This is a genomic window from Micromonospora sp. NPDC047644, from assembly GCF_040704315.1.
In the GTDB taxonomy this organism is placed as follows: Bacteria; Actinomycetota; Actinomycetes; order Mycobacteriales; family Micromonosporaceae; genus Micromonospora.
This window is the reverse complement of the sequence record NZ_JBEYSY010000008.1, coordinates 57356-172698: the sequence shown is the minus strand read 5'-3', so window position 1 is coordinate 172698 and position 115343 is coordinate 57356. Positions and strand designations below refer to the sequence as shown.

General features: G+C 70.5%; 100 protein-coding genes and 1 riboswitch (2 of these 101 running past the window's edge). Of the genes, 41 read left to right on the top strand and 59 right to left on the bottom strand.

What is annotated here, in order from left to right:
* From AB0877_RS15330 to AB0877_RS15315, 4 genes are all read right to left on the bottom strand, one after another.
* Positions 1–302: the 5' portion of a PadR family transcriptional regulator gene (locus AB0877_RS15330; RefSeq protein ID WP_366609212.1), read on the bottom strand. 283 nt of this gene lie to the left of the window's left edge; the window shows 302 of its 585 coding nt (coding positions 1–302); its start codon is at positions 300–302; its stop codon lies beyond the left edge, outside the window.
* A gap of 461 nt (positions 303–763) precedes the next feature.
* Positions 764–1264: a carboxymuconolactone decarboxylase family protein gene (locus AB0877_RS15325; protein WP_366609211.1), complete on the bottom strand. Its 501-nt coding sequence runs from the start codon at positions 1262–1264 to the stop codon at positions 764–766.
* An 88-nt stretch (positions 1265–1352) separates the two neighbouring features.
* Positions 1353–1637 carry an alcohol dehydrogenase catalytic domain-containing protein gene (locus tag AB0877_RS15320; protein ID WP_366609415.1) on the bottom strand — a complete coding sequence of 95 codons (285 nt, stop codon included), beginning with the start codon at positions 1635–1637 and terminating at the stop codon, positions 1353–1355.
* A gap of 86 nt (positions 1638–1723) precedes the next feature.
* Positions 1724–2236 carry an acyl-CoA thioesterase gene (locus AB0877_RS15315; RefSeq protein ID WP_366609210.1) on the bottom strand — a complete coding sequence of 171 codons (513 nt, stop codon included), beginning with the start codon at positions 2234–2236 and terminating at the stop codon, positions 1724–1726.
* A gap of 128 nt (positions 2237–2364) precedes the next feature.
* A riboswitch (cobalamin riboswitch) is annotated at positions 2365–2582 on the bottom strand.
* 121 nt (positions 2583–2703) lie between these two features.
* On the opposite strand from AB0877_RS15315, the gene AB0877_RS15310 reads away from it, so the two are divergent.
* The 5 genes from AB0877_RS15310 (at position 2704) to AB0877_RS15290 (ending at position 8948) form a co-directional block, all read left to right on the top strand.
* Positions 2704–4827 (top strand): copper resistance protein CopC, encoded by a 2124-nt coding sequence (locus AB0877_RS15310; RefSeq protein WP_366609208.1) that lies wholly within the window; start codon positions 2704–2706, stop codon positions 4825–4827.
* 65 nt (positions 4828–4892) lie between these two features.
* Entirely contained in the window at positions 4893–5495 is a 603-nt protein-coding gene (locus AB0877_RS15305) for a copper chaperone PCu(A)C (protein WP_366609206.1), read from the top strand.
* Positions 5496–5518: 23 nt separating this feature from the next.
* Positions 5519–6727 carry a Dyp-type peroxidase gene (locus tag AB0877_RS15300; protein ID WP_366609204.1) on the top strand — a complete coding sequence of 403 codons (1209 nt, stop codon included), beginning with the start codon at positions 5519–5521 and terminating at the stop codon, positions 6725–6727.
* Complete coding sequence (locus AB0877_RS15295; RefSeq protein ID WP_366609202.1) at positions 6724–7287, top strand: copper resistance CopC family protein; 564 nt, start codon at positions 6724–6726, stop codon at positions 7285–7287. Before AB0877_RS15300 ends, AB0877_RS15295 begins: the two co-directional genes overlap by 4 nt.
* 185 nt (positions 7288–7472) lie before the next feature.
* A complete protein-coding gene (locus AB0877_RS15290) occupies positions 7473–8948 on the top strand; it encodes a PepSY domain-containing protein (protein WP_366609201.1) in 1476 nt (491 codons plus the stop codon).
* Positions 8949–8996: 48 nt separating this feature from the next.
* On the opposite strand, the gene AB0877_RS15285 is transcribed toward AB0877_RS15290, so the two are convergent.
* Complete coding sequence (locus AB0877_RS15285; protein WP_366609200.1) at positions 8997–10130, bottom strand: oxalate decarboxylase family bicupin; 1134 nt, start codon at positions 10128–10130, stop codon at positions 8997–8999.
* A 13-nt stretch (positions 10131–10143) separates the two neighbouring features.
* The gene (locus AB0877_RS15280) at positions 10144–10404 is read right to left on the bottom strand and encodes a hypothetical protein (protein ID WP_366609198.1); all 261 of its coding nucleotides are present in this window, start codon (positions 10402–10404) and stop codon (positions 10144–10146) included.
* Between the two features lie 198 nt (positions 10405–10602).
* Here AB0877_RS15280 and AB0877_RS15275 point away from each other — a divergent pair, with 198 nt between their 5' ends.
* Together AB0877_RS15275 and AB0877_RS15270 are read left to right on the top strand one after the other, a co-directional pair.
* Positions 10603–12183: a helix-turn-helix transcriptional regulator gene (locus AB0877_RS15275; RefSeq protein ID WP_366609196.1), complete on the top strand. Its 1581-nt coding sequence runs from the start codon at positions 10603–10605 to the stop codon at positions 12181–12183.
* Between the two features lie 7 nt (positions 12184–12190).
* The gene (locus AB0877_RS15270) at positions 12191–13018 is read left to right on the top strand and encodes a GNAT family N-acetyltransferase (protein ID WP_366609194.1); all 828 of its coding nucleotides are present in this window, start codon (positions 12191–12193) and stop codon (positions 13016–13018) included.
* A gap of 16 nt (positions 13019–13034) precedes the next feature.
* Here AB0877_RS15270 and AB0877_RS15265 read toward each other — a convergent pair whose 3' ends face one another.
* Positions 13035–14045 (bottom strand): aldo/keto reductase, encoded by a 1011-nt coding sequence (locus AB0877_RS15265; RefSeq protein ID WP_366609193.1) that lies wholly within the window; start codon positions 14043–14045, stop codon positions 13035–13037.
* Between the two features lie 113 nt (positions 14046–14158).
* Here AB0877_RS15265 and AB0877_RS15260 point away from each other — a divergent pair, with 113 nt between their 5' ends.
* Together AB0877_RS15260 and AB0877_RS15255 are read left to right on the top strand one after the other, a co-directional pair.
* Positions 14159–14767 (top strand): TetR/AcrR family transcriptional regulator, encoded by a 609-nt coding sequence (locus tag AB0877_RS15260; protein WP_366609192.1) that lies wholly within the window; start codon positions 14159–14161, stop codon positions 14765–14767.
* Between the two features lie 183 nt (positions 14768–14950).
* A complete protein-coding gene (locus AB0877_RS15255) occupies positions 14951–17788 on the top strand; it encodes a BTAD domain-containing putative transcriptional regulator (RefSeq protein ID WP_366609413.1) in 2838 nt (945 codons plus the stop codon).
* A gap of 57 nt (positions 17789–17845) precedes the next feature.
* Here AB0877_RS15255 and AB0877_RS15250 read toward each other — a convergent pair whose 3' ends face one another.
* From AB0877_RS15250 to AB0877_RS15230, 5 genes are all read right to left on the bottom strand, one after another.
* The gene (locus AB0877_RS15250; RefSeq protein ID WP_366609191.1) at positions 17846–18688 is read right to left on the bottom strand and encodes a BTAD domain-containing putative transcriptional regulator; all 843 of its coding nucleotides are present in this window, start codon (positions 18686–18688) and stop codon (positions 17846–17848) included.
* 310 nt (positions 18689–18998) lie between these two features.
* Positions 18999–19628, bottom strand: a complete 630-nt coding sequence (locus tag AB0877_RS15245; RefSeq protein ID WP_366609190.1) for a VOC family protein — start codon at positions 19626–19628, stop codon at positions 18999–19001.
* 63 nt (positions 19629–19691) lie between these two features.
* Positions 19692–20882 (bottom strand): MFS transporter, encoded by a 1191-nt coding sequence (locus tag AB0877_RS15240; protein ID WP_366609189.1) that lies wholly within the window; start codon positions 20880–20882, stop codon positions 19692–19694.
* A 239-nt stretch (positions 20883–21121) separates the two neighbouring features.
* Complete coding sequence (locus tag AB0877_RS15235; RefSeq protein ID WP_366609188.1) at positions 21122–22006, bottom strand: pyridoxal-phosphate dependent enzyme; 885 nt, start codon at positions 22004–22006, stop codon at positions 21122–21124.
* An 8-nt stretch (positions 22007–22014) separates the two neighbouring features.
* Positions 22015–22551, bottom strand: a complete 537-nt coding sequence (locus AB0877_RS15230) for a hypothetical protein (RefSeq protein ID WP_366609186.1) — start codon at positions 22549–22551, stop codon at positions 22015–22017.
* Positions 22552–22823: 272 nt separating this feature from the next.
* Between AB0877_RS15230 and AB0877_RS15225 the strand changes: the two genes are divergently transcribed.
* Genes AB0877_RS15225 through AB0877_RS15215 form a run of 3 tightly spaced genes read left to right on the top strand, consistent with a single transcriptional unit; the run spans position 22824 to position 25048 of the window.
* Complete coding sequence (locus tag AB0877_RS15225; protein WP_366609184.1) at positions 22824–23234, top strand: STAS domain-containing protein; 411 nt, start codon at positions 22824–22826, stop codon at positions 23232–23234.
* 34 nt (positions 23235–23268) lie between these two features.
* Positions 23269–24483, top strand: coding sequence for a hypothetical protein (locus AB0877_RS15220; protein ID WP_366609183.1), 1215 nt, complete (start codon positions 23269–23271; stop codon positions 24481–24483).
* Complete coding sequence (locus tag AB0877_RS15215) at positions 24476–25048, top strand: hemerythrin domain-containing protein (RefSeq protein ID WP_366609181.1); 573 nt, start codon at positions 24476–24478, stop codon at positions 25046–25048. The genes AB0877_RS15220 and AB0877_RS15215 overlap by 8 nt, the downstream gene beginning before the upstream one ends.
* A gap of 89 nt (positions 25049–25137) precedes the next feature.
* Here the strand turns inward: AB0877_RS15215 and AB0877_RS15210 are convergent, their stop codons facing one another.
* Entirely contained in the window at positions 25138–25851 is a 714-nt protein-coding gene (locus AB0877_RS15210) for a GAF and ANTAR domain-containing protein (protein WP_366609180.1), read from the bottom strand.
* Between the two features lie 229 nt (positions 25852–26080).
* Between AB0877_RS15210 and AB0877_RS15205 the strand changes: the two genes are divergently transcribed.
* On the top strand, positions 26081–26791 hold the full coding sequence (locus tag AB0877_RS15205) for a DNA alkylation repair protein (RefSeq protein ID WP_366609178.1): 711 nt from the start codon (positions 26081–26083) through the stop codon (positions 26789–26791).
* Here the strand turns inward: AB0877_RS15205 and AB0877_RS15200 are convergent.
* Positions 26788–29067 carry an LLM class flavin-dependent oxidoreductase gene (locus AB0877_RS15200; RefSeq protein ID WP_366609177.1) on the bottom strand — a complete coding sequence of 760 codons (2280 nt, stop codon included), beginning with the start codon at positions 29065–29067 and terminating at the stop codon, positions 26788–26790. The genes AB0877_RS15205 and AB0877_RS15200 overlap by 4 nt on opposite strands.
* A 321-nt stretch (positions 29068–29388) precedes the next feature.
* Between AB0877_RS15200 and AB0877_RS15195 the strand changes: the two genes are divergently transcribed.
* Positions 29389–30324 carry a hypothetical protein gene (locus AB0877_RS15195; RefSeq protein WP_366609176.1) on the top strand — a complete coding sequence of 312 codons (936 nt, stop codon included), beginning with the start codon at positions 29389–29391 and terminating at the stop codon, positions 30322–30324.
* A gap of 174 nt (positions 30325–30498) precedes the next feature.
* The gene (locus AB0877_RS15190; protein WP_366609175.1) at positions 30499–32220 is read left to right on the top strand and encodes a cellulose binding domain-containing protein; all 1722 of its coding nucleotides are present in this window, start codon (positions 30499–30501) and stop codon (positions 32218–32220) included.
* 94 nt (positions 32221–32314) lie between these two features.
* Here AB0877_RS15190 and AB0877_RS15185 read toward each other — a convergent pair whose 3' ends face one another.
* The 8 genes from AB0877_RS15185 to AB0877_RS15150 all read right to left on the bottom strand — a co-directional run bounded on the left by AB0877_RS15185 (position 32315) and on the right by AB0877_RS15150 (position 42540).
* Complete coding sequence (locus AB0877_RS15185) at positions 32315–33301, bottom strand: LacI family DNA-binding transcriptional regulator (protein WP_366609174.1); 987 nt, start codon at positions 33299–33301, stop codon at positions 32315–32317.
* A 112-nt stretch (positions 33302–33413) separates the two neighbouring features.
* Complete coding sequence (locus AB0877_RS15180) at positions 33414–35141, bottom strand: IlvD/Edd family dehydratase (RefSeq protein ID WP_366609173.1); 1728 nt, start codon at positions 35139–35141, stop codon at positions 33414–33416.
* Positions 35142–35228: 87 nt separating this feature from the next.
* Complete coding sequence (locus tag AB0877_RS15175; RefSeq protein ID WP_366609172.1) at positions 35229–36113, bottom strand: carbohydrate ABC transporter permease; 885 nt, start codon at positions 36111–36113, stop codon at positions 35229–35231.
* On the bottom strand, positions 36114–37055 hold the full coding sequence (locus tag AB0877_RS15170) for a sugar ABC transporter permease (protein ID WP_366609170.1): 942 nt from the start codon (positions 37053–37055) through the stop codon (positions 36114–36116).
* 70 nt (positions 37056–37125) lie between these two features.
* Positions 37126–38466: an extracellular solute-binding protein gene (locus AB0877_RS15165; RefSeq protein ID WP_366609169.1), complete on the bottom strand. Its 1341-nt coding sequence runs from the start codon at positions 38464–38466 to the stop codon at positions 37126–37128.
* A gap of 104 nt (positions 38467–38570) precedes the next feature.
* The gene (locus AB0877_RS15160; RefSeq protein ID WP_366609168.1) at positions 38571–40754 is read right to left on the bottom strand and encodes an alpha/beta hydrolase-fold protein; all 2184 of its coding nucleotides are present in this window, start codon (positions 40752–40754) and stop codon (positions 38571–38573) included.
* Positions 40755–40925: 171 nt separating this feature from the next.
* Positions 40926–41948, bottom strand: a complete 1023-nt coding sequence (locus AB0877_RS15155) for a LacI family DNA-binding transcriptional regulator (protein ID WP_366609167.1) — start codon at positions 41946–41948, stop codon at positions 40926–40928.
* A 289-nt stretch (positions 41949–42237) separates the two neighbouring features.
* Entirely contained in the window at positions 42238–42540 is a 303-nt protein-coding gene (locus AB0877_RS15150; RefSeq protein WP_366609165.1) for a fibronectin type III-like domain-contianing protein, read from the bottom strand.
* A 383-nt stretch (positions 42541–42923) separates the two neighbouring features.
* On the opposite strand from AB0877_RS15150, the gene AB0877_RS15145 reads away from it, so the two are divergent.
* Entirely contained in the window at positions 42924–44447 is a 1524-nt protein-coding gene (locus AB0877_RS15145; protein WP_366609164.1) for an alpha-N-arabinofuranosidase, read from the top strand.
* Between the two features lie 109 nt (positions 44448–44556).
* On the opposite strand, the gene AB0877_RS15140 is transcribed toward AB0877_RS15145, so the two are convergent.
* From AB0877_RS15140 to AB0877_RS15110, 7 genes are all read right to left on the bottom strand, one after another.
* Entirely contained in the window at positions 44557–46131 is a 1575-nt protein-coding gene (locus AB0877_RS15140) for an alpha/beta hydrolase-fold protein (protein WP_366609162.1), read from the bottom strand.
* A 321-nt stretch (positions 46132–46452) separates the two neighbouring features.
* Entirely contained in the window at positions 46453–47970 is a 1518-nt protein-coding gene (locus tag AB0877_RS15135; RefSeq protein WP_366609160.1) for an aldehyde dehydrogenase family protein, read from the bottom strand.
* Positions 47967–49169 (bottom strand): fumarylacetoacetate hydrolase family protein, encoded by a 1203-nt coding sequence (locus AB0877_RS15130; RefSeq protein ID WP_366609159.1) that lies wholly within the window; start codon positions 49167–49169, stop codon positions 47967–47969. The genes AB0877_RS15135 and AB0877_RS15130 overlap by 4 nt, the downstream gene beginning before the upstream one ends.
* Positions 49166–50347, bottom strand: a complete 1182-nt coding sequence (locus AB0877_RS15125) for a mandelate racemase/muconate lactonizing enzyme family protein (protein ID WP_366609157.1) — start codon at positions 50345–50347, stop codon at positions 49166–49168. The genes AB0877_RS15130 and AB0877_RS15125 overlap by 4 nt, the downstream gene beginning before the upstream one ends.
* A gap of 8 nt (positions 50348–50355) precedes the next feature.
* The gene (locus AB0877_RS15120) at positions 50356–51186 is read right to left on the bottom strand and encodes a carbohydrate ABC transporter permease (protein WP_366609156.1); all 831 of its coding nucleotides are present in this window, start codon (positions 51184–51186) and stop codon (positions 50356–50358) included.
* Positions 51183–52136: a sugar ABC transporter permease gene (locus AB0877_RS15115; RefSeq protein WP_357227439.1), complete on the bottom strand. Its 954-nt coding sequence runs from the start codon at positions 52134–52136 to the stop codon at positions 51183–51185. Before AB0877_RS15115 ends, AB0877_RS15120 begins: the two co-directional genes overlap by 4 nt.
* A gap of 75 nt (positions 52137–52211) precedes the next feature.
* A complete protein-coding gene (locus tag AB0877_RS15110) occupies positions 52212–53459 on the bottom strand; it encodes a sugar ABC transporter substrate-binding protein (RefSeq protein WP_366609154.1) in 1248 nt (415 codons plus the stop codon).
* Between the two features lie 161 nt (positions 53460–53620).
* Between AB0877_RS15110 and AB0877_RS15105 the strand changes: the two genes are divergently transcribed.
* Positions 53621–54415 (top strand): IclR family transcriptional regulator, encoded by a 795-nt coding sequence (locus tag AB0877_RS15105; protein ID WP_366609153.1) that lies wholly within the window; start codon positions 53621–53623, stop codon positions 54413–54415.
* Between the two features lie 19 nt (positions 54416–54434).
* On the opposite strand, the gene AB0877_RS15100 is transcribed toward AB0877_RS15105, so the two are convergent.
* The gene (locus AB0877_RS15100) at positions 54435–54749 is read right to left on the bottom strand and encodes a chorismate mutase (RefSeq protein ID WP_366609152.1); all 315 of its coding nucleotides are present in this window, start codon (positions 54747–54749) and stop codon (positions 54435–54437) included.
* A gap of 139 nt (positions 54750–54888) precedes the next feature.
* Between AB0877_RS15100 and AB0877_RS15095 the strand changes: the two genes are divergently transcribed.
* The gene (locus AB0877_RS15095) at positions 54889–55773 is read left to right on the top strand and encodes a CDP-diacylglycerol diphosphatase (protein WP_366609151.1); all 885 of its coding nucleotides are present in this window, start codon (positions 54889–54891) and stop codon (positions 55771–55773) included.
* A gap of 9 nt (positions 55774–55782) precedes the next feature.
* Here the strand turns inward: AB0877_RS15095 and AB0877_RS15090 are convergent, their stop codons facing one another.
* The 3 genes from AB0877_RS15090 to AB0877_RS15080 are packed head-to-tail and all read right to left on the bottom strand — an operon-like array spanning position 55783 to position 57596.
* Positions 55783–56151 carry a WHG domain-containing protein gene (locus AB0877_RS15090; protein WP_366609150.1) on the bottom strand — a complete coding sequence of 123 codons (369 nt, stop codon included), beginning with the start codon at positions 56149–56151 and terminating at the stop codon, positions 55783–55785.
* Between the two features lie 25 nt (positions 56152–56176).
* A complete protein-coding gene (locus AB0877_RS15085; protein WP_366609148.1) occupies positions 56177–56767 on the bottom strand; it encodes a TetR/AcrR family transcriptional regulator in 591 nt (196 codons plus the stop codon).
* Positions 56760–57596: an alpha/beta hydrolase gene (locus AB0877_RS15080; protein ID WP_366609146.1), complete on the bottom strand. Its 837-nt coding sequence runs from the start codon at positions 57594–57596 to the stop codon at positions 56760–56762. The genes AB0877_RS15085 and AB0877_RS15080 overlap by 8 nt, the downstream gene beginning before the upstream one ends.
* A 216-nt stretch (positions 57597–57812) precedes the next feature.
* Here AB0877_RS15080 and AB0877_RS15075 point away from each other — a divergent pair, with 216 nt between their 5' ends.
* Positions 57813–58415 (top strand): class I SAM-dependent methyltransferase, encoded by a 603-nt coding sequence (locus AB0877_RS15075; protein ID WP_366609145.1) that lies wholly within the window; start codon positions 57813–57815, stop codon positions 58413–58415.
* Between the two features lie 80 nt (positions 58416–58495).
* Here AB0877_RS15075 and wrbA read toward each other — a convergent pair whose 3' ends face one another.
* On the bottom strand, positions 58496–59095 hold the full coding sequence (wrbA, locus tag AB0877_RS15070) for an NAD(P)H:quinone oxidoreductase (RefSeq protein WP_366609143.1): 600 nt from the start codon (positions 59093–59095) through the stop codon (positions 58496–58498).
* Between the two features lie 195 nt (positions 59096–59290).
* Between wrbA and AB0877_RS15065 the strand changes: the two genes are divergently transcribed.
* The gene (locus tag AB0877_RS15065) at positions 59291–62119 is read left to right on the top strand and encodes a BTAD domain-containing putative transcriptional regulator (protein WP_366609142.1); all 2829 of its coding nucleotides are present in this window, start codon (positions 59291–59293) and stop codon (positions 62117–62119) included.
* A 69-nt stretch (positions 62120–62188) separates the two neighbouring features.
* Positions 62189–63754 carry an alpha/beta fold hydrolase gene (locus AB0877_RS15060; protein ID WP_366609140.1) on the top strand — a complete coding sequence of 522 codons (1566 nt, stop codon included), beginning with the start codon at positions 62189–62191 and terminating at the stop codon, positions 63752–63754.
* 118 nt (positions 63755–63872) lie between these two features.
* Here AB0877_RS15060 and AB0877_RS15055 read toward each other — a convergent pair whose 3' ends face one another.
* Entirely contained in the window at positions 63873–64256 is a 384-nt protein-coding gene (locus AB0877_RS15055; RefSeq protein WP_366609139.1) for a nuclear transport factor 2 family protein, read from the bottom strand.
* Positions 64257–64482: 226 nt separating this feature from the next.
* Between AB0877_RS15055 and AB0877_RS15050 the strand changes: the two genes are divergently transcribed.
* The gene (locus AB0877_RS15050; RefSeq protein ID WP_366609138.1) at positions 64483–66366 is read left to right on the top strand and encodes an alpha/beta hydrolase-fold protein; all 1884 of its coding nucleotides are present in this window, start codon (positions 64483–64485) and stop codon (positions 66364–66366) included.
* Positions 66367–66433: 67 nt separating this feature from the next.
* Here the strand turns inward: AB0877_RS15050 and AB0877_RS15045 are convergent, their stop codons facing one another.
* Positions 66434–67147, bottom strand: a complete 714-nt coding sequence (locus tag AB0877_RS15045; RefSeq protein WP_366609137.1) for an alpha/beta hydrolase — start codon at positions 67145–67147, stop codon at positions 66434–66436.
* Positions 67148–67332: 185 nt separating this feature from the next.
* Between AB0877_RS15045 and AB0877_RS15040 the strand changes: the two genes are divergently transcribed.
* The 3 genes from AB0877_RS15040 (at position 67333) to AB0877_RS15030 (ending at position 69840) form a co-directional block, all read left to right on the top strand.
* Positions 67333–68571 carry an MFS transporter gene (locus AB0877_RS15040; RefSeq protein WP_366609136.1) on the top strand — a complete coding sequence of 413 codons (1239 nt, stop codon included), beginning with the start codon at positions 67333–67335 and terminating at the stop codon, positions 68569–68571.
* Between the two features lie 224 nt (positions 68572–68795).
* Complete coding sequence (locus tag AB0877_RS15035) at positions 68796–69548, top strand: hypothetical protein (RefSeq protein WP_366609135.1); 753 nt, start codon at positions 68796–68798, stop codon at positions 69546–69548.
* A 154-nt stretch (positions 69549–69702) separates the two neighbouring features.
* Positions 69703–69840 carry a hypothetical protein gene (locus tag AB0877_RS15030; protein WP_366609134.1) on the top strand — a complete coding sequence of 46 codons (138 nt, stop codon included), beginning with the start codon at positions 69703–69705 and terminating at the stop codon, positions 69838–69840.
* Between the two features lie 146 nt (positions 69841–69986).
* Here AB0877_RS15030 and murQ read toward each other — a convergent pair whose 3' ends face one another.
* Positions 69987–70880: an N-acetylmuramic acid 6-phosphate etherase gene (gene murQ, locus AB0877_RS15025; protein ID WP_366609133.1), complete on the bottom strand. Its 894-nt coding sequence runs from the start codon at positions 70878–70880 to the stop codon at positions 69987–69989.
* Between the two features lie 251 nt (positions 70881–71131).
* Between murQ and AB0877_RS15020 the strand changes: the two genes are divergently transcribed.
* Genes AB0877_RS15020 through AB0877_RS15010 form a run of 3 tightly spaced genes read left to right on the top strand, consistent with a single transcriptional unit; the run spans position 71132 to position 76792 of the window.
* Positions 71132–72697: a sodium:solute symporter gene (locus tag AB0877_RS15020; protein WP_366609132.1), complete on the top strand. Its 1566-nt coding sequence runs from the start codon at positions 71132–71134 to the stop codon at positions 72695–72697.
* An 11-nt stretch (positions 72698–72708) separates the two neighbouring features.
* Positions 72709–73893: an anhydro-N-acetylmuramic acid kinase gene (locus tag AB0877_RS15015; RefSeq protein ID WP_366609131.1), complete on the top strand. Its 1185-nt coding sequence runs from the start codon at positions 72709–72711 to the stop codon at positions 73891–73893.
* A 25-nt stretch (positions 73894–73918) separates the two neighbouring features.
* A complete protein-coding gene (locus AB0877_RS15010) occupies positions 73919–76792 on the top strand; it encodes an FAD-binding and (Fe-S)-binding domain-containing protein (RefSeq protein ID WP_366609130.1) in 2874 nt (957 codons plus the stop codon).
* 64 nt (positions 76793–76856) lie between these two features.
* Here the strand turns inward: AB0877_RS15010 and AB0877_RS15005 are convergent, their stop codons facing one another.
* From AB0877_RS15005 to AB0877_RS14985, 5 genes are all read right to left on the bottom strand, one after another.
* On the bottom strand, positions 76857–77780 hold the full coding sequence (locus AB0877_RS15005) for a SpoIID/LytB domain-containing protein (protein WP_366609129.1): 924 nt from the start codon (positions 77778–77780) through the stop codon (positions 76857–76859).
* 6 nt (positions 77781–77786) lie between these two features.
* The gene (locus AB0877_RS15000) at positions 77787–78671 is read right to left on the bottom strand and encodes a peptidase inhibitor family I36 protein (RefSeq protein ID WP_366609128.1); all 885 of its coding nucleotides are present in this window, start codon (positions 78669–78671) and stop codon (positions 77787–77789) included.
* Positions 78672–78704: 33 nt separating this feature from the next.
* Positions 78705–79568: a peptidoglycan-binding domain-containing protein gene (locus AB0877_RS14995; RefSeq protein ID WP_366609127.1), complete on the bottom strand. Its 864-nt coding sequence runs from the start codon at positions 79566–79568 to the stop codon at positions 78705–78707.
* A 205-nt stretch (positions 79569–79773) separates the two neighbouring features.
* Entirely contained in the window at positions 79774–80709 is a 936-nt protein-coding gene (locus tag AB0877_RS14990; RefSeq protein ID WP_366609126.1) for an NBR1-Ig-like domain-containing protein, read from the bottom strand.
* A 145-nt stretch (positions 80710–80854) separates the two neighbouring features.
* Positions 80855–82303: a serine hydrolase domain-containing protein gene (locus AB0877_RS14985; RefSeq protein WP_366609125.1), complete on the bottom strand. Its 1449-nt coding sequence runs from the start codon at positions 82301–82303 to the stop codon at positions 80855–80857.
* A gap of 122 nt (positions 82304–82425) precedes the next feature.
* Between AB0877_RS14985 and AB0877_RS14980 the strand changes: the two genes are divergently transcribed.
* The gene (locus tag AB0877_RS14980; protein WP_366609124.1) at positions 82426–83007 is read left to right on the top strand and encodes a TetR/AcrR family transcriptional regulator; all 582 of its coding nucleotides are present in this window, start codon (positions 82426–82428) and stop codon (positions 83005–83007) included.
* A gap of 45 nt (positions 83008–83052) precedes the next feature.
* On the opposite strand, the gene AB0877_RS14975 is transcribed toward AB0877_RS14980, so the two are convergent.
* Positions 83053–85092 (bottom strand): hypothetical protein, encoded by a 2040-nt coding sequence (locus AB0877_RS14975; protein WP_366609123.1) that lies wholly within the window; start codon positions 85090–85092, stop codon positions 83053–83055.
* Between the two features lie 61 nt (positions 85093–85153).
* Positions 85154–86395, bottom strand: a complete 1242-nt coding sequence (locus AB0877_RS14970; RefSeq protein ID WP_366609122.1) for an MFS transporter — start codon at positions 86393–86395, stop codon at positions 85154–85156.
* Positions 86396–86443: 48 nt separating this feature from the next.
* Between AB0877_RS14970 and AB0877_RS14965 the strand changes: the two genes are divergently transcribed.
* On the top strand, positions 86444–86986 hold the full coding sequence (locus AB0877_RS14965; protein WP_366609121.1) for an ABATE domain-containing protein: 543 nt from the start codon (positions 86444–86446) through the stop codon (positions 86984–86986).
* A gap of 80 nt (positions 86987–87066) precedes the next feature.
* On the opposite strand, the gene AB0877_RS14960 is transcribed toward AB0877_RS14965, so the two are convergent.
* The 8 genes from AB0877_RS14960 to AB0877_RS14925 all read right to left on the bottom strand — a co-directional run bounded on the left by AB0877_RS14960 (position 87067) and on the right by AB0877_RS14925 (position 94370).
* Positions 87067–87213, bottom strand: a complete 147-nt coding sequence (locus AB0877_RS14960; RefSeq protein ID WP_366609120.1) for a hypothetical protein — start codon at positions 87211–87213, stop codon at positions 87067–87069.
* A 124-nt stretch (positions 87214–87337) separates the two neighbouring features.
* Positions 87338–87979: a GNAT family N-acetyltransferase gene (locus tag AB0877_RS14955; RefSeq protein ID WP_366609119.1), complete on the bottom strand. Its 642-nt coding sequence runs from the start codon at positions 87977–87979 to the stop codon at positions 87338–87340.
* Positions 87980–88100: 121 nt separating this feature from the next.
* Positions 88101–89030, bottom strand: coding sequence for an ABC transporter ATP-binding protein (locus tag AB0877_RS14950; protein ID WP_366609118.1), 930 nt, complete (start codon positions 89028–89030; stop codon positions 88101–88103).
* Positions 89027–90016 (bottom strand): iron chelate uptake ABC transporter family permease subunit, encoded by a 990-nt coding sequence (locus AB0877_RS14945; protein WP_366609117.1) that lies wholly within the window; start codon positions 90014–90016, stop codon positions 89027–89029. The genes AB0877_RS14950 and AB0877_RS14945 overlap by 4 nt, the downstream gene beginning before the upstream one ends.
* A 110-nt stretch (positions 90017–90126) precedes the next feature.
* Positions 90127–90915 carry a class I SAM-dependent methyltransferase gene (locus AB0877_RS14940; protein WP_366609116.1) on the bottom strand — a complete coding sequence of 263 codons (789 nt, stop codon included), beginning with the start codon at positions 90913–90915 and terminating at the stop codon, positions 90127–90129.
* On the bottom strand, positions 90912–91916 hold the full coding sequence (locus tag AB0877_RS14935; RefSeq protein ID WP_366609115.1) for an ABC transporter substrate-binding protein: 1005 nt from the start codon (positions 91914–91916) through the stop codon (positions 90912–90914). Before AB0877_RS14935 ends, AB0877_RS14940 begins: the two co-directional genes overlap by 4 nt.
* Positions 91917–92117: 201 nt before the next feature.
* On the bottom strand, positions 92118–93323 hold the full coding sequence (locus AB0877_RS14930; protein WP_366609114.1) for a cellulose-binding domain-containing protein: 1206 nt from the start codon (positions 93321–93323) through the stop codon (positions 92118–92120).
* A gap of 390 nt (positions 93324–93713) precedes the next feature.
* Positions 93714–94370, bottom strand: coding sequence for a hypothetical protein (locus AB0877_RS14925; RefSeq protein WP_366609113.1), 657 nt, complete (start codon positions 94368–94370; stop codon positions 93714–93716).
* Positions 94371–94578: 208 nt separating this feature from the next.
* On the opposite strand from AB0877_RS14925, the gene AB0877_RS14920 reads away from it, so the two are divergent.
* The 3 genes from AB0877_RS14920 (at position 94579) to AB0877_RS14910 (ending at position 98515) form a co-directional block, all read left to right on the top strand.
* Entirely contained in the window at positions 94579–96699 is a 2121-nt protein-coding gene (locus tag AB0877_RS14920) for a ThuA domain-containing protein (RefSeq protein ID WP_366609112.1), read from the top strand.
* A 224-nt stretch (positions 96700–96923) separates the two neighbouring features.
* On the top strand, positions 96924–97943 hold the full coding sequence (locus AB0877_RS14915; RefSeq protein WP_366609111.1) for a hypothetical protein: 1020 nt from the start codon (positions 96924–96926) through the stop codon (positions 97941–97943).
* Positions 97940–98515 (top strand): hypothetical protein, encoded by a 576-nt coding sequence (locus AB0877_RS14910; RefSeq protein ID WP_366609110.1) that lies wholly within the window; start codon positions 97940–97942, stop codon positions 98513–98515. The genes AB0877_RS14915 and AB0877_RS14910 overlap by 4 nt, the downstream gene beginning before the upstream one ends.
* Here AB0877_RS14910 and AB0877_RS14905 read toward each other — a convergent pair.
* Positions 98453–99808, bottom strand: coding sequence for a glycoside hydrolase family 6 protein (locus AB0877_RS14905; RefSeq protein WP_366609109.1), 1356 nt, complete (start codon positions 99806–99808; stop codon positions 98453–98455). The two genes, AB0877_RS14910 and AB0877_RS14905, sit on opposite strands and share 63 nt — an antisense overlap.
* 208 nt (positions 99809–100016) lie before the next feature.
* Entirely contained in the window at positions 100017–100970 is a 954-nt protein-coding gene (locus tag AB0877_RS14900; RefSeq protein ID WP_366609108.1) for a cyclase family protein, read from the bottom strand.
* A 425-nt stretch (positions 100971–101395) separates the two neighbouring features.
* Between AB0877_RS14900 and AB0877_RS14895 the strand changes: the two genes are divergently transcribed.
* From AB0877_RS14895 to AB0877_RS14880, 4 genes are all read left to right on the top strand, one after another.
* Positions 101396–102583: an amidohydrolase family protein gene (locus AB0877_RS14895; RefSeq protein WP_366609107.1), complete on the top strand. Its 1188-nt coding sequence runs from the start codon at positions 101396–101398 to the stop codon at positions 102581–102583.
* A gap of 134 nt (positions 102584–102717) precedes the next feature.
* On the top strand, positions 102718–104232 hold the full coding sequence (locus AB0877_RS14890) for a family 43 glycosylhydrolase (protein WP_366609106.1): 1515 nt from the start codon (positions 102718–102720) through the stop codon (positions 104230–104232).
* 78 nt (positions 104233–104310) lie between these two features.
* Entirely contained in the window at positions 104311–105969 is a 1659-nt protein-coding gene (locus AB0877_RS14885) for an RICIN domain-containing protein (protein WP_366609105.1), read from the top strand.
* Positions 105970–106088: 119 nt separating this feature from the next.
* A complete protein-coding gene (locus AB0877_RS14880) occupies positions 106089–106613 on the top strand; it encodes a hypothetical protein (RefSeq protein WP_366609104.1) in 525 nt (174 codons plus the stop codon).
* Positions 106614–106665: 52 nt separating this feature from the next.
* On the opposite strand, the gene AB0877_RS14875 is transcribed toward AB0877_RS14880, so the two are convergent.
* Positions 106666–107931 carry a PHB depolymerase family esterase gene (locus tag AB0877_RS14875; protein WP_366609103.1) on the bottom strand — a complete coding sequence of 422 codons (1266 nt, stop codon included), beginning with the start codon at positions 107929–107931 and terminating at the stop codon, positions 106666–106668.
* 165 nt (positions 107932–108096) lie between these two features.
* Positions 108097–108696, bottom strand: coding sequence for a hypothetical protein (locus AB0877_RS14870; RefSeq protein WP_366609102.1), 600 nt, complete (start codon positions 108694–108696; stop codon positions 108097–108099).
* A gap of 116 nt (positions 108697–108812) precedes the next feature.
* On the opposite strand from AB0877_RS14870, the gene AB0877_RS14865 reads away from it, so the two are divergent.
* The 4 genes from AB0877_RS14865 to AB0877_RS14850 all read left to right on the top strand — a co-directional run bounded on the left by AB0877_RS14865 (position 108813) and on the right by AB0877_RS14850 (position 113780).
* Positions 108813–111128, top strand: a complete 2316-nt coding sequence (locus tag AB0877_RS14865; protein ID WP_366609101.1) for a tetratricopeptide repeat protein — start codon at positions 108813–108815, stop codon at positions 111126–111128.
* Between the two features lie 62 nt (positions 111129–111190).
* Positions 111191–112330, top strand: a complete 1140-nt coding sequence (locus AB0877_RS14860) for a sensor histidine kinase (RefSeq protein ID WP_366609100.1) — start codon at positions 111191–111193, stop codon at positions 112328–112330.
* Positions 112327–112989 carry a response regulator transcription factor gene (locus AB0877_RS14855; protein ID WP_366609099.1) on the top strand — a complete coding sequence of 221 codons (663 nt, stop codon included), beginning with the start codon at positions 112327–112329 and terminating at the stop codon, positions 112987–112989. The genes AB0877_RS14860 and AB0877_RS14855 overlap by 4 nt, the downstream gene beginning before the upstream one ends.
* Before the next feature lie 98 nt (positions 112990–113087).
* Entirely contained in the window at positions 113088–113780 is a 693-nt protein-coding gene (locus AB0877_RS14850) for a DUF2306 domain-containing protein (RefSeq protein ID WP_366609098.1), read from the top strand.
* A 67-nt stretch (positions 113781–113847) separates the two neighbouring features.
* On the opposite strand, the gene AB0877_RS14845 is transcribed toward AB0877_RS14850, so the two are convergent.
* From AB0877_RS14845 to AB0877_RS14835, 3 genes are all read right to left on the bottom strand, one after another.
* Positions 113848–114180, bottom strand: coding sequence for a TraR/DksA C4-type zinc finger protein (locus tag AB0877_RS14845; RefSeq protein ID WP_366609097.1), 333 nt, complete (start codon positions 114178–114180; stop codon positions 113848–113850).
* A 337-nt stretch (positions 114181–114517) separates the two neighbouring features.
* On the bottom strand, positions 114518–115252 hold the full coding sequence (locus tag AB0877_RS14840) for a VOC family protein (protein WP_366609096.1): 735 nt from the start codon (positions 115250–115252) through the stop codon (positions 114518–114520).
* 87 nt (positions 115253–115339) lie between these two features.
* Positions 115340–115343: the 3' portion of a DNA polymerase ligase N-terminal domain-containing protein gene (locus tag AB0877_RS14835; RefSeq protein WP_366609095.1), read on the bottom strand. The gene runs 353 nt beyond the window's last position; the window shows 4 of its 357 coding nt (coding positions 354–357); its start codon lies off the right edge, out of view; it ends in the stop codon at positions 115340–115342.

Genomic DNA, 115343 nt, shown 5'->3' with positions numbered 1-115343 from the left:
GACGCGGCCGGGGTGTCGCGTACGCCAGCCTCGACCTTGTGGCGGAAGTCGGCGAGACCTACGGCAGTCAACTCGTAGGCCGTACGTGGCGGCCGATTCCCCACTCGCTCGGGCCGCCCGGAGGAGACCAAGCCTGCCTTCTCGAGCGCCTTCAACAGGGACGTAACCGTGCTGCGGGTGACCGATAGGTGTCCGTATCGCTCGCGTAGGCGTGTCGTGATGTCGTAGCCATGCGCTGACTGCTCGACGAGGAGTCCGAGGATCGGCAACACCAGGCTGTTCCGTGACGCGTCCAAAGGCACCCAGGCAACCTATAGGCGTATACGTCTAATCACAAGACCGAGCCGGACGCCCGAGACGACGACCAGGTTGCAGGTCAAAGGCGACGCCCTCGCCCACCGACCTAACGTGCAGCCGGTGGCGCGGGTCTGGTCTGGCGATGGAGCTGCGGACATAACGCACGAGAGGAGCGGGCCGTGCTGCGTGAGTCCGGCAGCCTTGCGTAGGTTCGCGAGGCGACGGCCAAGCGCCTGGCGCGCGGCACTGATCCCATCGCTGTCGCCCATCGGCCGCCCTCGGTCGTGGAGACGGGGTGTCTGCGGCGCTGGTGTCGATGAACGCGGTGTGGGAGGTGCCGGCCGTGGATGCGATCGAGTGCCGTTCGTCGTCGGTGAGCGTGGCATCGTCGATCACGACCGTGGTGGGGCTGCCACCTTGCCCATCGCGGGTGCAGGCGTCCACCGCTGTCCCTGGAGGCGGTCCATCAGGGCGTGACGTCGGCGAAGCGGGGCGCGCCCGGCTCGAGTTCGACGCGGGCGGCCCGGGCGGCGAAGCTGATCGCGTGGTACCACCCACAGAGCAGGAACAGGTCCAGCAACTGCGACTCGTCCAGAACCTCGTGGGCGAATCGCCAAACTTCATCATCGATGTCCGCTGCGCCGTGCAGGGCGTCCGCCACCTGAATCAGCGCTTGTTCCCGGCCGGTGGCCCAGCACGGATCGTCCGGCATTCCGTGGGTGAGCGAGGCGATCTCGGCCCGGGTGAGTCCGGCGCGGTCGGCGAAAACCATCAGGTGGACGCCCCACTCGTACTCGCAGCGGCAGCGTGCGCAGGTGCGGAGGATGACGATTTCGCGCTCACGGAGTGTGAGGGATAGTTGCCGGCCGAGTTCGTATCGGCCCCAGTGGCTCATCGCGATGGTCATCGGCAAGTTCTTGGCGAACGTTCGGAACAGGCCGATCGGCGGCATGCTGGTCGGCATCATCGCGGCGAGTTGGGCCTCGACGTCCGCGGTGAAGGGTGGTTCGAGCGCGGGTATGCGAGCCATAGCCACCTCCGAGGGCGATTCTGATTCAGAAGCACCATAGCGATTTGTTTTCCGAAGCGCCAGCGTGGTCGCGCCTCGGAACGACAGCGGGGCGAGCGAATGCGATCCCCAGCCCAGCGCGCTGACGACATGCCCGTGGTAGGTGCGTACCGCTGCGAACGACGCGTCGAGCGTCGCGCAGCCCGTACACCTCGTCCCCCGGCTCGAAGTCGGTCACCTCCGCGCCGACCGCCGCCACGACGCCGGCAAGGTCCAGGCCGAGCGCCGCAGGCAGCTCGACACGCGCGTGCGCGGCCTTTCCAGCCTGGATCTTCGTGTCGAGAGGGTTGACCAGATCGACGGCGGGGCGGGTTCCTCGGACCGCGCCGGCGCCGCGACGGGCGCACCGCGCACGGGTCAGTCGTCTTCGGCACCGTCGAGCAGCGCGCGCCGCAGCGCCAGCCGGTGCTCCCGGCGGATCTCCGCCTCCCGGTAGCGCCGCCGGTCACCGTCGGTCTCCGGTAGCAGCGGCGGCACCGTACGAGGTTGGCCGTCGTCGTCGATGGCGACCATGACCAGGTGGGCGGTGGCCACGTCGGTGGGCGGCACCGCCCGGTCCCACCGGTCGGCGGTCACCTTGACCGCCACCTCCATCGAGCTGCGCCCGGCCCAGGTGATCCGGGCGTCGACGTGCACGACGTCGCCGACCCGCACCGCGCGCAGGAACGCGGTTTCGTCGATCGCGGCGGTGACCGCAGGCCCGTCGGAATGGCGGGCGGCGACCACACCGGCGACGGAGTCGATGAGGTTGAGGATCCGGCCGCCGTGGACCGTACCCATCAGGTTGGTGTGGTGCTGGTCCATGATCTGCGACAGGGTCAGGTGCGACGCCGACGGTGCTCGGCCGGCGATGGTGGTGGTGTCGTGCACAGCGGTAGTCCGTCCCTCGGGAAACCACACCGCCGGATCACGGGCACACGCTGACGAGGACGCGCCCACGCAGAGAGCGCGGCACGTCACCCGCTCAGCCCACCCGCGAGGCCGACGGCAGCGCACACGGTTGTGTACGCGGCACTGGCAGGTCTTCGGACTCGCGGGCCCGACCGGCTGCACGCCGATCCCCTACTGGCCGTCGCTTCCCAGGCCACTGGCCCAGTGCTGATGACGGCGGTCGTTCCCACTCACCGCTGCGGGGCAGCCCCGGATTCCCACCGGGTTCCCTCTTACGACGCCCGGCCAGCTCACGACCGGGCGAACCAGCGCCACCGGGAGCATAGCTGGCCAGGGGCGACGGCCCCTCCGCCCGGCCGACCACCCGGGAGGTGTTCGGCTTTAGCCATGTGAGGAAAAAGTTCGTCACCTCTTGTAAAAAGTCTCAGCCCAGTGAGGATATTCAGATGCGTCGTCACCCTCAGATTCCTGGGCGGATGGTCTCGGGCCTCCTCGCGCTCCTCCTCGCCTCGGCTGTCGCTCTCCTCGCGTCCGCTCAGCCCGCCGCAGCTCACGGGACCCTCGCGATGTCCACGCCGGCGGGTGGCGCGACCGTGCGCGAGCCGTTGACCTCGGTGCAGCTGTTCTTCACCGAGAAGGCCGCTGCCAACGCGTTCTTCACGATCACCGCGCCGGGTGGCATCCGGGTCGACAATGGCTGGTCGTACGGGGAGCCGAAGCCGCTGGACAAGCCGGTGCGCGAGTACTTCCTGGTCAACGGTCAGTTCGAGCCACGCGAGTACACGACCGGGTTCCCCGCGACGGTGGCGGTCGCGCACCTGCCGGCCAAGGGCCAGTACTCGGTGAGCTACCTGTCGGTCGCCTCGGACGGCGACCCCGTACGCGGCACCTTGACCTTCCGCTACGACGGGCCGGCGACGGCGGCACCGAAGGGGTGGAGCCCGCCGTCGACCCAGCCGGATCCGGCGCTGTTGGCCACCGCCGAGCAACACGGGTCATCCGGGCAGGCGTCGGCGGTGCCGACGGTCGCGGTCGAGACCGCCGTTCCGCCGTCCGCGGCAGCGGCCGCGCCGACCGGGTCGACGGACGAGAGCGGTCCGGGAGCAGTCGTCTGGGCCAGCCTGGCAGCGGTGGCCACGGCAGCGGTGGCCGGACTCGTCGTCTGGCGTCGGCGGACGACCCCCGCCGGCCGACCCGCCGGCCGCGGCCGTACCTCGCCGACGACATCCGGTCGACGCGGCGCCGGCACCCGTCCCGGCACCAGGACCACCGGCGGCAAGGGCACCGGCGCCAGGGCCGCTGGCAGCAAGACCGCCGGTAGCAAAACCGCCGTCACCAAGACCGCCGTCACCAAGACCAGCGGCGGAGCCGTCGCTGGCAGAACCGACGCGGGCAGGACCGTCGCGACGACCGGCAGTGCTACGCAGACCTCGGAGGGTAAGCGGCGGCCCGGTGCCATGCCGGCCGCGCGCAAGGAGACCGCGGTCGTCGTGGCTCGGACCGGCGTCGCGGTGGATCCAACTCCGACCGATGAGGACGCGAAAGCCCCCGCCACGACGGACAGTCGACCGCCCGTCGACTCCGGGGCGTCGGCTGAGCCGGATCTCGCCACGGCGACGCCCGGATCCCGGCTGAGCAACACCAGCCTGGCACTGTTCGTCGGTACCCTGGTGCTGGCGCTGCTCGGCGGGTTCGGATTGGCGCGCATCAGCGGCAACGAGGGCCCGGCCGCCAACACCGCCCGGCAGCCGGCCGGCGGTCCGCCCGCCTCCGGCCCGGCAGGGTCCGCGAACGACGGACACCAACACCCGGCGGGCACCGGACCGCACACGCACCGGGGTGACGGCGCGACCGGCGAGACGCTCGCCACCGGGACGACCGTCAGCGCCGGCGGCTACACGCTGCAACCGCTGGAACGAACCCAACCCGCCGGGGTACGCGCCGACTACCGCTTCCGCATCGTCGGCACCGACCGGCAGCCGGCGACCCGCTTCGCGGTCGTCCACGACAAGCCGCTGCACATGATCGTCGTGGGCCGTGACCTGACCGGCTATCAGCACCTGCACCCGACGATGGCACCCGACGGCACCTGGAGCGTCCCCATGACGCTGGCCCGGCCCGGTGGCTACCGCGTCTACGCCGACTTCTCCGTCACCGCCGCCAACGGCACGCCGCTGCCGCTCGTGCTGGGCGTCGACCACACGGTGCCCGGCGCGCACACCCCGACCGCGCTGCCGCCGGCGCAGGCGAAGGCGACGGCTGGTCCGTACACGGTGTCGATGACCGGCACCCCGACGGTGGGGGTGACGGCGCCGATCCACTTCCAGGTCGCCAGCGCCGACAGCGCAGCGCCCGCGCAGCTGGAGCGATACCTTGCCGCGTACGGGCACCTGGTGGTGGTTCGTGAGGGCGACCTCGGCTACGTGCACGTGCACCCCGAGCCGGAGCTGATCGACGGGACGGTCAAGTTCTGGCTGACCGCGCCGAGTTCAGGCCGGTACCGGGCCTTCTTCGACTTCCAGGTCGCCGGCAAGGTGCACACCGGGGAGTTCACGATCAACGTTCCCTGACTCCGGAACTTTCTCCGTGCTGCGGCCGACCAACCTCCCAGCAGCAATCATCGGAGGAAGAACACATGCGCGCCACCAGCCCGAACGTTTCACGCCGCCGCTCGGCCGCGATCGTCGCCGCCGCGATTCTGACGGTGGGCGCCGCCGGCTGCGGGTCGTCCGACTCTCCGTCGACCGCGCAGGCGGGCCCGTCCGCGTCGACCTCAGCCAACCCGGACGCGGGCGTGCTCGGCATTCGTGACCCGTGGGTGAAGGCCGCCGACAAGGGCATGACGGCGGCCTTCGGGACCCTGGTCAACGACGGCGACAGCGATGTCACGGTGACGGGTGCCACGAACCCCCTGTCACCGATGGAACTGCACGAGATGACCATGAAAGACGGCAAGATGGTCATGCAGGCCAAGCAGGGTGGCATCGTGATCAAGGCCAAGAGCACGCATGCGCTGGAGCCCGGCGGCGACCACCTCATGCTGATGAACCTCACCAAGCCCGTCCAGGCCGGCGACGAGTTGGCCTTCACGCTGACCTTCGCCGACGGCCGGTCCCAGCAGTTCAGGGCCGTGGCCAAACCGTTCACCGGCGCGCAGGAGAGCTACGCCCCCGGGCACGGCCAGCCGATGCCCGGCATGAGCGCCACGCCGGGAACGAGCATGAGCCCGGCATCGTGACGCGAACGCCACCCGTCCGGCCGGTGAGCAGGCGCGGCCTGCTCACCGGAGGTGCGCTCGCTGCCGGAGGAGCCCTGGCCGGCGGTGCCGCCATCGCCACGACCCGTACCGGCGGCGGGCAACCGCCGGCCGTCGCCGATGCCACGTCGGTGGCGAGCGTCGGCGGCCTGGTCGAGCCGTTCCATGGTGCCCGGCAGGCGGGGGTGTCCACCGAACCGCAGGCGCACGCGTCGTTCGTGGCGCTCACCCTGCGGGCCGGCACCGACCGGGCCGCGCTGGGCCGGATGTTGCGGCTGCTCACCGACGACGCCGCCCGGCTCACCCAGGGCCGACCCGCGTTGGCCGACACCGAGGCCGAACTCGGGCTGCTGCCGGCACGGTTGACAGTGACCTTCGGCTTCGGGCCGGGCCTCTACCGGGCGGCCGGCGTCGACGACCGCCGGCCGGCGTCGGTCACCGAACTGCCGCCGTTGCGCATCGACCGACTCCAGCCGGCCTGGTCCGGCGGTGACCTGCTGCTGCAGATCTGCGCGGACGATGCGATCTCCGTCGCCCACGCCCAGCGGGTCCTGATCAAGGACAGCCGACCGTTCGCGACGGTGCGGTGGGTCCAGCAGGGCTTCCGGCGCAGCCCCGGTGTCGAGCCGGGCGGCCACACCCAACGCAACCTGTTCGGTCAGCTCGACGGCACCGCCAACCCCAAACCCGGCGCGCCCATGGACACCGCGCTCTGGGTCCCGGAGGGCCCGGCGTGGCTGCGCGACAGCACCACAGTGGTGCTCCGGCGGATCAGCATGAACATGGAGACCTGGGACCTGCTCGGCCGGACCGACCGCGAACTCGCCGTCGGGCGACGGCTCGACACCGGCGCCCCGCTCACCGGGACCGCCGAACACGACGAACCCGACTTCGCCGCCACCGACGCCGACGGCCTCACCGTCATCCCCGACTTCTCGCACCTGACCCGCGCCCACGTGACCGACGACCGGTTGAAGATTCTGCGCCGGCCCTACAACTACGACGGCGCGCCGACGGCGGAGGGCCACGCGGACAGCGGCCTGATCTTCGCCTCGTACCAGGCCGACATCGCACGACAGTTCCTGCCCATCCAGCGCCGGCTGGCCGACCGGGACCTGCTCAACGAGTGGACCACGCCGATCGGCTCCGCCGTCTTCGCCATCCCGCCCGGATGTCAGCCGGGCGGGTGGATCGGCGAGCAGGTGCTCGGATGAGCGTGCCACCAACCCGTCTCGCAGCCGTCCGACTCGGCGCGGCGGTGCTCGCCGTCCTCGTGGCGGTGCTCATCCCAGCCAGCCCGGCCTGGGCGCACAACTCGCTCAAGACGGCCACGCCCGCTCGGGACGCGACGCTGCCGAGCGCACCGACCGAGGTCACGCTCGAATTCATGCAGCGACTCGACCCCGCGTTCACCACCATCGTGCTCACCGACGCCGCCAAGCAGAAGCTTCCCACCGGCGAACCGGTGGTCACCGGAGCGAAGAGCACGGTCCAGCTGACCGACACCCTGCCGAACGGGACGTACACGGTCGCCTACCGGGTCGTCTCCGTCGACGGGCACCCGGTTCAGGGGTCGTACCCGTTCACGGTGGCCGATCCCTCGTCCAGCGCCGCGCCGATTGTGGCCGTCAGCGCGTCAGCGGCCACCCCGCCCGCCGCCACGGCAGCGTCCGGCGGCGGTCCAAGCGCCGGTGTCCTCGTCGCGGCTGCCGCCTTGTCCCTCCTCGTCCTGGTGACGGCTGGGCTGCTGTGGCGACGGGGCGCCCGGCGCTGATCCGACCCGCCGCAGACCGGGCCGACGCCACCGGCGCGGAGGACGACCTCGCCTAGAACCGTTCTTCGGGAACCGCCGGCGTCTTCTCCCCGACTACCAGTCAGGGCCGATGCGACACCTCACCGGGCGACCAGACCAGTACGGGAAGCACCTTCGTGCTTCCCGACTCTTCCGATCGGATCACCATGTCTCTGACTGAACTGTCCGGCACCCCGCAGCCGGAGCCCGCCACCACCGCCGAGAAACCGGCCCGAGCCGCCCGTCGCACGTCGCCGTTCGGCGCGCTGCTGCTACGGCTGCATTTCTACGCCGGCGTCCTCGTCGCCCCGTTCCTGGTGGTCGCCGCACTGACCGGCCTGGCCTACACCGTCACCCCGCAACTCGACACGGTCCTCTACGGCGACCAGCTGACGGTCGCCCAGGTGGGTGACCGGCAACTGCCGCTGGCCGAGCAGATCGGCGCCGCGCGCAACGCGCACCCGGACGGCAGCATCACCACAGTGCAACCCGGCGCCGGCGACCAGACCACCAAGGTGGTGTTCTCCCTGCCCGAGCTGGGCGAGAACCAACACACCGTCTACATCAACCCGTACACCGGCGAGTCCCAGGGGCAGCTCACCACCTGGTTCGGGTCCACACCGGTCACCACCTGGCTGGACGACCTGCACCGCCACCTGCACCTGGGAACGGTGGGCGAGCACTACTCCGAGCTGGCCGCGAGTTGGCTGTGGGTGATGGCGCTCGGTGGGGTCGTCCTCTGGTGGCGGCGACGTGGGGCCGCACGAGCCGCCGCCCGGCACCTGTTCGTGCCGGATCTGTCCACGGGTAAGGGCGTCCGCCGCACCCGAGGGTGGCATGCCACCACCGGCATCTGGCTCACCGTCGGACTCCTCTTCCTCTCGGTCACCGGCCTGACCTGGTCCCGCTACGCCGGCGCGAACTTCGCCGCCGGCCTCGACGCGCTGAGCGCCCGTACGCCCGAGATCTCCACCAGCCTCACCGTCGGCTCCACCGCCCCGGCCGAGACCGGCGGTGGCCACGAACACGGTCCCGCCGACGCGGGTGGGGTCGTCCCGTCGGCGACCTTCGACCGGGTCCTGGCTGTCGCTCGCGGCGCGGGCCTCTCCGGTCCGGTTGAGATCAGTCCCGCGCCGGAGCCGGGCTCCGCCTGGACCGTCACGCAGGTCGACAACACCTGGCCGGTCAAGAAGGACCGGATCGCCGTCGACCCGGCCTCCGACACGGTCACCGCCCGAAGCGACTTCGCCGACTGGCCCCTGCTGGCGAAACTGAGCGGCCTCGGCATCCAGGCCCACATGGGGATCCTCTTCGGTCTGGTCAACCAGATCCTGCTGGCCGCGCTCGCCCTCGGTCTGCTCTGCGTCATCTTCTGGGGCTACCGCATGTGGTGGCAACGCCGGCCCACCCGCGCCGACCGCCGTGCGATCGCCGGCACCCCGCCGGCCCGCGGAGGCGTACGCGGCCTGCCGCTCTGGGCGCTGCTGATCGGCGTACCGGTGACGGCGGCGATCGGCTGGACGCTGCCCCTGTTCGGGCTCACCCTGCTCGCCTTCCTCCTCATCGACGTGGTGGTGGGTGCGGTGTCCCGACGCCGACGACCCGCCGCGGCTCCCACCTCCCCGGCACCCGTGGGGAGCTGACCCACCGGTCCGGCCGTCCGTCCTCGGACGGACGGCCGGACGGTTCGCTCAGATCACGACCTGTTTGGTGGTCGGCAGGCTGTCGACCATCGACTTCGACACGTTGATCGTGTCGGCGATGATCTCGTGGGGCGTGTTCGCCATCCACTGCATCACCGAGATGTCCTCGAACCGGGGATGGCGGAACATCTCCAGGAACACCAGTGGCTCGTCGCCGGTGTTCTCGATGTAGTGGCCGTACGCGAAGGGGACGTAACCCACGTCGCCGGCCTGGAAGTCGAACGTGCGGGCGGCGGCCTGCGAGGCGAAGACGCCCATCCGCCCGGTGCCGGAGATGTAGTACTGCCACTCGTCGGTGGTGGGATGCCAGTGCAACTCGCGCATCCCTCCCGGTTCGACCTCCACCAGGGCCGCGGCGGTGGTCACCGAGGCGGCGAAGTTCGTCGAGTCGGTGACCCGGACCGTACCGCCAGGGAACCGTTGCGGGGTCTGCGCGAGCATCCGGTGCTTGAAGCTGCGGGGAATGTCACCGGTCGGGCTGACCACCCGGTCCTGTTGCAGGGGCGGTGGGACGTCACCCTGGAAGATGTACTTCTCCCGCTCGGGCAGGTTCTCCATCTGTTCCAGAGTCCAGCCGAAGTTCTTGGCCAGCACGTGCCGGGGGGTGTGTGCGAAGAAGTCGCTGAGCAGGAACGTGTTGTTCTCCGAGAACGCCCCGTCGTTGAAGACCAGCAGGAACTGTGCGCCGTCCTCCAGCGCCTGGATGTTGTGCGGCACGCCCTGCGGAAAGAACCACAGATCGCCGGCCTTCACGTCCTCGATGAAGTTGCGTCCCTCGTGGTCGACGGCGCTGATGCGGCAACTGCCGCTGAGCATGTACGCCCACTCCGACTGCTGGTGCCAGTGGATCTCCCGGTATCCGCCCGGCTCCAACCCGAACTGGACACCAGCCAACTGCGTGGCGATCGGAAGGTCCCGGCTGGTGACCTCCCGGGTCCAGCCGCCCTTCTCCACCCGGGTGTGCGCCTGTGAGAAGGAGAACTTGAGGTTGGGCACCAGCCGGCTGTCGGTCGTCGGCGGCACCACCAGATCGGGATTCTGCCGCTCGAGCTCGACGTTGCGGCCCGCGAGCGGCGCGGCACCCTGATCGCCGCGCCGCGGCTGGGGATCGCTGTTCGCCATGATCGCTGTCTCCTCAGTCGGGTTGGATCGGATTGGGCGCGGGAACGGATCCGCCCCGCAGCCGTAGCCGGGACGAGGCACCCAGCAGGGCACGCAGTCCGGGCCAGCCGTACTGGACCGTGATCGCGACCGGAATCGCCGCGGCGGTCGCCATCAGCACCAGACGGGTCCACGCCGGAGCGTGACCGCCCGCCCCGGTGCCGGCGTAGAGGACGAACATCAGCAGGACGACCCGGAGCCGATGCAGACCGGGGAGTTCGGTGAGCTGGGCCATGACTCGATGATTGGCGCCGATCACCGCCCGACACATCACGTGATCGCGCCATTGCCGCCGGTCAGACCCCGGACGGCGCGGGCCATTCCGCCCAGTCGAGCCGGTTCGTCGTTCTGGTCGCCCCTGCCGTACGACGTGGATAGGCTCGGTCGCAGGACGGCCTTTCGACGCGCCTGGTAACAACCGGGGAGAACGCCATTGTCCGAATCACCCTTCAACGCCGGGACGCTTCCGGCCGACGACATCGCCACCGACGCCGACGAACGACGGCACCGGCTCTTGGGCACGGCGGACCAGCTCCGGTTGGCCGGGCGCGGGATGGAGGCGCTGCACGTCCTGGCGGCGGAGATCGCCACGAGTCGCGGCGGCGAGCGCTACCGCACCCTGCTGCTCGGACGCCTGGCGCAGATCGTGGCACTGGAACAGCCGACCACCGCCCTCGTCGGTCTGCGGGAGGCGTTGCACCTCCGCCTGGACGACCGCAGCCGCAGCGCGGTGCTCGCCCTGGTCGCCACGATCGCGGCCCGCACGGGACATCCGGACACCGATGCCCTGCTGCGCGACGCGGGTACCGCACACGCCACCTCGGGTGATCAGGCGTCCGCTCGCCATCTGGCCCTTGGCCGGGCCGCCCGCTCACTCGCGCACGGCGATCTGCCGGGCGCCCACGCCGTGCTGGCGGCCCTCGACCCGGACTCCTGGGCGGCACGCGCCGACGCCCCGTCCATCTGGGCGGAACGCATCCTCGTGCAGCTCGGTCTGGGCCGGCACCAGGACGCGCGGGCCGCTACCCGCCAGCCGCCCGAGGCGACCGACGGCTCACTCACCGGGCTGACCGCGCTGGACTGCCTGCGCATGGTGGCGGTGGGAGAGCTACCCGAGGCGGCCGCGCTGGCCGTCACGACGCTCAGCTCCGGTCCGGCGAACCTCAGCAGGGAGGTGCGTGCCCTGTTGGTCGCGGTGATCGGCGAGGTCCGCTACCGCCGCGGCGAACACGACGACGCCCGCGCCATCCTCCGCACCTGCCTGGATGAGGACCGATGGCCCGACCGTACGATGTGGACGATCGCGTTCTGTGTGGCGGTGCGCGATGCCTCCCTCAGCACTCCGGCGGGCCTGCTCACCAGGGTCGTCACCGACCTGCACCGGTCGGTCCGGCCGCTCCTGCCCGTGCCGCACTTCGGCCCCCGACTGGTACGCGCGGCGACGGCCGCCGGCGACACCCAGGCCGCCGGTCGGGTCACCGAGCTGGTGGAGCTGGTGTCCGTCCGGACGCCGGTGCCGCTGTGGCGAGCGCTGGCCGACCAGAGCCGAGGGTTGCGCGACGGTGACCCTGGCGCGCTCCGGTCGGCGGTCGACCACCTGCGCACCACCGCCGCCCGGCCGGCCCTGGCCGACGCGCTGCTGGACCTCGCCAACTGCCCTCGGGCGCGGTCCGGAGAAGCGCGCGACGCCGCTCACGAGGCGGCTGCCCTGTACGCCCGGATCGGCGCCCCTGGCGACCAGGCGATCGCGGACCAGCGTTACGCCGACCTCGCCGCCACCCCGCGCCGCCGACCCTCGTCGGACGAGCTGCCGAGCCGGGGCATCGACACGCTCACCCCCGCCGAGGAACGGGTGGCCGAGATGCTGGCCGCCGGTGCCACGAAGAAGGAGGCGGCCAGGAGTCTCTTCGTCTCCTTCCACACCGTCGACACCCAACTCCGCTCCATATACCACAAGCTGGGCATTCACAGTCGGATGCAGTTGGCGCGGGCCTGGGAACGCGCCGGACGATAATCAGCCGATGACCGCGCCAGCCGACCTGACCCCGCTCGCCGAAGCCGTGGAGTGCGAATTCATGCACTCCTACGAGTCGCAGGCGCCCGGGCCCGCGTACACCGATCTCGGGATCGCGACCACCCGCATCGGCGGCGGTGTCGTTCTCGCCATGCGCAACGATCCCTCCGGCGGGTACTGGAACAAGGCCCTCGGCTTCGGCACCGCCGAGCCGTTCACGGCGCAGACCCTGGATCGTGTCCTCGACTTCTACCGGGAGCAGGGCGTCGACCAGGCAGTCCTTCAGCTCGTTCCGTCGGTGCTGCCGGCGGGCTTCGACGAGGTCGCCGCGGCGCGCGGGCTCGAGCCGGGGAGCACCTGGGTGAAGCTCGCCGCCCGACCCGGCGACGTCGCCGCGGCGCAGACCCGTCTGCGCGTTGCCCCGGTGCCGGCCGCCGAGGCGCGGCCCTGGGCCGACGTGCTCCTCACCGGGTTCGGCATGCCGACCGGTGGGCTCACCGACATGCTGGCCGCGACGGTCGGCCAGCCGGCGTGGCGACCCTATGCGGCCTGGTACGACGGCGAGCTGGTCGCGGGCGGCAACCTGTTCCTGCACGGCGAGGCCGCGTCGCTCAACGCCGCCGCGACCGCCTCCGGTCACCGCGGCCTCGGAGCGCAGTCGGCGCTGATCGCCGCCCGTGCCCGAGCCGCAGCCGAGGCGGGATGCCGGTGGCTGTTCGCCGAGACCGGCAAGCCCGCGCCCGGTCAGCAGAACCCGTCGCTGAACAACATGCGCCGGGCCGGGCTGGTGCCGCTCTACGAACGCCGCAACTGGGTCTGGCGAGCAGCTTCCTGAGCCCGCTCCCCCGCCGTCACTTCTCGCTGTCGAGCAGGCCCATCATGGCGGTCGCGTACCGCTGGCCGGATGCTGCGCCGGCCGGTACAGCCCGCTCGATCTCGTCCACCGCGTCCTGGTCGAGCACCACGTCGACGGCGGCCAGCGACTCGGTCAGCCGGTCCCGCCGCCGCGCCCCGACCAACGGGACGATGTCTTCGCCCTGCGCCGCGACCCAGGCGATCGCCACCTGACCGGTGCTCACCCCGAGCCGCTGTGCGACCCGGCCGAGCGCGTCCACCAGGCGGAGGTTGGCGGCCAGGTTCTCGCCCTGGAAGCGCGGGCTGTTCGCCCGGAAGTCGGTTCCGGTCAGCTCACGCTCCGCCGACCAGTGGCCGCTGAGCAGACCTCGGGACAGTACCCCGTAGGCGGTCAACCCGATGCCCAGCTCGCGCAGCGCCGGCAGGATGGCGGCCTCCGGGCCTCGGGAGAGCAGCGAGTACTCGATCTGGACGTCGCTGATCGGTGCCACTGCCGCGGCCCGGCGGATGCTGTCGGCGCCCACCTCGGAGAGCCCGATGTGCCGGATGTAGCCGGCCTGCTGCATCTCCAGCAGCGCACCGACGGTCTCCTCGACCGGGACCTGCGGGTTCAGTCGCGACGGCCGGTAGATGTCGATGTGGTCGGTGCCCAGCCGTCGCAGCGAGTACGCCAACCGGTCCTTCACCGCCGCCGCCGACACGTCGTACGGCGCCGCCTGGAAGCCGCCGTCGGGTGTCCGACGTGCGCCGAACTTCACGCTGAGCACCACCTCGTCCCGGCGACGCTCGCGCAGCACCCGGCCGATCAGCATCTCGTTGTGACCCGAGCCGTAGAAGTCGGCGGTGTCGACCAGGTTCACTCCGGCGTCGAGCGCGGCATGCAGCGTCGCGACGCTCTCCGCCTCGTCGGCCGGCCCGTACAGGTCGGACATGCCCATCGCGCCGAGCCCGATGATCGACACCTCCGGTCCGGAGGCACCCAACCGTCGCCGTCGTAGACCCGTCATGTCCCTCGTCTCCTTCGGTCGTCGTCGGTGCTGGTGGCGTCCAGGCACCGCTGTGTACGCTGTGTCCATATAATCAGCAAGTAGACAGTGTGTCCATATAACCGGGAGGACCAGTGGCCGAGCTCACGCCGGAGGCCCAGCCGCCAGCACGCCGTGGTCGGGGCCGCCGGCCCACCGATCAGGTACGAGCGGAGATCCTGACGGCCGCCGGTGAGCTCCTGCTGGCCGAGAGCATGGCCGGGTTCACCATCGAGAAGGTCGCCGCTCTCGCCGGGGCCAGCCGGATGACGATCTACAAGTGGTGGCCCTCCAAGGGCGCGCTCGCCCTGGACGGCTACTTCACTGTCGTCGCGCCCACGCTGGCGTTCCCCGACACCGGCGACATCGTGGCCGACCTGACCGACCAACTGGTCGCCTTCGTCCATCTGGTGCGCGACACCACCGCCGGACGGGTCATCAGCCAACTCATCGGGCAGGCGCAGACCGACCCGGAACTGGCCGCCGCCTACCGCGAGCGCTACTCCGCCCCCCGCCGGGCCCTCGCCGTCGAGACCCTCACCCGGGCCATGACCCGGAGGCAGCTACGCGCCGACATCGACCCCGAATCCGTCGTCGACCAACTCTGGGGCGCGTGCTACCACCGGCTCCTCATCGGCGACCTGCCGCTCACCGAGGACTTCGCCCGCACCCTGGTCGACAACCTCATCCGCGGACTGCGCTGACCGGCAACCGGCCAGCGCACATCGGCCACGGACCGACCAGGCCGCGCCGGCGACGGACCGACCGGGCCGCACCGGCGACCACCCGACCAAACATGAAGATCATGTTCAATCGGTGCTAACGTCATCGATCGATGCTCAAGCGATCGTCAGTCTCGCCCGGCCGGCACCCAACCTGAGGTGAGGATGCCCCTCCGCTTCGACCTGCTCGGGCCGCTGACAGTGTCACGGGACGGCCGGCCGGTCCCCCTCGGATCGACGAAACAGCAGCTGGTGCTGGCCGCTCTGCTGCTACGCCCGGGTGAGGCGATCTCCGCCAACGAGCTGATGACGATGGTGTGGGGCGACCAGCCCCCCGCCTCGGCCGCCGCGAACCTGCGCACCTACCTGCGAGGGCTGCGCCAGGCACTCGACTGCGCCGCGGACGAGCGCCGCCGGATCCTCACCACACCCGGCGGCTACCTGCTTCGCGTCGAGCCGGACGAGCGGGACGTGGACCGGTTCGACGCGGCGGCGGCGCGCGGACGGGCCGCGTTGACCGCCGGCGACCCGGCGGCGGCACAGCCGGAGCTGGCCCGCGCGCTCGGCATCTGGCGGGGGTCGGCCTTCGCCGGGCTGCCACTGCCCCGGCTCCTCACCGGCCGGGTCGCGCGGATCACCGAGCGGCGGCTGCTGACCGAGGAGGACCACGCCGCAGCACGGCTCGCGCTCGGCGAGGCCGCCCAGGTGATCCCCCGGCTGCGGGCACTACTCGACCGTCACCCACTGCGGCAACGGGCCTGGTCCCAACTCATGACCGGCCTCTACCAGATCGGCGACATCTCCGGCGCGCTGGCCGCCTTCCAGCAGGCCAGACGCGCGCTGGCCGAGGAGACCGGGATGGACCCCGGCCCCGAGCTGACCCGGTTGCACGACGACATCCTGCACCACCGCCTCAGCCAGCAGACCGTGACGGCCGGGCCGGTGGACGACGCGTCGGCCGGAGCGGCACCGGGCCGCCCTCAGCAACTGCCACTGGCCCTGCCCGGCTTTGTCGGGCGCAGCGCCGAACTCGACCTCCTCGACGCGACCCTCGGCGGCCGAGCCGTACGGCAAGCCACTGTGGACATCGTCACCATCAGCGGTATGGCCGGCGTGGGCAAGACGACGCTCGCGCTGCACTGGGCCCACCGGGCCGCCGACCGCTTTCCCGACGGCCAGTTGTACGTCAACCTCCGAGGCTACGACGACGGGGACGCGGTGTCCCCCGCCGACGCCCTGGTCGACTTCCTCGAGGCGCTCGGCGTACCTGTCGGCCGGATCCCCAGCAGCGTCGACGCTCGGGCCGGGCTGTACCGCAGCCTGCTCGCCTCGCGTCGGATGCTCGTCGTCCTCGACAACTCGCGCGACGCCGACCAGGTGCGCCCGCTGCTGCCCGGAGTGGGCCGGTGCGCGGTCCTGGTGACCAGCCGCGACCAGCTCAGCAGCCTCGCCGTGGCCGAGGGCGCCCGACCGTTGACGCTGGAGGTGCTGACCGCCGCCGAGTCGACGCGGCTGCTCCGCAGCCGACTCGGTGACGCCCGGGTGGCGGCGGAATTGGCGGCGACCAGCGAGGTGATCGAGTCGACCGGGCGGCTCCCGCTCGCGCTGTCCATCGTGGCGGCCCGGCTGACCGCCCGGTCCACCTTCCCGATCGACGCCGTCGCGGCGCAACTCCGCCAGTCCGAGTCCCGCCTTGAGCAACTGGCCGACGGGGACGTCCGCCGGATCTTCTCCTGGTCGTACCGGGCGCTGAGCGTCGAGGCGGCCCGCCTGCTGCGCCTGCTGGGCCTGCACCCGGGCCCCGACCTGACCGGAGACGCCGCCGCCGCGCTGCTCGGCCGCGCCCGGGCGGCGGTCACCCCGCTGCTGAAGGAGCTGACCCGGCTGCACCTGCTGACCGAGCACCTACCCGAGCGGTACGCCCTGCACGACCTGCTCCGGTCGTACGCCGCCGAACTGGCCCAGGCATCCGACCTGGCCGATGAGCGCCAGGTCGCCGCGCGCCGGATGTACGACCACTACCTGCACAGCGCGCACCCCGGCGCGGTGCTGCTCCAGCCGACCTGGACACCCATCGAGGTGGAACCACCGATGCCGGCGAACGTGCACGTGCCGATGCCCGATCGGGTCGTCGCGGCGGCCTGGTTCCACGCCGAGCACCCCGTCCTGCTGCGGGTGCTGCGTCAGGCCGCGGAGACCGGCTTCGAGCGGTACGCCTGCCAGCTCGCCTGGGCCCTGGCCGCGTACCTCGCGCCCAGAGGCATGTTCCAGGAGCAGCTCGCGGCCCAGCAGGCGGCGCTCGCGGCGGCGCAGCGGATCGGCGACGTCCGGGCGCAGGCGCAGGCCAGCCGGATGCTGGCCCGCGCGCTCATGCGGCTCGGCGACCAGCACGCGGCCGAGCACCACGTACAGCGGGCACTGGAACTGTACGAACAGCTTGAGGACCTGGACAGCCTGGCGCTGATCCTGCGCCAGTACACCGAGCACTGCACCCAGTACGGCCGGCTGGACGAGGCGCTCAAGCACAGCGCCGAGGCGCTGCGCGTCTCGCAGCTCATCGGCAACCGGTACGCCGAGGCGCGCGCGCTGAACGTCAAGGGTTACCTGCACGCGCTGACCGGTGACTACCAGCAGGCCGTCGTCGACTGCGCCGAGGCGCTGTCCCAACAGGAGGCGATCGACGATCGCGTCGGGCAGGCCGCGACGCTGGACAGTCTGGGCTTCGCGTACCACCGGCTCGGTGACCCGGCCAGAGCCGCGCTCTGCTACGAGCAGTCCGTCCAACGCTTCCAGGAGTCGGCCAACCGGTATCACGAGGGGCTGACCCTCGTCCGGCTCGGCGAGGCGCGCGAGGCGATGGCGGACCCGCCGGCCGCCGCCGAGGCATGGCAACGGGCCATCCGGATCTACGACGACCTGGGCCACCCCGCCGCGGACGTGGTGCGGCAACTGCTGGTACGCGTCGCGCCCGGCCACTGCGCCCCGGTGACCCCGCCCGAGTGAGACGCCCGGCTACAGCGGCCGGAGACGGTGTCGACCGGCCCCCGCCCCTGCGCGTGGTCAGCGCCTCGGCCGACAGGTGCGGGTGGCCGTGGACGGCCCCGGGCGGGTCCTCCGGAAAAACGGCCCGGCACCGACGGCCGGGCCGAGGTCGCCCCGCAACATCGAGGTGTACGCGGCGAACAACGCCGAGGTCGGCTCGACGCCCAACTCGGTCGCCAGGCGGGTACGGAAGGCCCCGAACACGTCCATCGCCTCGCCCTGCCTGCCGGTCTGGTACAGGGCGGTCATCAGCATGATCGCCAGCCGTTCCCGCAGCGGATACTCCGTCTGCAACGCGGTGAGCGCGGGGATCGCCCGGCGGCAGTCGCCCAGCCGCAGGCGCAGTTCCAGCCGGTGTTCCAGGCAGACGATGCGGCGCTCGAGCAGGTGCTGTCGACGGCTCTCGGCGTACGGGCCGGTCAGGCCCGCCAATGGTTCGCCCGCCCAACTCTGCTCGGCCTTCGCCAGGAGCGCCGCGGCACCGGTGAGGTCACCGGCCGCCTCGGCCACGGCGGCCCGTTCCATCGCCTCGTCGAAGTCCGCGACGTCGGTGCGGGCCGATCCGAGACGCAGCCGGTAGCCGATCCGGGAACTGTCGATCGCGGGGTCGTCGGGGCCTCCGCACGCCGCCTGAAGCGTGCGTCGCAGGCGATAGATGTACGGCGGGATCAGCTTGACGCCGGTCGCCGGGATCTGGCCGCCCCAGACGCCCTGCAGGATCGACGCCGGTGTGACCACACGGTCCGCGTTGAACAGCAGGATCGCGAAGACCGCCTGTTGCCGGACGGGCCCGAGGTCCAGCCACTCTCTGCCGACCTCGGCGTGCAGCGGGCCGAGGGCGAGAAACCGTACCCGCGTCACGGCATCGCACCGCCCGCACCAGGACTCGTCATCGAGGTCTCCTCCCTACCGGCGGCCGGGGAACCGCGCACAGGCGACGAGGCACGGCATGCCCGGGTCAGCTCTGAATCCGGCGGTGCCGCTTGAATCGAAGATCATCGCGTCCGGGGGAATGGTACGGCGCTCGGCGTACAACTCGCGTACATCGCCTGTACGAACAGCGCGCACGGGTGGCGTCGCGCGCTCAGTAAGCGGAGACGGTGCTGCCGGCGAGGCATCAGGTGACTCACCGGCAGCACGTCGATCAGCAGGTCCCACGCGTGGGCGTAGCTCACTCGGGCGGCTTCGCCCCCGACTGCTCGCTGACCATGTACGCCGCGTACCAGTCGGGCCAGTTGTCGTCATGCTCGCCCGTACGTTTCTCGTGTTCGCCGTGCGCGGCGGCCGCGCGCCGCAGCGCGCTCGCCAGGTCGCTCGTGGAGCCGAACGACGTCAGGCCGCCCTCGATGCGCCCGGGAAGCCTGGTGGTGATCTCCTGCATGAGCCAGGTGTTCCCGTCCGGGTCACGCAGCGTGGCACGCGAGAAGTAGCTGCGCCGCTGCGGATCCGGCCCGTCGACCGGTCCGTCCGGGCTGACGTGGAAGACGTCACCGACCTCGACACCGGCGGCGACGAGGGTGTCGTGGGCCGCCTCGATGTCGGACACGATCAGGTACGCCATGGCCGAGCCGGGTGCCGCCGGCGTGAGCCCGGGGCCGAACTGCACGGAACACGCGGAGCCGTGCGGAGTCAGTTGGACGATGCCGGGCGGCGTCTGGTCGAGCCGCCATCCGAGCCGCTCGTAGAACGCCTTCGCCCGGTCGACATCCGACACCGGAATGACGATCACCTCGAGCTTGACGTCGAGGCCCTCGATGCGCGACGTCGCACCCGCGTCCGCCTGGTCAACCTTCGGGCTCATCCCCCGCTCCCTTCCTGATCATCACGCTACTGGTCTCGTTACTGCTCGACCCGCTCTCCGGCATCACCCCGGTGCCGTCCGGGTGGCCCTGCGCACCCCCAACAGGGCGACCACGGCGAGGAGGACGACGGCGACCGAATACTCGTCGGCGGTCCTCGGCAGGCCGCCGGCGTAGACCACGAGGAAGCCGGCGATCACCGTGGGGAGACCGAAGCCGACGTAGCAGACGACGTAGAGCACCGACAGCACGCTGGCACGTTGGTGAGCCTCGACCAGCGGCATGACCGTCTTGAGGCTGCCCTGGAAGCCGCTGCCGAAGCCGATGCCCCCGAGCGCGAGGCCGACGAAGAAACCCGGGACGGACTTCGCCATGACCGACACCAACGTGACGACCATGCCCAGGATGAGCGCGGTGATCCCGGTCAGGATCACGGTCCGCGCGGCGGTGTTGCGCTGGATCAGCACGGCTGCCGACCCGAAGACGGCGAAGACGAAGAGGACGAGACCGCCGATCACGATGGACGTGCTCATGAGACTGCGGACGAGCGCTGGGCCGAGCGCGCCGAAGAACCCGGCCAGTGCCCAGATCGCGAAGAGCACCGGCACCACGACCAGGACCGGCTTGCGCACCGGACGGGGCAGAGCGATGTCCGGCCGGAGGCTGCGGCGGGCCCCGCCCATCGGGCTCACCGTCTCCGGCATCAGCGCGACTCCGACGGCCTGGATCAGCAGGATGACGAGCAGCACGACGTACACCAGTCGCGTCGGCGCGGGCAGGAACTGGATGAGCAACGCCGAGAGCAGGGCGCCGCTTCCGGTTCCGATACCGGGGGCGAGAGAGTTCGCCAGCGTGCCCCGGGCCCGGTCGATGTCGAGCATGGCGGCGCCCACGGCGCCGGTGGCGGCCCCGGCCGCCAGCCCCTGCACGAGTCGGGCGACCAGCAGGGACAGTACGCCGTTGGCGAAGATGAAGACGACAAGCGCGAGCATCTGCACCGCGATCGCGACGCCCAGCACCGGCCGCCGACCGACGTGGTCGGACAACTTGCCGAAGGTGAGCAGCGACGCGAGCACCGCGAGGGCGTAGACGGCGAACACAATCGTCGTGGTGACCGGCGAGAAGTGCCAGCGTTCCTGGTACGTGGCGTAGAGCGGGGTCGGAGCCGCCGATGCGGCCAGGAACGACACGAGGATGGACGCCAGCAGCACCAGGGAGACCGTCGGCGTGAGTCGGGCCCGCCCGGCGATTGGCATGTCGGTGCTCCTCGGCTGCGTTCAGAGCGGTCAGCCTGCGCGTTCCGCCGGCCCCCGGGGCCACGGCGGCGTACCCGTTCGGCGCCGACACATGCCCACGGCTCAGCCCTTGGTGTCCTGGCCGGCCCCGGGAAGGCTCGCCATGCCACGTGCCAGCGCGTCCCTGAAGTCGCGGTACCGGTCGGGGCCGAGGGTGTCGGCGAGGTTCTGCTCGATCTGGTGCGTACCCGGCCAGCGCCCTACAGCTCGGGGTGGCCGAAGAGCCCCGGCAGCCCGCCGCTGTGCAGAAAGACGACCCGGTCGCCGCGCGGGAAGCTGCCCGCCAGCAGTGCCGCCATCGCCCGACCGGTGTACGTCGGGTCCAGGAAGACCCCTTCCGTACGCGCGGTCACCTCCAGCGCGTCGCGAACGGCGGCGGTCAGCGTGCGGTAACCCGCACCCACCTGGGTGCCGTCGATCCGCAGCTCCGCGGGCTCCACCTCCCCGACGAGCAGCCCGGCGACCGTCGCCCGCGGGTCCGGCACAGCGCCGACGTCCACGCCGACGACCCGCCGCGCGCCCAACTCCCGCACCAGGCCGGCCATCGTCCCGCCGGAGCCGAGCGCCGTCACGACCTCGACACCGTCGGCGTCCGGCAACTGGGCCCGCAGCTCCCGACCGCAGTCCACATAACCCTGTACCGACGCGGGAGAGGTGCCGCCGAACGGAATGACGTACGCCGAGCGTCGCTTGCCCTCGGCCGCCGCCACCTCGGCGGGCGGACGGTCTCCGCTCCAGACGATCTCCGCGCCCGCGAGCCCGTCGAGCAGCAGGTTTCCCCGCCTGGTCTCCGGCGGCGGGCCGGCGAGCACCAGCACACAGGAGAGGCCGAGCCGCGCGGCCGCGGCCGCCGTGAGCCGGGCGTGGTTGCTCTGCGGCGCCCCCGAGGTGATGACAGTGGAGGCGCCGTCGGCCATCGCCTGCGCGCAGGTGTACTGGAGCTTGCGGCTCTTGTTGCCACCCCCACCGAGGCCGCTGAGATCGTCGCGCTTGAACCAGAGCTCGGCCAGCCCCAGCCGGGCGGCGAGCCGGGGCGCGGCCTCCAGCGGCGTCGGCCAGGTACCGAGGGGAACGGGTGTGATCATCCGTTCAGCTAAGCACTTCGTGCCCAGGCCGCCCGGGGCAGCGGTCCGACGTCTGAGTGACGACCGGGACGGAGCGCCGCGTGCCGCTGCCCGGGACCCGCCCCGTCGCGGGCGGCGAGCGCGTCGGCCACAGCTCCGGTGGCAAACGCGTAGATGGCTTTGTGCAACACGTCGATGGCGAGCTCGGAGCGGGGCCAGGTGAACGGCGGCGCCCCCACGCCGGTGGCGTTCTCCAGGATCTGGTCGTTGCTCAGGCGCAGCGCGGTGAACATCGTCGACGCCCACACGCCCCGCAAGCCCGTCTGCGCCATGACGCTGCGTAGCACGCCGACCAGCACGCCCTGGCCGTAGTGCATTGCCAGGTTCTGCCACCGGGGCGGCTGACCGGAGGATTCCGGCAGGCCGGTCAGCCGCCCCAGAACCTGGGCCGGAACATAGGAGTCGGGCCGACCGGTCACCCGCTGTTCGATCTTCTCCGCAGCCGTCATCACCGCTGCCCCGGCCAGACCCGCCACCAGTCCCTGCCACACCGCTCGCTTCAGCATGTGCGGGCCCTACCCCCCGGGCGCTCCCCTACACCCCAACATGCCGCTGGCCCACGGGTTGTCGTCCGGCAGCGCCGGGTTGGTTTGAGCCCCGACCCCCCGGGTAGGGTCCTTGTCGGGTCAAGACACGCGCCCTCCAGTGGTCACCTCGCCGCGGCACGCACGCGGCGGGCGGCCACCCTCGTCGAGGGCGGAGGCATCGTGTGACCGACCAGGACCCCCCATTCCGGTCTTCAGGACCCAACTCGCGGTACGGCCCGCACCGGCCGATCATGTCGCTGTCGGTGAGCCATGACGGCGCCGCCAGCCAGATCAGGGTCGTCGGCGAGATCGACATGAGCAACGCCCACCTGCTCACCGAGCTGGTGCAGGTTCTCTGCCGCACGCCCACCCCACTGGTTGTCGTGGACCTCGCGGCGGTCCGCTTCCTCGGCGCGCACGCCGTCAGCGCCCTGCTCCACGCCGCTCACCTGGTCGCCCAGGCCGGCGGACGGCTGACGCTTCGCGACCCCTCGCCGTTCGCCCTCCGGGTGCTCGACGTGGCCGGCGTGCTGGGGCACCTCCACCTCTACGGCACATCCACACCGACCGGTGCTCGCCTCCGCGGAGTGGTCCCACCCCTGCCCCGCCGTGCCGCACCGCCGCGTCAGCCACTCGGCCCGTCCGTCGCCGCCCAACCGTAGGCGGCGCGGCCACCGTCCCCCGACAAGGAGAGACATGTTCAATCCGTTGGACCACAAAGGAATTCCACTCGAGGACCAGATCCGCAACTGGCGTGAACTGAACGTCGAGCCGATCGATCCGGAGGCGGTCGACCCCTACACCCGATGCCGGATCATCACGATGAACGGCATCGAGGTCGAGGCGATCAATTTCCAGCACCAGTTCGCCCGGAACTGCCCTGACCAGGAGGTCCGCCGACAGCTCGCATACGTCCGATACCTGGAGAGCCAGCAACAGCGGGTCGTGAACTGGCTGCTCCCCGGCGTCGCCAGTGTGCTGGAGACGACTCTCGGCTACGAGCAGGTGGCCGTCGACCTCACCGCCTGGGTGGCCCGCCACGAACCCGACCCCTACCTCAAGCAGGCGTACGAGTTCGGCGTACTGGAGGACTTCGACCACCTGTACCGCTACGCCAATCTCTACGAGATGGTCGAGCGGCGCAAGGCGGAGAAGATTGTCGACGGGCTCACCGAGGTCATGCCCGGCCGACCGACGGTCCAGGAGCACCGGCATCCCTTCGACGAGGTCCGCACCCCGTACGACCGCAACTCGGTCGACCCGCGCTCGAAGCTGCACGCGTTGACGATCCTGTCGGCCGAGCAGCAGGTGATGTTCTACTACATGAACGTCGGCCCGCAGTACATGGAGCCGATCGCGCGCCAGCTCTACCAGGAGATCAGCCTGATCGAGCAGGAGCACGTCACCCACTACGAGTCACTGCTGGACCCGGGCGAGAACTGGTGGGAGCGGCTGCTCACCCACGAGTACAACGAGTGCTGGCTCTACTACTCCTTCCTCCAGCAGGAGAGCGACCCCCGGATCAAGGCGGTCTGGGAGCTGCACCTGCAGATGGAGCTGGCTCACCTCCAGCAGGCCGCCGACCTGCTCCGTCGGCACGACGGCCGGGAGCCGGAGGAGATCGTCGGCAGTGTCGGCCTTCCCGAGCCGCTGACCTTCGAGCCCAACAAGGACTACCTGCGTCACCTGTTGGCCACCCAGATCGACCTGACGAAACTCGGCGAGGGCTACGTCCGCGAGGCACACGAACGCTTCGAGTGGATGCAGCAGCAACTGCACGACGGTCAGCAGCCGCCGAGCGAACAGGTCATCGACATGCACCGGGAACGCTTCGGTGACGAGTACCGCATCGAGACCGAGGGCCCGCACCCCGTCGAGACGCTGCGCGCCAAGGGAGGCAGCCATGCCTGACACCGACACCTCGCCGCCGCAGGAGGATGTGGTCGACCTGCTGCTCGCCCAGCACGCCGAGATCGAGCAGCTCTTCCTGCTGGTCATCGGCGGCACCGGCGACACCCGACGTGACGCCTTCGACGACCTGGTCAAGCTCCTCGCCGCCCACGAGACCGCGGAGGAGGAGGTCATCCACCCGCTCGCCCGGACGCTGCCCGGCGGGGGCGGCGACGCCATGGTCGACGACCGCCTCGACGAGGAGCGGCAGGCCAAGGAGACCCTGCAAACCCTGATCAAGGGTGGCGTGGACGCCGACGGCTTCGACACCGGCATCGTCCTGCTGCGCGACGCCGTGCTCCGCCACGCCCGGCACGAGGAACGCTACGAGTTTCCCCAGCTCCGCCAGCACGTTCCGGTCGACCGGCTGCGCAGCCTCGCCACGGCCGTGCGGGTGGCCGAGGCGTCCGCGCCGACGCGGCCCCATCCCAGCGCCCAGTCCGCGAAGGGCAACCTGACCGCCGGCCCGGTACTGGCGGTCATCGACCGGGTACGTGACGCGGTGCGCAAGCCCTCGCAGAGCTGACTGACGTCAGCCGTTCCGCGATCTGTCGACAGGGTCGCCCGCCTCGCGCGGGTGGCCCTGTCGACGAGCGGCCACCAGGCAGGGCGCAGTCACCGCTTGGTCCTGCCCTCCGCCTGGGCGACCAGGGACTCCGCGACCTCGCGCACCTTCCGGTTGGTGTCCTGAGAGATCTTCGACAGCAGCGAGAACGCCTCCTCGGACGAGCACCGCCGGCTCCCCATGATGATCCCTTTGGCCTGCTCGATCACCGCCCGGTTGCGCATCGCCTCCTGCATCTGGGCCGCCAGCGTGGCGGCGTTCTCGTACAGGTGCGCGTTGGCCAGCGCCACCGCCGCGTACGCGCCGAAACCCTCCGCGCTGGTGATCGAGGACGGGTCGAATGCGTTCACCGACTCGCTGTAGACGTTCAACGCGCCGACCACCGATGCCTGGACCGGAAGCCCGATGGAGAGAGAACTCCCCACCCCGGCGGCGCGAGCCCTCTCCGCCCATAGCGGCCAGCGTTCCTCGGTCGCCATGTCCGGCACCGAAATGGTGTCACCGCTGGCGGAGGCATCCAGGCAGGGACCCCGGTGCTCCTCGTACTGCCACTCGTCCAACTGACGGGCCAGCTCGCCGGTGAACGCCCCGGTCCAGCCGACCCGACCCCGAACCAGCGTGACAGTCACCTCTCTCGTCCCGGCAATGCTCGCCTTGGCGAGCTCGGCGATCCGGAGCAGCATGTCGTCGAGGCTGACCTCGTCGAATCTGACCCGGCCCAGCTCGGCCAACGCGTCCGCGGGATCCATCGTCGGCTGCGTCATCGGCTCAAGGCCCTTCTCGGTCGGCGTCCGCCGGAGTGACAGTTCCGGCACGGCCCGCAGGGGGCGTCGGCAGTCCTGGTCCTACCCCTCGGGTCGCCCACTCACACCCGGGCGAGGCGTGCTGGCCAGCCCCCACACCGGGCAGCTCACGCGGCTCACGGCCGCGGCTGCCGGGCCGGTGTGCGGACGTCCACGCGATGCCGGCCGGCCCCGGGTAGCGTGGGCGGTCATGGTCACCAGCGCCGACGTGCGTCGGGAACTCGCCCGCCTCGCCGACCCCCGTCGCGCGGAGGCATCGAGCCGGTTCCTCCAGATGGTTCCCGGCGGGTACGGCGAGGGCGATCGGGCCCTCGGTGTCTCCGTGCCCGACCAACGCAAGCTGGTTGCCCGGTTCTGGCGCGACCTGTCGCTGGCCGAGACGACGAAGCTGCTCACCGAGGGCGCGCACGAGGAACGGTTGACCTCGCTGCTCATCCTGGTGCGCAAGTTCGCCAAGGGCGACGAACAGGAACGGGGTCAGATCTTCGGCACCGTCCTGGCCAACACCAGCAGCATCGACAACTGGGACCTGGTGGACTCGTCCGCGCCGTACATCGTCGGCCCCTGGCTGATCCACAGGGACCGGGACGTCCTGGACCGGTTGGCCGAGTCCAGCCTCGTGTGGGAACGGCGCACCGCCATCATGGCGACCTTCGCCTTCATCAAGGCCGGCGACTTCGAGTGGACCTTCCGACTCGGCGACCGGCTCCTGCACGACCCGCACGACCTCGTGCGCAAGGCGGTGGGCTGGATGCTGCGCGAGGTCGGCAACCGGGACAGAGCGGCGGAGGAGGACTTCCTCGCCCGCCGCTACCGGGTGATGCCACGGGTGATGCTGCGGTACGCGATCGAGAAGTTCGAACCGCAGCGTCGCCGCGAGTACCTGTCCGGCAACCTCTAGCCGATTGCCTCGGCCGGTGGGATGGGGAAGTTCCGGTTGAAGACGTTGTCCGGGTCGTAGCTGGCCTTGATGGCACGCAGGCGGCCGAGGGTGGGCTCGGGCCAGGCATCCAGCAGTCGAGCCGGATCGGTGTCGCTCTCGAAGCTGAGATACAGGCCGTCGAGGTGCGGGTACAGCTCGGCCCACAGCTTGTCGAGCTGAGGCCGGCGCTCCCCGACGGTGGCGGCGAGCACCGAGAAGTTCTGCTGCCGGTGCGGGTAGGCGGTCGCGTCGCTGGCGACGTCGTTGACCGCCCCACCGACGGACCGCACCTGCACGATCATCACGTCACCGGAATGGATCATGTGGTCCATGAGGTCGGCCACCTGCGGCGTGACGTGGTGCAACAGACCGCTGCGGGTGTCCTCCAGCCCCTGCCCCCGATGCTGGTTGCCCGGCGGCACGACGATCGCCGGGTACGGCACGAGCTGCGCCTGCTGGTCGAGGATCGGCCCGATCTCCAGGAACGGACTCAGGGCGGACTGCGCCGCCTCGACATCGTCACCGGCGTAGACGAGGGTCACCTGGGCAGCCGGTGGGTTGCCACGGCGGCCGGGAAAGAGGGAGAGGAAACTCGTCAACTCCCGGGGCGCGTCCTCGACCAACCGGCCCCACCGGAGCAGCAGTCCGGCCGTGTCGGTCGCGTCCGCGACAAGGTGCGCGTAGACGACGTTGTCGACCTCGTACGCCTCCAGCTCGAGCGCGGTGACCACACCGAAGTTCCCGCCGGCGCCCCGGACGGCCCAGAACAGGTCGGGGTGGTGCTCGTCGTCGACGCGGAGCAGACGGCCGTCCGCGGTGACGATCTCCGCGGCCACGACATGGTCGATGGTCAGGCCGTACCTGCGCGCCAGGTATCCGACGCCGCCGGTGGTGGCGAGACCACCGACGCCCACGTCTCCGTAGTCGCCTGAGCTCACGGCCAGGCCGTGCGGGGCGAGCGCCTGAGCCACGTCTCCCCACCGGGCACCCGGTTCCAGCCGCACCCGACGGGTCGCCCGGTCGAGCACCTGGACCCTGTTCATCCTCGACATGTCGATGACGACTCCCCCGTCGTTCGTCGACCGGCCGCTGATGCCGTGCCCGCCGCTGCGTACCGACAGGGGGACGTCCTGCGTCCGGGCGTACGACACGGCGTCGACCACCTCGGCGGCGTTCCGCGGACGGATCACCAGGGCCGGCGACCCGTGCCGGCTGTAGGTGTGGCGCACCCGCTCGTACTCCGTGTCACCGGGCTCGACGGAGTTGCTGACCAGCGACGGGGGCAGCGCGTCGTAGTCGAGAGCGGGGTGCCGCTGGGCCAGCGCGACGGTTGTGCGGACCGGCGCACCGCCGACCTCGGCGCCGGTGCGCTCCCTGGCCACCGCCTCCCGCAGCGCGGGGGCGATCTCCTGCCCGAGGGTCTGGATGAGGCGCGGGTCGTCACGGCCGATCAGGAAGGTGCTGAACCCCTCCTCGACGACCAGCGGAAGGAGCTGGTCGACCCACTGCGCGACAGGACCCTGGAGGAAGCCGCGGCTACGCGACGAGACGTCGACGGTGAACAGGTTGAGCAGCCGCCGGATCTCCCGGGGCTCGCGGCCCGCGGCGATGGCCGCCTCGTCGATGAGCCGGTTGGCGGTCACCCGGTCCGGGGACCGCAGGTATTCCAGCGTCGGCAGCCAGCCGTTGGCCTTCTGTCCGGTCAGGGCCAGCATCTTCGGCTGGTACGCGCCGAGCCAGATATCGATGTCATGGGCCGGCTTCGGGCCGCGCCGCATGCCGGGTACGGGGTAGTACTCCCCGGTCAGCCGCAGCGGGCCGGCGGCCGTGTCGTCCCAGACACCGCGCAGGACATCGATCGCCTCCCGCAGAGCCGTGACCCCCTGCCTCGGGGTCAGCCGACGAGCTCCCATCCCCTCGATCCCGTCCCAGAACGCTCCCGCGCCGAGGCCCAGTTCGAATCGGCCGTGCGACAACCGGTCCAGGCTCGCCGCGGCCCGGGCCAGCACGGCCGGCGGGCGCAACGGCAGGCTGAGGACGTTCCCCGAGATCCGGAGCCGCTGTGTGCGGGCGGCGACCCAACTGAGCAGCGTCCAGGTGTCGAGGAACTCCGCGTTGTAGGGGTGGTCCTGGAAGGTGACCAGGTCCAGCCCTGCGGCCTCGGCCTGCTCGGCCAGCGCCACCACCCGGTCCGGGTCGTGCACGCTGGGCGTCAAAAACGCCCCAAACCGGAGTTCGTGTCCGTAGTCCGACATCGCTTCACCATCCACGCAATCGTTTGATCAATCCATCATATTTTCTACCTATCGTTTGTCAGACAACTTATCTCTGCTGCCGATCATTCCTCGGGTTGCCGAGCTGCTTGACATTCTCGCCATGCTGAAGTGGAAAGGTCGCCCCCGCCCTCGGGCCGGGCGCGGTCTGGCCCGGAGTCGCGCTCGCGGAGGCACAAGCCGGATAGCCAGCACCGCCCCGGGTCCGCCCGCCGCCCGCGCCGTCGGCACTCCCCCCTGCGAGGGAGTGCCTTCCCCTGCCAGCGGGTCCCACCCACCCTGGGACGCCGGCAGGATCGGTCCATGACGACATCGACACGGATCGCCGGGAGGACCGTCCACGGCCTGACGTACGCGGTGCTCGGCTGGGCCGTGGCATACGGGGGCGTGCGTCTGGCCTGGACGGTCGGCGAGGCGCCGGAGTTCGGGCGGCTCGGGCTGGACCTGCTCGGCTTCACCGGCTGGTGGTCGGTGGCGTTGTGCGCGGCCGCGGGCGGGTTGGCGGTTGCCCTGGACCAGGTGGCGACCTGGCGGCCAGCACTTGCGGGGCTCGCCTGGGCCGTCGCTGGAGCGCTGGTCGCGGCGGCCGCGATCCTGCTGCCGGAGCTGGTGGGCTTCCTGCTGTTCACCGTCGGCCCGTTCTTCGACCCGTTGGCGTTCGTCAGCCGGCTCGCCTGTGTCACCGGAGCGGTGCTGCTCGCCCTGGCCACGGGGCGCTATCAGCGGCGCACCCGGGGCGACTGCCCGGCCTGCTGCCGGACGGTCCGACCGGGTACGCGGCGCTCAGCACCCGCACGGTGGGCGCGCTGGGCCGCGTGGGTCGCCGTGGGCGGTCTCGTGACCCGCTTCGCGGCCCAGTTCGTGGTGGGGTTCGACAGCGTCGACCAGAGCGCCTCCCTGCTCGGGTTGGAGATCGGCCTGGTGCTGGCCGGAGTGCTGCTGCCGCTGGCACTGGCGCATCAGTGGGGCGAGGTCTGGCCGTGGTGGGTTCCACTGCTCGCCGGACGGACAGTCCCTCGCCTTGTGCTCCTGGTGCCCGGCTTCGGGCTCGGCGCGGGCATCGTGGCCTACTTCGGGATGGGCATGGTGCAGGTGACGACGGGCTCGCCCAGCGAGTTCTCCGACGCGTTCCTGTGGGTGGCGATGTCGGCGTACCTCGTCATCGGGTTGGGTCTGCTCGTCGCGTCCACCGACTATCACCTGCGCACTCGCAGCCCGTGCGGCGCCTGCGGCCGCTGATGTGGCCGCCGACCCCGGACGGATTGCATTGACAGGAATCGTTGGACGAATTAACTTTCTGCATCAAGCGTCTGGGAGCGCTCCCAACCACCCACCGTCCGACCATCGCTCACACTCGCCACCGACGAGCCCTCCCGAGGCATGGATGCCACCACCAGTTCAGGAGGAGTCTCAGTGAGAAGAAGCAGAAGAGCGACGAACGTCGCCCTGGTGTCGGCCGGCGCCGTCCTGCTGGCGTCGGCCGGGGTCGCGGTGGCGGTGCCGGCGGGAGCCGCAGCCGCCGGCTGCCGGGTGAACTACAGCGTGTCGTCACAGTGGCAGGGTGGATTCGGCGCGAACGTCACCATCACCAATCTCGGTGACGCGGTGACGAGTTGGACGCTGACCTGGAACTACAACGCCGGCCAGACCGTCACCCAGGCCTGGAACACGACACTGACGCAGAGCGGCACCGCGGTCACCGCCAGGAACGTCAGCTACAACGGGGCCATCCCGACCAACGGGACGGTGTCGTTCGGCTTCAACGGATCCTGGACCGGCAGCAACCCCGATCCCACCATCTTCGCGTTGAACGGGGTGGGCTGCACCGGTGGCACCGAGCCGACCCCGCCGCCGACGACCCCGCCGCCGACGACTCCGCCGCCGACCGACCCACCGCCCCCCACCGGGCCGGCGGACATCACTGTGAACAACGCGACCAGGTACCAGACCGTCGACGGGTTCGGGGCCGCACAGTCGATCTGGGGTAGCGCCTGGTCGACGACGGACACCCAGACGCTGGTCGGGATGGGTGCCAACCAGTTGGGGCTGTCGATCGTGCGGACCGGGTTGTCGCCAGAGTCCAGCGAGTGGGCGACGCACGTGAACTCGTTGAAGACGGCGAAGTCGTACGGGTCGAACGTGAAGATCCTCGCCTCACCGTGGACCGCGCCGGCGGCGTGGAAGACCAACAACAGCCGGGTCAACGGCGGCAAGCTGAGGACCGACTACTACGACGACTACGCCAACCACCTCAACAGCTACGTGCAGTACATGCGTGGCCAGGGCGTTCCCATCGACGTCACCTCGGTGCAGAACGAGCCCGACTGGCACCCGGACTACGACTCGATGGACTGGAGCGGCACCGAGCTGCGCACCTTCGTCCGCGACCAGGGCACGAAGGTGCAGAACACCAAGCTGATGGTCGCCGAGGCGGTGAACATGAACTACAACTTCACCGACCCGACCCTGAACGACGCGACCGCCCGCAACAACATCGGCTACATCGGTGGGCACCTCTACGGCACCGAGGAGTCCGGCCGGCTGCGGCCGTACTCGCTGGCCCAGCAGCACAACAAGCCGGTGTGGATGACCGAGTGGAACCTGCACGCCGCCGACGGTGGCGGCTCCAACATCTGGGGCAACCCGGCCAACGCGGCGGTCTGGAACGAGACTCTGGACGACATCATGCGCACCGTGCACAAGTCGATGGAGGCCAACTGGAACGCCTACATCTGGTGGTACGGCAAGCGCTACTACTCCTTCATCGGCGACGGCGAGTCGGCGTTCGGCACCGTCGCGGGCGCACCCCTCAAGCGCGGGTACGCCTTCTCGCAGTACGCGAAGTACGTGCGCCCCGGCTACCAGCGGGTCGCCCTGACGAAGAGCTCGAAGGCCTCCCCGCTGGAGGTGACCGCCTACCAGGGTGACGGGAAGATCACCCTGGTGATCCTCAACCGCTCCAACAGCGCGGTCAACAACGCCGTGATCCAGGCCCCGCAGAACGTGACCCGGGCCGAGCACTACCTCACCTCGCAGAACGCCAACGCGGCCAGCCAGCCCACCAGCGTCAACGGCGGCCAGGCCACCATCAACGTCGGCGCCCGCAGCATCTCCACCCTCGTCTTCACCCTCTGAACACCTCGATCACCCGAAGCACCACGTACGTCGCGGGAGCCCCGGCCACCGGCTGGGGCTCCCGCCCGTCGCCGCGGTTCGGACCGTCGGCTGGTCAGGTGGCTGTCGGCGACGCCGTGCTCTGCCGCACCACGAGCTTGGGGACGACCAGCGGCAGGCGGTGCGGCACCGTGTCGTCGATGGCCTGGGTGACGGCGGTGATGGCCCGCCGACCGACCGCGTCGAAGTCCTGCTGGATCGTCGTCAGCGGCGGGATGAGGTAGGGCGCCTCGGGGACGTCGTCGAATCCGACGACGGAGATCTCGTGCGGCACCCGCCGTCCACGCTCGTGCAGCGCGCGCAGCACACCGATGGCCATCTGGTCGTTGGCGGCGAACACCGCCGTGGCCCCGGGCATCTCGTCGACCCGCAGCCCGGCGAGGTAGCCGCTGTGCGCTCTCCAGTCACCCTCGACCGGCTCCGGCGGGCGTAGGCCCGCCGCACTCATCGCCTGACGCCAGCCTTCGAGTCGGGCACGGGCCTCCGCCCAGTTGAGCGGACCGCTCACGTGCACGATCTCCCGGTGTCCGAGGTCGAGAAGGTGCTCGGTGGCCATCCGGGCGCCGAGCACCTGGTCGACGCCGACGGTCACGCTGGCCCGGGACACGTCGCCCTCCACGACGACGAACGGGACGCTCGATCGCGTCATCCGCACCACCTCGAGGGCCTCGTCGTTGCCGGCGATCATCACGACGCCCTCCACGCCGACGCGCATGAGGTGTTCGGTGGCGTCGCTGAGCGCCCGTACCGTCACCTCGGACAGGCTCACCGAGGTGGCGAAGTAACCGGCCGCCCGGGCCGCGTCCTCGACGCTGCGATGGATGCTCGTCGGACCGAACAACGTCCTGGCCGTGCCGATGATGCCGATCATCCCGGACCGCCCCCGAACCAACGCGCGGGCCGCCGTGTTGGGGCGGTAGTCGAGCCGTCGGATCGCTTCCAGGACCCGTTCCCGGGTCTCGCGCCTGATGCTGGGCGCGCCGTTGATGACCCGGGACACCGTCTGGTGTGACACGCCCGCCAGGCGAGCGACGTCAGCCATGACCGGTGGCCGGTCGGCCGCCGTCACAGCGGCCTTCGTGTGAACTCGCACTGGCGGGCCATCCGTTCTTCCATGGAATCAGTTCCTCGTGGGCCTCGTCCGTTCGTGGCCGTCAGTGTGAGTGACGGGGCACCGCGCTGCCGCTGCCACCGACGAGGAAGTCGAGGTCCGCGCCGCTGTCTGCCTGCTGAACGTGTTCGCTGTAGAGCCGCACCCATCCCCGGTCGGCCACCGGCTTCGGAGGCTGCCAGGCGGCACGGCGCACGGCGAGCTCCGCGTCGTCGACCAGCAGGTCGAGGCGGCGCGTCGCGACGTCGACGGAGATCAGGTCGCCGCTGCGTACCAGCGCGAGCGGGCCACCCACTGACGCCTCCGGCGCCACGTGCAGGACGCAGGTGCCGTAGCCGGTGCCGCTCATCCGGGCGTCGGAGATCCGCACCATGTCCGTGATGCCGTCCGCGAGCAGCCGCCGCGGCATGGGCACGTTGCCCACCTCCGGGAAGCCGGGGTAGCCCCGGGGACCGGCGTTGCGGACGACGATCACCGTGTCGGGGGTGACGTCGAGGTCCGGATCGTCGGCGGCGACGACGTACTCCTCGATCCGGTCGAAGACGAGCGCCGGGCCGGTGTGCGCGAGGAGGTGGGCGGAGGCCGCGGAGACCTTCAGCACCGCTCCGGACGGCGCGAGCGAGCCGCGCAGCACCACGGTGCCCGACCCGGCGGGCTGGAACGGCTCCTCCATGGTGGCGATGACGTCCCGGTTCCAGCACTGCGCGGCGTCGACGTTCTCCGCCACGCTCCTGCCGCTGACGGTGATGTGGTCCATGTGCAGCAGCGGAGCAAGTTCCTTCATCACCACCGGGAGGCCGCCCGCGTAGGCGAAGTCCTCCATCAGGTACGTCCCGGACGGCATGAGGTTGACGAGCATGGGCACGTCCGCGGTGAGGGTGTCGAAGTCCTCCAGCGACAGCGGGACGCCGAGGCGTCCGGCGATCGCGAGCAGGTGTACGACCGCGTTCGTGGAGCCGCCGATGGCGGCGTTGACCCGGACGGCGTTCTCGAACGCCTGCCGGGTGAGCACCGTGGACAACCGTTGGTCCTGTTCGACCATGGCGACGATCCGGCGTCCGGCGGCGTGCGCGAGCGCGTACCGCCGGGAGTCGACCGCTGGCACGGCGGCCGCCCCCGGCAGTTGCACACCGAGCGCCTCGGTCACGCAGGCCATCGTGGAGGCGGTGCCCATTGTCATGCAGTGCCCCCGGCTGCGGGACATGCCGACCTCCGCCTCGGAGCAGTCGGCCGCGCTCATCCGACCGGCCCGCATCTCCTCGGTGAAACGCCAGACGACGGTGCCGGAGCCGATGTCCTGGCCACGGAACTTGCCGTTGAGCATCGGGCCGCCGGTCAGCATCAGTGTCGGCAGGTCGACGCTCGCCGCTCCCATGAGCAGACCGGGTGTGGTCTTGTCACAGCCGGAGAGCAGGACCACCCCGTCGAGCGGGTTGGCCCGGACCGACTCCTCCAACTCCATCGCCAGCAGGTTGCGGTAGAGCATCGTCGTGGGTCGCATCAGCGGCTCGCCCAGGCTCATCGCCGGGAACTCCAGCGGCAGGCCCCCGCTCTCCCACACGCCCCTCTTCACCGACTCGGCGAGGTCGCGCAGGTGGGCGTTGCAGGGTGTCAACTCCGACCAGGTGGTCGCGATGCCGATCACCGGGCGACCGTCGAAGACGTCGTCCGCGAACCCCTGGTTACGCATCCAGGACCGATGGATGAACCCGTTGCGGCCTTCCGCACCGAACCACTCCCCGCTGCGCAGCGGTCGATTCGTCGTCGACATCAGCACACCTCTCTGTCATCCGTCCGGCCGCGTCCTGCGCGGCGATCAATGCGCGTGTGGTGGGTTGGCTGGTGGCGTCGGCGCGGCCTACCGGAGACCTCCGACGGAGAGGCCGCCGCGCCAGTGTCGTTGCAGGCTGAAGAACGCGATGATCAGCGGGATCACCGACACCAGGGAGCCCAGGATGATGAGGCTCCACAGCGAGGTGCCTCCCGCGTTGTTCGCGGACGCGATGCCCTGCCAGAGACCGAGACCGACGGTGACCGGGAAGAGTCGGTTGTCGGAGAGCATGGCCAGTGGCAGGAAGTAGTTGTTCCAGGACGCCACCGCGGACAGCAGCAGCACGGTGACCACCGCGGGACGCATCAGCGGAAGGGCGATCTGGATGAACGTCCGCACCTCCCCCGCGCCGTCGACCCGCGCCGCGTCCAGAAGTTCGTCGGGGACCGCGTCGCGCGCGTACACGTGCATCAGATAGACGCCGAACGGGTTGAGCAGCGACGGGAGGATGACCGCCCAGACCGTGTTGGTCAGGCCGAGCCCGGAGAACATGATGAAGGTCGGGATGACCAGAGCGGTGGCGGGCACCATCAGCGCGCCGAGCACCACGGCGAAGCTGAAGCGTCGGGCGGCGAAGCGGTACTTGGCGAACCCGTAACCGGCCATCACCGCCAGGACCGTGGCGCCGATGCCGCCGGCGATGGCGTACAGCGTGGAGTTGAGAATCCACCGCAGGTAAATGCCACCGTCGTAGGTGAAGAGCTGCTTGAGGTTCCCGAGGTAGTCGATCTGGTCGGTGAACCAGAGGGTGTTGCCGCCGCCGAACAGGCCCGGCGCGTCCTTGGAGCTGTTGACGATGACCCACCAGAACGGCACGAGGAAATAGATCACCAGGAAGCCGAGGAGGATCTGCAGGGGGAGGTAGCGCTGCGGTCGGCGGGCGCCGGCGCGAACGCTCGTGTGCTCGGTCATCTACAGGAAGCTCCTCCGCTTGCGGGTGAAGAACAGGAAGGCGTACACGCAGATGAACACGATCCCGCCCAGGGCGAAGGAGATCGCGGAGCCGTAGTTGAAGTTGGCGAGGGAGAACGCCTGTTGGTACGCGTACATGTTCGGGGTGAAGTCCGAGCCGATCGCGCCCGCGGCGAGGTACCGCAGGATCTGCGGTTCGTTGAAGAACTGCAGGGTGCCGATGAGCGAGAAGACCAGGATCAGGATCAGCGCGGGCGCGATCAGCGGAATCTTGATCCGCGTCGCGATCTGCCACCGCCCGGCGCCGTCCATCCGGGCCGCCTCGTAGAGCGTCGGGTCGACGCCCTGCAGGGCGGCGTACAGGATGATCATGTAGTAGCCGGCCCACTGCCAGGTGACGACGTTGAGCAGCCCGTAGAAGATCAGGTCGCTGCTCAGGAAGTCCGGTGCGGTGGCGCCGAAGAGCCCGAAGATGTCGGTGAGCGGGCCGAAGCCCCTGCTGTAGAGGAACCCCCACATGACCGCGCCGATGACCGTCGGGATCGCGTACGGCAGGAAGATCATGAGGCGGGAGAAGCGGGCGAACAGCGTGGTCACCGAGTCCAGGATGAGCGCCATCGCGAGCGCGATGACGATCTGCACCGGGATCGAGACGAGCGAGAAGCGGATGACGAACCACGCCCCGGACAGGAAGCTCGGATCGGTGAACGCCTTCACGTAGTTGTCGAAGAGAACGAAGCTGGTGCCGCCGATCAGCTTCTTTTGGAAGAGGCTGAGATACAGCGCGTAGGTCAGCGGCGCGATGAGGAACGCCAGGAACACGACCCCGAACGGCCCGACGAAGAGCCATCCCATCAGGTGCTCGCGAAGGGGTACCTTGCCACGGATCTTGCGCGTCGCAGGCTGTGCGCGCGCTGCGCGCTTCTCGGTCAGGGATGTCATTGTGGTCTCCGGGACGTGGACGCTGGGGGGAGGGTGGGCCGCCCGGTGCTGGCGCGGCCCACCCAGCCGGTCACTGAACGGTGAAGCCTTGTTCCTTGGCGTACTTCGCCACGTCCTCCTGGATCCGGTCGGCAGCCTGCGAGCCGGTGACGGACCCCTTGATGACCTCGCTGACCTGCTTCTCCATGGCGTCGAGGTAGTACTGGCCGAAGGGGGCGTACTGGACGCCCTGGTAGGCGTCGGCGGCGGGAACGTAGACCTCCTTGTTCGCCTGCTGGCCGCCGAAGAACGCCACCTTCAGGTCGACGAAGGCGGGATCCTTGAGCGCCGTGAGGTTCAGCGGGAAGATGACCTGGTTGGTCCAGCCGTCGGTGAGCGACTCCTTGTCGGCGTAGAGCCCGTAGGCGACCTTCGCGGCCAGCTCCGGCTTCTTCGCCTGCTTGGTCACCGAGAACGCCGACCCACCCCAGTTCACCTGCACCGGGTTGGCCAGGTCCCACTGCGGCAGCGGCGCCACCGCGAACTTGCCGGTGTCCTGGCCCTTGCCGACACCCGCGCCGGTGAGGTAGCCGGGTGCCCACGCCGCCGAGATGTACGTCGCGTAGTTGCCGTTGATCACGCCGGAGATGTACTCCGGGGTGAACTGGTTCTGCGTGCCGACCAGGCCCTTCTTGGCCAGGCCACCCCAGTAGTCCAGCACGTCCTTGGACGCCTGGTCGTTGAGCTTCACACCGATCGCCTTCGGCTGCGCCGGATCGAAGGTGAAGGGCTTGGCGCCCTTCTGGATCTGGAGCGCCATCAGGACCGCCGGGACGTTCGCGCCGAAGTCCCCGAAGAGCGGACCACCGGCGTCCTTGACCTTCTGCGCGGCCTGCTCGTACTCGGCCCAGGTCTTCGGCGGGGTGACTTTGTACTTGTCGAAGATGTCCTTGCGGTAGATCATGCCCATCGGGCCGCCGTCGACCGGAACGCCGTAGACCGCGTCACCGACCGACACGTCCTTCCAGGCACCCTCGCTGTAGTTGGCCTTGACCGCGTCGTAGCCGTACTGCTTGATGTCGACGAGCGCGCCCTGGATCTGGAAGGTCGGGATCCGGTCCGCCTCGACCATGATCACGTCGGGTGCCCCGGTGCCCGCCGAGATAGCCGTCTGGAACTTGTCGTACTCGTCCCCGCCCTGCCCGACGTTGGTCCAGCAGACCTGCACCTCGGTGTTCAGCTTGTTGAAGTTGTCGACGACGAGTTGGGTGTTGGGGTACCAACCCCACATCGTCACGACCGGCAACTCTTTCTTGGTGATGGTGTTCGTGCAATTGCTCGCATCGCTGCCGCCCTCGTCGGACGAGCAGGCCGCGAGGCCGGTCCCGACCGCGAGCATGGCAACCGTGGCGAGTATCCGTCTTCTCTTCATTGAGGTGGTTCCCTTCGGGTGGCGGTGCGGAGGGGTCAGCCGTACCGTGGCGGGCGCCACCGGGGCAGGAAACCTGCTCCCGGTGGCGTCGCCTGAGACGGCTCCTAGCGCTTGAACAGACGCGGCGCCAGGTCGATGAGGTTCTTCTGCCACACGTCCCAGCCGTGCGGCCCGGGGGTGACCCCGTCGAACTCGTAGCGGATACCGAGGTTGTCCATCGTGGTCAGCGAGGTCATGAAACTCGGGTACACGAAGTCGGTCTGGTCACCGACGTACACGCGCAGCATCTTGGTGCCGTTGTTGATCGCCGCCGCGTCGACGCCGGTGCTGCTGCCGAACCCGGCCGAGAACGCCGCCACGTAGGCGAACTCACCCGGGTACGCCTTCAGCACCCCGAACGCCTGCCCGCCGCCCATCGACAGGCCGGCGAGGGCCTGCTGGGACGGGTCGCTGGAGATGTTGTAGCGGTCACGGGCCGTCGGAACGATGTTCTCCCGCAACTCCCGGTTGAAGTTCGACGAGTTGCCGTTGCCCATCACGACGACCATCGGCGTCAGGTCGCCGTCGAGGAACTGGTTGTCGAGGATCTGCTTGGCGCGGCCCATCTCGACCCAGTCCGTGTAGTTCTGGCCGCCGCCGTGCTGGAGGTAGAGGACCGGGTACGGCTGCGCGCGGTTCGGGTCGTACCCGGGTGGGGTCCACACCAGCGCGGTGCGGTCCTGGCCGGCCACCGTGCTGGGGTAGGTCATGCTCTCGACCGTCCCGCCACGACCGGCGGGCACGTCCGACAGCAGTCGGGCACCGGGCCCGGGGATGAGGAAGGTGCTCCACATCGGTTCGGTGGTGACCTTCGTCGGGTTGGAGATGTCCTTGACCGCGACCCGGTCCACGATCAGCCGGTAGTAGTAGAACCAGGGCTTCAGCGGGCCGACCGTGGCCCGCCACCGGTCACCGTCGCGGGTCAGTGGCAGTCGCAGCCAACTGCCGCCGGGTGCGACGTTCGCCCAGACCGTGACGTGCTGAGCGTCAGCAAAGTCCGTGGTCGTCTCGAAGGTGACGAACCCGTCCTCGGTGACGAAGGGCGTCGGGGTGGTGCCGGCCGGCGGCGGGGTGAACTCCCGCTTGAGCGGCTGGTGACCGGGGCTCGGGCCGTGGTCCCGCACGTGGCCGAACAGTCGCGGCAGGAAGTCGACGAGGTTCTCCTGCCACGTGGTCCAGGTCGCGCCGCCGTCGGGGTTGACCCCGTCGAACTCGAAGCGGACGTGGGCCCGTTCCAACGCCTTCGTCAGCCGGTACGTGGTGTTGTGCGCGGGGTCGGTGACGTTGCCCGTGTAGAGGCGGAGCAGCTTGACGCCGCGGTTGATCGCCTTGGCGTCCTTCCGGTCGATCTCCGGCGCCGACGTGCCCGAGAACCAACCCACGTGACCGAACTGACCCGGCTTGGTGAGCGCGGCCCGCAGCGCGTCGGTCGCACCGTCGGACACGCCCGCGATGGCCTGGTGCGCCGGGTCGCGAAGGGTCCGGTACCTGTCGGTGACCGCCTTCCGGAGGTCCTTCAACCCCTTGTCGTCGGAGCCGTCGACATCGTTGATCACCACCACCATCGGGCGGATGGCGTTCGCGGCCGAGAGGTTGTCGAGGATCTGCTTGGCTCGGCCGAGGTCGAGCCAGTCGGTGGCGGCCACGCCGTCACCCGACTGGAGGAAGAGCGCCGGGTAACCCTTCGGGCCCTTGGCCGCGTAACCCGGTGGCGTCCAGACCAGGGCGGAGCGCTGCGCGTTCCCGGCCCGATAGGTCAGCGTCTCGATCTTTCCACCGGTGCCGGCCGGCGCGTCGAGCAGCCATCGTGCCGAGTCACCCGCGACGAGGAAGGTGCTCAGGAGCGGGTTGGACGCGACACTGGTGCTGTTCGTCGGGTCCTTGATGGTCAAGGTGTCGTCGGCGGTGAGCTGGTAGTTGTAGAGCCCCGGCTCCAACGCGCCCAGAACACCCGACCAGACGTCACCCCGACGGGTCAGGCCGAACTCCGCCCAGCTGGCCGACGGGCCGAAGTTTCCCTCGACGACGACCTGCGAGACGGTGCCCAGGTTCTCCTGGACGTACGCCGCCGGAACGGCGAACGTGGCGTAGCGGTCCGCGGAGACGTCCAGCCACGGCGTGTCCGCCGCGGCTGGCTGCGGCGCGAGGAGCACCGCCGCGGCGGCGATGACCCCGGCGGTGAACGCCGCCGAGAGTCGCCGGCGTACGCCTAGCTGGCGTAAGCGCCCGTGATACTGTCCGGTAACCACACTCCACTCCCTTCCTGCGCCGGCAGCGGATGCGACCCGTCTGACCGGCTCAACTCAACGGTGGACCTGGCCGTGCGTGCTGCGTACACCTCCTTCAGGCTGCCGCCACGGGCGCACCTGCCGTGATCGCTGTGTCGAAAGCGATCAGGCTCGCGCACCGGTGGGCTGATGTCATGGCCGTGCCGCGCTCCTGGGTGGTGCGGTCGAGTCGCGCACGACGAGGCTTGTCGGAAGCACGATCTGGCTCGGCTCGTCCCACTCGCCGGTCACCAGCGACTTGAGCATCCGCGCGGCTTCGTACCCGAGTTGATACATCGACTGGTCGACAGTGGTCAGACCCGGCTGGGTGGACGCCGTTTCCGGGATGTTGTCGAAGCCGACGACGGACAGGTCCCCCGGCACCGACAGGCCCAGCTCCCTGGCGACCTCCAGAACCTTGAGGGCCATCCCGTCGCTCGCTGCGAAGATCGCCGATGGCGGCTCTGGTCGTCGCAGCAGGTCACGCGCCAACGGAGTCGCCGACTCCGGGTTGAAGTCCCCTCGACCGATGAGCGTCGGGTCGACCGGGATGCCGGCGTTGGTCAGCGCGGCGCGGTATCCCTCCTCACGCGACCAGGCCGAGGCCAGGCTGTCGCGGCCGGCGATGAACCCGATGCGCCGATGACCCAGGTCGACCAGGTGCTCGACCGCGGTGGTGGCGCCCGCGAGGTTGTCGGCCATCACCGAGGGCGCCGTCGAGCCCCGCACCGGGTCGATGGCCACGACCGGCGTCCGGCTCCGGATGTCGCCCCAGGGCGTCACGACGATGCAGCCGTCGGTGAGGGTGCCCGACAGCCGGGTCAGGTGCCGCTGCTCCCAACCCTCCGAATACGATCCGTAGAGGTCACTGTTGGCGTAGATGATCAGATCGAAGCCCGAACGGCTCAGCGCCTTCATCACGCCCTTGAGCACTTCCGCCGTGTACGACTGGAAGCTGTGCGCCACGAGGCCCAGGACGTTGGTGCGGCTTCGCCGGAGGCTGGTCGCCACCAGACTCGACTCGTAGCCGAGCTGCTCGATGGCGGAGCGCACCTGAGCGACAGTGCGAGCGCTGACGCCGTAATGCCCGTTGACGACGCGCGAGACGGTGGCGGTGGAAACGCCAGCAGCTCGGGCGACATCACTCATCGTCACCGGCGCATTGACTTCAATCATGCCGCTCTCTCTGGACTGCAATCGTTATCGGTTACGTTTCCAGGATGTTGCCAAGGTAACGGAGAAGTATTGCGAACACAAGACCTCTTCACCCTCAGCCAACCCCTCGAATGGACCGTCCTAACTGGAGGCTTGCGAGGGTGCCGGTGATCCTCGGATGCCGTTGCGGATAACGCAATCGGCAGCATCCGGCAGGGGTCGGACCGGGGCGGAATTTCGCGCCGACGCTACCCGTCGACAACAGGACGGCACGCTCCGTCAAGAGCAATTCCCCGACCCGGGTGAACGATCACAGTTGCCGGACTTCGACGGCCCCGGTAAAGACCTTCGACGTCGACCTGTCCGAGTCGGCACCGACGACGAAAGTGCCGGCATGGGTGTGGTCGGCAGCCGAGAAGCCGACGTACACCTCGATCTGCCCGGCCTCCACCGCGTAGGCCATGCTCCGGTCGTAGAAGCCGAGCTGGCCGGTGGGGAGCGTGAACCGCACCGCCACCCGTTGGCCGGCGGCGGCCTCGACGCGGGCGAACGCCTTCAGCTCCAGCACCGGCCGGGTGATCGTGGCCTGTGGGTCGCGGACGTAGAGCTGCACCACCTGCTCCCCCGCCCGGCGCCCGGTGTTCGCGACAGTTCGTGCGGGAAGTCGCTGCCGCCGGCTCAACAGTGGTCACCCGGTCACCCCAATCACCGCGACAAGCTGGCCTTCGGCCTCGTCGGTCACCACGCCGCCGACGCCCGACCGCGCGCTGCGGACGAGGCGGCCGGACATTGATCCACGTGCCAGGTTCCCTTACGTAAACGTAATCGGTAACGTTTACATTGATCGAGAACGTAATCTAAGACGATCACGTTGTCCAGAGCTCACACCGCCTCCACCACCCCTCGGTCCCGGCGTTCGAGCAGTGCTGTCGCGTCGGACCCGCACGAAGGGAGCCAGCCCTGAACACCCACCCCGACAGCGCGCCGGACAACGGCGTGCACACGGCCCGCCTGACCCTGGACCCCCGTCGACGCGTCGCACCGGTGCCACGTCGGCTCTTCGGCTCGTTCGTCGAGCACCTGGGTCGGTGCGTCTACACCGGAATCTACGAGCCGGGGCACCCGACGGCCGACGCCGACGGCTTCCGGGGCGACGTCCTCGCGCTGGTGCGCGAGTTGGGCGTCACCACCATCCGCTATCCCGGCGGCAACTTCGTCTCCTCCTACCGCTGGGAGGACGGCGTCGGCCCGGTCGACAAACGCCCGGCACGGCTCGACCTCGCCTGGCACAGCCTGGAGACCAACGAGTTCGGGCTCGACGAGTTCATGCGGTGGGTCGGCAAGGCCGGCGTGGATCCGATCATGGCGGTCAACCTCGGCACCCGTGGCACCGCCGAGGCCGTCGACCTGCTCGAGTACGCCAACCACCGCGGTGGCAGCCACCTCGCCGACCAGCGCCGCGACAACGGCGCTGTCGAGCCGTACGGCATCAAGCTGTGGTGTCTGGGCAACGAGATGGACGGCCCGTGGCAGGTGGGTCAGCGCAGCGCCACCGAGTACGGGCGGCTCGCGGCACAGACCGCCAAGGCCATGCGACGCTTCGATCCCGATCTCGAACTCGTCGCCTGCGGCTCCTCACACCTCGGTATGCCGACCTTCGGCAGCTGGGAACGCGACGTGCTGACCGAGGCGTACGACGATGTCGACCTGATCTCGCTGCACGCGTACTACCAGCCGGTCGACGACGACCTGGCCAGCTTCCTCGCCTCGGCGGAGGACATGGACAGGTACATCGACGCCGTCACCGCCATCGCCGACTCGGTCGGGGCGATCCGTCGGTCGACCAAGAAGATCATGATCGCGTTCGACGAGTGGAACGTCTGGTACCAGTCCGCCGCCCCGTCCACGCCCCCGAGCGGCGAGGACTGGCCGGTCGCGCCGCCCCTGCTGGAGGACCACTACAGCGTTGCCGACGCGGTCGTCGTCGGCGGCCTGCTCATCAGCCTGCTCCGGCACAGCGACCGGGTGAGCGCGGCCTGTCAGGCCCAACTGGTCAACGTCATCGCACCGATCATGACCGAGACGGGCGGCCCGGCCTGGCGGCAGACCATCTTCCACCCCTTCGCCCGCACCGCTCGACACGCCCAGGGCACCGTGTTGGACGTGCTCCGCGAGGGCAGCGCGACGACCACCGACCGCTTCGGTGCGATCGACGCCGTCGATGCCGTCTCCACCTGGGACGACACCACCGGGGAGATGACCGTCTTCCTCGTCAACCGCGCCCTGGACACCCCGGCCGAGGTGACCATCGATGTCGCCGGCGCGCGGGTCGACGACATCGTCGAATGCGTCACCGTCGGCGGCACCGACCTGCACGCCAAGAACACGGCCGACGGTCCGGACCACGCCGCGCCGTGCTCCAACGACACGGCACGGGCTGCCGACGCCAGCGTCCAGCTCACCCTTCCGCCCGCGTCCTGGACCATGCTGCGACTGCGCGCCACCGACACGACCCCGTGACCGGCTGACGAGCGGACCCGGACGTGCCCCGGCCGCGCACACCCTGGCTTCACCAGGGCCGCGCGGCCGGGGCTTCCCCACCACAGGGAGTACGGCGTCGAGCCGGCCGCTACCGGACGTCGACCGGGGTGCTGCGGGAGTCGTTGAAGAGCCTGTCGCCCTGGTAGCGGGCGACCACCGGCGCGGTCAGCTCACCATGGACGGTCTTCTTCAGCCGGGCGACGCCGTGGTGCACCGGGGCCGACCCGAGGTGCGTGTCGCCCGCGTAGAAGTCGACAGTGCCGGAGGGCGTCGACGTGCTGGTGCTGACCGTGCCGACTGTCGCGGTGGCGGTGACCTTGGTGTGGTGGGAGCCGCCCGCTGGTGACGTCGTGACGACGAGGTCGGTGGTGGTGGCCCGGAACGTCAGCGTACGCAGGTAGTGGTTCAGCAGCGGACGCCACACGTGCCAGGTGTGCACGCCCGGCACGTTGTACTCGTCCAGCTCGACGCCGGCGGCACGCAGGGCAGCGGCGTTGCGCTGCGAGTTCTCGGCGATGTTGCCCAGCCGGTCCTGCAACCCCGTGCCGATCATGATGCCGCCGGCCACCGCCTTCATGCTGTCGACCTGGGCCTGTGTGGCGGCCGGACCGCCCGCGCTCCAGGCCGCGTGGTAGCCGAACAGGTCGGTGTGGTTGTACATGATGGTGTACGCCCGGCTGCCACCGGCCGAGAAGCCGGCGAACGCGCGGTCCTGCGCCCGGGTCGAGACGCGGTAGTTCTGCTCGACGAACGGGAAGATGTTGTTCCGTAGTTCGTTGACGTAGCCCTCGTTGCCACCGGGGAGGCCGTTGAAGTCGGTGGACACGATCACCATGGGCTGCGCCGCACGATCCTTGATCGCGTTCTCCAGGATGAGGTGGGCAACGCCCTGCATCGTCCAGGCGGTCGAGTGGTCGCCGCTGCCGTGGCTCAGGTAGAGGGTCGGGTACGGCGTGGCCCGGTTGGGGTCGTAGCCGTTTGGCAGGTAGACGACGATGTCGTGGACTCCCGCCGGGTTGGTCGACAGTGGCGAGGTGTACCGCCGGGACTCCAGCCGGCCGACCCTGGCGACCGGAGCCTGGTAACCGGTGTCGTACGTCGGGAACTTTTTGCTGGTCGGGACGGAGATCGTGCTGCGTACCGCGCCGGGCGCTCCCGGGTACTGCGGCTGGATCTGCCAGCGGTTGGCGGGGTCGTCGTGCAGGGCGCAGCCGGTGGCGAGCTCGTTGGCGCAATCGTGGGTGAACGCGTAGCGGAAGGTGCCCGCCGGCAGCGGAGTGGTGAGGGTCCAGACCCCGTCCGGGCCCTTTCGCATGGCCTGGGTGTGCCACGGGGTGGCCGCGACGTCGCCGGGTCGCCACTCGGCGGGCGGTCGCGCGTCACCGCAGTCCTGGCAAGCGATGTTCTCCGGTCGGGAGTAGAACCAGTCGCCGTAGACGTGGACCTGCCCGACGTCCTCGGGCGCCCGGTACCGGAAGGTGACTGTGTATCCGGTCGGGGGCTTGTCGGTGCGGCTGACGGTCGGGCCCAGCGGCGCCGGCGGTGCGGCCGAGGCCGCCGGAGCGGCGACCGTTGCGGCCGTCACTGTGACGGCGGCGAGCAGCGCGAGCAGCAGCCGGCGTGTCGGTGCCGGCGTCGGGGGACGGGGAGGTGCGACGGGCATGTTCCTGCTCCCTCTTCGGCGTGTGGTCAGACCGCACCGAGCGGTCGACCGACCATTCGATGGTGAGGTGAAGGGATACCAGTAACGAGCGATGCAGCGATGCGATCGCTAACATCGTTCCCTGTCGAAAACACAACCATGAATTGCATTGACGGTCAAGGCGGAAATTGGATCGAAAATCGTGCCCGCACCATTCGGGCGCGCTTCAGCAACACCGGGGCAACTGGCGCGCGAATTCTCTGTCGGATTGATTCTTCGAGGAATTCGCGCGCCAGTCGCAGGTGGCCCGGAAACGCGCCCGGGAGAAACCGGCGGAGGCGGTTATTCGACCGCCGGCTGCAACCTCCCGTCGACCCGCCGGGAGATGGCGGTGTACTCGTCGCGCAACTCCTCGGGCAGGATCCAGGCCGGGGCGTCCTGCCACGCCAGCGGGCGCAGGAACCGGCGGATCGACGTGGCGCCCACCGACGTGTGCACGGCGTTCGTCGACGGCCACGGTCCACCGTGGTGCTGGGCCCACGACACCCGGACGCCGGTGGGGTATCCGTCGAAGACGATGCGACCCGCGCGGGCGGCGAGCACGTCGACCAGTCGACGGACGACCTCGGCGTCGTCGCCCGGTCCGCGGTGCAGCGAACCGGTCAGCGACGGCGGGACGGCGGCCAGCGCGGCGTCGAGGTCGGCGTCGTCGTCGTAGCGGACCACGATCAGGAGCGGGCCGAAGCACTCGTCGGCGATCTCGGCGCTCAGCCCGGCGAGGCCGACCTCCAGGAGGGTCGGCGCCACGGTGAAGCCCTCCCCGGGTTCGACGGTGGGCCGCGCCATCACCCGGGCGCCGGCCCGTTCGAACTCCGTGGACCGGTTCTCGTACGCGTCCCGGATGCGCTCGTTGAGCAGGACCGTCCCACCCGACGCGTCGACCCTCGCCCGCAACGCGTCGACCAGGCCGTCACCACCCGGATCCGACGGAACGAACGCCAGGCCGGGCTTGGTGCACAGCTGGCCGCCCGAGTTCGTGAAGGAGCCGAAGAGCCCCTCGGCGATCTGGTCTGCCCGAACGGCGGCCGCGTCGGGTAGGACGACGATCGGGTTCACGCTGCTCAGTTCGGCGTACAGCGGAATGGGGTCTTCTCGTTCGTCGATGGCCGCCTGGATGGCGCGGGCGGCGTTGACCGAGCCGGTCAGGGCTGCCGCCCGGATCGCCGGGTGGCGCACCAGCGAGCGACCGGCCTGCTCCCCGTACACGGTCGCGACGACACCCTCGGGCCCGCCGAGGTCGCGGACGGCCGACTCGATCGCGGCGGCGGAGGCGTGCGAGGTCAGCGGGTGCGACGGGTGGGCCTTCAGGATCGTCGGGCACCCGGCGGCGAGCGCGGCGGCGGTGTCACCGCCGGCGACTGAGAAGGCGAACGGGAAGTTGCTGGCGCCGAAGACGGCGACCGGCCCGAGGGGGACGAGCATCCGCCGCAGGTCCGGGCCCGGTCCCAGTGGTGTGTCGGCGGCGTGGTCGATGGCGGCCTCGACGTACGCTCCGTCGCGCAGCACCTCGCCGAACATCCGGAACTGCAGCGCAGCCCGGGTGAGTTCCCCGTTGAGTCGCGCCTGGCTCAGCCCGGTCTCCGCCTCCGCGGCAGCGACCAGAGCCTCGCGGCGGGACTCCAGCGACGCGGCGATCGCGTCCAACAGCTCCGCGCGGCCGAGCCTCCCGCGGGCGGCCAGCCACTGTGCCGCCGCCGACGTCTGGCCGGCGATCACCTCCAGCCGAGACTCGTCGGTCTCGGTGAGATCCGTCGCGCGACTCTTACCGTCGCGCGGATCGACAGTGTTGACCACGTTCACAGCAGTCCTCTCCTCACCAGATTGCCCATGAGATCGCGGACGCCGAAGTGCCAGGGCTCGCACTCCTCCGCGTGCCGCACCCGGTTGACCAGGGTTCCGAGCGCTGGGCAGCTGATCCGTACCACGTCGTCGACCTTGTGGGTGAAACCCTCACCGGGGCGGTCCCGGTCCTGGATGGGCGCGAACATGGTGCCGAGCATCAGGGCGGCGCCGTCGGGATAGTGGTGGTGCGGCCCGATCAGCTGCCGGACCAGTTCCTCGGGATCACGCGACATCTGGGTCATCTCCGAGACCGCCTCCAGGTGGAAGCCGTCCACGCCCCGAACCTCCAGGCGCACCTCGAGTTCGCGTACCCGATCCATGCCGAACCGGTCGTCGAAGAGCCGGATCAGGGGGCCGAGGGCGCAGGAGGCGTTGTTGTCCTTGGCCAGGGGAAGCAGGAGCGCCGAGCGGCCCTCGATGTCGCGCAGGTTGACGTCGTTGCCGAGGGTGGCGCCCACGATCCGGCCACTGGACTGGACGATGAGGGTGACCTCGGGTTCCGGGTTGTTCCAGGTCGACGCGGCGAGCACGCCGACCGGAACGGCGGTGCCGACGGCGGAGAGGATCTGCCCCTTGGTGAAGATCTCGGCGTCGGGGCCGATGCCCACCTCCAGGTACTGACTCCACATGCCCTCGGCGATCAGCAGATTCTTGAGCCGATCCGCCTCCGGTGAGCCCGCCTCCAGACTGTGCAGGTCGACACCGATATCGGCGAACATGCGGTGCCGGATGTCCGCCGCCAGCGCCAGGTCACCCCGTGCCCGCTCCTCGATCACGCGCTCGATCATCGAGATCGGGAAGGTGACCCCGGCGGCCTTGAGTGCCTGGAGGTCGACCGGGGCGAGCAGCCAGGGTCGGCTGGGGTCGCGGGTCGCGGCCCCCGTGTTGGCCAGTATGTCGGCGAAGTCGCCAACCCTCGGCCCGTCGAGCCCAGCCACTGTCGCGGCGGGATCGGGCAGTTCGCAGATGTCGCGGACGGTCGGGAACCGGTGGCTGATGTCGATGACCTCGCCGTCGCGGACGGTCACCGGTGAGGGTCCGTCACCGGACGGGTCCCAGATCCGGCCGATGAGGACGCTGTCGGCGTCGTCCGGCAACGCCTCGGCGGCGGTACCGACCCAGTCCGCGGCCGACCATCGGGGCCGTGGCAGCGTCATGAGTCGCTCTCCAGGTTGAAGAAGGACCGCTCGTCACGGGGACGGATGTCGAAGACGGCGTCCTGGAACATCCGCAGCGGGTGGGGTGTGAACGGATGCCGCTCGATCGCTGTGAGATCCACCTCGATGCCCAGGCCGATCCCGGTCGGGATGAGGATGTCGCCGTCGTCGGTCAGCACCAGCCGCTCGTTGGTGATCTCGGGACGCCAGGGCACGTCGGTCGCCATGATCTCCAGGTACCGGAAGTTGGGCAACGTGGCCCCGAGTTGCAGCGTCGCGGCGGTGCTCAGCGGACCGCTCGGGTTGTGTGGCGCGAAGCCCACGTAGCTGGTCGCGGCGAGCGTGGAGATGAAGGCCAGCTCGGCGATCCCGCCGGCGTGCGTCACGTCGGGCTGGACGAAGTCGACCGCCTGGCGGGCCAGCGCCGGCGCGAAGCCCTGCCGCCCGTACCACCGCTCCCCCGCGGCGATCGGCACCGGCGACGCGCGACGGATGTCGACGAGCGCGTCGAGGTTGTCCGGCGGGCAGGGCTCCTCGAACCACACCGGGTCGAACTGGGCGATCTCCTTCGCCACCTTGATGGCGTGGCGGACGTCGAAGCGGCCGTGTCCCTCGACGAACAGCTCCACCTCGCGGCCCACCGCGCCACGGACCGCGTCGATCTGGGCCAGCACCCGGTCCAACTGGGCGGTGGTGATGCTCAGGTCGTAGTTCTCGAATGGGTCCCACTTGAGGCCCCGGAAGCCGGATTCCACAGTCCGGCGCGCGGCGGCCGCGTAGTCCTCCGGCGTGACGGCACCGGAGAACCAGCCGTTGGCGTACGCGCGGACCCGGTCGCGGGTCGCGCCGCCGAGAAGCCGGGAGACCGGTACGCCCAGCTCACGCGCCGAGATGTCCCAGAGGGCCATCTCCAGCGAGCTCAACGCCGTCATGATCACCGGACCGCCGCGCCAGTACCAGTCCCGCGCGGTCTCGTAGATGATCTTCGAGATGTTTCTGGGATCCAGGCCCACCACCGCCTCGGCCAGCTCGGCGATGGCGCCCTGGACGGCACGTTCCTTGCCTTCCAGGGTGGCCTCGCCGAGCCCGACGATTCCCTCGTCGGTGTGGACCCGCACGATGACGAGGTTCGTGCGGTAGAAGTCGACGACGAGTGTGTCGACAGAGACGATCTTCATCGTTCGGCTCAACCCTTCACCGCGCCGGCGGTCATGCCGGACACCACGTACTTCTGCACCAACAGGTAGAAGGCAACGGCCGGCAGCGTGAACAGGAAGGCGACGGCCATCACCGTCTGGATCGGTGTACCCAGCTCACCGATGAAGTTGGCGATGCCGACGGAGGCGGGTTGCAGGTCCGGGTTGAAGATGAACGTCACGGCGAACACGTACTCGTTCCAGGCGTGGAAGAACGCGATGACAGCGGTGGCCGCGATCGACGGCGCGATGAGCGGCACGTTGATGCGGGTCAGGGTGGTGAAGGGTCGGGCGCCGTCGGCACGCGCGGCCTCCTCCAACTCTTTCGGGATGCCGTCGATGGCGCCCTTGAGGATCAGCGCGACGATCGGCAGGACGAAGGCGGAGTTCACCAGGACGAGGCCGGTCAGCGAGTCGAGCAGCTCGAAGCGGCGGAACAGCGCGAACAGCGGGACGACCATGAGCGCTTCGGGGAGCATCTGCGTGAACAGCAGCACGACGGTCAGCACGGCCTTGCCCCAGAACGAGAAGCGGGACAGCGCGTAGCCGAGCGGGATGCCCAGGCCGACGGAGAGCACCATCGTGCCGACGGCGATGATCAGACTGTTGAGCAGCCAGCCGGCGGCCTTGCCCTCAGCGAGCGCGTCCACGAAGACCCCGAACTGGCCGAGGTCCGGCGTGAGCCGGGGCTGGTCGGCGAAGAGGTCGCCGTTGCTGGTCAGCGCGGTGACGAACATCCAGTACAGCGGGAACACCGCGACACCGAGCACGACGAGCACGGCGACGATCCGTGCGGTGACACCGAATCGGAAGCGCCTCATCGGACGTCCCCCTTCTCCACGGCACGGGCGACCAGGCGGCTGCCGATGACGACGATGAGCGAGATGACGACGCCGACCATGCCGATGGCCGCCGCCGAACCGAGTTCCTTCGAGTCGAAGGCCTGCGAGTAGAGGTCGATGACGAGCGTCTCGGTGGCACCGACCGGCCCGCCCTTGGTCATCAGCCAGATCAGCTCGAACCGCCGCAGCGACCAGATCGTCATCAGCAGGGCCAACAGACCCACCGTCGGCTTGATGACCTGCCACGTGACGGCCCGGAAGGTGGCCCACCGTCCGGCGCCGTCCACCGTCGCGGCCTCGTTGAGATCCTGCGGTACGGACTGCAGGGCGGAGAGCAGCACCACGGAGGTGAACGGGAACAGCTGCCAGATGGTCGTGGCGAGCACCGCCGGGAGCGCGTAGCGCGGGCTGTCGAGGATGGCGCCACCCGGGACGCCGAGCCCGACCGCGTCGAGGAATCGGTTGACGATGCCGTACTGCGCGTTGAGCATCCAGGTGGCGATGAGCGCGACCGCGATGCCCGGAGCGGCCCAGGGGACGGTCACCAGCGCACGAGCCACGCCACGGCCGCGGAACTTCCTGTTGAGCAGGAGTGCGACGGCGAGCCCGGCGCCGATCGCGACGACCACGCAGGTGATCACGTAGACGACGGTGATCAGCAGGGTGCGGTGGAACTCCGGGTCACCGAAGATCCGGTTGAAGTTGTCGAGCCCGACCCACTCACTGCGGGTGGGGTTGAGCAGCCTCGTCCTGGTGAAGCTGAGGTACACCTCCTGGACGAGGGGTACCGCCTGGAAGACGAGGATGAACAGTGCGGCGGGTGCCAGGAACAGGTACGGCGTCCACTTGCTACCCAGCGGGCTGGGCCGACGCCGGGGCCGGCCTGAGGGTGTTGTCTTCGGTACTCCGGTCTGCTCGACCACAGTCATCGGATCGGTCCTTCTGGGGGAAGGACGCCGCCGACGCACGGATCGTTGCGTCGGCGGCGTCGCCGTGTCGAGCGGTCAGCGGACCAGTTCGGTCGCCTGCTGCTGGGCGCGGTCCAGTGCCGACTTGAGGTCGGCCTTGCCCTGCAGTGCCGCGACCACGTTCTGCACGACCACCTTGCGGATGTCCGGCGTCTTGGCCTCGAACCCCAGCACGATCTGCGGCAGGCTGGTCTCGGTGAGCCCGTCGAAGACGGGAAGGAACGGCGTGGCCTTGAGCGCTTCCGCGCTGCGCTGCGTGGTGGTGGCGACGCTGCTCGCGCCGAGGATCTCCTGCAGCTTGACCTGGTTCTGCGGCTCCAGCGCCCACGTGATGAAGGTGGCGGCCTCGTCCTTGCCCTCGCTGGCCTCGTTGATCACGATTGGTGCGAGGATCGCGCCCTGCTTGCGGACCGGGAACGGGATGGGCGCGACGTTGAAGTTCAGCTTGGCGTTCTGGCCACGCGTGGCGGTCACGTAACCGCCGTTGTTGAGCTCCATCCCGACCTTGCCCTCGGCGAACATCCGCCGGAACGTGGCAGCGTCCGCGCCGCGCGGGATCACGTTCGCGTCGTACAGGTCCTTGAACGCCTGCAGGCCCTTGAGGTTCTCCGGCGAGTTGATGGTCAGGTTCTTACCGTCCGACCACGCTCCGCCGAAGCCGTAGACGTAGTTGAAGATGTCCTGCCAGACGCCGGCCTCCTCGGCCTCCGTCTGGCGGAACGCCAGACCGAAGACGTCGCCCTTGGTCAGCGACTTCGCGGTGGAGGTGAACTGTTCGTAGGTGGTCGGCGGCGTCGGGATCAGCTCCGCGTTGTAGAACATCGCGTAGTTCGACGCCTCGAAGATGACGCCGTGCCGGACACCGTCGTGGACCATGAACTGGTCCGGCTGCTTGAGCAGGTCGTACTTGCTGGCGTCGATCACCTTGTCGAGCGGTGCGACGAGACCGGCGTCCGAGGCCGCCTCGAACTCGGGCATGTCGAAGCGGACCAGGTCGGGGCCCTTGCCGCTGCCCATCTGCGTGAGCACGGTCTGACCGAAGGTCGGGTACGGCACGGCGGCGGCGGAGACCTGGACCTTGGTCTGGCTCTGGTTGAACTCGTCGAGCCACTTCGTCAACAGGGGCCCGCGCCCCGGGTCGCCGAAGGTCGAGGCGGCGAAGGTCAGCTTGGTGACGCCGTCGCCTGAATCGCCGTCGGAGCCGCAACCGGTCAGGAGGGTGGCGGCAAGGCCGAGGGCACATGTCGCCCTGGCGATGCCGAAATAAGCGCGCTTATTACCCATCGTTACTCCACTGTTACGAGGTGACGTCAAGTCGATGAAATTGCAACGATCGTAGCGTCATGTGCAACGGTGTCAAGTGGCGATTGCGCATCGCGTCATCTATATTGCACAATATGCAATGACAGCGACGGCGTTACCGTCGCGCGAGGGGAGACACAGCCTTGGCGCAATCGATTCGCCGCGCGATCGACCTCATCCGTCGATCCGCGGAGCACCCGCTGTCCCTTACGGAGGCTGCGGACGTGCTCGGCGTCCACAAGTCCACGGCGCTACGCATCCTGCAAACACTGGAGTCCGCGCGCTTCGTCCGCCGGACGGGCGCGGGCACCTACGTGCTCGGCAGCGGCCTGATCGAGTTGTCCGAGCTCGCGCTCGGCTCGATGGACCTCCGCCAGCCCGCCGCCGCACACCTGCGGGCGCTGCAACGCGAGACGGGCCATACCGTACACCTGGCGCAACTGACCGGCGACGAGATCATCTATATCGACAAGGTGGACAGCCCGGCATTCGACGCCGTCAAGCTGCCGTCGCGGGTGGGACGCGCGGTGTCGATCTACGCGAGCGCCGTGGGCAAGACCATCCTCGCCTACCTCCCCCGGCAGGAACGCGACCGGCTTCTCTCCCACGTCGTCTTCGAGAAGTTCACCGACACCACCTTCACCGACCACGACGCCCTGGAAGCCGAACTCGCCCGCATCCACGACTGCGGCTGGGCCATGGACAACGGCGAGCACGACGCCTACGTGATGTGCGTGGCCGCGCCGATCAGGGATTCACGAGGGCAGGTCATCGCCGCTGCCTCGATCACGGCGATCGAGGTCATCGCGAACCTCGACCAGCTCAGGAGCAACCTTCCGCTGCTCCTGGAGACCGCCGACAAGATCTCGTACGAGCTCGGCTACGCGCCGCCGCCCACCGTGACCAGCCCGGACGGCGAGAGCGTCTCGGCTACCTGAGCACACAGGTCCCGGGCGATCACCGCGTTTCCGGCGTGGACCCGCCGGTGATGCGGTGGTGCTCGTCGGTCTCCATGTCGATGAAGGCCTGGATCATGCCCCGGTAGATCCGTTCGATCAGGTCCGGGTCGGCGCCGGCCTCGCTGGCCAACGTGCGGACCCGGGCCACCACCTGCGCCACCCGGTCCGGCGCACGGACCGCCTGACCATCGCTCTTGAGCGGGGCGGCCTGCCGGACCAACTCCTCCCGACGGGCGAGCAGCCCGACCAGGTCCCGATCCAGCTCGTCGATCCGGGCGCGGATCGCTGTCAACGTCGTCGCGGTCTCTGCCACGCCGGAAATCGTCGCACGACGGCGACACGATCAGGGGACCCGCTCGCCGGCCAATGCGCCGAATGCCGGCTATCGCCCTAATCTCGACACGTTCATGTTCGCCTCGGCACGGCAACCACGGAGGGTGACGATGGGCGGAATGCCACGGCGTCAGTTCGTCAGACTCTCCGGGACCGCCGGCGCGACAGGGCTGCTGGGACTGGTCGGCGCGGACCGGGCGCTGGCCGACGGGGGGCCGACCCCCGCGCCGTCCCCCTCGACACCCGGCGGTCCCGGCGCCGCGGCCTGCCCCACACCCTCGGCCCTGTGCGGCTACCCCACCGACACCGGTGGCAGGTACGACCTGTGGGACCGGGTCCAGGTCTGCGAGGGTACGAAGACGGGGCCGCCATTTCCCCAGTGCCTGCGCACCACTCCCACCTACGTCATCCTCAATGGCGGGTCCGGCTCGAACCACGACTTCCTGCTCGTGCCCAGTTGCCGGATCAGCGGCATCGAGTGCCCGTTCATCACCACCGCCAGCGCGCCGAACTACTGGTTGGAGGCCTGGAACAACGCCCAGCCGGGGCAGCCGGGGCACGTCGTCTATCCCCACCTCGGGCTGGGCGTCAATTCGGCCGACCCGACGATCCGTCAGCAGGATCAGCTCCACATCCACCTGGCCGGGATCCACTCGGGAATTCAGACGCAGCTGAACAACCACGACAGCGCGATCAGCAACGACCCGGCCCGGTGGCGCAACCAGATCGTGCCGATCTGGGGCCTGACCAGCGCCGGGCTGCCCGCCCCGCGCTCGTACCGGGTTCTGCACGTCGCGAACCTGAACGGAAACCTCTTCCGGCTCCTGCTGGACAGCGTGGTGCGGCCGACCGGAGCGACCATGGCGGCGCAGATGCTGGCCGTGACGCCCCGCCTGATCGGCGGCGGCGGGTTCTACGTCCTGAACAGCGAGCCGGGCCTGCCCGTCCCGGCCGGTCAACCCGGCGGTACGGGCACCGTCGACTTCCTGCTGGCGTACGCCTGAGCCGCCCGCTCAGCGCAGCAGCGCCATCCGGTCGATGATGGAGTCGCGCACCTCCGCCGGCCAGGGGAACAGCGGCGCTGCCACGCGAAGCTGGGCGAACCCGTGCAGCCCGACCCAGAGCGCTGTCGCGTCGCCGAAGGGGCCCACGCTGGTCGAGCGACCCGCCGCGACACAGTCGGCGAGCGTACGCATGCACCCGGTCTTCGCCGCACTGATCGTCGTGGCCGCGCTGGCTGCGGCGGCCGCCCTCCACCTCGGCAGGCGGCGTCCGAGCAGGCCCGACGGCTCGTCGAACGAGCGGCCGTCCTTGCGGGCCGCGCCGTGACCGATTCGCTTCTCCCCCGGGAGCGCAAGCGCCGGATCGCCCGTCGCCGTCATCCGACGGTGGCGGGCGATCCCGGTGTCAGCTCGCGAGGTCGCTGCCACCGGCCGCGCCGGCGCGAAGGCCCTGATCGATGAAGCTGACCAGCCAATCGAAGCTCTCGTCGACGGACGCGTCGATCTGGAACCCGCCGGCCACCTCCAGGGTGGCGAACCCGTGCAGGACGCTCCGCAGCGTCCGCATGGCGTGGATCACCTGGCCGGGGTCGAGGTCGTACCCGCCCAGCATGGCCGCCCACGAGGCGAGCACCCGCTCGCTGGCCGGGATGAACGGGTCGTCCGGGCCGGTCGGGCGGGCGGCGTTGCTGGCCGCGTACCGGCCGGGGTGTTCCCGCACGAACGTCCGCATCGCCTGCGCTCCGGCGGCGAGGGCGGCACTGCCGGAGCGACCCTGGATGGCGTCACGGAGGACATCGCCGGCCTGGGTCATCCCCAGGATGGCGATCCGGTGTGCCAGGTCGGCCTGACTGGCGACGTGCTTGTAGAGCGAGGGGGTCTTGATTCCCAGCCGTTCGGCGAGCAGGCCCATGCTGAGGTTGTCGAAGCCGACCTCGTCGACCAGCGCGGCCGCGGCTTCGGTGACCGATGCCGGGGTGAGCCGCGCCTTAGGCACCGGTCAGCGTCCGGGTGAGGAAGGGCAGGGCCAGCGCGAGGACGTCGTCGGGCGTCTGGACGTGCGGGTAGTGGCCCGCGCCCTCGATGACGGCCAGTTCGCCAAGCCCTCGTGGCAGGTCGGCGAGGATGCGCTCACCCTCGGCCCGCGGGTCGGCCCAGTCGGGGTCGACGCCGCCCTGGATCACCAGGACCGGGCAGGTGACGTTCGGCAGTTGGCGACCGGCGTCGGCCGGGCTGCTCTTGGCCATGGACTGGAGGGCCTTCATCCGGCCGGGCTCACTCATCTTGGCCTCGATGCGCGCCAGCTCGCCATGCCAGTCGGCAGGCTTGGTGGGGATCGCCAGGTTGAGGTACCTGCGCCAACTCGCCACACTGCCGCGTACGAGCACCTGCGCCAGTTGGAGGTAGCCGGCGCGGAAGCGCTTCACCCGCACCAGCCCACCCAGGTCGAAGGACTGCGCGCGGGTGAACGGCGCCAGCTCGATGACGCCGGCGATCAGCTCCGGCGCGGTGGCGGCAGCGATGGTCGCGGCCCCGCCGCTGATCGACTGACCGATGATCACGGCTGGGCCTCCGAGGTGGCGCACGACGGCGACGAGGTCACCCGCGATGTCCGTGCGGCTGTAGCCGTCCCAGCCGAGACCGGAGTCGCCGCAGCCACGGATGTCGACGTTGGCGACCCGGTAGCCGGCCGCGGCGAGAGCCGGGGCGACGAACCGGTAGGAGTGCCGACTGTCGCCCATGCCGTGCGCCAGGACGACAAGTGGGCCCTGCCCGGTCACCTCGTAGGCGAGAGTGTTGCCGGCGATGTTCAGGTATTCGGTCATGACGTTCCTCCACCAAAGCTAACGTGATTAGCTTAAGGCTAACTCGATTAGCCGCGATGGGCAAGTGTCGACCGCCGCTACCCCCTCCACCCAGGCCGAGCTGGGCACAGAGGGCATCGGGAGCGGCGACCGCCCCGGGCGGCGCAGCGACGGTGACCGTCGCGCCGAAGTCGGTAGGCCGACTCGACACGGCCCGGCGACCCGTATGGTTCCGCGATGGAAACGGACACGGTACGACAGGCTTACACCTCCGTCGCGGAGCTCTACATCGAGCTGTTCGGCACGCGCCAGCAGGTGGACGCCGACGATCTCGCTCTCATCCGGCGGCACCTGGGCAGCCGGCCCGGCCGGGTGCTCGATCTGGGGTGCGGGCCCGGCCACCTGACCGGATACCTTCGCGAGCTGGGCGTCGACGCAGCAGGGATCGACCTGGTCCCCGAGTTCATCGCCCATGCGCGGGCGGCCCACCCGGGCGTCGAGTTCCACCTCGGCTCGATGGAGCGCCTCGATGCGGCGGAGGACTCCGTCGACGGCATCCTGGCCTGGTACTCGTTGATTCATCTTCCGCCGCCGGAGTTCGACGGGATGCTCAAGGAGTTTCGAAGGGTGCTGGTCCCGGCCGGGCGGCTGGTCCTGGGCGTCTTCGACGGCGAGGAGGTCGGCGCCTTCGACCACAAGGTCCTGACCGCCTACCGCTGGCCGGTCGACGAGATCTCCGAACGACTCGGCCGGGCCGGTTTTCGCGAGGTGGAACGCCTCCGGCGGCCCGCCACCGACGAGCGACGGCGGCTTGCCGCCGTCGCGGCGATCGCGGTGTGAGAACGCCGAGGGCCGGCCTCCCGTCCGGGGAGACCGGCCCTCGCCCCACTGAGCACCCGCGTACGGGCGGGCGTCAGCACTCAGGCGTTGAGCTTGCCGGCGATCGTGACGACCCGCTCGGCCATGTGGTCGAGCGCGGCGAACTGGGCGTCGCCCAGCGGGGCGTCGTTGCTGCCGCCAGTGACGTGCGAGACGCCGTACGGGTTGCCGTCGGCGAACTTCAGCGGGTCGGTGTAACCCGGGGCGACGACCAGACCCCCGAAGTGGTGGATGGTGTTGTAGAGCGCGAGCAGGGTCGACTCCTGGCCGCCGTGCGCGGTCATGGAGGCGGTGAAGCCGGCGTACACCTTGTTGGCGAGCTGGCCCTGCGCCCACTGCGGACCGAGGGTGTCGAGGAACTGCTTGAGCTGGCTGGCGACGTTGCCGTAGCGGGTGGGCGTGCCGAACAGCACCGCGTCCGCCCAGACGACGTCGTCGGCGGTCGCCTTCGCCTCGTTCTTGGTGGCGTCGAAGTGCTGGCTCCAGGCGGCGTTGGAGGCGATGGCCTCGGCCGGGGCGAGCTCCGGAACCTGACGCAGACGCACCTCGGCGCCAGCCTTCTCGCCAGCCTCGGCGAGGCGCTTGGCCATGGCGTGCAGAGTGCCGGTGGACGAGTAGTAGATGACGGAGAGCTTAGTCATCGGAGGCATCCTTCCCAGAAAGTAGTTGCCGCTGATAAATTTGCGGCCGCAACAATTTCGACACTAGCAGCCGCCTCGCGGCGTCCCAACCTCCTGACCATGCCCAGCTGCGTGACGGAGCACACCACGGAGCCGGGCGCGGGCTGCGGCCGTCCAGCCGATGAAGCGGATTGTTCGCGCCCCTACGATGAGGCGATGGACCCTGCGGGGACGCCACCGGCGGCGCGGTACCACCTGCTCGGGCCGGTCGAGGCGCGCTCAGCCCGCGGGCAATCGCTGGCCCTCGGCACGCCGATGCAGGTACGCCTCCTGGCCGTGCTGATGTCGCAGCCGGGCACCGGCTGGTCCATCGACCAACTCGTCGACGAGCTGTGGCAGGGGCGCCCGCCGAAGACGGCAGCCGGCAACGTGAAGACCTATGTCTGGGCACTGCGCCGCGCGCTGCGCTCCCCGGGCTTCCCCGACCCCGCCATCCTCGCCGGGCCCACCGGCTACCGTCTCGCCCTGGAAGGGCTGACGGTGGACAGCGTGGCCTTCGACGACCTGGCCCAGCGCGGGTATTCCGCGCAGCGGCAGGGTCACTGGTCAGCCGCCCAGGAGTCGTTCGAGGCCGCGTTGGCGCTCTGGCGTGGGGAGCCGTTCGCGGGCCTCCCCGGCTGGGGGGTGTTGCGCTCGGTCCGAACGCGCCTCGAAGAACAGCGGTCCAGCCTGGTGGAGGAGGTCGTGGACCTCAAACTGCGCGCCGGACAGCATCACGAGCTGATCGAACCACTGCGGAGCCAGGTCGACGACGACCCGCTGCGCGAGCGCCCGTGGGGGCAACTGATGGTGGCCCTGGCGCGGACCGGCCGGCGTGCCGACGCGCTGGCCACGTACCGGAAGCTTCGCCATCTCCTCGCCGAGGAGGTGGGAGTCGAGCCCGGTCCCGATCTCCAACAGCTGCACACCCGCATCCTGCGGGCGGAACCGGAGCTGTTGGCCTCCGAACCGCGGCCACCGGAAGGAACCCCGCCGCGAATCGTCCCCCGACAGCTGCCGGCCCCACCGACGTTGTTCACCGGCCGGGCCGGGGAGCTGGCCCGGCTCACCACACTGCTGCTCGATGACCCCCGCTCGGCCGGCACCGTCGTCATCACCGGTACGGGCGGCGTCGGGAAGAGCTGGCTGGCGCTGCGCTGGGCGTACGACAACCGCCATCACTTCCCCGACGGGCAGCTCCACGTCGACCTGGCCGGATTCGGCACCGCGACGCAGGGGGCGTCCCCCTCGGCTGTCGTCGTACGCTCGCTGTTGCCCGCGCTGGGTGTGCGGCTCCTGGAGATCCCAGCGGATCCGGCGGCCCAGTTCGCCCTGTACCGCAGCCTGACCGCGGCCCGACGGCTGCTCGTGCTGCTCGACAACGCCCGCGACGCCGAGCAGGTGCGGCCCCTGCTTCCGGGGTCGACCCGCTGCGGGGTGCTGGTGACGAGTCGCCACACCCTGCCCGGCCTGGTCGCCACCGATGGCGCCCAGCTCCTCGCGCTGGACCTGCCCAGCGACGACGAGGCGCGCCAACTGCTCGTGCGCCGACTGGGTACGCAGCGGGTCACCGCCGAGCCGGCGGCGGTCGACGAGCTGATCGGGCGTACCGCGCGGTTGCCCCTGGCTCTGTCCATCGTGGCCGCGCGGGCCGCCGCCCGGCCCACGTTTGCGCTCCAGGCCGTCGCCGACGACCTGGCGGCGAGCCGGGGCGGGCTCACCGCCCTGGCCACCGACGACGCCGCCACCGATGTGCGCACGGTGCTCTCCTGGTCGTACCGACTGCTCAGCGCGGACGCGGCCCGACTGTTCCGGCAGATCTGTCTGCATCCCGCACCGGACGTCAGCGCCGCCGCGACGGCCAGCCTCGCCGGGGCGCCACCGCACCTGGTGCGGCCGGCGCTCGACGAGTTGGCCCGGGCGAACCTGCTGGCCGAGCAGTCCCCCGACCGCTTCCGCTGTCACGACCTGCTCCGCGCCTACGGGGAGGAGTTGACGCACGCTCTCGACGCTCCGGCCGAGCGTGACGCCGTCCGCAGGCGGATGCTCGACCACTACCTGCGTGCCACTCGTGACGCGGCGAGACGTGTCGACCCGGGCTGGCAGCCGCTCGATGCGCCGCCCCTGCCCACCGACGCGTCACCCTCGGCGTTCGCCGACCACCGGGCCGGGCTGGCCTGGTTCACCATCGAACAGCGGGTGCTGCTGGCCGCCGTCGACGACGCGGTCGCGCACGGTTTCGACGCCCACGCCGGGCAGCTCGCCCAGGCCCTCACTCCCCTGCTCGGGCGGCTCTCGCAGTGGCACGACCTGGCCACCGTGCAGACCATCGCGGTCGCGGTCGCGCGCCGCCACGGTGACCCACGCGCCGAGGCGCTGGCCCACCGGGACCTCGCGCTGGCCCATGTCCAGAACCGCCGGTTCGGTGCGGCCCACCACCACCTCCGGCGCGCCATGGCACGGTACGACCAGGCCGGCGACCGCCCGGGGCAGGTCAGCGCCCATCTCCACCTCGCCTGGCTGTCCGACGTCGAGGGTGACGCCGGAGCGGCCCTGCCGCACGCCAGGCGGGCGCTGGCACTGGCCAGCCACACCGGCGACCGGCTCGGCGAGGCCGCGGCGCTCAACGCGCTCGGCTGGAGCCATGCACGGCTGGACGAGCACGCCCGCGCCATCGCCTACTGCGAGCGGGCGCTCGTGCTCTACGAGGAGGCCGAGGATCGGCTCGGCGCGGCCCACACCTGGGACGGTCTCGGATTCGCCCATCACGGCCTCGGAAAACACCCGAGCGCGGTGGACTGCTACCGGCGCGCGCTCACGCTCTACTCCGAAATCCAGGAACCGTGCGGGAGGGCGGAGACACTCGTCCGCCTCGGCGACACCCATCAGGCGTTGGGCGACCACGACACCTCGGTCGACCTGTGGCGGCAGGCGTTGGTGATCCTCGACCGGATCGGTCATCCACAGGCCGCGGTGCTGTCCGAACGTCTGGCGGCGTACCAGTGAACGCCCCGCGCCGACCGTCCCCGGACCGGCATGGATCCGACGTGGACCGGGCGTCGGCAGGCTGGACGAATGTTGACCACGAAGAGCACCACCCTCCGGCCTCCGCGTGACGCCGACCGTCGACGACGGCGACTTCTCGGCAGCCTCTCGGCCGTCGTCGCGGTCCTCGTCACCCTGACGCTCAACGCTCCACCGTCGCTCGCGGGCACCACACCGACGACCGGCGGTGCCCGGCCGGTCACAGTGGACGTCACCGGTGGTGGGAGCGGGCGCGTCGACTGGCAGGTGTGCCCGGAACAGCCCGACGATCCGGGCACCCGGTGCGGCACCCTGCGCCTGCCGGTCGACTGGTCCCGACCGGGAGGGGAGACCTTCCCCCTGGCGCTGGCCCGGCGTCCCGCCACCGATCCGGCCGCCCGCATCGGCGTCCTGGTCTTCAACCCCGGCGGTCCCGGCCTGTCCGGGGTGGACGTGGCGTTGACGGCCGCCAGCCAGCTCGGGCCGGACGTGCTGCGCCGCTTCGACATCGTCGGCTTCGACCCCCGGGGCACGGTCCGTAGCGCCCCGGTGCGCTGCTCATCGGCGCTGCTGGGCCGGCAACCCTCCCTGACCCCCGTGAACACGGCGGAGTTCGAACGGCTGCGCACCTACAACCGGCAGTTGCGCGACGACTGCCGGGCCAACAGTGGCCCACTCTTCGACCACCTGGACAGTGCGAGCGTCGCGCGCGACACGGACGCCATCCGGGCCGCGCTCGGTGAGCGGCAGCTGAGCTTCTACCAGTGGTCCTACGGCACCCTGATCGGGCAGGCCTACGCCGAGCTGTTCCCCGACCGCGTCCGCGCACTGGTCATGGACAGCGTGATGGACCACAGCCAGGGGGTCCGGGAATACTTCCGCGCCGGCGCGGCCAGTAGCGAGGCGCTGTTCCACGAGTTCGTGACCTGGTGCGAGCGAAACCCTGGCTGCGCGCTGCACGGGCGCGACGTGCCGGCGCTCTACGACCGGCTGATGCGCCGTGCCGATGCCGGCACGCTCGTCGACACGGCCACCGGCACCCCGCTGAGCTGGTTCGAGCTTGGGTTCGCGACCTTCGTCAACTTCTTCGACGCGACCTGGGCCGATCTCGCGACCATGCTGCTCGCGCTGGAGCGGGGCGAGCCGGCCCCACTCGCGTCCCCGATGGTGGCGGTCGACGACGACGAGGAGCTGACCGAGTACGCGCTACCGGTGTTCTGCCAGGACTGGTCGCTGCCGATCGACGGGTTCGCCGACTGGACCCGGTATCTCGACCTGTCCCGCGCCACGGCACCGCACCTGCGCGCCTCCCCGTTGGCCGTCCGCTTCGCCGCTGTCTGCCTGGGCTGGACGGCGACAAACCCCCAACACCGACTGCAGGTCCGGACGAGCGCGCCGCTGCTGGTGCTCAACGGGCGCTTCGACCCGGCCACCCCGTACGACGCCGCCCAGCGGGTGGTGCGCCAGCTCGGCAGCCGGGGCCACCTCCTCACCTACGAGGGGTCGGGCCACGTCAGCTACCCGAGGACCGAGTGCACCCGTCGTCAGGTGGAGCGGTACCTCGTCACCAGAACCACGCCGCCGGCCGGCGCGAGCTGCCCGGCCGCCCCGGTCTGACGCGTCGACAGTGACACGGCGACGCCCCAGCTCACGGTGGGTGTGCGACCGGTCCGACGGCATGTCGGTCAGGTCTGCCACCCGGTGGCCGGGGCGTCGCCGCCGTGACCGTTCCCGGTCAGGAGCCGTCGGCCGGCTGTTGTCCCGGCCAGAACGGCCACTCCTCGAATGACCGGCACCGTCCGTCGTCGGCGAACCGCATGACCCACAGGTCGCGGTACTCCTGGTCGACCGGGTCGCCGTAACGGACCTCCTGGCGCGACACGGCGGTGTCGCCCTCGACCGCGACGATCTCCGTGGTCAGCTGGAACACCTCGTCGGGGCCCTTGCGCTGCTTCTCCCACATGCGGGCGATGGCCGACAGGCCGACGACGGGCGCCCAGTACGGCCCCTGCCGGTAGCTCGCGTCCTCGGTGAAGAGGGTGACCAGCGAGTCCGTGCCCGGGGTCCGCCAGAGCCGCTCGTAGGCGGCAATCCAATCCTCGACGTGCTTCCTGTCCATGGCCCTCACCTTGCCATCCGGGCGGTGACCACCTGGGCAAACTCGCAGGTCGCGGGATGCGAGCCCATCGAGGCGCTGTCCGGCCTCGGCTTCGGACGCCCTTGACATCGAAAGGGGTACCCAGCCACACTCCCGATGCTAATTCGATTTAGCGACCATCGGAGCCCTCAACTCCCGCCACCGCACCAGACCGCGACGAGCGACCACCATAAAGGAGTCTTCGCGCATGAGGGAAACGACCGGAAGACGCAGGCTCCGGCTTGCGATCTCGATTCTCGCGTTCACCGCGCTCGGTGCCGGGGCCGTGATCCCCGCGCCGGCTGCCGCTGTCGGCAGGCCCGCGCCCGTCCCCGGCGCGACAATCAAGGCGGACCGGGATTCACCGACCGGATACACCGTCACGTTCGTCTACCGCAACCCGCACGCCACCCAGGTCCGTCTCGCCGGGGACCTGACCCTGCTCGACGTCGGCACCGGCACCACCCGCTACCAGCCGGAAGAGTGGCGGCCGGGGCGCTACCACGCGGGCGGCACCGAGTTCCTGCGGGACATGACCAGGGACCCGAAGGGAAACTGGTCGGTCTCGCTCCCGCTGCACGCCGGCGGTCTCAGCTACTGGTACCGCGTCTGGGACCCGACGCAGGGCTGGGAGAACAAGCGCATCTGGGACCCGGCCTCGACGAACCCTCGACCGCCGGGCGAATCCTCGTTCCGGGTCCGGAACAACGACGTCCTCGATGCCGTCCACGTGCCGTACGCCAAGAAGCAGAACGACCCGGTGCTGAAGGCTCGTGCGGACTACGAGGTGCCGGTGGCCGACCGCGCGAAGCGGGGAAGCGTCACCTACGTCCCGTACACCACCATCCTGGGCGACAGCGGCCACTACCTCGGCGTCTACCTGCCGGCCAACTACGACGCCAACCGGGCGGAGCCGTACAAGGTCGCGTACCTCGCCCACGGCATCTTCGGTGACGAGACCGACTTCATGGTCCCCGCGAACGTCCCGAACATCCTGGACAACATGACGGCCAGGGGCGAGATCGAGCCGACCGTGGTCGTCACCATGGGCAACCACTTCACGGGCACCAGCCTCGGCTTCGCGTCCTACAACCAGACCAACGCGGCCAACAACCTGGTCCAGACGATCCTGCCCCTCGTCGAGAGCAGCTACAACGTCTCGACCGAGCGCTCCGGGCGGGCCTACGCGGGGTTCTCGTACGGCGGGATGACCGGCGGCGTCGTCATCCGGAACTACCCGACCACCTTCGCGTTCTACGGACACTTCTCGGGTAACCCGTCGCTCACCACGCAGGACTACGACACCATCGCGAACGCGGTCGGGGACGACGGCCTCACCGTGTTCCTCGGCAACGGCGTCTTCGAGGGCAACCTCAACGCCCAGAACGCCATCGCGGACAACTTCCGGGCGCGGGGATACACCGCCGCGACGACCCAGGTTCCCGGCGCGCACGACGGGATGACGGCGGGCCAACTGTTCACGATCTTCGCCCGGGATCACCTGTGGTCGGGGGTCGACTCCGTGTCGGTGACGCCCACGACGGTGAACCTGACGAAGGGCTGGAACTGGGCCAGGCAGTTCACCGCCCAGGTGACGACCAACGCGGGTGTGAACCCGGCGGTGACCTGGTCGGTGCGGGGAGCGACCTCAACCGGCACCGGCATCTCCGCGGAGGGCCTGCTCTCGGTCGCCGCAGCGGAGACCGCGTCGACGCTGACCGTCGTGGCGACGTCGGTGCTCGACCCGACCAGGTCACGCTCTGCCCAGGTCACCCTGACGCCTCCGGGCCCGGGGCGGGTCGAGGTCAGGGCGAAGGCCACGCCGGCCTCGGTCGTCCGCGGTGGCACGTTCACGCTCGCCGTCGACGTCCGGGCCCAGTCGCCGCACCGGAAGGCTCCACAGGTGACCGGCGAGGTTGCCGTCACCTTCGGCGGGGCCACCCGGGTGGTTGCGCTCCGTGGTGGGGCGGCCGTCGTCGAGCTGCCGACCGCCGGGCTGCCCGCAGGGGCGCACCCGGTGCACGTCGCCTACTCCGGTGACCCGGCCCACGCCCCCACCGCTGCGACCCACCAGCAGCTGCGGGTCCGCTAGGCAAGTAGGCAGGGGTGGGCCGGCGACCTCTCGTCGTCGGCCCACCACCGGCTGTCCGTGCGGACTGTCAGCTCACGCCCCGAACCGCCTCGATGATGGTCTCGGCGACCTCGCTCGGCCGAGCCACGGCCATCGCGTGCGACCCGCCGACGACCTCGCGCTGCCCCCGGGGGTTGGCCCGCTCGGCCATGAACCGGTGCGCCTCGGCGGGGATGTTCTTGTCGGCGTCGCCGAACACGAACCAACTGGGCAGCGATCGCCAGGCGGGGTCGCCGGTGAGCTTGTCGCCCAGGCCCTGTTCGGTGATCGGCCGCTGGGTCCGGGCCATCAGCGCGGCCATGTCGTCCGACGCGTCGGCGCAGAACTGGGCGTGGTACTGCTCCTGGCCGATCGCCACCTCGTTCCCACCGGTCGACACCGGGTACTGCACCAGCGTGTCGGCGAGGGTGCTGCCGGGGAACTTCGCGGACAGCGTCATCGCCGACTCACCGGTGTCCGGGGCGAAGGCGTTGACGTACACGAGAGCCCGCACCGAGGTGTCGCCGGCTGCGGCCTGCGTGATCACCATGCCGCCGTACGAGTGACCGACGAGGACGACCGGACCGCCGATCCCCCGCACAACATCCTGCACGTACGCGGCGTCGCCCGCCACGCCGCGCAGCGGGTTCGCGACGGCCACCGAGTCGTACCCGGCGCCCAGCCGCTCGAGCACACCGTTCCAGCTCGCCGACTCGGCGAACGCGCCGTGCACGAGCACGAGCGTGGGCTGTGGATCAGGCATGACAGGTGCCCCCTCACTCCGATGAAGCTGTTACCGCAGGTCGCACTGGTACGCCTGGATACCCGTCACGCGAGTGTGAAACGTCAAGCCCGGCCGGCTCGCCGATGACCCCGACCGCTCGCCAATGACCACCCGGATACACGGGGTCGCCTGCCCACGCGACGGGCCCTATAGTGAGTTTCATTATGAGACTTACTGCGTTCTGGCGGTGGTGGGTCGCCGGCACGACCAGCCAACTCGGCTCGGCGGTCGGCGCGCTGGCGCTACCGCTGACCGCGCTGAGCGTGCTGCACGCGTCGGCCTTCGAAATGGGCCTGGTCACGGCGGCGAGCTATCTGGCGTACCTCCTGATCAGCCTGCCGGCGGGCGTGATCGTGCAGCGTCTGCCGCTGCGCGGCATGCAGGTCACCCTGGATCTGGTCCGGGCCCTCACCATCGCATCGGTCCCCCTGGCCTGGTGGTTCGACCTGCTCACGGTGGCCCAACTGATCGCGGTCGCCCTGGTGGTGAGCTTCGCCAACGTGCTGTTCGACGTGGCGAACCAGACCTTCCTGCCGGAGATCGTGCCGGCCGCCCAGTTGCAGGCCCGCAACAGCCTCACCTCCGGCACGCACGCCGCCAACGCGCTGGGCGGGCCGTCCCTGGGCGGCCTCGCGGTGCAGGTGCTGGGTGCGGTGCCGACGCTCTTCGTGGACGCCGTCAGCTATCTGCTCTCCGCCGCGCTGCTGCGCACCCTTCCGGCCCGGCGGGTGCAGCGACCGGCCGAGCGGCCACCGATGGTCACGATGATCCGCGAGGGATGGCACTTCGTGCTGCGGCACCCGATCATGCGACCGGCCATGTGGGACGCCACCGCGACGAACTTCGTCAACGGCGCCATGCTGGCCCTGTTCCCGTTCTACCTGATGCGTGAGCTGCACGCGTCGCCGCTCATGGTCGGACTGCTGATCGCCACCGACGGCCTCGGCACGCTCATCGGCGCGGCGCTGACGACCCGCTTCACCAACCGTTTCGGCACCGCCCGCGGCCTCATCATCGCGGCCTTCGTCGGCGTGGCCGGCGCGCTCATCATCCCGCTGGGCACCGGCACCGCCGCGTTCCTGGCCTTCACCGTCGGGAACCTCATCTTCGCGAGTTCCACTGTGGTGCTCAGCGTGACCACCCGTACGTACCGGATGATCGCCAGCCCGCCGGAGCTGCTGTCCCGGGTGATCGCCACGGTCAAGTTCGTCTCCTGGGGCGCCATCCCGGTCGGCGGCCTGCTGGCCGGCGTCCTGGCCGGGCCACTCGGCGCCCGTACCACCCTGCTGATCTTCGGGGCGCTCACCGTGCTGTCCCCGATCATCTACCTGTCGACGCCGATCCGGCGACTGCGTGACCTGCCGCTCGACGCCACGCCGACACCCACCGAGGCACGGGTGTGAACCAGGCGGATGCGGTGCCGATCTGCCCACCTCACCCACCGGACATCGACAGGAGGTGTAGCCCTCGATCCTGCGGGGCAAGAACCCGCCATGGAGGGAACGGCAGGGCGCGCGGGGCATCCGCTCGGCCAGCAGCACCGGACCGGTGACCCGGGGCAGGTACGGCCGGCGATCCCACTGACGGCGGTCCGCGTCTGATGCGGCTGCGGCACAGCCTCCCTCCGGTGGCGCTCGGCGCGGTGGCGCTCGGCGCGGCCCTGGGTGCCGACCCCGCTCACGCCGACACCCCATCGCCGTCGCGGCTCCCGCTGGTGGAGGTCGCCACCTCGCCGGAGGCCGTCAGGGTTTCGGTGGCCGACGTGGTCGAGGTGCAGCTGACCGTCCCCCTGCCCCTGCCGACCGCTGTCGTCTCGCTACCCGTGCCGCTACCGTCGACGGACCCGCTGCCCCTGCCGTCGGAGGTGCCGGTGCCCCTGCCGTCGGCGGTTCCGGTGCCGACGCCGTCGACCAGCCCCTCCACCGCCCGGCCAGGTCGGCCGGCAGACACCCCACCCTCGTCGCCTACGGCCACACCCGCACCATCCGCCTCGGCGTCCCCGAAGCCACGGGCCGACTCGCAGCCATCGCCGACACGTGTGCCGGCAACGGTGTCCCAGGGCGGCACGTCCGACGGCCAGGCGTCGCGGCAGGCGAGGAAGACGGTGCCCGCCGTCACCGGACAGCGGCCCGACCCGCCCGCCCGGCCCGCACCAGGGCCACCGGCGTTCGTCCTGGCGCTCGCGTCCGCACCGACCGGCGTCGGTGCCGGCGGCGCCGATCCACCCACCTCGACGGCCGAAGGTGTGCCGCCCACCTCGCCTCTGCGCGCAGGGCGCACCGTCACCGCCGTCGACATGCGCGCCACCAGCCGACCCGTCGAGCGGGGCCCTCCCCCGCCCCGACAACTCCTGATCACCCACTCGCGTCCACGACGTTGATCAGGAGAGGTTCATGGAAATCGCCGTTATCTGGATCCCCGCCGACATCGAGCCGTCAGAGCCCGTCGTCGCGAGGTGCCTCAGTCACCTCCGCCGAAACTCCTACCGATTCGCAGGAGTCATGCGGGCCCCTTGGGAGACCATCGAACAGTCGATGATCGACGGAGAGGTGGATGTCGTCGTCATCGCCGACTTCGCCCACCTCCCGCCGGACCGGTCCCCCCGGATCGAGCTGGCCAGCGCTCTCGACGTCGACGAGGACCGAACGGTTCCGGATTCACCGCTCAACTGACACCACGAAGCGCCCCGTCCGTCGCGGACGGGGCGCTTCGTCGACCTGACGAGAGCGCGAGGCCGGGGAAGACGAGGGCGCCGGCCGGGTCCGCGGTGCTGCTGGTCGACATCACCCGGGTCAGGGCGCTGTCGCGGACGTGTGGATCAGGCCGCGACGGCTGCCCGTACGTCGTCGTCGGCGGCGCGCAGCCGAGCGGCGGCCTCCTCGGCGGTGCAGTTGGCCAGCAGCAGCACGATGGCCGTCTTGGCGTGCCCGTGCGCCGCCGCGAGCGCCCGAGCGGCCGTGTCGAGATCGGTGTCGGCGGCGTCGGCGACGATCCGGCGCGCCCGGTCGACGAGCTTCTCGTTGGTGGCGTTCATGTCCACCATCAGATTGCCGTAGACCTTGCCGAGCCGGGCCATCGTGGCGGTCGAGAGCATGTTGCAGACCAGCTTCTCGGCGGTGCCGGCCTTGAGCCGGGTGGAGCCGGTCAGCACCTCGGGACCGGTGGGCACCTCGATGGCGACGTCGGCGTGACGGCTGGTCACCGCGCCGGTGTTGCAGGCCACCGAGACGGTCGCCGCGCCACGCGCGCGGGCATGGTCCAACCCACCGACCACGTACGGGGTACGGCCGCTGGCCGCGAGCCCGACCACCGTGTCGCGGGCGGTCAGGCCGACGGCGTCGAGGTCGGAGACGGCGCGGGCCGGGTCGTCCTCAGCGCCCTCCACGGCGACACCGAAGGCTCGCGCCCCGCCGGCGAGCAGACCGATGACCCGCTCGGGCGTCGTACCGAAGGTGGGTGGGATCTCGACGGCGTCGAGCATGCCGATCCGGCCGCTGGTGCCCGCGCCGAGGTAGATCAGCCGTCCGCCCTGACGGAGCGAGGCCACGATGACGTCGACGGCGGCGGCGATGTCCGGCACGGCCCGGCGGACGGCGGCGGCGACGGTCTGGTCCTCGTCGTTCATCGCGAGAAGCAACTCGGTGGGAGACATCCGGTCGAGGTCGCCGGTCTTGTCGTTGCGGGTCTCGGTGCCGAGGGTGCTGAGGTCCACGGGGTGCTCGTTCCTCTCGCTGGTCTGCAGTCGCCGGCCGGCGGGGAGAGGCCCGGTCGCCCGGCGGTGGCTCGCCGTCGAGCGCGTCTCGCGACCCGCCGCCGCGGCCGAACCGAGAGCGTTGCTGCGAACAGTCCCCGTATCAGCAGGCTGAAACCACAGCGTAACCAGCCCGGACGGGCGGTGGCAAAAAGTTTCGAGTTAGGCTGGCTCAACGTCACTTATTGACAACCGCTGGTTGGGAGCGAGCCGTGCGTCAACTCGACCTCGTCGTGATCGTGCTGTACCTCGTGGTGATCGCCTTCGTCGGACTACGCCTGTCCGGTAAACAGAAGTCCGCCAAGGACTACTTCGTGGGCGAGGGTCGGCTGCCCTGGTGGACCGTCTCGTTCTCGGTGGTTGCCACCGAGACCAGCGTCCTGACCGTGATCAGTGTTCCCGGCGGCGCCTACAGCGGTCAGGGCTTCGGCAACGTCGAGCTGGCCCTGGGTTACGTGATCGGTCGGGTCGTGGTGGCCGCGGTGCTCATCCCGCTCTACAAGCGGGGTGGGTTCGTCAGCGCCTACCAGTACCTCGGTGAGCGGTTTGGCCTGAAACTTCAAGGGCTGGCGTCGGTGACGTTCGTCTTCACCCGCCTGCTGGCCGAGGGTGTGCGGCTGTTCGCCTCGGCCATCCCCATCAAGCTTCTTCTCGACGAGTTCGGGCTGAATGTCGGCTATCAGGCCATCATCATCGTTCTGACGCTCATCACGGTGGTCTACACCTACCTCGGTGGCATCAAGGCGGTCATCTGGACCGACGCTATCCAGATGGGGCTGTACCTGGGCGGGGCGATCCTCGCCATCGCGGTGCTCAGCCACGCCGTCGGCTTCGACGGCTACTCGCAGGCACTGGACGCCGGCAAGTTCCAGCTCTTCGACACCAACTTCAACCTCGCGCACGTGCTCACCAGCCCGTTCGCCCTGCCGACCGCCATCATCGGCGGCGCGATCTTCGCGATGGCCAGCCACGGCTCGGACCAGCTGATCGTGCAGCGCATCCTGTCCACCCGCACCCTGCGCGAGGGACAGCAGGCGATGATCTCGTCGGGCATCTTCGTGGTGATCCAGTTCGCGGCGTTCTCCCTGGTCGGCGCGCTGCTGTGGTCGTACAACAAGGGTCAGACCTTCAAGGAGCTCGGCCTGGCCAGCAGCGACAACCTCTACCCGAGCTTCATCCTGCACGCCCTGCCGGTGGGCATCTCGGGTCTGCTGGTGGCGGGCATCCTCGGCGCGGCGATGGGCTCCTTGTCGTCGGCGTTGAACTCGATGTCGAACTCCACGGTCGCCGACTTCATCCACAGCTTCTTCCGCACGGTGCCGTCCGACGACACGATGCTCCGGCTCGCCCGGGTGATGACCCTGGTCTGGGCGGTGCTGATGGCGATCTTCGCCTGCGCGTTCAGCTCCAGCACCGGAAACGTCTACCTGACCGGTCTGACGATCGCCGGCTACACCTACGGGGCGCTGCTCGGGGCCTTCCTGCTCGGCCGCCTCGTCAAGCGGGCCAACCAGGTCGACGCGGTGATCGCCTTCCTGGTCACCGTGGCGGTGATGACCTACATCGTCCGTTACGTCAAGATCGACGTGACGACGGCCGGCACCACCACCGCCACCGCCATCGCCGCGCAGTGGCTGGTCCCGATCGGCGTCCTGATCACCCTGGTCGTCGGCGCGGTGGCCAGCCGGTTCCACCCGGCCCCGGAGACTCCGTACGACCATGGACGTACCGACGAGGTCGACGACGACGCGGCGGCGGCGCCAGCCGGCCGGGCGTGAAGGAGGACGTGATGCGCGTGATCGGCCTGATGTCCGGAACCTCCTACGACGGTATCGAAGCCGCTGCGGCCGAGTTCGAGCTGAGCGGCGACACCCTGCGGATGCGACCGCTGGGCCGGCTCAGTCACCCCTACTCCGACGAGCTGCGCACGCGGATCGCCGCGGCCCTGCCGCCCGCGGCGACCACCACCGAGGCGATCTGCGTGCTGGACACCGGCATCGGTCAGGCCTTCGCCCAGGCCGGCGCGCGGGCCCTCGCCCAACTGTGCGACGGCGACGCCGACCTGGTCGTCTCGCACGGGCAGACGATGCACCACTGGGTCGAGGCGGGCACGGTCCGGGGCACTCTCCAGCTGGGTCAGCCGGCCTGGATAGCGGAGGCCACCGGCCTTCCGGTCGTGGCCGACCTGCGCAGTCGCGACGTGGCCGCCGGCGGCCAGGGCGCCCCCCTGGTCGCCCTCTTCGACACACTGCTGCTGGGTGGTCTACCCGGCGTACCGGCCGCGCTGAACCTGGGCGGCATCGCCAACATCACGGTCGTCGCGCCGGACGCGGACCCACTCGCCTTCGACACCGGCCCGGCCAACGCACTCCTCGACGCCGCCGCCCGCCACTTCAGCGGGGGCACCGAGGAGTACGACACCGACGGGCGCGGGGCCGCCGCCGGACAGGTGAACCCGGACCTGCTGCGGCGGCTGCTCGACGAGCCGTACTACCGGCTGCCCGGCCCGAAGAGCACCGGGAAGGAGCTGTTCCACCTGCCGTACCTGATGGCCGCCCTCGCCGACGCGCCCACACCGGACCCGCAGGACGTGCTGGCCACGCTCACCCGGCTGACGGCGGTCACAGTGGCCGGCGCCTGCCGCGACCACAGCGTCACCCGGCTCGTCGTCTCCGGCGGCGGCGCACACAACCCGACCCTGATGCGCATGCTCGCCGACGAGCTGCCCGGCGTGGCGCTGTCCGCCAGCGACGACCTGGGCGTCACGTCGGACGCCAAGGAGGCGCTGGCCTTCGCGCTGCTGGGCTACCTGACCGTGCACGGGCTGCCGGGCACCCTGCCCTCGGGCACCGGCGCGCGGCGCGCCTCGGTGCTCGGCAGCATCACCCCCGGCCGGCAGCCGCTGCGGCTGCCGGCTCCGGCCAGCACCGCGCCCGCCCGGTTGCTTGTCGTCGCGTCTCCGGTGGCCGACTGACCATCCCTTCTCGGAGGATCCGCCCATGAGCACCGTCGTACCCGTGCCGCCGACGACCGCGGCCGGCGCTCGCGCCCGCGAGGTCGCCGAGCTGCTGCGCTCGCGCCTCGACGATCCGAGCCGGGCCAGCGCCGAGCTGCCCCGGAGGCTGGCGGCGGCACACGACGCCTCGCCGTACCTGTTCGAGCCGCAGGCCGTGGTCCGCGCCGCCTCGGCCGCCGAGGTGGGGGCGCTGATGGCCGGCGCCCGCGAGGCCGGCGTGCCACTGACCCTGCGCGGCGGCGGCACCAGCCTGGCCGGGCAGGCCGGCGGCGCAGGCGTGCTCGTCGACGTCCGCACCGACTGGCGGCACGCCGAGGTCCTCGACGACGGCCGCCGCATCCGGCTCCAGCCGGGCCTGACGATCCGGCAGGCCAACGCCCGGTTGGCCCGCTACCGACGCCGGCTCGGCCCGGACCCGGCCAGCGAGGCCGCCTGCACGGTGGGCGGCATGGTGGCGAACAACTCCAGCGGGATGACCTGCGGCACCACCGACAACGCGTACCGCACCATGGAGTCGCTGCGCTTCGTGCTCCCGTCCGGCACCGTCGTCGACTCCGGCGCTCGCGACGCCGACGACCGGCTGCGGGCCGACGAGCCCGAGCTGCACGCCGGGCTGCTGCGCCTGCGCGACCGGGTGCGCTCGACGCCGGGGTCGCGCGCCACCATCGAGCGGCTGTTCGCCATGAAGAACACCATGGGGTACGGGCTGAACTCGCTGCTCGACCACAGCACCCCGGTCGAGATGCTCGCCCACCTGATGATCGGCAGCGAGGGCACTCTCGGCTTCGTGGCCGAGGCCGTCTTCCGTACCGTCGAGATCCACGACCACGCCGCCACCGGCCTGCTGATCCTGCCCGGTCTCACCGACGCCACCGACGCGCTGCCGGCCCTGCTCGCCGCCGGCGCCCGTACCGCCGAGCTGCTCGACGCGGCCGCGCTGCGGGTCAGCCAGCGCGACCCGGGCGCGAGCGCGGCCCTGCGCGGGCTGACGGTCACCGGGCACGCCGCGCTGCTGGTGGAGTTCGCCGAGGACAGCGCGGAGCGGCTGGCCGCGACGCTCGCCGACGCTCAGCCCGTGCTCGACCGGCTGCCGGCCGTCACCGGCACCGAGCTGACCCGCGACCCCCGCGAACGGGCCAACCTCTGGCACTTGCGCAAGGGCCTCTACACCGCCGTCGCCGGGGCCCGCCCGCCCGGCACCACGGCCCTGCTGGAGGACGTCGCAGTGCCGATGCCACGCCTGACCGGCACCTGCGACGGGCTGATCCGCCTGTTCGACAGGCACGGCTACCCGGACGCGGTGATCTTCGGACACGCCCGGGACGGCAACCTGCACTTCATGCTGACGCAGTCCTTCGACAGCCCCGCCGAGATCGACCGCTACGCCCGGTTCACCGACGACATGGTCGACCTGGTGCTCGCCGAGGGCGGGACACTCAAGGCGGAGCACGGCACCGGTCGGGCGATGGCGCCCTTCGTCCGCCGGCAGTACGGCGACGAACTGTACGACGTGATGCGCGAACTCAAGCGGCTGTGCGACCCGAGCGGCCTGCTCAACCCCGGTGTGCTGCTCAACGACGACCCGACCGTGCACCTGCGGCAGCTCAAGGCCGTCCCGACCGTCGACCCCGAGCTGGACGCCTGCGTCGAGTGTGGCTACTGCGAGCCGGTCTGCCCCACCGCCGACGTGACCACCACGCCCCGGCAGCGCATCGTGCTGCAACGACAGATCGCCCTCGCCACCGCGGCCGGTGACGAGGAGCGCCGCCGGGAGCTGACCACCGACTACGCGTACGCCGCGGTGGACAGCTGTGCCGCCGACAGCCTCTGCGTCACCGCCTGCCCGGTCGGCATCGACACCGGGGCGGCGATGAAACGGCTGCGCGCCGAGCGGCACAGCCCTCGCGCCCAGCGCACCGCCCGCACCGCCGCGAAGCACTGGCGGGCCGCCGTGACGGGCGTCCGGGTGGGGCTGACCGCCGCGCACGCCGTGCCGACACCGGTGACCCGCGCCGCCACCGGGATGATCCGTGGGCTCGGCGCCACCGAGCTGATGCCATTGTGGACAGACGACATGCCGCGGGCCGGCGCTCCCCGGCCCACCCCGCGCAGCGCGCCGGACGCCCAGGCGGTGTTCTTCGCAGCCTGCGTCGGCAGTCTCTTCGCCCCCGAGGACGGCTCGTCCGGCGGTGCGGCGGCGGCGTTCCTGCGCCTCTGCGAACTGGCGGGGGTGCCGCTCGTCGTACCGACCGGCGCGGCCGGCCTGTGCTGCGGAACCCCGTGGCAGTCCAAGGGTTACCCCGCCGGCCACCGCGAGATGGCGCAGCGGACCCTGGAAGCGCTCTGGACGGCCAGTGACGCGGGTCGCCTGCCCGTCGTGTGCGACGCGTCATCGTGCACGCACGGGTTGACGCAGCTGACCGCCGCGCTGGCCGAGAAGGACCAGGCACGCTACGGCGCGCTGCGCTTCGTCGACAGCGTGACCTTCACCGCCGAACACCTCCTGCCGGCGCTGCCGCAGCCCCGACGACTGGGCTCGCTGGCGCTGCACCCCACCTGCTCCACCGTGCACCTGGGCGGCATCGACGACCTGCGCGCGGTGGCCGGGGCGGTCGCCGACACCGTCACCGTGCCGGACAGTTGGGGGTGCTGCGCCTTCGCCGGCGACCGGGGGCTGCTGCACCCCGACGTCACGGCCGGGGCCACCGCGGCGCAGGCGGCCGAGATCAATCAGCGCGACTTCGACGCGTACGCCTCCTGCAACCGCACCTGCGAGATGGGCATGAGCCGGGCCACCGGCCAGCCGTACCGGCATGTGCTCGAGGTGCTGGTCGAGGCGCTCGAGCCGCTGGCGTAACCGGCGGTCACCAGCGCGCCGCCCGCCGCGGATCTGCGGCGGGCGGCGAGGTTGGTGCGTGATCTCAGGAGAGGGCGATGTCGCGGTAGTAGTAGCGAAGGATCGCCTGGTAGGTCCTGCCCTCGTTGGCGAGGTCACGCGAGCCGTACTGCGACATCCAGTCCCCGTCCACCCAGCCACCGCACGCGGTGGTCGTCGCACAGTAGTGCGCCCGCAGGATGTTGCCGCTCCGGGTCATCCGGGCCGACCAGGTCCGGTCCACCGCGGCGGACGTCGACGACTGCGCCGACGACGGCCGGTAGACCTGGTCGCCGGTGTCGTCACGGACGTCGTAGCACTGGCCACCGGGCGTCTTGCGGGTCGAGTGCAACGCCCAGTACCAGGCGTAGCTCTTGACGGCCATCGCACCGGCGTCAAGCGAGGCGGCCGGCCAGCTCGTGATCCACTCGTTCGGCAGCACGTTCTTGACGTACGTCTTGAACTCGACCCGATCGACTCGCCCGAGACCGACCCGGTAGACGAGGATGCTGCTCGGCAGCTTGCTGTTGGTGCCGTCGGTGTTACAGCCCGTCGGCCCGCTCAGCAACTCGTGCGAGGCGTTGTTGTTCTTCAGCGTGGCGTTGAGGTTGCCTTTCGCGCCGGCCGCGAAGTCCTGGCTCGCACCAGCGAAGTTGCTGTTGAAGTAGACCCGCACGGTCTTGCCGGTGCGGTTCCACACCGATGCCGCGTTGTTCTTCACGCACAGGCCCTTGCCGCTGCCGGAGCCCTTGAAGTCGTAACAGGTCGGCTGGGTCGTGCCGTAGTCGTCCAGAGAGTCGGTGAAGTCGGAGACCGAGCCGGCCTGGTTGCTGTTGTAGAAGTAGCAGAACTCACCGCTGTCGCAGGTTCCGTCCCGTGCGGCCGCCGCTGCCGGCGAGGCGACACTCAGGATCGAGGTGGACATGGCGAGGACGGCGCCGAGGACGGCGAGACCCTTGCGAAGCTGCACGGCGTCCTACCTCTCGTTGTAGCCCTGCGAGTTCCAGAACGCGGTCGGGTCGGCGTTGTCCAGGGTGGGATCGCCGACGCTGACGGCCGCGTGGGTCTGGCGGCCCGCCCGGACCTCGACGTGGGTGTGCGCGCCCGAGCTGGAGGACACCCCGTGCCACGACTCGTCGGCGATGATCTCGCCCTTGCTGATGGCGTCGCCCACGCCCACCCCGGACCTCGGCGCGGTGTGCAGGTAGATCACCGTCTTGTTGAGCGAGGAGTTGTAGACGGAGATCGTGGACAGGCCGCCGCTACCGGTGTTGCCCCGCGCGACGTAGGTGACCGTTCCGGAGACCAGGGCGCGCACGTCCGAGCCGACGCTGCGGGCGATGTCGATGCCCTCGTGCCGGCCGGGCGTGGTGGTGTACCCGTCGAAGGCGCACGTGACCACGCCGCCGCTGGCCTGGTAGAGGGCGTACGACAGGTTCGTGCGCGCCGACGGCGAGAACTGGTGTGAGGCGTTGTTGTTCTTCAGCGTGGCGTTGAGGTTCCCCTTCGCGCCGGCCGCGAAGTCCTGGTAGGAACCGGCGTAGCCGCTGTTGTAGTAGACGCGCACGGTCTTGGTGCTGCGGTTCCAGACCGAGGCGGCCTCGTTCTTGATGCACAGGCCCTTGCCGGCGCCGGCGCCCTTGAAGTCGTAGCACGAGGGCTGCTCGGTGCCGTAGTCGTCGAGCGAGCCGGTGAAGTCCGAGATCGATCCGGCGTTGCCGCTGTTGTAGTAGTAGCAGAACTCGCCACTGTCGCAGACCCCGTCCCGGGCCGCCGCCGACGCGGGCGATGCGACGCTGAGGATCGAGGTGGTCGCGGCCAGCGCGACGCTGACGGCGGCGAGGCTCTTACGGACGTTCATGGTGTCCTTTCCGAAACGGTGAGAGGGTGCGGGTCACTGCCCGCGCTGGTACTGCTCCCAGGTCTTGATCGGGACCCGGGGGCCGTCGTCCGGTCCCTGGTTGGCAAGGCCGTTCATGCCCAGGTAGTAGTCGCCCACCTGGTGCTGCGCCTGGCTGGACAGGTCGGTGTCGTTGATCGCCGTGGCGTGGATGTGCCACGGCCAGTCGCCCTGACCCGGGTTACGGACCCAGGCGGCGAAGCCGACCTGACGCAGGGCCCTGGCGACGGCGGTACGCCTGGCCGCGGTCATGCCGGTGACCGCGATGTCCACCACACCCCCGCCGTCGTGCGTACCAGCCGAGGTGGGGTCGCCCCCGGGGTTGTAGGAGCCCTGGTCGAGCACCAGGGAGTAGCCGAGCAGCCGCTGCGCCTCGGCCAGCATGGCCTGGGTGCGGGCGTTGACGACGTACCCGTCGCGCGGGACCTTCGCGCCCGGGCCGATCGTGTTGCCGACTGTGTAACGGTTCAGCCCGAGCTTCGTCAGTGACGTCGTGCCGGGTAGCCCGTTCGCGGCCAGCCCGGTGTAGCCGAGTGAGCGTTGGTACGCCGCGTACGCCGAGACGGTGACGGTGCCGAAGTAGCCGTCGACCCACTGTGCGGTCAGCAGGCCCTGAGCCTGGAGCGCCTGCTCGACGGCGAGCACGGAGTTCTTCGCGCCCGGGGTCAGTGTGTTGTCGGCGCGGCGGGGGTCGATCTGGGCGGCCAGGACGGTGGCCTCCATGTCCACGACCGGCCGCGCGGCCGTGGTGACGGGTCGCTGCGCTGTGGCGCCGGATGTCGCGGCTCCGGCGTGGGCCGGGACGCCGACGGCCACGCAGAGCGCGGCGAGCCCGACGGACAACCAGGGACGGCGCACTGTCGATCCTCCTCGCAGTTGGTGAGTCGTTCGGAACGGACATCACCTTGCGAGATTTGGCCTGCTGTTCGGTACCCCTGCTGTGCTGTCAGATCCGTCAGGCCGTCACCGACCTCGATGGACGTGGTGTTGTCAGATTCGGTGGCGTCCGGGCTGACATCAGTCGATCGCACGCCGGCACCGGCCGGGGCGACCGGGAGCGCGTTCAGGCGGTGACGGTGACCATGAAGTACACCGGCCGGCGGGTGGGAAAATACTCCTGGCCGTTCTCGTCGACCATCTTCCAGCTCACCCAGCACTTTCCGGGGCGGCTGGGCGCGGTGACCTCGACACTGATCATCACCTGCTCGTCCGGTGGTGTGTCACCGATCGCCACCCGATCCGGCACCTGGCAACCGTCGGCGTCGGCGGTCGGGTTGGTCCGCGCCAGGAAACGGTTGTGCCAGGCCACCTTCCCCACGTTCTTGAGCGCCCACACCTTGACGAACTGGGAGTTCACCCGCACCCGGGTGCCGTCGGGGATGGTGACGTCGGCGATGAACTTGCTCGAGTCGCCGGGGATCAGCGAGTCCGAGAACGCGGAGGGCGACGGCGACGGCGTGGACGACGCCGCCACGGTGCCGGGGGCGTCCCGGGACGACCGGCCGCGGACGACGACGCCCAGCACGGCGACCATCGCCACCACCAGGGCCACAGCGGCGGCGGCGAGCCACGGCAGCCGGCGCCGAGCTCCCCTCGCGACGTCCTGGTCGGTGGTTGGGTGGCCCCGCAGCGGGTTCTGCCGCTCGGGCGACGGCACGGGAACCACAGACGCGACGGGCCCGGTCGCCTCCGGGGCGGCATCGCCGTCCTCCGAGCCGGGATCGGACGCGGGACGCTGCGCGTCCTCCCAGCGACGCCGCCACTGGGCCTCGTCCGCGTCGCAGGCCCGGACGAACTCCCGGACCGTTTCCCAGGAGGGGAACCTGGTGCCGGCGGCGGCCTCGTGCAACGTGGTGTGCGAGATCCGGCCCGAGCGCCCGGCCATCTTCCGGAACGACGGGTCACCCACGCTGGTCCGTAGGGTCCGAAGCTGCTCGGCGAACCTCTCGGTCGCCTGTCTGACCTGAAGCGACTGGGCGGCGGCACGCTGGTCCTTCATCACTCCCCCATGTCAGACGACGTCGTCAGGCGCTGTCAGAGCGTGCCAGAGGGTACCGATCGGGACAAGGCCGCCATCGATGCGGTGCATCGACGACGCCGGGCTCGACGATCCCGGTGCACTGCCGGCGCCCCGCCAGGCTCTTTCAGGCGACCTTGGGCGTGGCGCGCATACCCACGTAGCAGACCTGAGTGCCGTTGGTGAGGGTGGAGAAGACCACAGGCATGTAGTCCTCACTGAAGGACGGTCCCGCGCCGGAGGCGGCGAAGACCGTTGCGGTGACCGGTTGCAGGTCCATCTCCAGAGGTGGGGACATGTCCACCATGTCGTCGACGAATTCGTAACGCAGGTGCGGCGAGCCGTCGTCGGTGCGGGAGACCGTGAGGACGACGCCCTCGCGCCGGTACGTGCCGAGCAGCGGTTCGAGGTCGATCGACTGCGGCACGGTGGCCGGGGCGAACGGCGCGGGCATTGTGACGTCGGCGAGTTCGGCGAGCAGGTCGCGGAACAGGTCGGCGTAGAGCAGGCGGGCCGCCCCGCCGTTGGTCATCAGGACCAGCGCGAGGTTCGCGTGCGGGACGACACGCAGGTAGGCGTACTGGCCGATGGCCGCGCCGTCGTGGCCGTAGCCGGGGACGCCGTCCCAGTCGTAGAGCGTCCAACCCAGACCCCACCCGTCGGCGCTCACCGTCCACTTGTCGGGTACGTCGACAGCTCGGTGTCGCATCGCGGCCACAGCATCGGTGGACAGCACACGGGTGCCGTCGGGCGCGAGGCCGCCGTCGAGGTGCATCCGGGCGAAGCGAGCCATGTCGGCGGCGGAGACGATGACCCTGCCCGCCGGACCGATGGAGCGGGGCATCAGGTCCCAGGACGGGGCCGGGTCGGGATAGCCGCCGGATCCGCCCAGGTGGCTCATGGCGACGCGGAAGCGCAGGGCCTCCTCGGGCAGGGTCATCGAGCGTTCCAGGCCGAGCGGCTCGAACAGCAGGCTCTTGAGGGCCTGGTCCCAGGTCAGACCGGTGAGCTTCTCGATGACGCGACCCAGGACGATGTAACCGAGCCCGCCGTACGAGATGGCAGTGCCGGGCGGGCAGTCCAGCGCCACCCGTCGAGCGGCGTTGACGTATCGGGCGAGGCAGTCGTCACCCCGGCCACCGTCGAAGTTGAAGTCGTTCGTCACGCCGCCGGTGTGGGACAGCAACTGCCGAATGGTGATCGTCCTGGTCGCCTCCGGATCCGGGGTGGCGAACTCCGGCAGCACGTCCACGACCGGCGCGTGCAGGTCCAGCTTCCCCTCGTCGGCGAGCCGCATGATGAGCGTTGCGGTGTAGACCTTCGCGATCGAGCCGGACAGGAACACCGAGTCCGGGGTGACCGCCACGCCGGTGCCCCGGTGCAGCACACCACTAGCCAGCTCGTGGACCCGCCCGTCGAGCAGCACGGCCAGGCTCGCGCCGGGGACGTGGTGCGTGTGGCGCAGCTCGTCGAATCGCCGCTGCCAGCGGTCGACGTCGAATCGGCGGCTGCTCGCCCCCCGTACAGACGCGGGGTGCGGGTCGTTGTCGGCGTTCCGGCTCAGCGTCTCGGTCATGGTGCTCTCCCTCGGTCCATCAGGCTCCGATACGGCACGTGCCGTGTCGCTTGGATCGCGCTCAGTTTGACCACGCCCCAGTGAATTGTCAACGGCACGTGCCGTGCCGCTACAGTGGTGGCATGACCGACGACCGCCGCACCAGGGCCGCCGACCGGACCAACGCGATCATGCGTACGACGCTGGAGTTGGCGCAGGAAATTGGTTACGCCAAACTGAGCATCGAAGGGGTCGCGGCCCGCTCCGGCGTCGGCAAGCACACGATCTACCGGCGCTGGCCCTCCAAAGGCGCCCTGTTCCTGGACGCGGTGCTCACCTCGGGCGAACCCGCACTCGACTATCCCGACACCGGCGACATCGCGGCCGACCTGCGCCAACAGATCCACGCGGCGGTCGACCTCCTGGGCCAGCCGCCACTGGGCCCTCTCTACCGGGCCCTGATCGGCGAGGCCCAGCACGATCCGATGGTCGCCGCCGCCCTCAACGAACGATTCATCCGCCCGCAGGCCGACCGGACCGTCGCCCGGCTGCGCAGCGCACAGCAGCGGGGGCAGATCTCACCCGACTTCGACCTGGCCGTGGCCATGGCGATCCTGTCCGGCCCGCTCTACTTCCAGTTCCTCATCACGCAGGAACCGCTGACCCATGAGTACGTCGATCGCGTGCTCACCGCTCTGCTCGTGGGGATGACGCCACGGACCTAGCGCCGCGCCGGGCCCGCCGGGACGGTGGTCCCGGCGGGCCCGGCGTCACGGGCAGGGTGTCCGCGCGCAGACGTCGATGACCGTGCCGGTGAGCAGGAAGACCGCCTTCTGTTTCTGGGCTCCGGCCTGGGCGCGGGGGAACTCGTGTGGATCGTCGCCGTACTCCGGCCCGGCCGGGGCGAGGTTGGTCGGTGGTGGCGCGTACGCGGCGCCGCTGTTCCAGACGACCATCGCCGAACCGGTGTACGGGTAGCGGCGGATCGGCGTGATGCCCCAGTACGGCCGGACGTCCAGTGACCAGCCGTCGGCGAGCGCGGGGGTGTGCAGGCGCGCGCCGATGGTGCGCGCCTGCACCTCCGCCGCGGCGGGCGAGACCTGCTGGTCGGCGAAGGCCACGTGCATGAGCACCTGGTGCGCCGGGGTACGCGGCAGCGGCCGGTCGGTCATGTGCTGGGCGTACCCGTTGGCCTCGGACCGGTCCCACAACATCTGCAGCAGCGCGAGGACCAACTGTTGGTCGACCTTGTCCGGGTAGTAGCCGTCCAGCACCGTCTGGAACGGTGCGAAGTCCACGCTGCGTTGCAGCAGTGTGGAGTAGTTCATCGCCGGTACGCCGAGCACCGACCGGGTCCAGTCCTGGGCGATGGCGGTGAGGGCACCTCCGTTGATGCCGCCCTGGCTGTTGCCGTCGTAGTGCAGCCCGCCGACGCGATCGATCAGCGGCCGGGCGGTGGCGTCCCGAAACGCCGGGTGGGCGGCGAACCCAGCCGGGTGGATCATCGCGCGACCCAGGAAGAGGAAGTTCAGGAAGCTCTGCTGCAACCGGTCCGCCACCGCGGGGAAGACGCTGAGGTCGGTGAAGGCGTTGGCCACAAAGGGAACGTCGGCGGCGGCCATGCCGATCCAACTGGTCGCGCAGAAGGTGAAGTTGTGGGTGTTCGACATCGTCCTGACGTTGCCGGCGTTGATCTCGGTCGGCCGTCCGAGCAGTCCGTGGCCGTAGAGCGAGAGGTGGGCCGGCCGCGCGGCCGAGGCGCTGCGCGGGATGTTGCAGACGAAGTCGGCGGCCAGCGTCGCGCCGGACGGTGTGGGCAGGGCGTTCGGGGTGGGTGGCGTCCCGGCGCCGCCGGCGGGCCCGTAGTGCAGGCGGGAGCCGGGCCCGCCGTCACCGGTCAGATAGGACGGTACGCCGACGGTGCCGGTCACCTGTCGGGCGATGAGCGGATCCTGCTCCGGCGAATAGTCGGTCACCTGGGTGACGGTGACCGGCGGCGCGGCCCGGCCGAGGTCGGTGAAAGCGTCGTCCCGGACCGCCACCATCCGCCCGGTCAGCCCGTGCCGGCTGGCCACCGTGAAGTCCCAGGCCAGGTAGAGGCTGTGCCGCTTGACGCCGGCCCGGCCCAGCTCGCCGACGATCCGCCTCAGGTGCGGCCCCCGCGCGTCCCGCTGCTGGGAACCGGCAGCGGTCAGGTAGGCCGTGAACGTCTTCGGCGTCGGGATCGACGAGCCGTTGCCGTCCCGCAGGCCGCGCAACCCGACGACGTAACGGGTGCCCTCGGTCAGCGCCACCGCCGGCCGGATGATCAGCAGTTGCCGGTCGGGCTGACCGGTGGCGTGCGCGTCCACCTCGGCCCAGTACGGCGTGCGCTCACCGGTGCGGGTGTTGAGCAGCACGATCGGCGCGTTCGGGGCCAGCGAGCGGCCGATGTCGGTGACCGGAGCGATCCCGCTCGCCGCGGCGTCGAGGCCGGGTACGCGCACCAGGATCGGAGAGCCCGGACTGAACCCGTCCTGCCGGTTCCACTCCGTCGGGTCGATCGGAGTTCCCTGCACGTTGGCGGGCATCGCGGCGGCGGAGAACCGCACCCGCTTGCCGGTGGGGCTGCTCCGGTCCGCCACGGTGAAGTAGTCGTTCGGGAACGGCAGCAGGCACGCCGCCGGGTCGATCGGGTCGCAGGACGGGTGCCCGCCCGGTGCGGGCGTCGTCGGCGGTGCGGCGGGGGCCGCCGTGCCGAGCAGGACGGCACCCGCCGTCACCAGCACGGACAGGGCGAGACGGAGCCCTCTGGAGGTGGTCACACGCATCTCCTTCGACGCTGGACGGCGGATCGACGGGTGGTGTCCTTCCTACGCTTGTGAAAGAAGCTCAGCAAGCATCGATGTGTCCGCCAGTGACCGCTCGTGGGCGCCGCAGCAGTACACCGCCGGCGATGCCCGCGACAATCGGGAAGGCGGCCACCACCAGCAGTTGGGCGCTCACCGGCAGGTCGGTGGCGAGACCCAGGAGACCGATACCGATCGCCGAGGCGGCCATCTTCAACCCGGCGCCGATGGTGAAGACCTGCGTACGGGTCGCCTCGGCGGCCAGTTGGCTCCGGGCCAGGAACAGCGCCGCGGCGAACGGTCCGGTGAAGAGCCCGGACAGCGCGAACAGCGCGGCGGCCAGCGACAGGGAGTGCACGAGGGCGGCCATCGCGAGGGGTACGCCGACCGCGACCATGGCCCAGACCGTCGCGAGAGGCGCGCGGGACGCCGGCAGGGGACGCCACGCCCAGAGCAGTGATCCCACGAACGCGCCACCCGCGGTCACGCTGAGGAGCAGCCCAGCTCGGCCGGGTTGGTGCGCAGCCCCAGCGAGGGTGGTGGCAACGACAGCAAGACCGCTGAGGCCCAGTTGGCCGACGCTGGTGGCGAGTGTGATCGTTCGCAGAGCCTGGTTCCGCACGATCTCGCGGGCACCCTCAAACAGGTCGACCGCTGGGGTCCGCTCTCCGGCGGAGGGGGCGGGCAGGCGCAGGAATGCGACACCGAGCGAGCCGATCGAGCCGGCGACCGCGAGCGCGATGATGGCGGCGCTCGGGCTGGCGTACGCCACCACCAGCCCCACCGTCGCGGGTCCGGCCATGCCGGCGACGGTGTAGGACAACGAGTCCAGCGCGAAGGCGCGCGCCTCGTGCCCGGGCGCGGCGAGGTCGGCCAGTTGGCTGGTCAGCCCGCCGGTCACCGCGGGTCCGCAACCTCCCGCTATGGCGAGGACGAGGTAGGTCTGCCACAGCGGCGCGTGACCGAGCAGGGCGACCGGGGCCGCGAGGGCGCCGGCGAAGACGGCGATCGCGGCGGCGAGCACGGCTGCCGGTCGTCGCGACCGGTCGACCAGCCCGCCGACCAGGGGCGCTGCCACGACGTGTGGGAGGAGCAGGGTCGCGACCAGCATCGCTCCGGTGGCCGCGCTGCCCGTCCGGTCCAGCGCGAAGATCACCAGCGCGACCCTGGCGCCTTCGTCAGCGGTACGGGCCAGCAGCGCCGCGACCAGGTAGCGACTCAGCCGAGCAGCGTCGCGGCGGTTGCCGGGAGCCGGCTCCGTCACCTGTTCGACCGGTGATGACATTGGCTTACTCTTGCACCACATCGCGTCACCGGTCAATATGGTGACGTGATGTTCGAGTTCATCGCTGATCGGCCGGTACTGGACTTCCTTCCCACCCTCGCCGAGCGCGGCCACGCTGACGTTGAGCAGCTGACCACGCCGACACAATTCGCGGACTGGGCCGTCCAGGCCGGCATCGTCGAGCAGGCGCCCGATGTGGACGACGCCGGCCTGCGGCACGTGAAGGCGATCCGAGAGGCGATGTTCCGCCTGGTCCAGGCCTTGATCGACGGCACGGACGCGGCCACGGCAGATCGCGATCTGGTCAATGAGGCGGCGGCAGGACCCGTGCCCGCGCTGCGCCTCGACGTCGACGGGCTGCACCGCGACGGCGATCTGCCCGCCGTCCTGACAGTCCTCGCCCGTGACTGCCTGGAGTTGCACGCCAGCGACGACCGGCTGGCCCTCCGCTGGTGCGCCGACGAACACTGCACCCGTGCGTTCGTCGACCGCTCGCGAGGCGCGCGGCGGCGCTGGTGCGGGATGCGCGGCTGTGGGGACCGCGCCAAGGCCGCCGCGTACCGCCAACGACGGCGAACGGCGGCCCAGTGAGGCAACGTAATCAAGGTCGGTGACCGGCGGCCCGATCACGCTCTGGCTGCCGGCCACCGACCGGACGACCCACCGGAAGGTCAGTCGGTGATCACCGGCCAGGCGTAGGCGAGCAGGGCGCAGGCGGCACCCAGAAGCGCGAGCGAGACACCCCTCGTGGGCAGCGGCAGGGCGGCGAGCACGATCAAAATGACGGCGACGACGTAGAGAAAAGCCTGGGCCGACATGGTGTTCTCCTCGATCAGGGGTAGAGGGCGGTTGCCTTCGTCCGCCGGGATGCCCCCGGGAGTGATCGCGGAAACCATCCCGCTGATCACGGTTCGGCCCACAGTGGTTCGTCCGGTGCAGTGTCTACGTCGCGAGGAGGAGCGCTTCGGCGCCCACTGGTCGAAAACCCGCCGCCTGGAAGGCCCGCACGCTGCGCGCGTTGCCGGCGGCCTGCTGGGCCCAGACCGGCTGGCCGTCGGGCACCAGGTGTCGGGCGGCCGTCGCCAGTGCCCGCCCGAGGCCCCGGTGGCGATGCTCGTCGTCGACCTCGATCGCCGCCTCCCAACGGCCGGCCACCCCTCGGCCGAGGACGACGACCCCGCCGTCGGTGGCCCAGACACGGACCTCGTCACGGCGACGGCGAGCCCTGACCTCACGAGGATGACCCGCGTCCGCCAGCGCGGTCAGCGGCAGTGCAGGCGGCCCGTCAAGGCTGCTCGCCACGGTCAACAGGTCGATCGTGTCCATGGAGCGCCGGGTGTGGTCGAGCAGCGCGCCCAGAAAACGCGGATTCATCGTGGCCGCCAGCGGGTCGCAGTCGATGGTCGCCAACGTACGGCGTACCCACTGGGGGTCCTCGTCGGTGAACACCACCGAGTGCCCGGTGAAGGCGATGACTCCGGCGTCCCGGCGGCTCGGCTGTGGCACCACTGTGGTCCCGCCGTCCGGTGGCGGGAAGGACCCGTGCGCCGCCGCGTCCAGGATGTCGGTCAACGTGCTGCCCAATGTCGCACTCTCCTCGGTCCCCGACCGCGCGGCTGCCGCTCGGTCCCCGACCGCGCGGCTGCCGAGAGCGGACGCGGCAGTGCGCTTCCCCGCCCGTTGCACCGCGCGGACCAAACAGTGTTCAGACATCCTCCCGCCTGAGGCCCGCAGATGGGTGCCGCGATGTCGGGGCCCGCGCCTCGTCAGCTCCGTCGGCACCCGTCGCATGACCCCGGTACCAGATCCGGGGCCGGCCGCCAGCGGCGATGTCGATGTCAGTGCGCACCTGGTAGACCTGCTCGATCCGGCTCGTCGTGAGAACCTCGACGGGCGTACCCGCCGCGACCATCCGCCCGCCCTGCAGGAGCACCAGCCGGTCGCAGTACTGCGCGGCCAGATTGAGATCGTGCAGGGTCACCACCACGGTGCTCGGCGACTCGGCGAGGAATCGCAGCAGCTCCAACTGATGCCGGATGTCCAGATGATTGGTCGGCTCGTCGAGCAGCAGCAGATCCGGTTCCTGCACCAGAGCGCGGGCCAGATCCACCCGCTGCCGCTCACCACCGGACAGGCTGGACCAGCGCCGCTGCTCGAACCCGGCCAGGCCGGCCTCGGCGAGCGCCCGCCGCGCCAGGTCCAGGTCCGCGCCGCCGACCCCGGCAAGACGGGGCCGGTACGGGGTCCGGCCCAGCAGAACCACCTCCAGTGCGGACATCTCCACGTCGGTGGCCGCCTGTTGGGTGACCACAGCGATCCGCCGGGCCCGCGCACGCCGGGGTATCGCGTCCACCGCGACGTCGTCGAGCAGCACCCGCCCGGACTCCGGCCGCGTCAGCCCGGCAAGCAGCCGCAGCAGGCTCGACTTGCCGGAGCCGTTCGGCCCGAGCAACCCGACCGTGGCGCCCGGTTCGGCGGTGAGCGCCACCCCGACCAGGATCCGTACGCCGGCCACGCCCCACCCGATCCCGTCCGCGTCCAGCCGCGCCGGCAACGCTCCCGCCGGGTACGGGTCGTTGCCGGTCGCCGGTCCACTGCCATCCGCTCCCCGGCCGGCGGTGCCCGGCGCGATCACGGCGCACTCGTCCGGCGTCGCATGACCAGCGCGAACACCGGCACCCCGAGCAGCGCGGTGAGCACGCCCACCGGCAGCTCCTGCGGCGAGAAGACGGTCCGCGCCACGGTGTCCGCCCAGACCAGGAAGATCGCGCCGATCACCGCGCAGGCGGGCAGCAACGTGCGATGCGGCGAGCCGAACAGGAACCGTACGGCGTGTGGCACTGTCAACCCGACGAAACCGATCGCGCCGCTCGCCGCGACGAGCGCGGCTGCCATCAGAGCGGTGACGGTGAACAGCAGCAGCCGGGTGCGCCCGGGCGAGAAGCCGAGCGAGCGGGCGGTGTCGGTGCCGAACGCGAACGCGTCCAGTGCCGTCGCGCTGGCCCAGCAGACCAGCAGGCCGACGCCGACAGTCACGGCGCTCAGCGTCACCGACGCCCAGGAGGCCGCCGTCAGCGAACCGAGCAGCCAGAACGTCACGCTACGGGTGTCCTGGGTGTGCGCGTCGGAGATCACGATCAGGCTGGTCACCGCGCCGAAGAGCTGCGAGACGGCCACCCCGGCGAGAACGATCCGGGTCGGCTCGCCGGCCCGCCGTCCGGCCAGCAGCAGCACCGCGCCGAACGCGGCCATGCTGCCGACGAACGCGCCGGTGGTCAGGTCGACCGGGCCGCCGCCGATCCGGATGCCGAGTACCAGCACCGCTACCGCCCCGGTGGAGGCGCCGGACGAGACACCGAGCAGGAACGGATCGGCCAGCGGGTTACGGGTGAGCGCCTGAAGGACCGCCCCGCACACCGCCAGACCGGCACCGACCAACGCGGCCAACAGCACCCGGGGTAACCGGAGATCCCACACGATGCTGTCCGGCAACGGCGGTAGGGGCTGGACCGGGAGGCCCAGGTGGCTGGCCACCGCGCGCAGAACGCTGTCGACCGGCAGGTCGGCCGAACCCACGCTGACCGCCGCCACGATGGTGAGCAGCAGCAGAAGCAGGGCCACCGGAAGGACGTACCGGCCGTTTCTCGAGATGCTGGTAGCGGATGGCGAGTCCCGTCGCGTCGACGCGAGCGGGCCGCTCGCCGAGACGAGGGATCGTGCGACTCGGGCGTTCATCGGCGGGCGAACACCACGTAGTCGTCGAGGTACTGCCAGACCGTGCCGACCTCGGCGAAGCCAGCCGCGCGAAGGGCAGCCAGGTGGAATTCCAGTGACGCTGGGGCCGGCGGCGGTCGGTCGGCGAACCGCCGTTCCCGCTCGGCGACCAACCCGGCCAGTTCCGGGTGTCGGGCCGCCTCGGCGTACCAGGCGGAGTAGGTGAGCGCTCCGGCGGCGAATGCCTCCCGCTGCACCTGCGCGTCGTGCCGACCGGCGATGTCACGCAGGGTGGGCGCCGATTCGTCGTAGCGGAGGTGATCGGCGTTGAGCAGCACACCACCGACGGGCAGCAACCGCGCCGCGACGGTGTAGACCCGCAGCAGTTGCTCCGGCGCGAGCCAGTGCAGTGCCGTCGAGGTGAGCACGGCGTCGATCCGCCGTCCGGTCAGCGCCTGCTCCCAGCCGTCGGCCACCAGGTCGACGTCGTGGACCTCGACCCGTGCGGTGTACCGCTCCAGAGCACGCCGCGCGACCGTCAGCAGGATCGGGTCGTAGTCGACAGCGACGGCGGTGGCGCGGGGGAATCGGGTCAGGAAACGGTCGCTGATCGCACCGGGACCGCAGGCCAGATCGAGGATCGTGAGGTTGTCCGGGCAGTGCAGCCGCAGCACGTCGGCCATCGCGTCGAACCGCAGGTCGCGGTGGGCGACGTAGGCGGACTGCTGGTCGTTCCACAGTTCGAGCAGGCGGCGGGCGCTCGACTGGTCCAGCACGTCGACGTCGACGTCGGCCGGCGGGGTCATCGGGCGGTCCCGTGCAGGTCGGCGCCGACCAGTTCCGCCGCCTGGACGCTGCGGATCGACGGATCCATCGACGAGCCGGGCACCGTGACGAACCGTCCGGCGACCACCGCGTCCAGCTTCGACGTCACCGGGTTTCGGCGCAGGAAATCGATCTTCGATTGAGCGCTGTCGCCGTCGCCACCCCGGGTCAGATCGGCCAACACGATCACCTCCGGGTTGCGTTTGGCAATCTCCTCCCAGTTGCCGGCCGGCCACTTCTGGCTGGCATCTGTGAACGTGTTGCGGGCGCCCAGCAGCGAGCTGATCGCGTCCGGAACCCCGCCGTGCCCGGCCACGTACGGGGTGCTCGTTCCGGAGTAGTACCAGAGCAGTGACGGGCCGGGGCTCGGCGCGGCCGTTGACGCCGCACCTCGGGCGGCGTCCAACCGACTCTGCTGGTCGCGGATCAGCCTGTCCGCCCGCTCCGGGACGCCGAAGACGCCGGCGATGTCGCGGATCTCATCGAAGATCCCGTCGAAGGTGACCGTCTGGGTCGCGTCCGCCGGCTTTTCGCAGGCGAATTCGGAGAGGTACGCCGGTACGCCGAGCGTGGCCAGGTCGGCGCGCGAGCCGGCGGCGTCGGACGCGTACGCGGAGGTGTAGGTCGAGTAGACGAAGTCCGGGTTCGCCGCCCGCACCGCCTCTCGGGACGGGTAGAGCTTGGCCAGCACCGGCACCTTCTCGTAGGCGGGGCGCAGGTCGGGCAGCACCGGGTCGGTCTGGTAGCTGGTGCCGGCCATCCGATCGGCGAGACCGAGGCTGAGCATGATCTCGGTGGCGTTCTGTTCCAGTGCGATCGCTCGCTGGGGTGGCGCGGTGACGCTGACCGGCAGTCCGCAGTTGGTCAGGTGCACCGGGGTGGCCAGGTGGCCCTGCGCGGCTGGTGCGGCGGCTCCGCCGTCGGAGCAACCGGTGGCGGCCAGGACCAGACACAGGCCCGCCTTAACGAAAACGGTTTTCATAAGCGGGAACATACCAACAGCGCTTCCACGGCCCGGCAGGCGGGGTGCGACGCGCCGACCCGCGGAGGAGACCGCACCGGTTCAGCCCGGTCTGGCCGACGCCGACGCGCCAAGGGTGTGACCCGACGCCCGAGTCACACCCTTGACACGTCCATCGACTGACGGCAGGTCGCCGACGGCCTCGTCCACAACCCCGAAGGGTCAGCAGCCGATCCGGCTGGACCCCAGCGCGACGTCGTCGTACCAGAGGGTGTCGGCTCCGCCGCCGTAGCTCTCCCAGCCCAGCTTCAGGTCGGTGAGCTGCGGCCGCCAGGTGCGGTTGTACCACTGGCCGTCGATGTCGTGCGTCGGCGCGCCGTCCGCGGTCAGCCCGGGGACGGCCGTCCCGTCCACCCAGGTACGCAGCTGACCGGCCGCGCCATCCACCATGAACTCCACACAGGTCCACCGGTTGGTGGGCAGCGGCAGGCTCTGCGCCACCCCGGCCGGGCTCTGCTCGGGCAGGGTCGCGTCGTCGGAGGCGCGGTTCCACTGCAGGGCGCCGTTCTGGCCACCCAACCGTAGGTCCCTGTTGCCGTCGGCCGCGTCGGCCATCGCCATCATCGTGGTGTGTTCGGTGGGCTGGGCGGTGGTGTGTCGCACCCAGATCCGGCCGTACCGGACGTTGCCCACGCTGCCGAGGTTCTTCGTGGATCTGATGAAGACGTGGTTGCAGTACCCGGCAGCGCCGTTGATCCGGACCGACCGGCCGCCGCTGTGCGCGGTCGCCGTGTCGATGGTGGCGGTACCCGCGCCGGAACAGTCCGGGCTCACCACGGCCCAGTCACCGGACGGCGTCGAACCGGTCTGGCCCTCGAAGCCGTCGCAGAGCACCGCGTCGGCACACCCGGCCGGCGGCTCGGTGGGCGGAGGCGTGGTGGGCGGAGGCGTCGTCGGCGGCGGGGTGGTGGGCGGAGGCGTCGTCGGCGGCGGGGTGGTCGGCGGCACGGCGCCGTTGCACGGCACACCGTTCAGGCTGAACCCGGTTGGTGCGCCGCCGCTGGTGCCGTACGTGCCCTGCAACCCGAACTCGGTGGAACCGCCGGCCGGGATGCTGCCGTTGTACGACGCGTTGCGGGCGGTCACCGTCGAGCCGGACTGGCTGACCGTGGCGTTCCAGCCGCTGGTGACCCGCTCGTCCCCGGCGTACGTCCAGGTGACGGTCCAACCGGAGACGGCGGCGTCCCCCGGGGAGACCTTGACGGTGGCGGTGAATCCGCCGGGCCACTGATTGGGTGTGTAATCGACCCGGCAGCCCTGGGCGGCGGCGGCCGGGCCGGTGAGCAGGGCCGCTCCGGTGGTGGTCGCGGCGGCGGCCAGCGCGGCGACTACCAGGGTCGCGGCGGGGCGGGCACGGAAGATCGTCATGAAGGGTCCTTCTGCCATCGAGCTGAGCGGAGGCGGCACGGCGGCGCGTCCTGGACGGACGAGACGTGGCAACGTGCCCTGGATGTGGCGCGGCGGTGCGCCACAGCGAACGGTCGCGCGTACGACCGACATGCCCGGCTCGGGGTGGACCTGTCAGCCGCCGACGGCCCGGTCCCCCGGGACCTCGGCGACGCCCGCTCTCAATCTATTGATGCATGCCGATTGAATCAAGCGTCGACAAGGCTGCCCAGCAGCGGCGATCACGCAGTTTCAGTTGTCCATGCGGACGAAATGAGCCTTATGTCGGGACAGCGAGTGCAACATCGCCGAGCGAGGGACAGAGACCGCCGGCTGTGGGACCTTCCGGCTATCCGCCGTGGGCCGGCCACTCTAGTGGTCGTTGAGCAGGAAGAAGAGCGTCTGATGTTCGACGTCGAGGAATCCGACGCGCCATCGTGTCGACGGATTCCCCTCGTTGTACAACGTGCTGTGCAGCCATGTCGGCGCGGTCGGCAGGAAGGGGACGAGGGCGGGCCACGCGTCCGCGGGCTCGCTGGAGTGGGACAGCTCATCCGGGTTGACGGAGGACCAGGGCCGGAATTCATACCGCTCCGCCAACGCTCTGGCGTCTTTCGGACGCAGCTTGATCACACCCTGGTACGCCCAGTCCGTCGGGCCGGGCACTCGGGAACACGGGTTGCCGCCAGCACGCAACTGCCAGTGGATCTCGAGGTAATCGCCGAGGTCCGGCAACTCCGTCGGCGGCTCCCAGCGGTCGGTCCGAACTTTCGCCTCGGCCACCTGCAACGACTTCTGGCACGAACGCACGTCGGCAGGATCATCTCGAACGGCCAGGATCCCGGCCGTGACGCACCCGCCGGCCACCAGCACCATCGTGGCGACCGTGACGAGGGCGACCACCAGCACCGGCCTGCGCGTCTTCATGGTCGTCAGACTAGGAGCCCAGGACCACCCGTCGCCGCCCGAGCCCGAAGTGCGCGGCGAGGTTCTGTCAGGCGGATGATCGGGCGGGCCGATCCGGGCCATCCGCAGGGATTGACCCTCACTGGCACCCGTTGTTAACTGCACATCAACGATGTGGATCGATGTTCATCCGGATGCCGTCAACCCGGCACGGTGACGCCGCTCCGCGTTGTCTCGACATCGCCCTCGTTTCGGCGGACGCGGGCACACCGGGGCACTTCCCGGGGTGCGAGACCTGCATCCGCACGACGATCCAGAGGAGATCGTGTCGATGAAGTTGACGCCACTCACCGCCGCCGTCGTCGCCGGACTCACCCTCGCCGCCGGTGCGGCGACGGTGGCCTCTGCCCCGGCCGAGGCCGCACCGTTGGGCAAGGTCCTGGTCTTCTCCAAGACCGCCGGCTTCCGGCACTCTTCCATCCCCAACGGCATCGCCGCCATCCAGCAGCTCGGCGCTGCGAACGGCTTCACCGTCACCGCCACCGAGGACGCGGGGACCTTCACCACCGCCAACCTCGCCCAGTACCAGGCGGTGGTCTTCCTCAGCACCACCGGGGACGTGCTCAACGCCGGCCAGCAGGGCGCCTTCGAGGCGTACGTGGCCGCCGGCGGGGGTTTCGTCGGAGTGCACGCCGCCGCGGACACCGAGTACGACTGGCAGTGGTACGGCGGGCTGGTCGGCGGGTACTTCGCCTCGCACCCGGCCACCCAGCAGGCGACAGTACGGGTCGAGGACAGGGCCAACGTCTCGACCGCGCACCTGCCGTCGACCTGGACCCGTACCGACGAGTGGTACAACTACCGGGCCAATCCCCGCTCGGCGGTCAAGGTGCTGGCCAACCTCGACGAGTCGTCGTACACCGGTGGGTCGATGGGTGGTGATCACCCGATCACCTGGTGCCACAGCTACGGCGGCGGACGCTCCTGGTACACCGGCCTCGGCCACACCGAGCAGAGCTACGTCGACCCGAACTTCACTCGAATGCTGCTGGGCGGCATCCAGGTGGCGGCCGGGGCGGTGCCGGCCGACTGCCGGCCGGAGCCCGGCTACACCCCGCTGTTCGACGGCACCCAGGCCAGCCTCGGGCAGTGGCGGCAGACGGGCCCGGGCGGCTTCACCCTGGCCGACGGCACCCTCACGTCGAACGGTGGCATGGGGTTGCTCTGGTACCCGGTGCGTACCTTCGCCAATTACTCGCTCAAGGTCGACTGGATGATGCCGGGCGACGACAACGGCGGGGTCTTCATCGGTTTCCCCGATCCGCAGGGCGACCCGTGGGGCCCGGTCGCCGCCGGTCACGAGATCCAGATCGACGCCACCGACGGCGACCCGACGCGCACCACCGGCAGCGTCTACAGCTTCCAGGCACCCGACCAGGCCGCCCGCGCGGCGGCGCTCAACCCACCCGGCTCCTGGAACACCTACGAGATCGGCGTGCACGGCCAGCGGGTCGATATCTGGCTCAACGGCGTCAAGATCAACGATTATGTCAGCAGCCGGGCCATCGCCAACGGCTACATCGGGTTGCAGAACGACGGCGCCGGAATGGACATCAGCTATCGCAACGTGCGGGTCAGGACCGACGGCCCGAGTGAGCCGCCCGCCACCGACCTGGCCCAGGGCCGGCCGGTGACGGCGTCCAGCATCGAGCCGGGCAGCGCGCACGCGGAGGGCAACGCCGTGGACGGCAACACGACCACCCGCTGGGGCAGCGCGTACGCGGACCCGCAGTGGATCACGGTCGACCTGGGGGCCTCGTACGCGATCAACCGGGTCCGGCTGGCCTGGGAGACGGCCCACGCGCGGGCGTACCAGGTCCAGGTGTCGCCGGACAACGCCACCTGGTCACCGGTGCACACCACGACCACCGGCGACGGCGGCGTCGACGACCTCACCGTCACCGGCACCGGCCGCTACCTGCGGGTGTACGGCACCCAACGCGCCACTCAGTGGGGCTACTCGCTGTGGGACCTCAACGTCTACGGAACCGCCGCCGGGAGCACCCTGCTCTCCCGGGGCAGGCCGGTCACCACGTCCAGCGTGGAGCCGGGGAGCACGCACGCGGCCACCAACGCCGTGGACGGCAACACGACCACCCGCTGGGGCAGCGCGTACGCCGACCCGCAGTGGATCTCGGTGGACCTCGGCGCGTCCCGCACCCTCGACCGGGTCCGGCTGAGCTGGGAGGCGGCATACGCGCGGGCGTACCAGGTCCAGGTGTCGCCGGACAACGCCACCTGGTCACCGGTGCACACCACGACCACCGGCGACGGCGGTGTGGACGACATCGCCGTCTCGGCGACCGGTCGCTACCTGCGTATCCAGGGCACCCAGCGGGCTCTGCCCGCGTACGGCTACTCGCTGTGGGAGCTGGAGGTGTACGGCCGCTGACCGTCGTGACCTCTTGGCGATCCTGATCGTCGCGGTGCGGTAGCTGTTGCGCTTGTCGTTATTCGTCGGGTCGTCGTTCTTCTCGATGTTGCCGGCGCTGTCGACCGAGAACCAGCGGAACGAACAGCCAGGTCCGTACCCGGCGCAGCCTGTCCCCCGGCGGAGGGAGCACCTCCCCTTTTGTCGGGGAGGAGAACCCGGCTGCGGCCGGCGATCGTTTGTCCATGGCTGTCGTTGAGGTATCGAGCCGCTCCAGACCGTGGGCGCTGGCGTGTGCCGTGTTCGCAGCCGCCGCAGTGGCCCAACGGCTGTACTGGATCGCGGGTGGCCGGTGGGGTTACACCGCCTGCGATCGCACCGATCTCGTCGACCCGGCGGGCGGGTGTGGTGCGGACCAGGTCGTAGCGTTGCCGTTCTGGTCGGGGTGGGGCACGGTGGGGGTCGGCGTCGCCCTCGCGGTGGCGCTCGGTTGCACGGTGCGGTTTCCTGGCCGTTGGGCGACCGCCGGCAGTTGGGCCGCCGCCGCGCTGCTCCTGGTGGCCGCGTTCCCGCTGCACCTGCTCTTCGAGATCCCGGCAGCGCTGGCGGGGCGCCCCTCGGACTGGCGTGACCTCGCAGCTCGGCTCGTGCTGGTGGCCGGTGGCGTCCTGTTCGCCGGGCTCGCGAACGCGTCCGGACCTCGGCGCGGACCGGCCGCCGTCGACTACCGGCCGGTGCCGCTGTGGACGCGCCGCTGGGCGTACGTCGCCGTCGCGCTGCCCGTGGTCGGCTGGGCCGTGCCCCACGCGCTGTGGGTGCTCGGCGTTCCGATCGGCATCTCTCAGCGGGAGTTGACCGACATGCAACGGGACTTCTCGACGACGACGGGAGTGGCCATCACGCTCGTCCCGCCGCTTGCCGGCCTGCTCGTTCTCGGGCTGGTCCAGCGATGGGGGCAGCAGTTCCCGCGCTGGGTGCCGGGACTACGCGGTCGACAGGTCCCCCGACAGTTGGCGGTGATCTCGGCCGGCGTGGTGGCGCTCACTCTGGTCACCTACGGGGTGCTGAGCATCACGGTGCTCGTCGACCGACTGCTCGCCGGTGACACTCGCTGGTCCGACCTGTGGGACGGATGGGCCGCCACCGCCACGCTGCTGGTGTTCCTCGGCTGGGGAGTGTCGTTGGCCGTCACCACCACCGGCTACGCCCTCGCCACCTCGACCGACACCACCAGGACCGCCCTCTCAGGATCGGAGCATCAATGAGCCGCACTGACTCTGCCCACGTCTCGACCGCCGCCCCGCCGCGCTGGGCGATCTGGGCCGCCTACGCCGTCCCGCTCTGCGTCCTGCCGTCCGCGGTCTGGCGCCTGTCGTTGGTGTTCACCGACGATGCCGTCACACAGTGGTACATGATCTTCCTGTCCGCTCTGTCGATGGGACTGGCCCTGCTGACGCTCGGGCTCGTGCACCGGTGGGGGCAGTGGTTCCCGCACTGGGTACCACGCATCGGTGGACGTCGCGTCCCGGCACGTCCGGTCGTGCGCGCCGCGCTGATCGGTGGCTGGTCGCTGGTCGCCATCTGCGTCTACTTCCTCCTGAATCAGAGGTTCCACTTCGTGCAGAGTGGCTGGGTAGGCATCGGCGACGACGAACCGGTGCACCCGCCTCCCGGTTGGGAGGTGTTCCGCTACTACGCGCCGATGCTCGCGTGGGGCCCGCTCGTCATAGCCGTGGCCGCCGACTACCGACGGCGCGCGGCCATGGCGGGAGCATCACAGGGGCGGCCAGGCGTTGGCCAACAACTGACGGAAGTGCGCCGGGAACCACTCTCCTAACGGTGGCGAGCCGAGCATCGCACCTGTGTCGTAGGCGGATCCGCGAGGCGGCAGATAGTTCGGGTCACACATCGGCTCGTACGGCTGGCCGACGTTCGGACTGGCGCTGATGCCATCGGACTCGCCGGGCGGCTTGACCCAGACGTAGGCGTCGATGCCCGGTTCCGGCTCGGCGACCGGGCGCTGCCCGAGGCCGGCGCCCCGCTGGTTGCACCAGTTCCCGACCGCCGCCCGCCGGTCGATCCGGCTGCCGTCGACGTACCGGTTCAGATCGCTTGAGGGCGCCGGGCCGGCGGGTCGGTTCGGGCCGCCCCAACCGTTGCGGGAGGTATCGACGACGACGCCCGCGTCCGGGGAGAAGCCCGCCTCCGTCAACAGTCCCCGCAGGTGTCGGGCGTAGGGCACCTCATCGATGAACGGGTTCCAGTCGACCCACTTCGACTGGTACACCGGTTGGCCGTTGATGACATCGTCGACCCGGAAGTGTTCCTCGTGCAGCACCGAGTAGTTGGCGGTGTTGGCCACGAAGCCGTGAACGTCGGCCATCGTGCTGCCGGCGGTGGTCGCGACCTGCGACAGCAGCGCCGTCAGCGGACCCGAGTCCTCCGGCCAGCCGACGTCGGCGTGGTGACTGATGTCGAGGTAGGAGTAGACGTTGGACAGGGATCCGAGCCGTGCCAGGGCGTACCCGATCCCGTGCTGGTAGGTGCCGCGCGCCAACGCGTCGTCGCAGGCCGGTGTGGCCGCGTACCGGTTGCCGGTGTTGAGGACGAGGTCGGGCAGCGAGTTCGGTTCGACGAAGGCGACGATCCGCAGGCCGGCGTAGTCGGGTGCAGCGAGGATCTCGACAATCGGATCGATGAACTCCGTCCGGTACCGGGCAAGGTCCCCGATCGACAGCTCACCCTGCGGGCCCCGCCGGCCGCAGTCGCGGGCCGGCAGGTTGTAGAGGGTCAACTGGACGAGGTCGGCGTGCTGTGCCACGGCGGCGTCCAGGTGCTCGCGCAGCCCCATCCTTCCGTGGTCCCCCTCGATCCTGGCGATCCGGTCCAGCCAGACCGCTGTCGGCTGACCGGCGACCGCGTCGCCGCCGGGTTCCGCCACAGCGCGGTCGACCCACTCGGGATTGACGTAGACCTGGGTGCCGACATAGGGGTTGGCCACCCGGGGCGGCGGATCGGCGGCGTGGGCCGGACCGGCGGCGGCGAGCACCGCCACGACGAGGATGGACACGGCGGCGGCGAGGACCGGGCGGACCCGGGCGGGTACGTATTCCTGACGCGGCATGGTCATGGTGGTGGCCTCCCGAACCTGACCCGGCGGCGCCCTGCGGCTGCCGGCCCGGCCTGATTGCTCCGACCGCGTCTCACCACAGCCGACAACCCTGCCAAGATTCATAGTCTTCTATCTCTTACCGCATTATGCCGCACCGGCGTCGGACCCGGAGCCCCTTCCTCATGGCGCGGCAGAACCCGGTACGGAGCCGCCACCGCCGCGACGGTCAGAACGTGGCGATCGGATTGACCGGGCTGCCGGACGTTCCGGCGAAGCGAACCGGCGCGACCGCCAACTGGAAGTCCCACTGACCAAGTTCGGCAGCCGTCGTCGCGCAGGCCTCCAGGTCACAGTTGTCGAGCATCCACAGCCCCATCGCGACGAGGCTCACGGCGTGGACCGGCATCAACACGCCGTCGTACCCCGACGGTTGAACGTCCTGTGGGGTGTCGGCGCCGATCAGCGCCACTCCCCGATCGTGCAGCCACGGCAGGCAGGAGGCGTGCCAGCCGGCCTGGGTGAAACCGCTGGCCGCGCCGTTCTCATGCCGGAATCGCCCGTAGCCGGTCCGCAGGAGTACGGCGTCACCGGGTCGTACCCGTACGCCCTGGCGGCGCTCGGCCTCTTCGAGGTCGCCGGGCAACACCCCCTGGCCCGGCTCCAACCACGGCACACCACGGGCAGTCGCGACGTCGAGCAGGACACCACGCGTGACGATGCCGTTCGCGGCCGCCGTGACGGCCGCCCACGCCGAGCCCGTCGCCGCGTCGACGAGCGAGTGCGACCGTCCGTTGTACAGGGCGCCGTCCCAGTAGATGTGGCACGGCGAATCGAGGTGGGTGAGGGTGTTGCCGTGGAACGAGATGCCGAGCCGCTCGGACGAGAAGCCCCAGCGCCGGTCGGCGTGGAAGGCGGGCGGCATGTTCTCCGCACCCGGCATGTCGGCGGCGCGTGGGCACGTCGTCGTCGACCGCTCCATGTCTCCCGGCGCGGTGACGTCCCAGGCGCAGGACACGCTCCTGCCGTGGCGCACTGCCCGCGCCGCCGCGAGCCGGACGTCGTCGGTGATGTGGTTGAGCGTGCCGAGTTCGTCGTCGTCACCCCATCGCCCCCAGTTCGACAGCGTGTCGAAGTACCCGAGCACCTCGTCCTGGCTCGGCACCGGTCGCCCTGACGTCATGTCAGCATCGACTCCTCAGGTCACGTGGTCACGAAACACCGCAGGTCAGGGTAGCCCGCCGAGTGATGCCAGGAGGACATCGATGCGGAGACGACCAGGCGACCGGGGGGCGTCGAGGGCTGTGTCCAGCTTCGACCAGGTATCCGTCCGGGGCGCGCAGGTGGTGGGGGGCGTCGACCTGCCACACCAGGGACACCCGCCCTTTGCTCTGCACCCGCCCATGCGCCAGTCACGGTCCGTGCCTGGCGCGTGCGCGGGTGCAGAGCAAAGGACGAATCTCCGGCGCGGAACACCATGTGGCGGGCCGCTAACTCGGCTGAGGGACGAGACATCGCTCTGGCGAGGGAGGCCGCGCGCACCTGGCGGTGCGATGGTCAGGCCATGACCGGTGGTGACTGCGCCGAGCGGGGTGGGCGGGGATGACGATGACGAGACATGCGGTCCGGGTTGCCCGGATGTTCGACGGCGAACGGCTCGTGGGCGGCGGGGCGCTGATCCTGCTCGACGAGGGGCGCATCGCCGATGTGCACCTGGGTAACGCCGAGGCGCCGGAAGGCTGGCCGGTGCGCGAGGAGCCGAACGGCACCCTGCTACCCGGCTTGGTGGACGCACACGTACACCTCTGCGCCGACGCCGGACCGGACGCGCTCGGCCGGCTCGCCGAGCAGCGCGAGACGGACCTCGACGCAGTCGTCGAGGCGTCACTGCGCAGACATCTGGTCGCCGGCGTGACGACGGTCCGGGACCTGGGCGACCGGCGTGGCGCGGTGCTCCGTTGGCGCGATCGGCGGGTGCGGGACGACCTGCCGACGGTGGTCGGGTCCGGCGCACCGCTCACCAGCGTCGGCGGGCACTGCTGGTCGTTGGGGGGTGAGGTGGGCGGTGCCGACGGGGTTCGCGAGGCCGTACGTCTGCGGGCGGCGGCCGGTGCCGATCTGGTGAAGGTCATGGCCAGCGGCGGGGTGTTCACCCCGGGCACCGACACCACGAGGCCCCAGTTCACCGACGAGGAACTGTCCGCCGCGTTGACGCAGGCCCATGATCTGGGCCTGCCGGTGACCGCGCACGCGCACGCGCTCAGCGCGGTCGAGCAGGCGCTGCGCGTGGGCGTGGACGGCATTGAGCACTGCACCTGCGTGACCGCTGCGGGTGCCCGTGTCCCCGCGGAGCTCGCGGACCGCCTGGCCGCGTCCAGGGTGGCGGTCTGTGCCACGCTCGGCACCGACCCGGCCGTGGTCACGCCACCGGAGGTGGTGGAGATGGCGGCACGGGCCGGGCTCAGCGAGGGCGCGCTGCGCGACGGCGTTGCCACTCTGCACCGGGCCGGGGTCCGCCTGGTGGCCGGTTCGGACGCGGGCCTCGGCCCCGCCAAGCCGCACGGGATCCTGCCCGAGACGCTCGTCGAGTACGTGGCCTGCGGAGTTCCCGCCACTGTCGCCCTCGCCACGGCGACCTCGGTCGGCGCCGAGGTGTGTGGCCTGGGGCGTCGCAAGGGCCGGGTCCGCCCCGGATTCGAGGCCGACCTGCTGATCGTGGACGGTGATCCCACGAACGACATCACGGTGTTGCGCGGTCCGCTCGCGGTGTACCGCGCCGGTGTGCCGGTGAGATGAGGACCTTGACATCTATCGATGTTAACGCCAACATGAACTCCGCCACCTGGTAGTAACGCCACCGTCACATTCCCAGCCCTTCGTGCCTCTCCCACGGTGCTGGTCAGTCGTCATCCCGAGCTCGCGGAGGACAGATGCCGCTGCCATCCCGTCGAACCGACCCGAACACCCCTCGGGCCGTCCACCGGGGGCCTGCCGGCCACGGCGTCCCTCGACGCGTACGGTCGCTGCTGGCTGCGGTCCTGGTGGTGCTGTCCGTGTCGGCCGGCCTGCCCGTGGCCGCGCCCGCGCACGCCGCGCCCGCCGTTGCCTACACCAACCCGCTGGTGAACCAGCGAGCCGACCCGCACATCTTCCGGCACACCGACGGCTACTACTACCTGACCGCGACGGTGCCGCAGTACGACCGGATCGTGCTGCGCCGGGCCACCACCCTGCAAGGGTTGGCAACGGCGGCGGAGACGACGATCTGGAGCCGCCACACCAGCGGCGAGATGGGCGCCCACATCTGGGCACCAGAGATCCACTTCATCAACAACCGGTGGTACGTCTACTTCGCCGCGGGCCGGACCGACGACGTGTGGCGGATCCGGATGTACGTGTTGGAGAACGCCAGCGCCAACCCGTTGACCGGTTCGTGGACCGAACGCGGCCGGATCACCACACCCTGGGACACGTTCAGTCTGGACGCCTCGACCTTTGTCGCCAACGGGGTGCGCTATCTGACCTGGGCCCAGCAGGAGCCGGCCATCGGGAACAACTCCAACGTCTACCTCGCCCGGATGGGCGCCAACCCGTGGCAGATCACCGGCACCGTGACCCGGCTCGTCGTCCCGACGTACGACTGGGAGACCCGTGGCTACCGGGTCGCCGAGGGACCGGCGGTGATCCAACGCAACGGCCGGATCTTCCTGACCTACTCGGCCAGCGCCACGGACGCCAACTACTGCCTCGGCATGCTGAGCGCCTCCGTCAGCGCGAACCTGCTCGACGCCAACTCCTGGAGCAAGAGCCCCAGCCCGGTGTTCGCCAGCAATGCGGCCACCAGCCAGTACGGCCCCGGCCACAACTCGTTCACCGTCTCCGAGGACGGGCAGAGCGACATCCTCGTCTACCACGACCGGAACTACCGCGACATCACCGGCGATCCGCTCAACGACCCGAACCGACGCACCCGGCTGCAGAAGGTGTACTGGAACGCCGACGGCACCCCCAACTTCGGCATCCCGGTGCCCGACGGGGCCACGCCGGTGCGGCTGCGGTCACACGACCAGGCCACCAGCTACATCCGGCACTACGACTACCGGGCGCGGGTCGAGCCGAACGTGGCAAACCTGGCCGACTCCCAGTTCCGCATCGTCAGCGGTCTCGCCGGTGCCGGCTCGGTGTCGCTGGAGTCGACCAACTTCCCCGGTTACTACCTACGTCACCGGGGCTACGCCCTGTACGTGGAGAAGAACGACGGCTCGGCGCTGTTCGGCGGCGACGCGAGCTTCCGCCGTCAAGCCGGCCTCGCCGACAGCGCCGGGATCTCCCTGGAGTCGCAGAACTTCCCGGGTCGCCACGTACGCCACCGCGACGGGCTGCTCTACATCGAGACCGTCAGTTCGAGCGCCGAACGCGCCTCGGCCACCTTCCACCTGGAGTAACCGCCCACAGGTCGAGGTGCCCACGGTCGTCGACACCCGTTCCGGTTCGCCCGGAGCCCATTCCAGCCAGGAGGAGCGATGCCCTTCACCAGCACGAGAAGACCGTCCGGCGGTGGGTCGACCCGTCGCGGCCGGCGTACGGGCCTGGTGCTCGCCATGATCACCACGCTGGTCGGCGCCGCCGGTGCCGTTCTGGTCGGCGCACCGCCGGCAGTGGCTGCGAGCATCGACACCAACGCGTACTACGTCCTGGTCAACCGCAACAGCGGCAAGGTCCTCGACGTCCGGGACACCTCGACCGCGGACGGCGCGGTGATCCAGCAGTGGTCCCGCAACGACGGCGCGTGGCAACAGTTCCAGTTCGTCTCCTCCGGCAGCGGTTACTACCGGCTCAAGGCCCGGCACAGTGGCAAGGTCGTCGACCTCTGGGAGTGGAACACCGCCGACGGCGCCGAGTTCCGCCAGTGGCCCGATGCCAACGGCACCAACCAGCAGTTCCAGGTCCTCGACTCCGACAGCGGCTATGTCCGGCTGATCAACCGCCACTCCGCGAAGGCACTCGAGGTCTGGGAGCGGTCCACCGCCGACGGCGGTCGGATCAGCCAGTACGCCGACCTCAACGGGACGAACCAGCAGTGGCAACTGGTCACGGTCGGCGGTGGCGGCACGCCGCCGACCACCGGCTGTGGCAGCGGGTCGACGAACGCCGAGGCCGTACTGAGTGGAAGCACCTGGACGGCCCGCAACGGCTCGTCGACGGTCTACTCGGGTTCGGACATGCTGTCGGCGATGCAGGCGGCGGTCAACTCGCTCTCGGCGGGTCGTACGTCGAAGCAGCGGGTGGTGGTTCGCGGCTCCGGCTCGATGAGTGCGGGCTCGCGGTTGTCGCTGCCGTCGTACACGACGCTGGCCGTGTGCGGCACGATCAACGTGACCGGGTCGGGCTCGGGTGACCAGGCGCCGGTGTACTCGCGGGGAACCACTGACGTCGAGGTGCAGAACCTCACGCTGACCGGTTCGCCGTTGTACGGGATCTTCATGCGCAACGTGAACAACCTGACCCTTGGGCAGATCGACATGCGACTCTCCGGCGGTCTGGGCATCCGGATCGACAACCACGGGGGAGATCGCGCGGTCAAGGTGCGCAACATCCGCATCGACACGGTGTACGTGTCGGGGACCGGCACCCACGGGGTGGAGACGTACGGCGTGGACGGCCTGACGATCGGCACTGTCACCGCGCGGAACACCCGGGATTCGGGTCTGCTGCTCAATGACACGATCAACGCCACCGTTGGCACTGTCGACGCGCAGGGCGCCGGGGCCGGAACCGGGTACGCGGCGTTCCGGATGGCCAACCGCAACGGCCGGGTGGGCAACTCGTACCCGACCAACATCCGGGTCGGGACCGTGCTCGCGTCCGGCGGTGGCCGGGGGATCTTCTGCGTGTCCGAGTCCGGTGGCGCTGTCATCGACCGGGTGACGATCTCGAACACGGGGAACAACGCGATCCTGGTGGAGAACTGCTACAACGTCGTCATCGCCGGGGTTTCCGGGACGGTCACGGGCGGCGGTGAGGTGCGGATCGCGGCCCGGAGTGAATTCCCGATCTCCTCCGGCATCCGGTTCCAGAATCTGACCGTCAGCGGCACCAACATCACCCAGAGCCCCTGCGGTGGGGCGAACAACACGATCAGCAACGTCACCCGGGTGAACTCGACGCTGACGTGGTGTTGACCCGGCGCGGTGCGGCCGCCCGGATCCAGGGCGGCCGCTCCGGGCCGGATCGTGCTCGTGCGCCGGACCGGGCCGGTCGCGGGGTTTCGCCGGCGGTCGCTTGCGGGTAGCGATGGCCCATGAACCGCAATCTCGTCAAGGCTCTGCAGGTCGCGTGGGAGTTGCCGGAGTTCCGCACCGGGGTGCGACACGTGATCGATCTCGATGAGGTCGCGGTGCTGCTGGCCACGCTGTCCGTTCCGGAGCATGACCACGAGGTGGAGCGCAGCCTGCTGAGCCTGCTGCGGTCCGCCCTGGACACTGTCGAGATCCGGGAAGCCGTGTTGCTGCTGCTGGAGCAGGACGAGGTGCGCAGGCCGCTCGTCGCGGCGGCGGTGGAGCCGCTGGAGGAGCGGCCGGCTCAGGCTGCCGCCATCGCGTCGGCGGCCGAGGATCCGGTGGTACGGCGTGAGGTGCGGGCGGTGCTGGCCAGCGCCACGGTGCGCGAGCTGATCTGGCAGGCGATCGAGAACCAGCTGAGCGAGGACCGGTTCGGTCTGATCCGCCGGGCGGCGGTGCTGTTCGTGCGGCACCCGAGCGTCCGGCGTCTCGCCTGGGCCCTGCGCCGGCACGGGGTGTTACGGGAACTACGCCGCAACCGGTGATCGACGCCAGCCGGTGCCACCGGCACCGGCTGGCACGACCCCGTACGGAGGATCACCGACGACGGCGGGCCATCCACTGCCAGATGTGGGTGCCGTCGAGGCTCGGGTCGTTGCGGGCCACGTAGATCCAGGACCAGTGGCCGGGGAACTGGTAGCCGTTCCAGACGACGTGGTCGTACAGGCTGACCAGTGATCCCGGGATGAGGTCGTGGGCGTGGATCGTGTTGGTCTCGGGCGGCACCGTGTCGTCGTCGAGCGAGGTGACCAGCCAGGTCGGGGTCTTGATCTGCGCCAGCTCCGCGTCGGTGATCAGCGGCGGGCCCTCCCCGCTGAGCGGCTGGACGATGCCGCAGATCGGCACCGACGCGGCGAACAGGTCGGGGTAGGCGACTGTCATCTCCAGTGACATGTAGCCACCGTTGCTGCATCCGACCACGTAGATCCGGTCCGGATCGACACGCTTGCGGCGGACGAGGTCCTGGACGATCTCGCGGATCAGCGGGGCGAACCGGGGGCCGTCCTCCATCCAGTAGGAGGTGCTCTGCGGGGCGACGACGTACGCGCCGGTGAAGATCTGCTGGGCCTGCGGGGTGGCGAAACCGAGCGCGCCCCGGTTGGCGCGCAGCGTGGTCTCGTTGTCGTAGTAGTCGTCGGGCAGTGAGGCGCCCTCGCCGCCGCCGTGCAGCCAGACGATCAGCGGTCTCCGACCGCGCCGGGGCGAGTGGTCGGGAGAGTAGAGCCGGTACTTCAGACCCGAGCGCGAGACGTGGTGGCTGAAGGCGTCGACCTCGGGGTTGGACAGCCGCCCCTGCACGAAGCGCGTGATGGTGAGCGGCGAGCCGTGGCGTCGGACGATCGGGGTGTTCTGGGTGATGGTGTAGACGAGGTCCAGCCGGACGTTGCGGCCCCGGCTCAGGATGTAGCCGAGGGTGCCACCGCCGGGTTGACCCTCGGCGTGGCTCAACTCCAGCACGATGTTGCCCTGCCGGTCGAGTCGGGCGGCGGTCACCGTGCGGTCCAGGTCGTACTCGCTGAAGATCAGGTCGCCGGGGGCGATCGGGATCGGGCTGGTGGCCTTGGCATGCACGCTGAACGTGCCGGGGGTCAGCCCGGCCGGGTCGATCGACCCGAGCCGGGCGGTGTCGAGGGTGACCGAGGTGACCTGCTCACCGCCGTCGAGCGTTCTCGCGTCGAGGGTGAAGCTCACGCTGGTCGGGTGGTGACCACCGGCGTGGGCGGCGACGCCGGGCAGGGCCAGGCCGAAGGCGGCACCGGCCCCTCCGGCCAGAACGGTGCGACGAGTGACAGGCGTGGACATGCGACCCCCGTACCTCACGATTTAGACGATCGTCGATGACACCTCAACGTAACCCGGCGGAGATCCGCTGGCAACCGGTGCGGAAACGGGGTGATCAGGGCGTCCCCTGAGCCCGCCTGGGAGACGCCCTGACCGATCATGGGAGCAACGCCGCCCCCGACACCGTCAGCTCAGGCGCTGGAACACGGAGAACGGGTAGACCCAGGCGGGGTTGAAGATGAGGCCCAGCCGGTGCAGGTACCGCTGGCAGGTGCCCGGTTGCGCGGGGTCGGTGCAGAAGGTCACCCACAGCTCGGAGTAACCGTCCTTCTCGGTAGGGCTGTAGTGCACGACCTGGTCCCGCACGACGAACTGCATCGAGGTCAGTCGGGGGTCCTGCACGTCGTTGGGGAACGAGAGCGAGGTGTCCAGGCCGTACAGCACGATCTCGTTGGAGAACAGGCAGACGCTCGCCTGGAAGTACATCTCGTAGATGGTGGTGTAGGTCGCGGTCTCGTAGACCTCCTCGGAGACCTCCTCGCGGTAGCAGGGGGTGCCCGGCGGGAACGCGGGCGGCGTGGGCACCTGGATGGCGTTCGTCGTGATGTCACCCGTGGTGCGCGCCGCCTTCCCCGACGCGGTCACCCCGAGGCCGTTGTCGGCGCAGGCCGCCCTGGTCTCGCAGACGGCTGCGCCGGGCGCCGCCGACGCGGCCGCCGCCGGCACGGTGAGCGTCGCCGCGAGCACGGTCAGGGCCAGGACCAGAGGCTTGAGATGTACGGACACATGACCTCCAATGGTTCGATCAGTGCGTTCTGCACCCGAGCAGGATCGCCGGTCGGTCCCGGCCCTGGCCGGGATTCCGTACACGGCCGTACACTGACGAACGTCGATTGTCGACGGTGGGGAGCAGGGCGCTGGATGCTGCGGGGGCGCGAACGTCCGACGACCTCGCCGGGTTGTTGCGGGCGTTGCGACGCAGGCACGCCCGCCAACAGGGCGACAGTGAGCTGACCTATCGGGAGCTGGCCGCCCGCACCGGCTGGTCGCACACCGCTGTCGCCGAATACCTCACCGGCAAGACGCTGCCACCGACCGACCGGCTCGACGCGCTGGTCCGGCTCCTCGGTGCCACGCCGGCCGAGCAGGGCGCGTTGGCCACCGTCCGGGACCGCATCGAGGAGAGCCGCCGCCGCGCCCCACGCGCAGCCGTCCGGATGGTGCCCCGACAGCTGCCCGCCGACGTGGCCAACCTTGCCGGGCGGGACGACGAGTTGGCCCTTCTCGACAAGCTCGTCGCCGCGCCCACCGCCGTCGTGGTCGCCGCGATCTCGGGTACCGCCGGGGTGGGCAAGACCGCCCTGGCCGTGCACTGGGCGCATCGGGTCGCCGACCGGTTCGACGACGGTCAGCTCTACGTCAACCTGCGGGGCTTCGACCCGCGCGGGCAGACACTGAGCTCCGCCAAGGCGCTGCACGGCTTCCTGGACGCGCTGGAGGTGCCGGCCGCTCGGGTGCCCGCCGACCTCGACGCGCAGGCCGCCCTGTACCGCAGCGCGCTGGCCGGCAAGCGGGTCCTCATCGTGCTGGACAACGCGCGCGACGCCGAACAGGTCCGTCCGTTGCTGCCCGGCACGTCCACCACCGTGGTGCTGGTGACGAGCCGCAACCAGCTCACCTCGCTGGTCAGCCTCGACAACGCGCACCCGATTCCGCTCGGCCTGCTCAGCCGCGATGCGGCACGTCACGTGCTCACCAATCGGCTCGGCGCGGAACGGGTGGCCGCGGAGCCGGTGGCCGCCGAGGCGATCATCGCCGCCTGCGCCCGGCTACCGCTGGCGTTGAGCATCGCCGCCGCCAGAGCCCAGCAGTCCGGATTTCCGCTGACCACCCTCGCGACCGAGTTGGGGACGGCCGGCAGGCGGTTCGGTGTGCTGGACGCGGGTGACGCGGTCGGTGAGGTACGAGCGGTGTTCTCCTGGTCGTACACCGCGCTCACCCCGCCGGGGGCCGGCCTGTTCCGGTTGCTGGGCCTGCACCCGGGCCCGGACATCACGGTGGCCGCAGCGGCGAGCCTGGCCGGTCTCCCGGCGGACCGAACCCACCGGTCGCTGACCGAGCTGACCCGCGCCAACCTGCTGGCGGAGTACCGGCCCGGCCGGTTCACGGCGCACGACCTGCTGCGGGCGTACGCCGCCGAACTCAGCGACGGCACCGATCCCGAGCCGGACCGGCGGGCCGCCACCACTCGGCTTCTCGACCACTACACGCACACCACCCACACCGCCGACGCCCTGCTGCGCCCGCACAGCGACCCGGTCGACCACCTCATGACCCCGTCCGCGGCCGGTGTGCGGCCGGAGCGGCCCACCACCCATGCGGAGGCGATGGCCTGGTTGACCGCGGAGCATCCGGTCCTGCTCGCCGCGCTCCGGCAGGCCGCCGCCGCGGGATTCGACGCGCACACCTGGCGGCTGGGGCGGGCCCTCGACACGTTCCTGGACCGGCAGGGGCACTGGCATGACCGCCTCGAAACCTGTCGGGCGGCCCTGCGCGCCGCCGAGCGTCTCGGTGACCCGGTCGCGCAGGCGGTCGCGCACCGCTTCCTCGCCGGCGCGCACACCGTGGTCAACCGGTACGCCGACGCGCAGGAGCACCTCGAACAGGCCCTCGGTCTCTATGTCCGCGCCGCGGACACCGAGGGCGAGGCGCGTACGCACCAGAACCTCGCCTCGTTGTGGGACCGGCGAGGAGAGCCGCGCAAGGCCCTTGCGCACTCGGAGCGGACCCTCGTGCTGGCCCGGGCGGCCGGCCACCGCAGGGCGCAGGCCGACGCGCTCAACGCGGTCGGCTGGTGCCATGCCCAGCTCGGCGATCACCTCGCGGCGTTGGCGTACTGCGATCAGGCGCTCGAACTCCTCCAGCAGCTCGGCGACCGCGCCGGTGAGGCCGCCACCTGGGACAGTCTCGGCTTCGCACACCATCACCTCGGTCGGTACGACCGGGCCGTGCAGTGCTACGAGCGGACGCTGGAACTGACCCGCGACCTCGGCGACCGCTGGGGCGAGGCGGACACCCTCAGCCGGCTCGGCGACACCCGCCACGCCCTCGGCGACCCCGCCTCCGGCCGAGCCGACTGGCAACGGGCACTGGACATCTTCACGGCGCTCGAGCACGCGGACGCCGCCACCGTCCGCGCCAAGTTGCAGCGGCACTGATCGCGACCGCCTCGTACTTTGGGACGATCTGAAGTCGCACCACCGTTCGTACGATGAATCCCATGCGCCCTCGCCTGCACGCGGTGTTGGCCGAGCCGCGGGTCTCCCCCGCCCCGTCGCGGACGTGGCGCGACTGGGCGGTGGTCGCCGTCCTCGGGCCGGCGATCGTGCTGGAAGGAATCTCCCGACCCGATCTGCCCTGGCGGGTGGGCTGCGTCGTCGTCACGCTCGCGCTGCTGCCGACGCTTCTGTGGCGGCGCAGGGCCCCGCTCGCGATGGTGGTGATCGCGTTCGGCTGCACGACCGTCGCCCCGTTCGTGCTGCCCGGCGATCCGTGCCAGCTGTTCACGGCGAGCTTCCTGGTCGTCCTGGTCCACGCGCTGTTCCGCTGGGGCTCCGGCCGGGATGCCGTGATCGGCTCGTTCTTCGTGGTGGCCAAGGTGACCACCGCCGGTCTGGTCGGGTCGGTCGACGGTGGCGAGTTGGTCGCCGGTTTCGCGGTGATGTTCGCCGCCGCCGCGCTGGGTGTCGCGACCCGCTTCCGCGCCGCCGCCCGACTGCGCGAACTCGATCAGGTGAAGCTGTTGGAGCGGGAGCGACTCGCGCGTGACCTGCACGACACCGTGGCTCATCACGTGTCGGCGATGGCGATCCGCGCCCAGGCCGGCATCGCCGCGTCGGCGGGCCAGCCGGGCGCCGCCGTCGAGGCGCTGCGCACCATCGAGGCCGAGGCGTCGCGCGCGCTTGCCGAGATGCGGGCGATGGTTCGCGTCCTACGCCGCGACGAACCAGCCGATCTGGGTCCCCACCCGCAGGTCGCCGACATCGGACGCCTCGCCGGGCAGTTCCGCACCGGACCGACCGTCGACGTGGAGCTGTACGGCGATCTCGGTGACCTACCGCCCACTGTGGGCTCCGCGCTCTACCGCCTCGCCCAGGAGTCGGTCACCAACGCCCGCCGCCACGCCCGCCACGCCACCCGCATCGAGGTCAGCGTCGCTGCCGACGACACGACCGTGCGCCTGAGGGTCAGCGACGACGGCGAGACCGGCACCGCCCGTCCGGCCGGCTCGCCCGGTTTCGGCCTGGTGGGCATGATGGAGCGCGCCGATCTGCTCGGCGGCACCTGCGAGGCCGGCCCCAACCCGGGCCGGGGGTGGACCGTCACGGCCGTGCTACCGCGTGCGGGGGTCGGCAGGTGACGGTTCGCGTGCTCGTGGCGGACGACCAGGAGATCGTCCGTACCGGGCTCACCATCATCCTGAACACGCAGCCCGGCATCGAGGTCGTCGGTGGGGCCTGCGACGGCCGGCAGGCGGTCGCGCTCGCCCGGCGGCTCCGCCCCGACGTGTGTCTGTTCGACATCCGGATGCCGGGCATGGATGGCATCGAGGCCACCCGGGCGCTCGCCGGGCCCGCGGTCCCGGACCCGCTCGCGGTGGTCGTCATCACGACCTTCGACCTCGACGAGTACGTGTACGCGGCGCTGCGGGCCGGCGCCCGCGGCTTCTTGCTCAAGGAGGCCGGTCCGGCCCTGCTGAGCCAGGCGGTGCACGCGGCCGCGAACGGGGACGCGCTGATCGCGCCGAGCGTCACCACGCGGCTGTTGAAGGCGTTCGCCGAGGCGGATCCGGCCGCGCCGCGCACGCAGCCGATCGAGGCGCTCACCGACCGGGAGGAGCAGGTCCTGGTGGCCGTCGCGCGGGGGCGCACGAACCAGGAGATCGCCGACGAGCTCTACATCACGTTGAGCACCGTCAAGTCGCACGTCACCAGCCTGATGACCAAGCTGGGGGTGCGTAACCGGGTCGAGGTGGCGATGTGGGCGTACGAGACCAACCGCAGCCGCCGGCACTGGTGAGCGACGGAGGTACGACGACGGCGTCCGACCATGGGCCGACCCGATCGCGGCCCTTGTTCCGATGAGCGGGGGCGGGTGCGGCGTCCACCATCGGTGGCATGACGATCCGCGAGTGGCGGCTACCGGCCGCGTTGATCCTGCTGGGCCTGATACCGATGCTCGCCGGCGCGGGACGGCTCACCGAGTTGGGCGGCGCAGCGGAGGTCACCCCGGCCAACGCGCGCTTCGTCGCCGACCCGCTGCCGGTCGTGCTGCACATCGTCGGCGCGGTGGTCTACACGATCCTCGGCGCGTTCCAGTTCGTGCCCCGGCTGCGCCGCCACTCCTGGCACCGCCGCGCCGGCCGGGTGCTCGTCCCCTGCGGGCTGATGGTGGCGTTCACCGGCCTGTGGATGGCCGTCGCGTACGACCTGCCGGCCCACGACAACGACGTGCTCGCCGGTATGCGGCTCGTCTTCGGCTCGGCCATGGCCGGCTCGATCGTGCTCGGTCTCGCCGCCGCGCTGCGCCGGGACATCGCCCGACACCGCAGCTGGATGGTGCGCGGCTACGCGATCGGCCTCGGCGCCGGCACCCAGGCGTTCACCCACGCGCCGTACCTGATCGCGACCGGGGAGCAGCCCGACGGGAACCTGCGCGCCGGCCTGGTGGTCGCCGGTTGGGTGATCAACCTCGCGGTGGCCGAGTGGTACCTGCGGCGTCCGGCTCGGGTTGTGAGAGCGGCGGCAGCAGTCCCCGGAGCCGGCTCGTCCCCTGCGGCGTCTTTTCCGGGAAACCAGAGCCTTCACTGAGCGCACGGTCGGCCCGGCGCGTGGGGCGGTGTGGCTGCCGTGCCGGCGGCACGGCAGCCACCGGGCGTCACCTGCTCTGCTTCTCCTGGCAGGGCACGCAGAAACGGGCGTGCGGAAGAATTTCGAGCCGCTCGGCCGGGATACGCTGGCCGCACCTCTGGCAGGCGCCGTAGGTGCCGTCGCTGATCCGGCTCAGCGCACCGGTGATCTGCTCGATGTTCTGGCGGGTGGCCAGCAGCAGCGCGGCCTGGTTGTGGGCCTCGCCCGGGTCGCCGGTGTCCGCGTTGAGTTCGGTCAACTCCCGCAGCCGCGCCGTCTGGGCGGCGAAGTCGTCCGCCAGCGACGCGCGGAGGTCAGCCAGCCAACTCTGGTCGAGAGTGCCACGATGATCGACGCTCATGGTGTGCCTTTCAGGGAGAGGGTGGGAAAAACAAAAAGGGCCGAAGCTTGGATAGCTTCGCCCTGGCGGTCGTTCTGGGTGTGCAACGACTCCGCAGGTGGGCCTCGGCCGGTTCGCATCGGGCACGACGGTGTGTGCGCGGACACGGCGTGCGGCGCGCGGACAACCGGCACCCGCATGTCGGCCTCGGGGCGTGTGGCCGTCGGCACGCGCACAGCACCGCCCACCGCCACGTCAGTGGCGGCGGGCGAGCGGAAGGTCACCGGCGGCATCCCCCCACCATAGAGCGGGGTTTCCCTAATGCCAATCTTCAAGGAAGCTCACCGTTGACCGGTTGTCAGCTCGGGGTGAGGAGGCAGAATTCGTTGCCCTCCGGGTCGGCGAGCACCCGCCACGGGACGTCCTGCCCCAGCTCGATGGGGGTCGCGCCGAGACTTTGCAGCTGGGCCGCCTCAACCTCCGGGTCGTCACCGGGGTACGGACGGACGTCGAGGTGGACGCGGTTCCACCCGCTCTTCACGTCCGGGGTTCGGACGAACTCCAGGTAGGGGCCGACGCCCTTGGCGGAACGCAGTCTCGCGCCCCGGTCGTTCACCTCGTGCAGGGTCCAATCCGTGGCCTCGCTCCAGAACCGGGCCATGGCTCGCGGGTCGGCGCAGTCGACCACAACGGCGGCGATCGGTCCGGTGTCCCGGTAGACCGCCCTGGGCTCCAGCACGCAGAACTCGTTGCCCTCCGGGTCGGCCATGACCGTCCACGGCACGTCACCCTGGCCCACGTCGGCGGCGCTCGCGCCGAGTTCCGTCAGGCGGGCGACCACCTGCGCTTGGTGCGCCGCCGAGGTGGTGGCGAGGTCCACGTGCACGCGGTTCTTTCCCGTCTTGGGCTCGGACGAGGCGATGAGGTCGACGCAGACAGCGACCGGGTCCGGGTAGACGAAGCCCTCGGGTTCGAGGTTGGTCACGCCGGGTCCCTCACTGGAGATGTCCCAACCGAGCGCCTGCGCCCAGAAACCGCCCAGCGCGGAGTCGTTCCGAGCCTTCATGTTGATCTGCACAAGCCGGGTCGCCATGTCGGCGATGCTAAGGCCTGTGGAGTCGGCGATGGGACCCGCCCCGCAGCGGTGCGACGGGCTGACCCCGAGTCGTGTTGTTGCCCCCTAT

Excerpts from the sequence above, each read along its gene's own strand:
- AB0877_RS15325 (WP_366609211.1), bottom strand. The coding sequence starts at position 1,264 with ATGATGCCGACCAGCATGCCGCCGATCGGCCTGTTCCGAACGTTCGCC.
- AB0877_RS15310 (WP_366609208.1), top strand. The coding sequence starts at position 2,704 with ATGCGTCGTCACCCTCAGATTCCTGGGCGGATGGTCTCGGGCCTCCTC.
- AB0877_RS15305 (WP_366609206.1), top strand. The coding sequence starts at position 4,893 with ATGCGCGCCACCAGCCCGAACGTTTCACGCCGCCGCTCGGCCGCGATC.
- AB0877_RS15295 (WP_366609202.1), top strand. The coding sequence starts at position 6,724 with ATGAGCGTGCCACCAACCCGTCTCGCAGCCGTCCGACTCGGCGCGGCG.
- AB0877_RS15290 (WP_366609201.1), top strand. The coding sequence starts at position 7,473 with ATGTCTCTGACTGAACTGTCCGGCACCCCGCAGCCGGAGCCCGCCACC.
- AB0877_RS15285 (WP_366609200.1), bottom strand. The coding sequence starts at position 10,130 with ATGGCGAACAGCGATCCCCAGCCGCGGCGCGGCGATCAGGGTGCCGCG.
- AB0877_RS15280 (WP_366609198.1), bottom strand. The coding sequence starts at position 10,404 with ATGGCCCAGCTCACCGAACTCCCCGGTCTGCATCGGCTCCGGGTCGTC.
- AB0877_RS15270 (WP_366609194.1), top strand. The coding sequence starts at position 12,191 with ATGACCGCGCCAGCCGACCTGACCCCGCTCGCCGAAGCCGTGGAGTGC.
- AB0877_RS15265 (WP_366609193.1), bottom strand. The coding sequence starts at position 14,045 with ATGACGGGTCTACGACGGCGACGGTTGGGTGCCTCCGGACCGGAGGTG.
- AB0877_RS15255 (WP_366609413.1), top strand. The coding sequence starts at position 14,951 with ATGCCCCTCCGCTTCGACCTGCTCGGGCCGCTGACAGTGTCACGGGAC.
- AB0877_RS15245 (WP_366609190.1), bottom strand. The coding sequence starts at position 19,628 with ATGAGCCCGAAGGTTGACCAGGCGGACGCGGGTGCGACGTCGCGCATC.
- AB0877_RS15240 (WP_366609189.1), bottom strand. The coding sequence starts at position 20,882 with ATGCCAATCGCCGGGCGGGCCCGACTCACGCCGACGGTCTCCCTGGTG.
- AB0877_RS15235 (WP_366609188.1), bottom strand. The coding sequence starts at position 22,006 with ATGATCACACCCGTTCCCCTCGGTACCTGGCCGACGCCGCTGGAGGCC.
- AB0877_RS15230 (WP_366609186.1), bottom strand. The coding sequence starts at position 22,551 with ATGCTGAAGCGAGCGGTGTGGCAGGGACTGGTGGCGGGTCTGGCCGGG.
- AB0877_RS15225 (WP_366609184.1), top strand. The coding sequence starts at position 22,824 with ATGTCGCTGTCGGTGAGCCATGACGGCGCCGCCAGCCAGATCAGGGTC.
- AB0877_RS15220 (WP_366609183.1), top strand. The coding sequence starts at position 23,269 with ATGTTCAATCCGTTGGACCACAAAGGAATTCCACTCGAGGACCAGATC.
- AB0877_RS15215 (WP_366609181.1), top strand. The coding sequence starts at position 24,476 with ATGCCTGACACCGACACCTCGCCGCCGCAGGAGGATGTGGTCGACCTG.
- AB0877_RS15210 (WP_366609180.1), bottom strand. The coding sequence starts at position 25,851 with ATGACGCAGCCGACGATGGATCCCGCGGACGCGTTGGCCGAGCTGGGC.
- AB0877_RS15205 (WP_366609178.1), top strand. The coding sequence starts at position 26,081 with ATGGTCACCAGCGCCGACGTGCGTCGGGAACTCGCCCGCCTCGCCGAC.
- AB0877_RS15200 (WP_366609177.1), bottom strand. The coding sequence starts at position 29,067 with ATGTCGGACTACGGACACGAACTCCGGTTTGGGGCGTTTTTGACGCCC.
- AB0877_RS15195 (WP_366609176.1), top strand. The coding sequence starts at position 29,389 with ATGACGACATCGACACGGATCGCCGGGAGGACCGTCCACGGCCTGACG.
- AB0877_RS15185 (WP_366609174.1), bottom strand. The coding sequence starts at position 33,301 with ATGGCTGACGTCGCTCGCCTGGCGGGCGTGTCACACCAGACGGTGTCC.
- AB0877_RS15180 (WP_366609173.1), bottom strand. The coding sequence starts at position 35,141 with ATGTCGACGACGAATCGACCGCTGCGCAGCGGGGAGTGGTTCGGTGCG.
- AB0877_RS15175 (WP_366609172.1), bottom strand. The coding sequence starts at position 36,113 with ATGACCGAGCACACGAGCGTTCGCGCCGGCGCCCGCCGACCGCAGCGC.
- AB0877_RS15170 (WP_366609170.1), bottom strand. The coding sequence starts at position 37,055 with ATGACATCCCTGACCGAGAAGCGCGCAGCGCGCGCACAGCCTGCGACG.
- AB0877_RS15165 (WP_366609169.1), bottom strand. The coding sequence starts at position 38,466 with ATGAAGAGAAGACGGATACTCGCCACGGTTGCCATGCTCGCGGTCGGG.
- AB0877_RS15155 (WP_366609167.1), bottom strand. The coding sequence starts at position 41,948 with ATGATTGAAGTCAATGCGCCGGTGACGATGAGTGATGTCGCCCGAGCT.
- AB0877_RS15140 (WP_366609162.1), bottom strand. The coding sequence starts at position 46,131 with ATGCCCGTCGCACCTCCCCGTCCCCCGACGCCGGCACCGACACGCCGG.
- AB0877_RS15130 (WP_366609159.1), bottom strand. The coding sequence starts at position 49,169 with ATGACGCTGCCACGGCCCCGATGGTCGGCCGCGGACTGGGTCGGTACC.
- AB0877_RS15125 (WP_366609157.1), bottom strand. The coding sequence starts at position 50,347 with ATGAAGATCGTCTCTGTCGACACACTCGTCGTCGACTTCTACCGCACG.
- AB0877_RS15120 (WP_366609156.1), bottom strand. The coding sequence starts at position 51,186 with ATGAGGCGCTTCCGATTCGGTGTCACCGCACGGATCGTCGCCGTGCTC.
- AB0877_RS15115 (WP_357227439.1), bottom strand. The coding sequence starts at position 52,136 with ATGACTGTGGTCGAGCAGACCGGAGTACCGAAGACAACACCCTCAGGC.
- AB0877_RS15110 (WP_366609154.1), bottom strand. The coding sequence starts at position 53,459 with ATGGGTAATAAGCGCGCTTATTTCGGCATCGCCAGGGCGACATGTGCC.
- AB0877_RS15095 (WP_366609151.1), top strand. The coding sequence starts at position 54,889 with ATGCCACGGCGTCAGTTCGTCAGACTCTCCGGGACCGCCGGCGCGACA.
- AB0877_RS15090 (WP_366609150.1), bottom strand. The coding sequence starts at position 56,151 with ATGACGGCGACGGGCGATCCGGCGCTTGCGCTCCCGGGGGAGAAGCGA.
- AB0877_RS15080 (WP_366609146.1), bottom strand. The coding sequence starts at position 57,596 with ATGACCGAATACCTGAACATCGCCGGCAACACTCTCGCCTACGAGGTG.
- AB0877_RS15075 (WP_366609145.1), top strand. The coding sequence starts at position 57,813 with ATGGAAACGGACACGGTACGACAGGCTTACACCTCCGTCGCGGAGCTC.
- wrbA (WP_366609143.1), bottom strand. The coding sequence starts at position 59,095 with ATGACTAAGCTCTCCGTCATCTACTACTCGTCCACCGGCACTCTGCAC.
- AB0877_RS15065 (WP_366609142.1), top strand. The coding sequence starts at position 59,291 with ATGGACCCTGCGGGGACGCCACCGGCGGCGCGGTACCACCTGCTCGGG.
- AB0877_RS15060 (WP_366609140.1), top strand. The coding sequence starts at position 62,189 with ATGTTGACCACGAAGAGCACCACCCTCCGGCCTCCGCGTGACGCCGAC.
- AB0877_RS15055 (WP_366609139.1), bottom strand. The coding sequence starts at position 64,256 with ATGGACAGGAAGCACGTCGAGGATTGGATTGCCGCCTACGAGCGGCTC.
- AB0877_RS15050 (WP_366609138.1), top strand. The coding sequence starts at position 64,483 with ATGAGGGAAACGACCGGAAGACGCAGGCTCCGGCTTGCGATCTCGATT.
- AB0877_RS15045 (WP_366609137.1), bottom strand. The coding sequence starts at position 67,147 with ATGCCTGATCCACAGCCCACGCTCGTGCTCGTGCACGGCGCGTTCGCC.
- AB0877_RS15040 (WP_366609136.1), top strand. The coding sequence starts at position 67,333 with ATGAGACTTACTGCGTTCTGGCGGTGGTGGGTCGCCGGCACGACCAGC.
- AB0877_RS15030 (WP_366609134.1), top strand. The coding sequence starts at position 69,703 with ATGATCGACGGAGAGGTGGATGTCGTCGTCATCGCCGACTTCGCCCAC.
- AB0877_RS15015 (WP_366609131.1), top strand. The coding sequence starts at position 72,709 with ATGCGCGTGATCGGCCTGATGTCCGGAACCTCCTACGACGGTATCGAA.
- AB0877_RS15010 (WP_366609130.1), top strand. The coding sequence starts at position 73,919 with ATGAGCACCGTCGTACCCGTGCCGCCGACGACCGCGGCCGGCGCTCGC.
- AB0877_RS15000 (WP_366609128.1), bottom strand. The coding sequence starts at position 78,671 with ATGAACGTCCGTAAGAGCCTCGCCGCCGTCAGCGTCGCGCTGGCCGCG.
- AB0877_RS14990 (WP_366609126.1), bottom strand. The coding sequence starts at position 80,709 with ATGAAGGACCAGCGTGCCGCCGCCCAGTCGCTTCAGGTCAGACAGGCG.
- AB0877_RS14985 (WP_366609125.1), bottom strand. The coding sequence starts at position 82,303 with ATGACCGAGACGCTGAGCCGGAACGCCGACAACGACCCGCACCCCGCG.
- AB0877_RS14980 (WP_366609124.1), top strand. The coding sequence starts at position 82,426 with ATGACCGACGACCGCCGCACCAGGGCCGCCGACCGGACCAACGCGATC.
- AB0877_RS14975 (WP_366609123.1), bottom strand. The coding sequence starts at position 85,092 with ATGCGTGTGACCACCTCCAGAGGGCTCCGTCTCGCCCTGTCCGTGCTG.
- AB0877_RS14970 (WP_366609122.1), bottom strand. The coding sequence starts at position 86,395 with ATGTCATCACCGGTCGAACAGGTGACGGAGCCGGCTCCCGGCAACCGC.
- AB0877_RS14965 (WP_366609121.1), top strand. The coding sequence starts at position 86,444 with ATGTTCGAGTTCATCGCTGATCGGCCGGTACTGGACTTCCTTCCCACC.
- AB0877_RS14960 (WP_366609120.1), bottom strand. The coding sequence starts at position 87,213 with ATGTCGGCCCAGGCTTTTCTCTACGTCGTCGCCGTCATTTTGATCGTG.
- AB0877_RS14940 (WP_366609116.1), bottom strand. The coding sequence starts at position 90,915 with ATGACCCCGCCGGCCGACGTCGACGTCGACGTGCTGGACCAGTCGAGC.
- AB0877_RS14935 (WP_366609115.1), bottom strand. The coding sequence starts at position 91,916 with ATGAAAACCGTTTTCGTTAAGGCGGGCCTGTGTCTGGTCCTGGCCGCC.
- AB0877_RS14930 (WP_366609114.1), bottom strand. The coding sequence starts at position 93,323 with ATGACGATCTTCCGTGCCCGCCCCGCCGCGACCCTGGTAGTCGCCGCG.
- AB0877_RS14925 (WP_366609113.1), bottom strand. The coding sequence starts at position 94,370 with ATGGCCCGGATCGGCCCGCCCGATCATCCGCCTGACAGAACCTCGCCG.
- AB0877_RS14920 (WP_366609112.1), top strand. The coding sequence starts at position 94,579 with ATGAAGTTGACGCCACTCACCGCCGCCGTCGTCGCCGGACTCACCCTC.
- AB0877_RS14915 (WP_366609111.1), top strand. The coding sequence starts at position 96,924 with ATGGCTGTCGTTGAGGTATCGAGCCGCTCCAGACCGTGGGCGCTGGCG.
- AB0877_RS14910 (WP_366609110.1), top strand. The coding sequence starts at position 97,940 with ATGAGCCGCACTGACTCTGCCCACGTCTCGACCGCCGCCCCGCCGCGC.
- AB0877_RS14905 (WP_366609109.1), bottom strand. The coding sequence starts at position 99,808 with ATGACCATGCCGCGTCAGGAATACGTACCCGCCCGGGTCCGCCCGGTC.
- AB0877_RS14900 (WP_366609108.1), bottom strand. The coding sequence starts at position 100,970 with ATGACGTCAGGGCGACCGGTGCCGAGCCAGGACGAGGTGCTCGGGTAC.
- AB0877_RS14895 (WP_366609107.1), top strand. The coding sequence starts at position 101,396 with ATGACGAGACATGCGGTCCGGGTTGCCCGGATGTTCGACGGCGAACGG.
- AB0877_RS14890 (WP_366609106.1), top strand. The coding sequence starts at position 102,718 with ATGCCGCTGCCATCCCGTCGAACCGACCCGAACACCCCTCGGGCCGTC.
- AB0877_RS14885 (WP_366609105.1), top strand. The coding sequence starts at position 104,311 with ATGCCCTTCACCAGCACGAGAAGACCGTCCGGCGGTGGGTCGACCCGT.
- AB0877_RS14880 (WP_366609104.1), top strand. The coding sequence starts at position 106,089 with ATGAACCGCAATCTCGTCAAGGCTCTGCAGGTCGCGTGGGAGTTGCCG.
- AB0877_RS14875 (WP_366609103.1), bottom strand. The coding sequence starts at position 107,931 with ATGTCCACGCCTGTCACTCGTCGCACCGTTCTGGCCGGAGGGGCCGGT.
- AB0877_RS14860 (WP_366609100.1), top strand. The coding sequence starts at position 111,191 with ATGCGCCCTCGCCTGCACGCGGTGTTGGCCGAGCCGCGGGTCTCCCCC.
- AB0877_RS14850 (WP_366609098.1), top strand. The coding sequence starts at position 113,088 with ATGACGATCCGCGAGTGGCGGCTACCGGCCGCGTTGATCCTGCTGGGC.
- AB0877_RS14845 (WP_366609097.1), bottom strand. The coding sequence starts at position 114,180 with ATGAGCGTCGATCATCGTGGCACTCTCGACCAGAGTTGGCTGGCTGAC.
- AB0877_RS14840 (WP_366609096.1), bottom strand. The coding sequence starts at position 115,252 with ATGGCGACCCGGCTTGTGCAGATCAACATGAAGGCTCGGAACGACTCC.